Raw genomic sequence first — 114302 nt, 5'->3', positions numbered from 1 at the left:
CGGATCCTGCACCCGTTCCGCCGCTGGAATCGTGCGGATCGCCCGCCACAAATCCTCACCCTGCCAATGCTGCCCCGTCTCGCTGTACAGCGCTCCATTGAGCCCATCCAGCGCATCCGACAACGGCACAAACCGCGCCGCCATATCCGCCAGCGTCTCCGGCTGCTGGCGCGCCCACGCATCCAGTGCCTGCCGTGTCGCCTGCGGATCATTCGCCTGGCTCGCACGCTTGATGTCATCCATCAACGTGCGTGGACTCGGGCCGGCTTGGGCGGCGCGGTGCACGGCTGGTTGCCAGCGTGCGCGCCACCACAGGCCGAAGCCGAGGAGGGTGGTGCAGGCGAGGATCAGGGTGCTGAGTTTCCACCACCACAACACATCGTTATCGACGATGCTCGGCTGCAGGTTGCCGGTCGGGGTGTCGACTTGCAGGCTCGGGTTGTTGGCCACTTGCAGAGTGCGCGCCGGCAGGCTGCTGTGTTCCAGGTGGTCTTCGAAGGTGTTCCACCAAACCACGTCCACCGTCGGCAATTCGATGGCGCCGCTGCGGCTCGGCACCAAGGCTTCGCGTTCTTCACGGCTGCCGACAATGCCCCGGTCAGTGCTCTGGTTGCTCAGCACCGGTTGATCCGGATAGCGGCGCAGGCCGTTGACGTCGGTGGCGGGCAGTGCGGGCAATTGCGAGGCGGCCAGGCCTTCGACTTTCAATGTCAGGCTGCGGGTCAGGGAATCGCCAACCTGAGTGTGTTCAGGTTCCGGATTCCAGCTTTCGCTGAGGCTCAGACTGCGCGCGGGCAGCCACGGCGCATCGACCGGATAGGTCAGGGGTTTGGGTTTGACCGTCAGGGGGATTTCGGAGGAACTGACGCGCATCAATTTGCCCGGTTTCGGCCCCTGCGCATTGGCATCCTGAGACGGCTGCGTATCGACCAGTGTGGCGCTGAAGGTCTGCGGCGCGATGGTAAGCAAACCGCTGTGCTGCGGGTAGATCGCATAGCGCATTTCGATCACGCCATGGCGCACACCGTTGAGGTCTTTTTCGTAGGTACGCGTGTCGCCAAGCTGTTCGATGCGCGCGTCGGCGATTTTCAGCGGGGTCAGGCTGCTGTCGTCGTACAGCGACACTGAATGGTAGATGCGCAGGGTCAGGATGGCCTGGGCCTGCACATAGACGCTGGACTGATCGAGGCTGGCTTCGATAAACACCGGGTCGAAGCTGTTCTGGTCTTCGCGGGTGTCGCTTTCGACCACTTGCACGCTGATCGGTTGGCTCTGCACATCGCCCATCTGCAACGCTGGAATCACCACGCTGCCGTTCTCTTTCGGCAGCAGGGTAATGATCCAGCGTGTGGTAGCGCGGTTGTCGCCATTGAGGGTGTTCAACTGGTTGACCTGCCGCGTGCCGCGCACTTCGAACAGGGGCTCCAGCGGGGTCAGGTCGGGTTTGCCGAACTGGGTGACGTCGCTGGTTTCGAGGGTGAGTTCGACCGTCTCGCCGGAGTTCAGGCGACTGCGATCCACGCTGGCCGTCAGCTCGGCCGCGTGGGCAGTGGCCGTGCAGATCAGCAGGGGCAGCAAGAGAGCGGTGAAGCGGGTCATCGAGTGTTTTCCTGATCCTGATGTTGTTGCTGTTCGTACCAGAATTTGCGTCGCAACAGTTCGCCCGGATCGTCCGGGATCTTGCCCAGCCATTGTTCCAGTGCCTGACGTTGCTCGCCTGCGAGGTTGTCCTCGCTTGGCTGCAGTGTCGGCGTCGTGTCTCGTTGCTCTTCCGGCTCGTCGCCCGGCACTTCATTGGGGCCCGGTTGCGGCGGGGTGGTCGGCGGCGGCTCGTTGGCCGACTCGGCAGGCTGGGCCTCGCTCTGGGATTCACTTTTCACCGCCGCCGGTGGTGCGGTGGCGGTCGGCGGTTCTTCGCCCGGCGAGTTTTGCTCGGCGGGTTTACTGTCCGGTTCGACGGGCGGCGGCGTGTTTTTCTGCTTGAGCAGATTTTCCACCAACGCCTTGTTGATCTGCGCCGGGCGCAAATCGGGTTGCAACTCCAGCGCCTGCTCATAGGCGTCAATGGCCGCTTCCAGCTCACCGCTTTTGGCCAAAGCGTTGCCACGATTGTAGTGGTCGCGAGCATCACCGCCTTCGGCGAAACGCTGGGCGGCGCCACTGTAGTCGCCGGCCTCGTACAGCGCCACCCCTTGCCACTGGCGATCGTCAAAATGTTGCGCCGCTTCGGCCGGGCGCTTTTGATTGAGCAAGTGCAGACCCTGTTGGTCAGGGCGCAGCCACAGGTCTTTGAAGTCAAAAGCGTAGCTCGGCTGTGGCAGGCAGAACAGCAGCGGCAGGCAAAACAGCCAGCCGCGTCGTCCGGCACTCGCGGCCAGTAGCAACAATGGCAACAGCAGCCAGTAACCCTGATCGGCCCACGTATCCAGGCGCACGGTCTGACCGTCGTCGCGTAAGCTGCGCGGGCCATCCAGCAGGCCGAGGGCACGCAGGTCGGTTTCGTCCAGCCGTGCAGGGTGATACTCGCCGCCAACGCTGTTGAGGAAAGCACCAAGCCCCGGACTGTCGAGTTGCGGTACACGAATCGCGCCTTGCTCGTCCTTGAGGAAACTGCCGTCCTCCTGAGCAATCGGTGCGCCTTCAGCGGTGCCAATGCCGAGCATCAACAACTGCGCCGAATGCCCGTTCAGCGCGCGGCGAATGCCTTGGCGTTCCTCTTCGCTCAGCGATGAGCCGATCAGCAGAATCCGGCCCTGACCGAGTGCGCCCTGCTTGAGCAATGCCGACGCTTTGCCCACGGCAAGGTCAGCACGATGACCGCTTTGTGGCATCAATGACGGTTTAAGCGCGTCGACCAGGTTTCGGCTGGTTGCCAGGTCATCCGACAGCGGCACCAGCGTGTGGGCGCTGCCGGCGTAGACGACGATGGCGGTCTGCGCGTCGCTGCGTGCCTGGAGCAGATCGAACAGCTTGCGCCGCGCCTGTTCCAGTCGCGTCGGCGGTGAATCGGTGGCGAGCATTTCCGGCGTCAGTTCCAGCACCACCACCAACGGATCGGCGGGTTTCTGGCTGGTCTGTTCGACGCGCTCCCAACTCGGCCCGAGCAGCGCCAGAAGGCCCAGCAACCATGCCCCGCCTAGGACGATCCACGGCAGTTTGCTGTCGCGACCGTTACCGCCGCTGAGCAGGGTGGCGTGGAATGCGGGCGGCAGAATCATCTGCCAGCGCCCGGCGCGTTTCTGCCGATGCCAGAGTTGCCAGATCAGCCAGCCCAGCAGCGGTAGCAACAGCAACCACCATGGACGGAACCAGTGCGGCCAGAGCGCGATCATCGGCGCCTCCGCAGACGCAGGCGCTTAAGGCGCTCACGCCAGTCAGGCAGCGGACTTTGCAGATACAGCTCCTTGGTGAACAGGCGTTGCAGCGGATTGTCCGGCCATAATTCGCGGGCGACCAGTAACAGGCTCAGCCACAAGGCCAGCGCCAGCGGCCATTGATACAAGGCTTGCGCCGGGCGCGCCTGGGTGGGTTGCTGGGTCACTGGTTCGAGCTGATCGAGGGTGTCCTTGATCGCTTGCAATTCTTTGCCGTCATGCGCGCGGAAATACTGGCCGCCGGTGACTTGGGCGATAGCCTTGAGTGCCGGCTCGTCGAGGTCCAGGCTCGGATTGATCCCGAGCAAACCGGTCGAACCGCTGTCTTCAGGATTGGCGCCGATGCCGATCGGGTAAATCTTCACGCCCTCGCTGGCGGCGAGTTTCGCTGCGGTCAGTGGATCGATTTCGCCGCCATTGTTGGCGCCGTCGGTGACCAGAATCAGCACGCGGCTCTGCGCCGGACGCATGCGCAGGCGTTTGAGGGCCAGACCAATGGCGTCGCCGATGGCGGTGTTCTTGCCGGCGATGCCGATCCGCGCTTCATCAAGCCACACGCGCACGGTGTGGCGGTCGAAGGTCAGCGGTGCTTGCAGGTAAGCCTGACTGCCGAACAGGATCAAGCCTACGCGGTCGCCGTCGCGGCTTTCGAGGAAATCGCCGAGCAGGTGCTGTACCAGATTCAGACGGCTGACTTCTTCGTCCTGCCATTGCATGTCGGGGAAATCCATCGAGCCGGACACGTCCACCGCCACCAACAAATCACGGCCACTGGCGGCAATCGGCAGCGGTTCGCCGAGCCATTGCGGGCGTGCAGCGGCAATCAACAGTAACAACCACAGCAGCATGAACGGTGCCTGCTGGCGCCACGCCGGCAGGTTCGCCCGGGCGCGGCGGCGGGCGAGACCTTCCAGATCAGACAGGAAACTGACTTTAAGCGCCGGCTCGCCGCTGTCCGCCACCGGCAGCACCAGACGCATCAGCCACGGCAGCGGCAACAGCACAAAGATCCACGGCCAGGCGAACTCAAACATGTTTGCGAATCCACGTGTCGACCGCTTGGGTCAGGCCGGCGATGGCTTTGTCGTCGAGTTTGCATTCCGGTTTGTACGCGCCTTCAACCAGTACCATCCAACGGGTGAGGCCGGCAGCCGGGCAACGGTTGTCGAGGAACGCCAGCCACTTGCGGCCATTGAGCGTATGACTCTGGCTGTAGGGGTAATGGTTGCGGCACAGGCGTTTGAGCAGGCCGTTGAGTTGCTGCAACCACGCCCCGGCCGGCGCGCCGTCGTAGGGTTTGGGCATCTGTGCCAGTTCGGTGAGGGCGGCGATGCGCACCGGGTCGAGCGGCTGTTCGGCACGGACGATCGGGCGTTTCTTCATCGGGATGAAACGCCGCAGCCGCCACACAGCAAAACCGAGCAGCGGCAATAACAGAAGCAGCAGCCACCAGCCCGGCGCCGGTGGCCAGAAGGCGATCGGTGGCGGCGAAATCAGCGGTTGTAGCTGATCAAGGTCGTTCATCGACCTTTCCCCGGACGCTGCGGGTTGAGGAATTCACGCATTTGCTCGACTAACTCGCTTTGCGTGCTCAACGGCATCAGCAGCACGCGCAGCTTTTGGGCGAGCAGTTCCCAGCGGGCGATCCGTGCTTCGGCCTGGGCGCGATAGGTCTGACGCAGTTCAAAGTTGAGGGTGTCGAGTTCAAGCTGTGCACCACGCTCGGCGAATCTCAGCAATCCCGCGGCGGGCAGGGCGTGATCGAGCGGATCGGACAGTGGCAACATCAACAGATCGCAGTGGCGCGACAGCAGGCTCAGTTGTTGTTCGGCGCTGTCGGACAAGGCGCGCTCATCGCAGATCACGATCACCAGACTGCCCGGGCGCAGCACCTCACGGGCGCGCCGCAGGGCCACGCCAAAGGCATCGCGGTCCGGTTCACGTTCGCTGTGCAGCGATTGATTGACCTTGACCAGGCGATTGAGCAATTGCAGCAAACTTTGCTTGCTGCGCCGAGGCTTGATCTCGTAATGCTCGTTGTCGCCGAACACCAGTCCGCCGACCCGGTCGTTATGGCCGAGCGCCGCCCAGCCAATCAACGCCGCCGCTTGCGCCGCCAGCACCGACTTGAACATCAGGCCTGAGCCGAAAAACAGACGCGTGCTCTGCTCGACCATGATGAAAATCGGTCGTTCGCGCTCTTCATGGAACAGTTTGGTGTGCGGCTCTTGCGTGCGCGCCGTCACGCGCCAGTCGATGGTGCGTACGTCGTCGCCGGCCTGATAGACCCGCACCTGATCGAAGTCGACGCCGCGACCACGGAATTTCGAATGATGCAGACCGATCAGCGGGCTGCGCTGACTCGGCGTGGAAAACAGCTGCACTTCGCGCACGCGATGACGCATCTCGATCAGCTCGGCGAGGCTGACGCGGATGCCCGGTTCGGACGGCAGAGGGGTATTCATGGGGGTCAAGCGACGGCTACGACGTCGAGAATCCGCTGCACCACACGATCCTGATCGATGCCAGCGGCTTCGGCTTCAAACGACAAAATGATGCGGTGGCGCAGCACGTCGAACAGCACCGCCTGAATGTCTTCGGGGCTGACGAAGTCGCGCCCGGCGAGCCAGGCATGGGCGCGGGCGCAGCGATCGAGGGCAATCGAGCCACGCGGGCTGGCGCCGTAAGCGATCCACTCGGCCATTTCCGGGTCGAACTTGGCCGGGTTGCGCGTAGCCATGACCAGTTGCACCAGGTATTCCTCCACGGCGTCGGCCATGTACAGACCGAGGATTTCCTTGCGTGCGGCGAAGATTGCCTGCTGGCTGACCCGGCGTTCGGGCTTGGTCTCGCCGTTCAGCGCTTCGCCACGGGCTTGCTGGAGGATGCGGCGTTCGACGGCGGCGTCGGGGAAGCCGATTTTTACATGCATCAGGAAACGGTCGAGCTGCGCTTCGGGCAGCGGATAGGTGCCTTCCTGCTCGATCGGGTTCTGCGTGGCCATTACCAGAAACAGTGGCGACAGCTCATAAGTGCTGCGCCCGACACTGACCTGACGCTCGGCCATGGCCTCGAGCAGCGCTGATTGCACCTTGGCCGGGGCACGGTTGATTTCGTCCGCCAGCACCAGGTTATGGAAGATTGGCCCCTGTTGGAACACGAAGCTGCCGGTTTCCGGGCGATAGATCTCGGTACCGGTGATGTCGGCGGGTAACAGGTCGGGTGTGAACTGGATACGATGGAACTGGGCTTCGATGCCCTCGGCGAGTTCTTTGATCGCTTTGGTCTTGGCCAGACCCGGAGCGCCCTCGACCAGCATGTGGCCGTCGGCGAGCAGGGCGATGAGCAAACGCTCGATGAGTTTTTCCTGGCCGAGAATCTGCGTTGAAAGAAAGGTTCGCAGCGCCAGCAGCGCTTCACGATGTTCCATCGATGACTGTTCCTGGAAAGGGGTGGCCACGGGCGTCTGGATAACACCGGGGCTGGGGGCGTTACTTTAATCCATCGCGGGGGGTGGCGACTAACGGCATTTTGCGCAAAGTGCGGGAAATGACCGTGGGAGTTGTTGGAATTTTGTAGCAGGGGGGATTGCTTGCCTGTGCCGGCCCTATCGCGAGCAGGCTCACTCCTACAAGGGATCGCCGTACACCGACCTGCAGGAGTGAGCCTGCTCGCGATGGGGCCAGACCGGACGCCATCAAACCTCGTTAATGAAGGTGCCAGTCCCGTCGAGGATATTCGTCAAGGTCTCGACAACCTCTTTCATATCCACCATATCCGGGTTAAAGGTGATCTCCAGCACATCATCCCCATTCAACACATCGGCATCTGTCGCGGCGATTTCGATCTTCAGCAGGGTCGATGTCAGTGTGACTTTCACGCCGTCCAGCGTCGAAGGCTCGCCATCCAGGGTGATCTCCAACTCGTCCTCGTCCGGATAGCGGCTCATCAGGAACATGTCGCCCTTGTCGCTGTGGCAGCAGAGCATGGCCATGTTGTCTTCTTCGTCGTCGCACGGGTTGACGATCAGTAGGGCGGTGGTCATTTGCATTGGGGGTATTCCTGGTTGAACGGGCGCAAGAGGTTCGAAACCGCGATTTTGCCAGCTTGGATTTTTTTTTGCAGGCTTGCGTTTCAAGGAAAGTACAGGACGTTCATTTTGAGTGGCTCCGTCTTTTCTTTTCCTGCGACTTTTTAATCATGAGACGTGGGAAGTAAAAAAAAAGGCGATGGAAGGAAAAGGGAATCAGGAAAAAAAGAATCAGCATTCCTGAAGAGTATATGGAATAGAAAAGTACGTTGCGGCCGAATAAATTGGCAAACCTTCCAGTGCTCTGCCCCAAGTCAGTGTTGGTTAAATAAAATGCGAGCGTGCAAAATAGAGTAATGAAAGTGGTGAAGAATATACCGACGATAATTCTTGCGAAGAGGTGTGTTTGGTACTGTGTCGGGTCAATATTCATTGTTTTATGTACCTTGCAGAAGATCGTGCTGGCAAATATTGGTCCTGTGATTGCGATATAGTTTGCGGTTACTTTTGAGCTGAAAGGGAATACAGAGGACCAGAATCCAGTCAGGCCAAATAGTTTTTCGTCCACGAATTCGTTGAGCGCGAAGTCCCAACTGGTTTGTGGCGCTGCGGGGAGTAGGAGGTTTATAAGAAAAATCGGAATGCAGAAAATCCCGACTGCCAATAGTGGTACCGTTATTTCCGGTGTCTTTTTAATCACAAGGCATTCTCCAATGTGTCGTGCTTATATGGGTTCTGTAGCAGGCTTGGGCCGAGCAGATGGTCTCAATCCTGCTAGAGCGGGTTTCTTATGTTTCTGGCAATGCCCTATCTAGTTTTTCGAGGATAAATATATTTGTTTTTTCTACGTTGCCAGCATTCAAGTAGGCTGCTACTGCGGCTATCAGCAAGCCGACCGCCACGATACCGGGTGTGCTCACTGCAAGCGTCGGAAAGAAAAACGCAGCACCGATAGCCAGAATCGCACCTGCCCCGATTCCGGCAGCGATACTTTCAAACTCCAACATCAAGGGCTTCCAGTTGCCATCCTGAAAACCAATAACTGCCTTGGTGACAACGGAGTGCGCCTGAACGATTTTTCCGGTCAAGCCAAACCCCTTGGCGAGCTTATTGACACTGTCCATATAAGTCGCTTTATCCAGCGCATTGAGCGCGTCCACAATCGCGCGAGTATCCTGCGGACTGAGCCGCGCATTGGGATTGGTCCGCACTTTCTCGAAAGTCTGCATCGCCTCCGTATAGCTTCTGATCTTCTTCCCCGAAATGTCCTTTTGCAGATCCATGACGACCTGATGCAGGTTCTTGCCATAGTTATCAAGGATGTATTTGTTCGCGTCTGCGACATAAGCTACGGCACGTTTGTAATCATCGATCTGCCTGGTTTGCTCTTCTGCGGCGATTCTCGCCTTCTCTTCAGCGATGCGGTGGGCCTCGGCAATGGCGGCCAGACGTGCTTGCTCCTGCGCCTGTTTACGAGCTTCCTGCGCTTGGCGTGCGGCTTCGGCAGCCTGTTGCATGGCCAGAGCCTCCGCTTGGCGACGATTCATTTGCGCGTACAAGTTGGTTTGTTTGACCTGAAGGTTTGCAATTTGATCGTTGAGGATCATCGCATTGTAAGTGGCCTCCAGCTTTGCATATTGTTTTGCGATTTTTACGGTTTGCAATTGTTGTTGGAGCTCAGTGTTTTTCTGGAGTAACAATTCATTGACTATGTTTAGGGTGCGAGACAGCCATGCATCGGGTGTCATGTTCGCAATGGGTGGATGTCTGCTATCGACCTGGCTTAATTCAGATTGCAGGATGGCTTCAAGATTTTGCTGGCGTGCATGGTAGTCATTCTGAAGCGCGAGGGTGAATCCATGCGTTGGATTCCCCAAGGGGTAATTCTTGCGGATATCACCGCGAATCTTGTCGGGATTCAAGTTGATGATTTCCCATGAGCCGTCGCCGTAGATAATCATTCCTGGGAGTTCCAGTTGAGACATGTGCAAGTTCCTTGTGCATTTAAGGCCCGATCCGTCGGGCGGTAGGTGTTTGTATTGTTAGCATTGAGTAGCGCCTCGGCCAAGTCGGGATCCGCGAATATGTTCCGAGATGTTTGTGGGTTATTTCTTTACAGATTGTAAGAAAAGATGAAGGGTGGTTATCTTGTTGTTTTAGTTTGACTTGTAGTGGGGTGCACAGGTGGATATGGAAATGCTCAGTGCATTGAAGAGACTGAGCGGGAACGTTCTTCGCTCAGGTAGTAACTTCAGGTCCAAATGGATCTGCGTCAGGCACCTGTGCTGAACCCGATGCCACGCTCAAGATCGATAGTGCGGCGTTTTCGTTTCTGGATATGTAGCGGCAAAAGGTCTGGAGCTGGCACGAATGTCCCGTAAATACGGGCATTCAGACCAGCGTTTTTCGCCCTGACTGCTAGTGTTTACCGTTGCCAAAGCCTCGGTTTGCGTGCCATTGACCGAATATGTCGCAGCACCGCAAGCAGACACATTGTCGCACCCATTAAGCTGCGCAACGGATGAGCACCCGTAAAGGCATTGTCGGCAGCCCTGACAGTCGCTTTTGCAGATGCCCATTCATGGAAGGTGAATGTGACCTGAGCGTCCCGTCCAGCTTCACCCACCTGTCACCCTGTTTCCTCTGCCCGAGAATCAGGAGCAGGGCGATACAAACCCCGAAAGGGGTGTTGCACGCGACGCTTTCCATCAATAACAAGCTTAAGCGGAGTACCACAGATGGCGTTCTTCACCGCAGCCAGCAAAGCCGACTTCCAGCACCAACTGCAAGCGGCACTGGCGCAGCACATCAGTGAACAGGCACTGCCACAAGTGGCGCTGTTCGCTGAACAATTCTTCGGCATCATTTCCCTGGACGAGCTGACCCAGCGTCGCCTCTCCGACCTCGCTGGCTGTACTCTTTCCGCGTGGCGCCTGCTTGAGCGCTTCGATCACGCGCAACCGCAAGTGCGCGTCTACAACCCTGATTACGAACGCCACGGCTGGCAGTCGACCCACACCGCGGTCGAAGTGCTGCACCACGACCTGCCATTCCTGGTCGACTCGGTGCGCACTGAACTGAACCGCCGCGGCTACAGCATCCACACCCTGCAAACCACCGTGCTGAGCGTGCGTCGTGGCAGCAAGGGCGAATTGCTGGAAATCCTGCCAAAAGGCACCCAGGGCGACGACATCCAGCAAGAGTCGCTGATGTACCTGGAAATCGACCGTTGCGCCAACGCGGCCGAACTGAATGTGCTGAGCAAAGAGCTGGAGCAGGTGCTCGGTGAAGTCCGCGTCGCGGTCGCCGATTTCGAGCCGATGAAAGCCAAGGTGCAGGAAATCCTCACCAAGCTCGACAACAGTGCATTCGCCATCGATGCCGACGAAAAGAACGAAATCAAAAGTTTCCTGGAATGGCTGGTGGGCAACCACTTCACCTTCCTTGGCTACGAAGAGTTTGTGGTCACCGATCAGGCCGATGGCGGCCACATCGAGTACGACCAGAACGCCTTCCTCGGCCTGACCAAACTGCTGCGCACCGGCCTGACCTACGATGACCTGCGCATCGAAGATTACGCCGTGAGCTACCTGCGTGAGCCGACCCTGCTGTCGTTCGCCAAGGCTGCGCACCCAAGCCGTGTGCACCGTCCGGCCTACCCGGACTACGTGTCGATCCGCGAAATCGACGCCGACGGCAAAGTCATCAAGGAACACCGTTTCATGGGCCTGTACACCTCCTCGGTGTATGGCGAGAGCGTGCGGGTCATCCCGTTCATCCGCCGCAAGGTCGAAGAAATCGAACACCGCTCAGGCTTCCAGTCCAAGGCTCACCTGGGCAAAGAACTGGCCCAGGTGCTCGAAGTGCTGCCGCGTGATGACCTGTTCCAGACCCCGGTCGACGAACTGTTCACCACCGTGATGTCGATTGTGCAGATCCAGGAGCGCAACAAGATTCGCGTGTTCCTGCGCAAAGACCCTTACGGTCGTTTCTGCTACTGCCTGGCCTACGTGCCGCGCGACATCTATTCCACCGAAGTTCGCCAGAAGATCCAGCAAGTGCTGATGGAGCGCCTGAAGGCTTCCGATTGCGAATTCTGGACATTCTTCTCCGAGTCCGTGCTGGCTCGCGTGCAGTTGATCCTGCGTGTCGATCCGAAAAACCGTCTCGACATCGACACCGTACTGCTGGAAAAAGAAGTGGTTCAGGCTTGCCGTAGCTGGCAGGACGACTACGCCGCACTGACCGTCGAAAGCTTCGGCGAAGCCCACGGCACCAACGTGCTGGCCGACTTCCCGAAAGGCTTCCCGGCCGGTTACCGCGAGCGTTTCGCCGCGCATTCGGCTGTGGTCGACATGCAGCACCTGCTGAGCCTGAACGAAAAAAATCCGCTGGTGATGAGCTTCTATCAGCCGCTGGGTCAGGTTTCCGGCCAGCGCGAGCTGCATTGCAAGCTGTATCACGCCGACACGCCACTGGCGCTGTCCGACGTCCTGCCGATCCTGGAAAACCTCGGCCTGCGCGTGCTGGGTGAATTCCCGTACCGCCTGCGTCACACCAAAGGCCGCGAGTTCTGGATTCACGACTTCGCGTTCACCGCCGCTGAAGGCCTGGAACTCGACATCCAGCAACTCAACGACACCCTGCAGGACGCTTTCGTCCACATCGTTCGTGGCGACGCCGAGAACGATGCGTTCAACCGTCTGGTGCTGACCGCCGGCCTGCCATGGCGCGACGTTGCGCTGCTGCGTGCCTACGCCCGTTACCTGAAGCAGATTCGTCTGGGCTTCGATCTGGGTTACATCGCCAGCACCCTGAACAACCACACCGACATCGCTCGCGAACTGACCCGGTTGTTCAAAACCCGCTTCTACCTGGCCCGCAAGCTCGGCAGCGATGATCTGGAAGACAAGCAACAGCGCCTGGAGCAGGCAATTCTGACCGCACTGGACGATGTTCAGGTGCTCAACGAAGACCGCATCCTGCGTCGCTACCTGGACCTGATCAAAGCCACGCTGCGCACCAACTTCTATCAGACGGATGCCAACGGCCAGAACAAGTCGTACTTCAGCTTCAAGTTCAACCCACACGCGATTCCTGAACTGCCGAAGCCAGTACCGAAGTTCGAAATCTTCGTTTACTCGCCACGCGTTGAAGGCGTGCACCTGCGCTTCGGTAACGTTGCTCGCGGTGGCCTGCGCTGGTCCGACCGTGAAGAAGACTTCCGTACCGAAGTCCTCGGCCTGGTAAAAGCCCAGCAAGTGAAGAACTCGGTCATCGTGCCGGTGGGTGCGAAGGGCGGCTTCCTGCCGCGTCGCTTGCCACTGGGCGGCAGCCGTGACGAGATCGCGGCCGAGGGCATCGCCTGCTACCGCATCTTCATTTCCGGTCTGCTCGACATCACCGACAACCTCAAAGACGGCGCACTGGTGCCGCCGGCCAACGTCGTGCGTCATGACGACGATGACCCGTACCTGGTGGTCGCGGCGGACAAGGGCACTGCAACCTTCTCCGACATCGCCAACGGTATCGCCATCGACTACGGCTTCTGGCTGGGTGACGCGTTCGCGTCCGGTGGTTCTGCCGGTTACGACCACAAGAAAATGGGCATCACCGCCAAAGGCGCGTGGGTGGGCGTACAGCGTCACTTCCGCGAACGCGGCATCAATGTTCAGGAAGACAGCATCACCGTGGTGGGCGTCGGCGATATGGCCGGTGACGTGTTCGGTAACGGCTTGCTGATGTCCGACAAGCTGCAACTGGTTGCTGCATTCAACCACCTGCACATCTTCATCGATCCGAACCCGAACCCGGCGACCAGCTTCGTCGAACGTCAGCGTCTGTTCGATCTGCCGCGTTCGGCTTGGACCGATTACGACACCAGCCTCATGTCCGAAGGCGGCGGTATCTTCTCGCGCAGCGCGAAGAGCATCGCAATTTCCCCGCAGATGCAAGAACGCTTCGACATCAAGGCTGACAAGCTGACCCCGACCGAACTGCTCAACGCCTTGCTCAAGGCTCCGGTTGATCTTTTGTGGAACGGCGGTATCGGCACTTACGTCAAGGCCAGCACTGAAAGCCACGCCGACGTCGGCGACAAGGCCAACGATGCGCTGCGCGTGAACGGCAACGAACTGCGCTGCAAAGTAGTGGGCGAGGGCGGTAACCTCGGCATGACCCAACTGGGTCGTGTGGAATTCGGCCTCAATGGCGGCGGTTCCAACACCGACTTCATCGACAACGCCGGTGGCGTGGACTGCTCCGACCACGAAGTGAACATCAAGATCCTGCTGAACGAAGTGGTTCAGGCTGGCGACATGACCGACAAGCAACGCAACCTGTTGCTGGCGAGCATGACCGAAGAAGTCGGTGGTCTGGTGCTGGGCAACAACTACAAGCAGACTCAGGCCCTGTCCCTGGCAGCGCGTCGCGCTTACGCACGCATCGCTGAGTACAAGCGTCTGATGGGTGATCTGGAAGGCCGTGGCAAGCTGGACCGTGCCATCGAGTTCCTGCCGACCGAAGAACAGATCAACGAGCGAGTGGCAGCAGGCCATGGCCTGACCCGCCCCGAACTGTCGGTGCTGATCTCGTACAGCAAGATCGACCTCAAGGAGCAGTTGCTGGGCTCTCAGGTGCCGGACGACGATTACCTGACCCGCGACATGGAAACGGCGTTCCCGCCGACGTTGGTCAGCAAGTTCTCCGACGCCATGCGTCGTCACCGCCTCAAACGTGAAATAGTCGGCACCCAGATCGCCAACGACCTGGTCAACCACATGGGCATCACCTTCGTTCAGCGACTCAAAGAGTCGACCGGCATGAGCCCGGCGAACGTGGCGGGCGCATATGTGATTGTGCGTGACATCTTCCATCTCCCGCACTGGTTCCGTCAGATCGAAGCCCTGGATTACCAGGTTTCCGCTGACGTGCAACTGGAGTTGATGGACGAGCTGATGCGTCTGGGCCGTCGTGCTACGCGTTGGTTCCTGCGTGCCCGCCGCAACGAGCAGAACGCTGCCCGTGACGTCGCGCATTTCGGTCCGCACCTGAAGGAATTGGGTCTCAAACTCGATGAACTGCTGAGCGGCGAGATCCACGAAAACTGGCAGGCGCGTTATCAGGCTTACGTCGAAGCCGGTGTGCCGGAGTTGCTGGCGCGTATGGTGGCGGGCACCTCGCACCTGTACACCCTGCTGCCGATCATCGAAGCCTCCGACGTGACGGGCCAGAACCCGGCAGAAGTGGCCAAGGCCTACTTCGCCGTGGGCAGTGCGCTGGACATCACCTGGTACCTGCAACAGATCAGCGCACTGCCGGTTGAAAACAACTGGCAGGCCCTGGCCCGTGAAGCGTTCCGCGATGACGTCGACTGGCAGCAACGTGCGATCACCATCTCCGTCCTGCAACAGGGCGACGGCACTCATGAAGTGGAAGAACGCCTGGCGCTGTGGATGGAACAGCACGAAAGCATGATTTCGCGCTGGCGTGCCATGCTGGTGGAAATTCGTGCTGCGAGCGGCACTGACTACGCCATGTATGCAGTGGCCAACCGCGAACTGCTGGATCTGGCGTTGAGCGGGCAAGCGGTAGTGCCTGTAGTTGCTGCGAATGCCGAGCCTGAATTGGCGTAAGTAGTGGCTGAATGAGAAAGCCCCGGTGTCGTGAGATGCCGGGGCTTTTTTTATCAGTTTTCAATGCACTGCAGAACAGCGCAAGGCGAAACTGCATACACCTTGTGGATGCGGCAGAGAAGTGCCGGATACGACGATCTGACCTTTCTGAATGGCAATGCCATTTGCCATGTCCAGCACATCAGTCAAATCAATCATTAACTTGCCTTGATTGCCGAAACCGAGATCAGGTTCGCCAGTTGGGTGGAATTGGGCCAGGAGCAATTTTGAGTTTGATTCGCCCAAGGTGTTGGCAATAACCACTATTTTGTTGTCATCTCGTTGCGCGCCAGATATCCATTGGATGCCAAGCGGCGCTTGAGGAAAGGGCGTGAGGAGCGGATTACCTCCGTTGAAAGAGCCAGCAAATGCACCTTTCGAATCAATACATACCATTACACCCGAGAATATTCCGGTCTGTCCGGTGCTCCCCATTCCGAGAATATTGCCGTCAGGCATTTGTACAAGCTCGGTTATTTCACTACTAGGATTCTGGAAATCAAACAGAACAAAACCATTGCGGCCAAAATTTCTGACAGGAATGCCCTGAGCGTCAAAACGAGCAATCATGGCGAACGACGTGCCTTCCACGTGTGCTGAACCTGCGACGGCAAATGTCCCGTCTTGGAGGTGAAGCAGTGAGCCAGCCCAAGTAGAGTTCGCCAGGTACTGGATGGGAACATAACCTTTCCCATCGCCAAACGTCGTGTCCAATGATCCGTTTGGGTTAAGCCTCATTTACCCCGCCTTCTCCAAACGCCGACACGAGGGCGCCCTTGTCGTCGTAAAGTGCAAGCCCGCGTACCGGTGGAGCGCCAAATTCCTCTAGGTCGAAAAGTCCATCAAGCAATATTCTTTGGTCCTTTAGCACGCGAATGCTTTTGCCTGTTGATTTGAAACCGCTGGCAAACATACCCGTGACGGTTCCTCGATTACCAAAGCTGTCGTCCTGCTTGCCATCCGCAGTCAATCGCACCATTGAATACTTTTGTCCCGATCTGGCAGCAATCAGTAACTTGTGGTCCGGCGTAACGGTTATGCCACTGGCGAAGCCATTATCTCCATCCGGATATTCGAGCCAGGAAATGCCCGTGCCATCAGGCCCGAAGTCGGGATCGAGATCTCCAACTGTTGAATTGCCGAATTTATCAGACATTTTTTGTTCCTCAATACGCGTGGGGAACTGCGTATAGCGACATCCGAAAGAGGTGGATCGGTGCAACGCAGGCTGGCTATTGGAGGCGCTTGAAGAGTGGCTGTCTACTGTAATACCTGACAGTAGACAGTCGCCTGAAAGGGTGGTGGGTACCTGTTATCAATACAACTTTTTTGCTTGTGTGTTATCGAGCATCGACACTTTTTTCGTCGGTCTGGTCAGTAAATTACTGAGCGGCTAGTCAAAATTCTGCAATGCCCTTACTTGAACGTCTTGTTGTTGAGTGATGTCCGCAATAATCTCCTCAGAACGTTTAAAGTCCGCCCAGAGTTGCGTCAGTTCTTTCGCGTCCGAGCCTTTTGCCGTGCCGATGTAGTTAAGTTGCACATCATAGAAATCGGCACTCACGTCCGCCTTGATATCGGAACTGCGCGAAGTGATCAGTTGGCTGTGGGTGTCGACAATCGCCACCACATCCGGTCTTGCAGCACGCAGGCTTTGCATGTCCGGGTAGACCGTCACTGAGCCGAACTGGTGTTGCAGGGAGGCGTTGACCCAATCCACCGCCATGTCCGGTTTCGAGCTGGCAACATAGGCATCGTGAATCGGTTGCACCAGCAGGCTCTGGCCGAAACCGGTGCCGGCGTTGGCCTGATAGTCGCGCAGGTAGTCGCGATTGATCTGGGTGCTTGGGCTGGAGATGACGCCTAGCGCGACGCCGGGACCGCTTTTCACCTCAGTGGTATTGCTGCGGCCGGTCGGGTGGGGCAGTAGCGTGTCGAGGGATGAGACCGCTTTAGGAACGGTGGGCACTGAACAGGCGCTGAGGGCTAAAACCGAAATTACCAACGTACTGGCCAACGCAAGTTTCATGGTGAATCTCCCGTGAAACAACTTCAGTCGGAAAGTTGCAATTGCCGAGTTTTAAAAGGGCGCTCGGCTTTAATTCAGACTAAACCGGAGAGTCTGTAAGGCAGCTGACAATTTGTCGGTTTATCAGCGCGTGGATAGTTTCATTTGCTTTAAACGGAACCGGTTAATTTCTCCGAGCAATAAAAAGGCGCAAATCAACGATTTGCGCCTTTTTATTTATGGCAGGCCGAACAACTATCAGTCTTTCAGGGGGATCAGCACTTGCTCGTCCGGGGCCAGCACCATAAACACCAGCAACTTGGCTGGTTTGCTTTTGCTGGCGTTTTTCGACACCAGATGTTCGGAACCGGCCGGTTCGTACCAGAACTGGCCTTTTTTGTAGGTGATCGCCTGTTCACCTTTCACCTGGGAAATCACTTCGCCTTCCAGCACATAGGCCATGGCGGTGCCGTCGTGTTTGTGGGCAATCGAGGATTGGCCGGGCTTGTAGTCGACTTCGATCATCATGGCTTTTTTACCCGGTGCGTTTTTCAGCATCTGGTCTTGCAGCACAGTGACTTTCTCGGACGAGTCGTGGGCCAGGGCCGAGGCGGAAATCGTCAGGGCGAGGGCGGCGGCGAGGACGTGCAGGGTTTTCATGGCGGATCACCTGTGAAGTGGGGATGTCGGTGATCACAGTAGTGCGCGGGGTGGCGCATTCAAACGGCCAATATTCGGGAAGATCGGGTGACCAATACCGGGGGATGCCAGAAAAAACCGGTGTGCGGCAAACGCCTTCGCGAGTAAGCCCGCTTCCACAGTGGGTCGCATTCCAATGTGGGGGCGGGCTTGCTCGCGAAGGCGTCGGGTCAAACGATAGGGAAACTGTTGAAATCCACGCTATTGGCCAGCCGGCTATCGATCAAGTCGATAAACCCCTGCGCCTCGGGCCGGTTGAAATGCGCCTGCATCGCCGCTTCCGACTGCCAACGGGCACTGACCATCCAGCGGTGGCTGTCCTCGGGGCAGCGGTCGACCATATAGGAATCACAGCCCGGCGTTTCGCGCAGGGTTTCGACGATCTTCTGCAGTTGCCTGCCCAGTTCATCCGAGCGGCCGGCGGCGGCCTGCACCTGTACGGTGTTGATCACTTCGTTGGACATTGCTCACACTCCTGAATCAGGCCGGACGAATCCTGCTCATTGAGGGAAAACGCCTGTGCAGAATAGGCCGGCACCTCGCTATCACCAATAACCAATCGGCGGTTAATCGGTTAGGCCAATCACTCAAGCCACTTGCTGGAGTATGTCGCGCAGGCGATCGAGGGCGATATCGATGTCCAGGGTTTCGATGGCGCCGAAGCCAAAGTACAAACCGTTTTTCGGCGCTTGCTGATGATAGAAACCGTTGATCGAGTACAGGCCCACTTCAACCTTTTTCGCCAGTTCGATCACCAGCGGCAGGTCGATCGGCCGTTTGCAGAACGCCGCCATGTGGAACCCGGCGCTGGGTGGCACCGCCTCAAGCCACGGCGACAGATCGCTGGCCATGCGCGCCAGAATCCGTTCGCGGCGCTGGGCGTAAATCGTGTGGCAGCGGCGGATATGCTTGAGCAGGCAACCCTCGGCGATGAACTTGGCCAGCGCCCATTGCGGCAGGGTAGAGGCGTGCAGGTCGGTGAGTTGTTTGGCGCGGATCACCGCTTCGAGGATCGCTGGCGGCAGAATCGCATAACCCAGGCGCAGCTCTGGCAGCAGGGTCTTGGAGAAGGTGCCGACATAGGCGACGATGCCGCGCTGGTCGAGGCTGAACAGTGAGTCGGTGGGCCGACCTTCGTAGCGAAACTCACTGTCGTAGTCGTCTTCGATGATGATTGCGCCCAGCTCATAGGCGCGGGCCAGCAAGGCTTCGCGCCGCGCCGGACTCATCGGCATGCTCAGGGGAAACTGGTGCGAGGGCGTGACGTAGATCAGCCGCGTGCCCTCCGGAATTTGCTCAACCACAATGCCTTCGTCATCCACGGGCACGCCGACCACATCCGCGCCGTGGGTGCCGAACAGCAAGCGCGCCGGCGGGTAGCCCGGGTCTTCCATCGCGACCCGACTGCCGGGGCTGATCAACACGCGGGTGATCAGGTCCAGCGCCTGTTGCGCGCCGTTGCACACCACGATGTCTTCGTCCTGGCAGTTCACCCCGCGAGAAAACGCGATGTGCCGGGCAATCGCATTGCGCAACGCCGGCAAACCTTCGGGCACGCTGTAGAAGCCTTTTGAACCGGCCATCTGGCGCATCGCATGAGAGACACAGCGGCGCCAGTCGTCATGGGGAAACTGGCCCTTGCTGGTGGCGCCACCGATGAAGTCGTAGCGCAGCGAACCCTCCAGCGTCGGGTGGCGCAGGAACACCGGCAGATTGCGCCAGCGCTCGATCACCTCGGCGCTGGCCAGCTCGGTGTGGCTTTGCTTGCGTTGGACCTGCGCCGGGCGTGCGTTGACGTAGGTGCCTTTACCGATCACGCCGGTGAGGAAGTTTTCGTAGGTCAACTGCGCGTAAGTGTCGGAAATGGTCTTGCGCGAGATCCCCAGTTGCTCGGCCAGCAAGCGGCTGGGCGGCAATTGTGTGCCAGCGGCCAGACGCCCGGATTCGATGGCGTCGCGCAGTTGCTGATACAACTGACCGGCCAGATCCTTGCGGCCGTTGATCACAACGTGAAGTTCCATACCGACGAGGCTCCCGAGGCTATTTGGCGTGCCCGCCAGATTACCGCTGTTGCGTGGTCGGCAATAGTTGCGCAGCACAAAAACCCGAAATTGGTCACCGTCCTGCTGTGGGAGCGGGGAGGATTTGTGTGTGGCCGGGATTTCACTGGTGTAGCGATATTCCGTGGAATTGGGGCTGTAACGCCGGTAGCTCTGCGCTTACCGTGAACTCATCATTGCGCTTCCCGAGACCTGCCATGTCCCCGCGCCTGGACTACTACAACGCTTCGCCCAAAGCGATGAAAGCGATGATTGCCATGGAGGCGCTGACCGCCAGCCTCAGCATCGAGCAGCCACTGCTGCAACTGATCCGGATCCGCGCCTCGCAGCTCAATGGCTGCGCGTTCTGCACCGACATGCATTCGGTAGACGCACGGCGGGCCGGGGAGAGTGATCGGCGCTTGTACGCGATTGCAGTGTGGCGCGACAGCGGGTTTTTCAATCCTCGCGAACGCGCGGCGCTGGGCTGGGCCGAAGCGGTGACGCTGCTCGCCGAAAGCCATGTGCCGGATGACGTTTATCAGCAGGCACGCGAGCAGTTCAACGAAGCCGAAATGGTCGACCTGACCATCGCCGTAACCACCATCAACAGTTGGAATCGCCTCGCAGTGAGTTTTCGCCAGACGCCCAGCGACTGAAACGTTTTCAATTCGGTGGTCGTTGCGGTTTTACCGACGAGCCAAAGGTATTGCCCATGCGCGTGCTGGTGCCGGCGGGCGTCGCCAATCCCATCTGATTGGGTGGCCGCTTGTTCACCGGCACATTCAACGCCTCACGGTTTTTCTCGGCGGCCGCGGCGCCTTCAGGGTTGTTGCCCATCTGCTGGGTCAGGCAATCGTAATTCGGTGCCTTGTAGCCGCCGACCGCCACCTCTACGCAGCCCAGCGGTTGTTCGGCCTGGGCGTTGACCAATGCGCTCAGCAACAGCCCGCCCAGGGTGATTCTGCAGAGTGTTTTCATGCCTGCCTCCTGGCCAGCCCGAAGGGGCTGCTCTAGGGCTTGAGTCTAGTGCAAGGCCGATACAAAACCCGTGATGGTTTTTTTGCAGCGCCCGTCACACCAGATTCATAAACAGCCCTCAGGATGACGAATTTCAGGGATACGTCAGCCGTGCAGCGAGGCAGTTCCAGGGGCGGTCTTCAGCGTTCAACGAGGCTTGTACGCCGGATGTGTCTGGGGTGGCTGCTTGGCTGTGCGGCGAGCCACGCAATGGCCGACGCGGTGCCGGCGGACCTGCGCATGACGCTGCACATTCCGGCGCAGGATCTGGCTCGGGCACTGGATCAATACAGCCACGCCACGGGCGTTGCGGTGCTGGTCGACAGCCAGTTGAGTCGAGGCAGACGTTCGCTGGCGGTTGAGGGTCAGTACACCGCCGCTGATGCCTTGCGTCGTTTGCTCGGCGGCAGCGGCTTGATGGCGCGCTATGCCCGTGATGATGCGTTCACCTTGCAGGTGGCACAGGTCGAGGACGTGCCATCGACCGGGGACAAGCCATCGCCCGCCAGCATCGCGGTCAACCGCAGTTACGCCACGGCGGTACAAGCGGCGATCGAGCGCAACCTGTGCCGTTCACCGCTGACCCGTCCGGGCGGTTATCGCGCGGTGTTGCAGGTCTGGGTCGGGCGCGATGGCGTGGTGCAACACAACCGGTTGGTCACCTCCACCGGCGATGTACGGCGCGATACCGCGCTGGTAGAAAGTTTTCGCAGTCTCAGGATCGACCGGCCGACGCCCAGCGCCTTGCGTCAGCCGGTCACGTTGCTGTTGTTACCGCAGTCGTCAGGGAAACGCATGGAATGCACCAAAGGGGAAGGAGTTTCCGGGGGATGAAAGACACGGGACAAGGTTCGATGGTCCAACTGTTCCTGACCTCTTACGAGGATTTTCGGGTGCGCCTGCGTCGGCGTCTGGGCTCAGAGGATCTGGCTAACGACGTGCTGCACGAAACTTACCTGCGCGTCGACCGCATGGAGCCGCCGCCGAACCTCTTGCGGCCCAACGCCTACCTGTATCGCATGGCCCTGAACATCGCTGCGGACCGGCGCCAGGCCGACGCGCGTTTGCTCACCGGAAGCGAAGTCGAAGAGTTGCTGCAAATCGGCGACGAGGCGCTCGACCCGGCACGGGTGGTGGGCGGGCAAAAGGAAATCCAGTCGCTGCTCAGCGCGTTGTACGAACTGCCGGCGCGGCGCCGCAAGATCTTCATTGCCGCGCGCCTGGAGGAGGCTCCCCACCTGGAAATTTCCCAGCGTTTCGGCATTTCCACGCGCATGGTCGAGAAGGAAATCAAAGCCGCACTGGGGCATTGCGCTGCAAAGCTGGAAAGAAAAGTGTTTCAGCGGTTCGGTCGCGGGGCCGGAAAACCGTCTTCTGAATAGTGCCCGATCAATTCGTTGAGAATCTGCGCGTTTGAACATCTTTCGACTGACACCTGCCGAGCCATCGGCGGCCGAGAAACTGCACAGCGAAGCCCGCGACTGGCTGGTCCTGCTGACCTCCGGCCGCGCCACCGTGGCCGACGCCCGCGCCTTGCGCCAATGGTGCGCCCACAGCGCCGAACATGCGCAGGCTTTCGAGCAGGCCAAGGTGTTGTGGCACAACCTGCAACCCGCCGTGGAGCAAATGCAGGCGCCACGCCGTTTCGGTCGCCGTGCCTTTCTCGGCGGTGCGATTGCCGCATCGGCAGCGTTCCTGCTGGTACGTGGGACGATTCCCGGTGGCTTCGAAGGGCTGGGTGCCGACTACATCACCGAAGTCGGCCAACAGCGGCGCTTCGAACCGGCGCAGGGTGTGAGCCTGGAACTGAACACGCAGACCCGCATCAATCAGCGTTCCGTGGATGACGGCGTGCAAGGTTTTGAACTGGTCAGTGGTGAAGTCGAAGTGCAGACCGCGCGGTTACCGTTGGCGATGCAGGCGGGGGGCGGGTGGTTGCGGGCCAGTCAGGCGCGATTCAATCTGCGCAATACCGATCAGCAGGTGTGTGTGACTTGCCTTGAGGGTGCTGTGGAAGTAGACGTTGAAGGGCGCAGTTTGCGTCTGGAGCCGGGGCAGCAAGTGACCTATGACGCGGGGCAGGTTGGCGCGGTACAGAACGTTGACACGGCGGCGGTGATGAATTGGCGGCAGCAGGTGTTGGTGTTTAATGGGGCGACCCTGAGCCAGATGATTGATGAGATTAATCGCTATCGGCCGGGGATGCTTTTGCTGCTCAACCGTGAGCTTGGACAGCGTCGAGTGCAGGCGCGGTTTAGCCTTGATCAACTGGCGGGTGTGGCGTTGTTGATTCGCGATGCCTACGGCGTCAAATGCACTGAGTTGCCTGGGGGGGTCGTCGTTCTCAGCTAGTGGGGGGGCGGTGGACATTGTTTGGCTTCGCCAAACGGTCGCTGCGCTCCCACCCCGGATCAATTCCGGAACGAAGCCTGCCGACGGGCGCTTTAAGATCAAAAGCGGTACTCGAGCTAACGCTCATTGTGTTGAGTGGGGCGGCATGCGCCGCGTGCGGGGTGTACTCAATTCCTTGTGGGAGCCTGCCAGCGATGGCGGCCTGACAGCCTTTGGCAGGTACACCCGATCCCAGTGTGAGCTGCCGAAGGCGCGGGCCGCGTTCGGACGATCTTTTGATCTTGCTTCTGAAAAATAAAATCAAAAGACCACAGCCTGCGGCAGCTCCAGGGTGGACGGGGCAGGGGATCTCAGGCGTTTGTCAGTCCAACGGCCCAATCACCTGCCGATATTTCTCCACTCCCTGCGGCGTTTGCCGAGTCAACCGAATCTCCAGCCCTTGCGGATCCTCGCGCCGATTACCACTCAATTGCCGCCAGCCCTTATCCGTTTCCCATACCCGAATCTGTGCATCGCTCACATCGTTCAGCACAGCAACCCCGTCAGTAGGCGCCGGCAACGGATACCGACTGCGCGCCGCCGCCACCGCCCGATACAGCGTGTCGCCCTTGACCCACCACCGCACCCGCTGCAACGCCCCCGGCTGATCCGCCGCCGTACGAATGATGTCCAGGCGAAAGCCCTTGTTGTCACTGCTGCGCACAGTAATCGCGGGCGGGGCGCTGGGCGGCTCGTCGTCCACACCGACTTTCTTCGGCTCAGTCAATTCAATGCCCGCGCGCATGTCCACATCCCGCTGCAACTGATTCAGCGCCCGCAACAGGCTGTCACTCTGCTCACTGCTGGCCTGCAAATGGCTGTCAGCCCGCGTCACGCTGTCGAGCCCACGCCAGGCAATCAAACTCACCACCGCCATCAGCAGAATCGCGACCATCACCTCAATCAGGGTGAAACCTTGTTGGTCTTTCATTGCACGCTGATCCGGCCGGTGACATCGCGCAGGACACTCAACTGATTGGCGCCATCGGACAACGTCAGTTGCAGCAGCGGATTGATCCACTCAGCGTTGAGCACGACTTTCTGTTTCGGCTTGACCCGCACCTGCACCTTCGGGCTCTGCCACGGCCGCGGGCGCAGTTGTGCATCGTCATTGAAATGCTCGAAACCCTTGCCGTTGTCGCTGCGCCGACTAAACCGAAAACCCTTGGCATCACTGACCCAAACAATCGGCCGGCCATCAGCGCGGGCCTCGGCCTGCGCCACCTGCAGCAACTGCGCCACACGCTCGGCGTCCTTGCGCAGCAATTGCAGCGGATCGGGCTTGATGCTCAGGCTGATCGCCGCACTGGCGATACCGATGATCACCAGCACCACCATCAACTCGATCAGGGTAAAGCCCTGTTGCCTGTTCATCGATTGCGCGCTCCTTTGCGTTGAGGATCATCCTGCACCGCCAACATGTAAGGCGTGTGAAATAAAACCGAGAGAATTGCCGCGTAGTCTGGGGGCAGGGACTAAAAGGAGATTCAGCCCATGATGTTCACCGCACGCTTATCCCCACCGCAAATGGTCCAGGCCGCGGCACTGCTCGCCGCGCTGGTTGGCGTGGCGACGTGGTCGTCGCTGCTGCTGACCACCGCCGAATCCCACACCCCGCCGGCAGCCCCGCAATTGCTCGCGGTGCGCAGTGACAGCCCGGCGTTGCAGTGGTTTTCCAATCAAACGGCGCCAGTGGATATCAAGGTGAGCGGGGTGATGGCGAGTAGTCGGGGGGCGGTGGCGATACTGAGCCTGAACGATGGGCCGCCGCGTAGTTTTTTGCAGGGGGAGAAGGTTGGGCCTGGGGTGAAGTTGGTGGCGGTGGAGGGGGATGGGGTGGTGATTGAGCAGGGGGGGGAGAGGGTGCGGTTGGGGGTGGAGAGGTTGGTGGAAGGGCCCGTGTTACCGAAGCTAACGAGGCCCTGAATTGTATGGGTTTAGTGGGCGATTTTTGCCGTTTAGTCAGGTGTCAGTTCAAGCATCTGTGCAAAAAATGAACTGGCAAACAATGTATTCGTTGTTGATTTCGACCAGAAACAGGTCGTCGTGAATGCCGGCTTTCGGCCGAGGCTGTGTAAAAACTTTTCTCAGCACGACAGGCACTCAAAACTGGGCTGTAAATCGCGCTTGTACGCGAAATCCACATCTGCTGACGTGCCGATAAATTTCAGATTTAACGTAGATGCGCGCACTTCAATTTTGGCGAAGTGTTTTTACACACTCTGGGCCAGAAGCGGACATTGGCACGCGACTGCTGACGGCCAAAAGCGAGACTTTGCGAATACTTTAAATAAATCTGTGCCCTTATCGCTGTTTCGACATCGACGCTCGAAGGGTTAGCAAACTGCCTAGGGCGCACCTGCTCGTCGTGTTTACGCAGCGCCTCGGTATCGAGCTTAGCCGTCCGGCCATTGACACGTTGATTTGACTCCATCTGCTCAGCTACGTGATATAGCCACCGACGGCATTCCTGCCCCGACGAGCATAGCCCTCTCCAGGTAACGATATTCCCAGCCTTGCAATGAACTCTCGAAGGCCTGTCACTAGATCTGGCTTCATCCCATCACTTTATCCATGGCAAAAGTGAATTCGCGTCCTTCACGCATTATTCGTTTTTTTGAGAGTTCTACTAGACAACCAGCATTCACCCATCTAGCTTCTAGGTAGTGGCTTTTTGCCAAAAAAATTTGCTACAACGTCATTTGATCAATCGAATTAACTGCCTCAATTTCAGATGATAGAGGCATTTCACCAAGCTGGATTTTTTTGTATTTGAGGAGCGAAGATTGAAGAAAATTGACCTCCATATGCATACTATCTCCACAATCAGCGACTCATACTTCGAATTCTCACTAGAGAAACTTAAAGAATATGTTGAGATAGCAGAGTTAGACGCTATCGCCATAACGAATCATGATATTTTTGATCTTGCTCAGTTTAATGAAATTTGTGAAGCAATAAACTGCGCTGTCTTTCCCGGTATTGAGATAAACTTAGACGCCGGGCACCTGCTTCTAATTTCAGAAAACCATGACCTTGAAGGCTTTCAACTTAAGGCGAATGAAGTAGCCAAGAACGTGGTAGCAATCGGCGACTCAATCAATGTAGATGATTTGATACGAATTTTTGGTGATCTTAACAATTATTTGCTGATCCCCCATTATGAAAAGAAGCCAAGTCTTCACGCAGAAACTATTAAAAGACTTAAGGATGTAATCTCTGCAGGTGAGGTCGACAGTCCTAAAAAATTTGTTCGTATGTCAAAAGATGAAACCGAACTTACACCAGTAATCTTCAGCGACATGCGATTTTACGTGGGGATGACTAAATTCCCAACAAGGCAGACTTACATAGATTGCGGGGATATATCATTAAAATCGTTGAAGTTTGCCTTGCGCGATAGGAGCAAGGTGTCTCTTTCAAAGCTTGAAGGTAATTCAATTTTCCAAGTATTTGAGGATGGGCAATGTCTCTCAACTGGCTTAAATGTAATTCTTGGCGCTAGATCTTCGGGAAAAACCGAAACCTTAACCCAGATAAATAATAGCTGCGAAAACGTAAAATACATCCCTCAATTCTCTCTTGTACAAAGAGATGATGCCAACTATGAAAAAGAATTCAATGCAGATGTAACGCGCAAGAAAAGTATTTTTTCAGACAAGCACCTAGCTTCCTTCAAAACGGTATTAGACGATGTATTGAGCATCGATACTGAAACCAACAAACGAAGAGTCGCAGATTACTTAGACACTCTAATGAAATCGGCCGAAGAGGCACAGAAATTTGATTCGTTTTCCAAAGCTTCGTTATTCAATGAAACCTTATTCGATTTAGGTGAACACACATCGCTCAACGAACTTGTCGGCTCAGTAAGGCAGTTGATAGAAAATATTGAATTTAGAGATGTCATAGACAGGTATATCGATACAAACGCCCTAAAGGCACTGGCCTGCGAATTAATAGTCATCTTGTGGTCCAGAGCCTAGGAGAGAAAAAAGAAAAGCTTGGTGAATGACATTATTCGCGAGATTAAAAGCAAACTCCAACTAAAGACCTCAGCAACTCAAATCAAAGATGTTGACCTTTATCGAGTCATGTTCGAGCACAAGAAACTTCTGAAGTTTAGCGAAATCGCCAAGCTGCTTCAGGAAGAGAAAACAATATATCAAGAAAGCTTTCAAGGGTTTAAGATCGTCTGTAAACAACGTGCGTTTCAAGGTCCAGGTGAAATCAAAAATGTTAGCGGCCAAAAGGTTGCTTTTAGTGATGCATTCAGAGATTACGCACATCCGACAAAATACCTCTCCAGCTTGAAAGCAAACGAAGCATTCACTCCTTCAGAATTTTATAAATATTTTGCATGCATTGAGTATGAAATTTTGAATAAAGATGGCTTTAAGGTTTCTGGCGGAGAGCGCTCTGAATTTAGACTATTGCAAGAAATAAAGGATGCTCAAAACTTTGACTATTTACTTATCGACGAACCAGAGTCTTCATTTGACAACATCTTCCTAAAGAGTGAAGTCAATCAGATGCTCAAAGAAATATCAAAAAGCATGCCGGTAGTTATTGTGACTCATAATAGTGTCGTAGGTGCATCCATCAAAGCCGACTACATAATCTATACTGCCAAAGAACTTGAAGAGGAAAAGATAATATACAGAAGATATTCTGGACATCCTTCGAGCAGAGAGTTAATTTCAACCGACGGTAAAAAAATTAATAACTTTAAAGTCACCATGGACTCTCTGGAAGCAGGCGAATCCGCTTACATGGAAAGGAAGGCAGGATATGAAAATATTAAAAATTGAAAACAGCCAAGGATACTATCTAGACGCCGAAGGAAGTTACGAAACCATTGATAAAATTGATAAGCCTGTCTTGTTATCACTCGTCAACCTAGCTCTTTCCGACGATTTTGAAATTGATGAATACAATGAAGAAAATCTAAAAAACCAAGCTCACCAAATAATTTACAAAAGCATTAGCAGTAAACTAATAGATCTGCATCAAAGGCGAAATCAATTTCGCGACGAGTCCGAGCGACTATATCTAGAAGAGTACGAAAAATACAAGGCTTGACCGCGCCAGATTTGTCTCATTGCAAAGTTATCTCATTTTTTACAAAGCGCGGCGCTATGCGCCGCCACTCCAATAGAGGCATTGCAGTAAAATTACAGGTTTGTATCTTCTGGCTATAAAGAGCAAGCTCCATGTTTAGGACTTATTTTAGTTCTTCGCCTATATCTTGGCCCACCCGCTGCCTCGCAAGCTCATGCAATACCTCACCAAGGGGGTTCTGGATCGCACCGAAGATAGCCCTCTTGCGCCTCTTCGGAATGAGGACGACGTGACACTTACTGTCCCACTTCGTTTAACCGATCTCTCAGTAGTGACAGAAGGTTTCCGATGACCGCATCACACGATCAAATCTCAAGAAGTACCGCGGCTTAGCCGGGGGATTTTTATGAGTTTGCAGTTCGCTTCTGGCCGATTGCTGCTGCAACTGACCATCAGCAGAAGGGCGGCGTCCGACTCTCGTCTCTTCCCTCGCACAAGGTATTTTTTCATTGCGTCGCTAGAGAATGCCTTCTCCAGTGTACGCATCTCAGTGGCGACCAAGTCTCACATTCTGTCAGTTGAATATCACCACGCTTAAGAATTCTGCCTTACAGATTGGCAGTTAATTTGCTCTATGCGGAAAAGTGAACTACAAAAGAAGGAGACGCATTCCGAGAATGATCATACGTCCGCGATGGCGCTGGAATTGATATTTTCGAATATGAAACACTATAAGAGTCATAGGTATGGATCACAGTTACGATGGACTGCATGCAGCAATTCGCAATCATGGCTATGTTTCTTTAAATGCTAGACCTTCCATGTCAGTTTCACAGACTATGCAGGAGCTCGCCTTGTATATGGGAGGTTCGGTTGTAGCCGGGCGAAATAGAAAGGTTTTAGAAACGTTGAAGACGCTGAGAGCCGATGAAGCTCCTCTAAGCTCGTTAAGTCGCTTTTCTGGAGCAGATGCTCAGCCTTGGCATATTGATGGATCACATCTGCCGATACCACCACGGTATTTGATTTTAGGCTGTCACTCGATTAACGGAGGTGGAGCACCCCCAACGCAGCTTTTGAAAGTCAAAGATGCAGGGTTTCCACTTCTCGCAAGTCGCCGCGAAACTTTCACAGTAAAGAATGGACGTTCAAGCTTTTATTCCACGATAGCCAATACTGATCGAACGTGGATTCGTTTCGATCCAGCTTGTATGACTGCACATACAGAAGAGGGGCGTACTATATTCGAGGGATTAGAGTGCAGTGCGATTAATTTTGCAGGCAGCGAATAAAGATCTTGAAGATTTCATTGGCGGTGCGGCTGCAGAGAAAGAAGAACTCATAAATCATTTGTCTCATCTCAAGTGTCAATCTGCATTGCAAAAAATTGAGCATGCGCGAGACAATTTTAGCAAAGACGCCGATGGCAAAAGGCGGGCTCCAAAAACATTGGAAGATCAAAGATCTCAATCCGGGGAGCGCTCTTGGTGGCATCTTTATCGCCTAACAAGTGGAAGGTACGCTCGATATTGGACTCGCCAATGTCCAGCTTGCCAATGCACTGCAGTGTTGGGCGGGGACAAAGACTATGAAGAGCTGACGGATGATCAGGAGGAAGTGAGTCCTGGTTATGAAGAGGTTGAGACAACTTATTCTCCAGTTGAATTCATTTGTGATCAATGCAATTTGCACCTTGTGGGCACTGATGAGCTTTCAGCTGCCGGTTTGAGTGAGGAAATTGTTGAAGTTGACGAGCGTGAGATTAGCTACGAACCAGACTATGGAAATGACTGACGCTTGTCTCCTGCGTCTACTGGGAGCGGTAACCATGAACGGCTGCTTTTGGCCCAGAGTGTGTAAAAACACTTCGCCAAAATTGAAGTGCGCGCATCTACGTTAAATCTGAAATTTATCGGCACGTCAGCAGATGTGGATTTCGCGTACAAGCGCGATTTACAGCCCAGTTTTGAGTGCCTGTCGTGCTGAGAAAAGTTTTTACACAGCCTCGGCCGAAAGCAGCCGTTCTCGACCACCAGCGTTCGGTCAAAAGCGGCAAGCGTCTACTGATTGCACCTTGCTACGTAGAGCTTTTAGCTGGCGCTACTCCTCGGATAAAAATCGTTTAGTGATCATTGCCACTGCCTCCGCCGGGGACGTCAAGGCTGTGTCTATATCAAAGGGAGCGTCATCCCACGGCTCATATTCATGATCCAATACAGATTGCCAGGTAGGGGGCGACAGGCCAGGAATATCAATCTTCCTGGTATCTACCCGTCGCTGGTGTTCATATTTATCAGAGCAAACCACCTGGATATTCACTAATGGAGTACCAGAGCGAGTAGCGATCTCGCTCCACGCGTTTCGGCTTTCGATTACTGGGTTAACACAGTCGACTATGACAGTACTGCCAAAACGTAGATTGCTCAGAGCAAGCTCATTAGCGACCATATAACCGCTCCGCCCCACGTCTTGTGCCAGAGCACCGGAGTTTCGGATAGCCTGCTCAATCGTATCGATCCGCAGATACACCGCGTTTGTTCTGGTGGCAAGGTCACTTGCTATAGTCGTTTTTCCAGTACCTGGAAGGCCGCTAAAGACAATAAGCATTCTATGTCCTTCGATTATTGAGTCGACCCAGTCTAGGCCAAAACCTGCCGAAGCCAATGTCCGCTTTTGGCCGAAAGCAGATGTTCCCAACCGACTGTTTTGAAAAGTGGGGGACCGTTTTATTTTCTGGAGTAAATCATTCCCCTTTGAAAGCAAATCGGCACGAGTTCTCGGCTCAATGTTCGGGGGGGGACCCAGCTCCGCGCCAAGGGCTCGCTCGATAAGCGCCTTTTTGAACGCCATCGACGCATCCTGAATCGCCTCGGCGCTCATTGGGCCTTTAACGAACTGATCAATCAGCTCTTTCGGGATCGAAGGAAACTGAGGTTTGGCCTCCGAGGCCGGTTTCTTTTTGGTCGGCATACATGCTCCTTTTCAACATGTTATGCCCGAACACAAAATTTCTGACAGTCTCTCTTTCGTGGGATCTGAGACGCAATGAGGATTCCGATAAACACCAACGTTTAAAAAGACATCTCCAGACACTCTCTCAGGCTACACATCCTTGCGTAATTGCCTACAGCTACGCCAGAATCCGCCGGCTTGTGCGCCTTGGGGGCGGGTTCTATTGTGGTGCGGTCGCTGACGAATCAGCGATCGGGTTTCGCAGCCCGGATCAATCAAGGCGCACAGCGCTCCCAATCTCGTTGCCATTTTCGGCAATGGTGCTTTATGGCGGCTGTGCGCGGGATACCTTCGGGTATGCCGGGTGCCTTGATTCCCGGTCTGCGAACCTGCGTACAGCTGCCACCTCCCTTCGTTTCGCAGCGAAATGTGGCGGCTCCAATAATCAAGGAGCTTCACCATGATCAAACCAACACCCAACCCGCCCGAAACCGACTCGGTTTCCCCTTACGAATCCCTCGATTCCAGAAAACTCCACGAAGCCGCCGACCGTGCGCTCGACCATTACCTCTGTCCGCCCGGCTCCACGCCGCCGCCACGTAAAAACCGTGGGATGTACGCCGTGACGGCGGACAACAAAAATGAAGAACTGCTGCTCGATGCCAGTGAAACACTCGCTTCGGCCCAAACCATCGCCCAGAACGTCGCCAGTCTGTTGCCGGCATCGCAGCGTCGGGCGTTGTTGGGGATTGCGCAGTTGATCATGCTCGGGGAGCTGGCGGTGAATCGGGCGTTGGATAATCTGCAAGTGCCGGGGTGATTCGGCTGTCGGGATCACCTGATGATTGATTGGGTGTCCATTCTGGCGCCTTCGCGGGCAAGCCCGCTCCCACGGGGTTTTATGCTGATTGCAGATGTTGTGTACGACGCTGAAAGCTGTGGGCGCGGGTCGGGTGCTGTCCTGCGTCGTTTTCGTGTGGTTATTGAGGCGCCTTATTTGAACATGTGCCGGGAAACCTCAATGAGGCTGACACCGTTCTGCGACTAAACATTAGGTGGCAGCTATACGCAGGTTAGTCGACCGGCATCCCAAGCTTTACCGGCGCGCTCGAAAGCGCCCTGCGCACAGCCGCCATTGAGTGCAGGCATGGAAATACCCGACTGAATAACAGCTTGCGAACTTGAGATAACACCGAGCGACTAAACCCGATCACTGACCCTTCAGTGACGCGAACCAAGTTACTGGCGACCCCAAGCCGCACAAGCCGGCGGATTCTGGCGTAGTTGTAGGCAAAGGCGCAGGCGCTGTAGCCTCATGGCTGATGCCAAAATGATGCTGTGTTTTACCGGGCCTGCTCGCGATGCGGCCTTCAAAATTCACTCAAGAACTGACCTTCACCTCACGCCCAAACCGCTCCCGATACACCGACGGCGGCACCCCGACCACGCCACGAAACGCCACCCGGAAACTCTCCACCGACCGATAACCACAGCGTTCGGCAATCTGTTCGGTGTGCTGATCGGTGCTTTCCAGCAACTCTCGCGCCCGGGCCAGGCGTTCATGCTGCAACCACGCTTTGGGCGTCTGACCGCTGGCCTCGCTGAAGCGCCGCAAAAACGTGCGCTCACTCATCGCCGCTTCACTGGCCAGATCGCGCACCTCCAGCGGTTCATGCAAGCGCTCGCGCGCCCACTGCATCACCCGCGACAGGTCATTGCGCGGCGTCGCGCTCACCGGGGTTGGAATGAACTGCGCCTGCCCGCCGGTACGCTGCGGCGACATCACCAGGCGTCGCGCCACTGAGTTGGCGACTTGAGTGCCGCAGTCCCGCGCCACCAGGTGCAGGCAGGCGTCGATGCCGGCTGCGCTGCCTGCCGAGGTAATCAACTGGCCGGCGTCGACGTAGAGCACATCCGGATCAACCGCAATCGCCGGATAGCGTTGCGCCAATTCCGTGGTGTAACGCCAATGAGTGGTGGCGCCGTGGCCGTCGAGCAGGCCGGTGGCTGCCAGGACAAATACCCCGGAACAAATCGACAACAAGCGAGCGCCACGCTCATGGGCTTGCCGTAACGCATCGATCAAGGCTGGAGGCACCGCCGCATTCCGGTCGCGCCAGCCGGGAATGATGATGGTGCGGGCCTCGGCCAGCAGTTCCAGACCGCCGTCGGCCAACACCTGAATCCCGCCCATGGCGCGCATCGGCCCTTGATCGACCGCAGCAATCGCATGCTCGTACCAAGGAAAATCGAACTCCGGCCGGGCCAGACCGAAGATCTCCACGGCGATGCCGAACTCGAAAGTGCAGAGGCCGTCGTAGGCCAGAATCGCGACCAGACCTGGTGATGTTGGCATTTGGCGGAAAATTCCCGATGAGTGTCTTGTCCGCCACTGTAGCGGCAGGCTGCGGCTCGATAAAGTCTGTTCATACCCGATCAGATGAAGGAGCAATACCCGATGCCCAGCCTTGTTCGCGAAATTCCTGCCGCTCCCTCGGCGATTGCCCTGATGCATTTCAGCAACCGTCTGACCTTCGAAACCGATTGTTCCGACGTATTCAGCAGCCAAGAGGCCGGTGAGGTCGACTTTGTGTTGGTCGATGTGCGTGGACCGCTGGCTTTCGAGCGTGGCCATGTGCCGGGCGCGATCAATATGCCGGGGCGTTTGCTGACGGCTGAAGGTTTGGCGAGTTACTCGAAAAACACGCTGTTCGTGGTCTATTGCGCGGGCCCACATTGCAACGGCGCCAACAAGGCAGCGGTGAAACTGGCGGCGCTGGGTTACCCGGTCAAGGAAATGATCGGCGGCGTGACCGGGTGGCTGGATGAGGGTTTTTCGCTCAGTGATTCGTCTGTTGCCGCAGTGTCACTCGGTTGCGAATGCTGACGCTTTTCAAGGTTTATTGAACGAAAGCAGCGCTTGTCCTACAGCCTTTGCACCACGACGGCGCACCTGTTGACCCCGGTCAGCCGGTGCGCCGATCTTCTGTAAGTATTTGTCGCTTAAAAACAATTTGCCCTGTGCGCGCCGCCATAGACTGCCGGCCACTTCGGTTTTTTGCCGTTAACTGGCCATGACCGAACGTTGAATCGAAGCTGCCAATAAAAGCCTCCGCACACAGGAGTTATAAATGAAGAAGCTAGTGATGTTTGGTGCCCTGGCACTGTCGATGTTGTCCCTGACCGCTGTGGCCGAAGACGCCAAGCCGATCCGCATCGGTATCGAAGCCGGTTACCCGCCATTCTCGATGAAAACCCCTGACGGCAAACTCGCCGGCTTCGACGTGGATATCGGCGATGCGCTGTGTGAGCAGATGAAAGTCAAATGTACCTGGGTCGAGCAGGAATTCGACGGCCTGATCCCGGCGCTGAAAGTGAAAAAAATCGACGCGATCCTGTCCTCGATGACCATCACTGACGATCGCAAGAAAAACGTCGATTTCACCATCAAGTACTACCACACGCCTGCACGTTTCGTGATGAAGGAAGGTTCGGGTGTCAAAGACCCGCTGACCGAACTCAAAGGCAAAAAAGTCGGCGTACTGCGTGCCAGTACCCACGACCGCTACGCCACCGAAGTGCTGGTCCCGGCCGGGATTGATCTGGTGCGCTACGGCTCGCAGCAGGAAGCCAACCTCGATATGGTCTCCGGTCGCCTCGACGCGATGCTGGCCGACTCGGTCAACCTGAGCGACGGTTTCCTGAAAACCGACGCCGGCAAAGGCTTTGAATTCGTCGGCCCGACCTATGAAGACGCCAAATACTTTGGCGGCGGCGCCGGTATTGCAGTGCGCAAGGGCGATACCGCGCTGGCTGAGCAATTCAACAAGGCCATCACCGAAATCCGCGCCAACGGCAAGTACAAGCAAGTGCAGGACAAGTACTTCGACTTTGACGTGTACGGCCATTAATACGCTGTAGAAAAAGTGGCCCCGTTAACGCGGTGGCCACTTTTTTTACGCTCTGATCAACACGAGAACGTTGTGGGAGCGGGCTTGCTCGCCAATACGGTTTGACATTCAACCGTTTCGTGGGCTGATACACCGTATTGGCGAGCAAGCCCGCTCCCACAGGGGATCTCAGTGATCCGTTACTCAGGAGTTACCCATGCAACGCATCGACCATGTTCTGCCCTGGAGCCACCTGGGCAGCGAACGTTCCCTCAGCGTGTTTCGTTACGGCGCCGGCACCCGCAAGGTTTACATTCAGGCCAGCCTGCACGCCGATGAACTGCCAGGCATGCGCACCGCGTGGGAGCTCAAACAACGTCTGAATGAACTCGAAGCCCAAGGCCGTTTGCAAGGTGTGGTTGAGCTGGTGCCGGTGGCCAACCCGATCGGCCTGGATCAACACCTGCAAGGCGCGCACATGGGCCGTTTCGAACTGGGCAGCGGCAAGAATTTCAACCGTGCCTTCGTTGAACTCAGCGCCCCGGTGGCGGCGTTGATCGGTGATCAATTGGGCGCCGATGCTGACGCCAACATCGCGCTGATTCGCCAAGCCATGGGCCAGGTTTTCGATGACCTGCCGGCACCGGCCTCGCCACTGGAAGCGCTGCACCGTTTGTTGTTGCGCCATGCCTGTGATGCCGACATCACCCTCGACCTGCATTGCGATTTTGAAGCCTCGATTCACCTCTACGCGCTGCCGCAACACTGGCCGCAGTGGCAATCGCTGGCGGCGCGGTTGAAGGCTGGCGTGGCGTTGCTGTGTGAGGACTCTGGCGGCAGCTCGTTCGATGAGTCCTGCTCGACGCCGTGGCTGCGCCTGGCGCGGGCGTTCCCCGACGCGGCGATTCCACCGGCCAACCTCGCTACAACGCTGGAGCTGGGCAGCATGGGCGATACGCGTGTCGATCAGGCTCAGGCCAATTGCGAGGCGATTCTCGGGTTTCTCGCCGAGCAAGGGTTCATCAGCGGCGAATGGCCGGCAGCGCCGAAAGAGTGCTGTGAGGGGATGCCGTTCGAAGGCACCGAATATTTGTTCGCGCCGCACCATGGTGTGGTGAGTTTCCTGCGCAATGCGGGCGAGTGGGTAGAGAAGGGCGATGCGTTGTTTGAGGTGGTTGATCCGCTTCAGGATCGCGTGACCACGATCCACGCCGGCACCAGCGGGGTGTTGTTTGCGATTGATCGTGGGCGCTATACCGAGCCGGGTATCTGGCAGGCGAAAGTGGCGGGGCGGGTGCCGTTTCGCACGGGCAAACTGACGAACGACTGACAGATTTTTGCTGTGTTCAGAGGCTCCTTCGCGGGCAAGCCCGCTCCCACGGGTTTTGTGAACGGCACAGATTATTGTGTGTGGCTTGTCAGCGAAGGCGGCATCAGCAATCCCCGTCATTTGGATCCTCGTTTCAGGGTGTTAGGCTCACCCCAAACCCTGCACCCAGTGGAGGAAAACGTATGTTGAAGGTGTTTGCTCTGTTGACCCTGCTGGCGTCCAGCGCTGTTCAAGCTCAAACCACCCTGCAAAGCGATCTGCCGCTCAAGTACATCGAACAGGTTCACCCAGACGCCGATCCGCGTCCGCTGGTGATTTTCCTGCACGGCTACGGCAGTAACGAGGCCGATCTGATCGGCATGAAATTCCAGCTGCCGGCGCAGTACAACTACCTCTCCGTGCAGGCTCCGTTGGCGTTGGGTGAAGGGCGATTCCAGTGGTTTCGCAAAAAAGGCGAAGGGGCCTACAACGGTGAGACTGATGATCTGAAGGTCAGCAGTCAGAAGCTGAGGGACTTTGTCGCGCAAGCGGCGAAGAAATATCACACCACGTCGGACAAGGTGTACCTGATCGGTTTCAGTCAGGGCGCCATGATGACCTACGAGGTGGGGCTGCGCCCACCCGTGGCCGTGGGCGGCATCGCGGCGTTGAGCGGGCGTTTATTGCCGGTGTTGAAAGCCGAACTCAAGCCTGAACAACAACCGCTGCCGCTGAGCATCTTCATCGGCCATGGCACCGCCGATGATCGCGTGCCGTATCGCGACGGCACTGGCGCCAACGAACGGCTACACAAGCTCAAATACACACCGCAGTTTCACGCTTATCCCGGGGTCGGCCACAGCATCAGCGCGGCCGAGTTGCGGGATCTGAATGGCTGGTTGCAGCAACTCAATCCTTGAGGATGGTTTTCACCAGTGCATCGTGACCTTGCTTGTCGCTGACCCGCGAGATCACCTGGACCAGTGCCATCTTCGTACCGGAACCGGCCATCAACGTGGTGTTGAGCGTCTGGCCGCCGCCCTGGGTGGCGGTGCTGTCGACCTGACGCAGGCCCAGACCAGTGCCTTTGCGGGTCAGGCTTTTTTCGCTGAGTTTGTTGAAGTCCGGCAAGGCTTTGCGCTGGGCGTCGATGAAGTCAGAGACGCTACCGTCGAGGAACTCGCTGTCGTTGTCCTTGACGTTGTTGCCTTCGGGAATCTGGTTTTCGGCGGCGATGACCACGGTTTTAGTCGCCTGGTTGGTGTACATGGTGCCCTTGGCGCCGGTCGGGCTAGCGGGTAGCGGGTCGGCAACGAAGCCTTTGGGCAGCACGAAGGTGAACTTGCCACCCAGCATCGAGACCTTCTCGGTGGCGGCTTTTTCCTTGGGCTTGGCCGCTTGAGCGTTGATGGCGCCTAGACCGGCGACAGCCGCGACTAACAGGACGACGGCTTTTTTGCTCAGCAATGACATGGGAATCTCCGGTGAATGGTCGCGCGAGGCGGGCGATCATCCCACGGAGCATGCAGGGCATTCCAGCGCGATTCGTCTGACGGGTTATTGCGTCTGTTGCCTGGGGGCGGGGCGGGCCAATAGCCGCCTGGTGACGCCCAGCATCGCCACCGACACCGCCACTCCCAAGGCAAATCCACCAAGGCCCAGGGTCGGCAATGTCAGTGCCGAGACCAGACAAAACGCCGAGAACGAATACATTCCCGTCGCGGTCGCCCGTAGCAGTGCGGCGGTAAATTCAGGGCCGCGGGTTTGCTGGGAAAACACCGCCATCACACTGCCAAGCACCGGGAACACCGCAAGCAGGCCGCTCCAGCGTTCGCCGACGGTGCTTGCGAGCATGGTCACCACCAGCGTCAGGGCAGCGCCGGCGATCATCCGCCAGATCAATCTGTCCGACTTCGGAACCGGACTGCTGAGCGGCGGCTGCACGTTGGGAAACAGGTAGGGCGCCGCCAGTAGGGCAACCGCCGCCGCCAGCACCGAAAACGGCAGAGACGCGGGAATCCGTGACAGTACCAGTGCCAGCAAAGCCCAGACCGCCAGGGAAATGCTCAACGCCCAAGGCCAGTTGGCCCGTTGCGCGACCTGCGCGTAGGTGATGCAGAACGCAATCATCGCGAACATCGCTGACAACGCGGCCACCGCTGATTGCGCGGCAAACGCTGGGCCCTGTTCGATGGCGAGGAAAAACAGGATCGGCCCAACGACCACCGGCAACCCCGACAGCCACCCGGCCACGCTTGGCCCCCAGTGTTTACCCGCCAAAGATATCAGCAGCAGAAAACCGGGAATCAACAGCAACTTGAGGATCAGCACGCAGGTGTCTCCGTCGGGTGAGAGGCGGTCACGGTAGCATCGCTGTCAACGGATTGCCGCATATGTGAGGCTTTGTTGTATACAAAATGCCGAAGGCATACAGGCTATGCTTTGTCTATCAGGGTTTACCGGAGTCGATGACGTGATGAGCAGAACACAGAATGTCTGGCGTGGGTGCTGCGCCATCGGCTTGTGGGCCTTGCTGGTGGCGCCTGCCTGGGCCAACTGGCAGGACGAAGTGCCCGGCGCCAGAATCATCGGCACCGGCGATTTCAGTGTGTTCGGTTTCGACGTTTATAACGCGCGGCTGTGGAGCGCCGCCCAACCGCTGGTGGAGGGGCAGCCCTTTGCGCTGGAGTTGATCTACCTGCGCAGGATTTCTCGCGACGATCTGGTCGAGGCCAGTGTGGATGAAATCAAACGTCTGGCGGGTTCTTCGATCAGCCCGGCGCAACTGGCCGTCTGGCAGACGCAAATGCAGCAGGCGTTCGTCGACGTCCGTGCAGGCACCCGCATCACCGGGGTTTATTTGCCGGGGCAGGGGGCGCGGTTTTTTGTTGGCCAACAGTTGCAGCACGAAATCGACGACCCACAGTTCGCCCGCGCATTTTTTGATATCTGGTTGAGTCCACGTACACGCAGTCCCGAATTGCGTCAGCAACTACTGGGTGTGGCCGGATCTTGAGCTTTCATCTCAGGGGGCGAAACGTCTAAGCTGCGTCTTTCGACTTGTTTCTGGATGTGTGCGTGAAATTCAGCTTGCCCAAAATCGCCACCGCGCCGTTTTGCCCGCCGGAAGTGGCTGGCAGCGTTGCGGTAGATCCCAATGCTTCGTTTTTCAAGCGCGTGCTGCGCTTCGCCGGCCCTGGCTTGCTGGTGTCGATCGGCTATATGGATCCGGGCAACTGGGCGACGGCGATCGAGGCGGGTTCGCGGTTTGGTTACAGCCTGCTGTTTGTCGTGCTGCTGGCGAGTCTGGCAGGCATGGTCGTGCAATGCCTGTGTTCGCGCCTGGGCATCGCCACCGGCCGCGATCTGGCGCAATTGTCCCGCGAGCGCTACAGCACCCCGACGGCGCGGCTGCAATGGGTGTTGGCGGAGATCTCGATTATTGCCACCGACCTTGCCGAAGTCCTTGGTTGCGCGCTGGCGTTTCACTTGTTGCTTGGTTGTTCGCTGACGTTCGGTATCGCGCTGACAGCCTTCGATACGTTGCTGGTGTTGGCCCTGCAGAATCGCGGGTTCCGCCGCCTCGAAGCGATCATGCTGGTGTTGGTCGCCACCATTGGCGTGTGTTTTTTCGTTGAATTGTTGCTGATCAAGCCGTACTGGCCGGACGTGGCTCAGGGCTTCAAACCGTCACTGGCCGCCATCAGCGATGCCGCGCCGTTGTACCTGGCGATCGGCATTCTGGGCGCCACCGTCATGCCCCATAACCTTTATTTGCACACCTCCATCGTGCAGACACGGATGATCGGTAAGGATCTGGCGAGCAAACAGGACGCGGTGAAACTCGCGCGCATCGACACCATCGGTTCGCTGGCGCTGGCGTTACTGGTCAACGCGGCAATTCTGATCCTCGCGGCGGCCGCTTTTCACCAGTCCGGTCATACCGACGTGGTAGAGATTCAGGATGCCTATCACCTGCTGGACCCACTGGTGGGCGGCGCGCTGGCCAGCGTGCTGTTCGGTGTGGCGTTGCTCGCGTCCGGGCAGAGCTCGACCTTTACCGGCACCATCGCCGGCCAGGTGATCATGGAGGGTTACCTGAATCTGCGGATTCCCTGCTGGCAACGGCGGCTGATTACCCGAGGGCTGGCGTTGATTCCGGCATTCATCGGTGTTTGGCTCATGGGTGACGGCGCAGTGGGCAAATTGCTGGTGCTCAGCCAGGTGGTGTTGAGCCTGCAACTGCCGTTTGCCTTGTATCCGCTGATTCGCATGACCAACGACAAGCAACTGATGGGGCCATTCGTGAACCGTTGGCCGACTCGCGTGCTGGCGTGGGGCTTGTTTGTGCTGATCAGCGGGGCCAATAGCTGGTTGATTTTGCAATTGGCGGTCTGAGCGACTGACTGACTAATCTATTCGCACACCTTCGTCGGCTGGGTGTGGCTGGACCCGGCCCTGGGTATTGTCGGCGCCATTGTCATCGCCAAATGGGCCTACAACCTGATGCGTGACAGCGCTGCCGTATTGCTCGACGCCACCGATGAGCCCGGTGCATGAGCTATCGCACCTGACCATCGAATTGCACCGCGCCTAACGCTGTACCTCGCTGAACAGTGGAATGCGCCCGTTAAGAGAAGGGCGGTAGTGCCAGCTCAGGCGATCAAGATCGATGCCGAGATCGACGATTGCCTTGACCGTTGCGCTGGCAATCGTCATCGCCAGCGCTTGCCCCGGACACTGATGGCGACCGCTGCCAAAACTGAAACTGCGGCGGTTGGGGCGATCCAGTGCAAACCGGTCGGGGTTTTCATTGAGTGCAGGATCACGGTTGGCCGAGGCCAGTAGCAGCACAATCACCTGGCCCGCCTCAAGGCGAACCCCGTCGATGTCGCAGGAGGTTGCGACAAATCGCCGGGTGTTCTGCACCGCAGGGTCGAAGCGCTGCACTTCAGCCAGTAGCGCCTCAATGGAGGCTGTGCGTAGCGCTGGCGCTCGCCGCAAAGCCACCAGCGCATTGCCGATCAATCCTGCGCACGCTTCAAACGTCTGTGAGCAGAGACCGATCAGGTTGGCGATCAGGGTTTGCTCGCTCCCCTCGAATCGCTGCGTGATGCCGGCCAGCAAAGTCGTTTGCTCCCGCGGGCCGGCGAGCAACTCGGTGAAATATCCGTGCAACTGCTGCGCCGCTGCGTGGGCGGCCGCCAGTTGCACGTCATTGCTCAACGGTGACAGGCACGCGACAAAATCCCCGGTCAACTCACTGATTGCCCGAGCCTGTGCGGGGGCGAACCCGAGCAACACCGCGACCACACAGACCGGCCCCCTGAACATGGCTTTATGCACGCCATCGGCGTTCGCGCAGATCAGGCGTGCGCTCACCAACGCCTGAACTTCATCGCTGTCGATCAGCGTCAATGCCGGCTCGATGGCCGAACGTGGACAGCGCTGGTGTTCGTCTTCGTTCATTCGCATCAACTGACCGAAGACTTTACCGGCCATGCCCTCGGCGATCGCTTTGGGCACCGGCTCCTGCACCGGACGCACCCGGCAGTCGGGATGAGCCAGAACCGCACAAACCGCACGGGCCGTGCTGGCGACCCACAATTTCAGTTCGGGGTGAAACATCAGCCCTCCCTCGGCGCGCAGTGTTTCGTAATACGGGTAGGGGTCGGCATGCGTCGCCGCGACGATCGGGTCCATGTTCGTAGCCTTGTCGGAGAGGAAAGTGTTGCTACTATCTCCAGTCTGTAACGGCGATGATTCGTCGGGGAGCGAAATATGCACGCAGAACATCAAGACATCGGCGTCTCGCAAGTGGCCGCCGCCATCGCGGAACCGACCCGGACGAAAATCCTCTGCGCGCTGATGGACGGTCACGCCCGCACCAGCACGGAGCTGGCGGCTATCGGCGAAGTCAGTGCGTCCACCGCCAGCGCGCACCTGAGCAAACTGAAGGATCTGGCGTTGGTGCGTCTGCATGTGCAGGGCCGCCATCGTTATTACAGCCTCGCCGACAAACGCGTCGCCCAGGCGCTGGAAGCCCTGATGGTGATCGGCCAGAGCGCCGCGCCGACCTTCAAGCCGCACACGCCGGATCGCCTGCAATTTGCCCGCACCTGTTACGACCACATGGCCGGAACGTTGGCGGTGTTGCTGCATGACCGTTTGATCGATGCCGGGTGGCTGGTGGAAACCGACGAGCAGGCGTATCGCTTGAGTGACAGTGGCGCGGCGTTATTTGCAGGGTTGGGTATTGAAGTGCAGGACTTGAATGCACTGCGCCGCAAGTTTGCCTGCCCGTGCCTGGATTGGAGCATGCGCCGGCCACACCTAGGGGGGGCGCTGGGCGCTGCACTGCTGCAAACCGCGTTGGAGCGCAAATGGGTGACGCAGGATCTGGACAGTCGGGCATTGGCGCTGACAGCGGCGGGGCACAGAGCGCTCAGCTCGCGGTTCGGTATCCAATTGGCGGCGCAAGCAAGGCTTAAAACATCGCCGTCCGTGGCAACGCCTGCCGATCATGGCGTTCCCCTTTAGCGGCGAGCGTTTGATCTGCTTTGCACCTTGTGCCAATCCAATAGACTCGATACTGTATATGCAACCAGTAAAGAGCCTTCGCCATGCAAATCATCGACAAGCTCAGCATCCTCGCCGACGCCGCCAAGTACGACGCATCATGCGCGAGCAGCGGTGCGCCCAAGCGCAGTTCCGAGGGCAAGAGCGGAGTAGGCTCGACCGATGGCATGGGCATTTGCCACAGCTACACGCCGGACGGGCGCTGCGTGTCGCTACTGAAGATTCTGCTGACCAATTTCTGTCTTTACGACTGCCAATACTGCGTCAACCGCCGTTCCAGCGACGTGCCGCGTGCCCGTTTCACGCCGGAAGAAGTCGTGGCGTTGACCCTGGATTTCTATCGGCGCAACTGTGTCAGCGGGCTGTTTCTCAGCTCCGGGATCATCCGCTCCGCGGACTACACCATGGAGCAACTGGTGCGGGTTGCGAAGCTTCTGCGCGAAGAGCACGAGTTTCGAGGTTATATCCACCTCAAGACCATTCCCGAAGCTGACCCGGCACTGATCGAGGAGGCCGGGCGTTACGCCGATCGCTTGAGCGTCAACATCGAGTTGCCCACCGATGCCAGCCTGCAAACCCTGGCGCCAGAGAAACAGATTGTCTCGATCAAACAGGCGATGCGGACCATCTACACCGGCGAACAGACCGTGCGCAACGAACCACGCGCGCCTAAATTCGCGCCGGCCGGGCAAAGCACCCAGATGATCGTCGGCGCTGACGACACCGACGACAGCACCATTCTCCACAGTGCGCAGGCGTTGTACGGCAACTTCCGGCTGCGCCGGGTTTACTATTCGGCGTTCAGTCCGATCCCCGACAGCCCGAAAAGCGTACCGCTGGCTGCGCCCCCCTTGATGCGTGAGCATCGGTTGTATCAGGCCGATTTTCTCTTGCGCAGCTATGGCTACAGCGCCGGTGAGCTGCTCAAGGGGCCGGGGAATCTGGCGCTGGATATCGATCCGAAACTGGCGTGGGCGTTGCAGAATCGCGAGGTGTTTCCACTGGACCTCAATCGTGCTGAACCGGCCCTGATCGCCCGTATTCCCGGCATTGGCCTGCGCACCACCGAACGCCTGGTGGAGCTGCGCCGACAGCGGCGGATTCGCTACGAGGACGTGGCGCGCATGCGGTGCGTACTGGCCAAAGCCAGGCCCTTCATCATCACCAGCGATTACCACCCGCAGCAAGCCGAGGTCACCAGTCATATGCTGTATCAGCAATTGCGCGACCGGCCGATGCCGCAACAGATGGGGTTGTGGGGATGATCGATCTGGATTGCGATGACCTGTTCGACACCTGGCGGCAACAGGCTCGCTGGTTACTGAGCCATGAAATCGATCCGAGCCTGGTGAGCTGGGCCTCGGAAGGGGTGGGCGATCTGTTTGCCGGCGACCAGTCCGTGCCTAAAGGCCAAGGGCCGTTTCAGGCGCGTATCCCGCGTACCTTGCTCGACACCCTGGAGCGTGCGGCCAGTTATCGGGGCGATCAGCGCTGGAGCCTGCTGTATGAAGTATTGTGGCGCGTCAGTCACGGCGACCGCACGGCGATGATGGCCGGCGACAAGCTGGGCAGTGAATTGCAGCGGCGGATCAAGCAAGTTCAGCGCGAAGCGCATCACCTCCATGCATTCGTGCGCTTCATCGAGCGACCGAAAGATCTGCCAGGGCCGCAATACGTGGCGTGGCATGAACCGGCCCACGACATCCTGCACCGTGCCAGTGAGCATTTCGTCGCACGCATGGGCCGCCACCGCTGGTTGATCGCCACACCCCGTGACGGGGTGTATTACGACGGCGAACAATTGATCCACCAGCGCCGATGCCCTGTGGAGTGGCAGCAATTGGCGCAGAACGTCGATGATCCGCATGGCGATCTCTGGTTGACCTATTACAGCCACATCTTCAACCCGGCGCGGCTGAATCCAAAAGTCATGCAAGGGCATTTGCCGGTGCGCTTCTGGAAGAACCTGCCGGAGGGGGAGTTGATTCCCGGGCTGATTACTCAGGCGCGCATGGGCAAACAACAGGATGGGCAAGCGAGCGGGATTGCCGGTCGGTCGGGTAAACGTATTGCGCATAAATAAACGATCAAATAAAAAGCCCCCAACGGATCACTCCGTGGGGGCTTTCTTGCATCTGCGGCCGTCAGATCAAACCTTGACGATCCAGCCCGCTGGCGCTTCGATGTCGCCGGTTTGCACGCCGGTCAGTTCTTTGTAGAGCTTCTGGGTCACAGGGCCGACTTCGGTTTCGCTGTGGAATACGTGCAGATGGTCGTTGTAGCTGATGCCACCGATCGGGGTGATCACGGCAGCAGTGCCGCAAGCGCCGGCTTCCTTGAAGTCTGAGAGCTTGTCGATCAGCACATCACCTTCAACCACTTCCAGGCCCAGGCGCGATTTGGCCAGTTCGATCAGCGACAGACGAGTGATGCCCGGCAGTACCGATGGCGACTTCGGGGTCACGAATTTGTTGTCGTGGGTGATCCCGAAGAAGTTGGCCGAACCGACTTCCTCGATCTTGGTGTGGGTCATCGGATCCAGATAGATAGCGTCGGCGAAGTGGGCTTGCTTCGCTTTGGAGCCTGGCATCAGGCTGGCCGCATAGTTACCGCCGACCTTGGCTGCACCGGTGCCTTGTGGGGCGGCGCGGTCGTAGCTGGAAATCTGGAAGTTGTGCGGGGTCAGGCCGCCCTTGAAGTAGGCACCAACCGGGATGCAGAAGATCGAGAAGATGAACTCGGGAGCAGTACGCACGCCGATGTTGTCACCCACGCCGATCACGAACGGACGCAGGTACAGCGCGCCGCCGGTGCCGTACGGCGGGATGAAACGCTCGTTGGCGCGAACCACTTCCTTACAGGCTTCGATGAACTGCTCGGTTTCCACCATTGGCATCAGCAGACGCGCGCAACTGCGTTGCATGCGCAGGGCATTCTGGTCCGGGCGGAACAGGTTGATCGAACCGTCCTTGCAACGATAGGCCTTCATGCCTTCGAAGCACTGCTGGCCATAGTGAAGGGCCGTCGAGCCTTCGCTGATGTGCAGCACGTTATCTTCGGTCAGGGTGCCTTTGTCCCACTCGCCATCGCGAAAGTACGACAGATAGCGTTTGTCGGTCTTGATGTAGTCAAAACCCAGCTTGTCCCAATTGATGCTTTCGTTACCCATGACACCCTCTATCACTGAACAACCGTCGAAACGGTTCAAGGCTTCTGACGTTTTTTGGATGGGCACAACAATACTTCATTCTTGAGCGGTTTCGCAGCCCGGACTATCGGATGACAGACAGATAAATCGTGTTGGCCTCAAGAATTCGCCAGCAAGCCCACACACATTTGAAATGCATTCCCCCTGTGGGAACGGGCTTGCTTGCGAAGAGGCCATCACTGCCACCCTCCTTTACAGATGCAACGCATGTCCAAGAGCTCGCAACGCTGCTTCCTGCACCGCTTCACCCAGTGTCGGATGCGCGTGAATGGTGCCGCCAATGTCTTCCAGTCGTGCGCCCATTTCCAGGCTCTGCGCAAACGCAGTCGACAACTCGGAAACACCGACTCCCACCGCCTGCCAGCCGACAATCACATGATTGTCCCGACGAGCGACCACCCGCACAAAGCCGCTTTTGGACTCCAGAGTCATCGCCCGGCCATTGGCGGCGAACGGGAAGCTGGCCACGATGCAGTCCAGCCCGGCCGTCCTGGCCTCGTCCGGCGTCTGGCCGACCACCACCAGTTCCGGGTCGGTGAAGCAAACGGCTGCGATGGCGGTGGGGTTGAATTCGCGGTGTTTGCCGCTGATCAGTTCGGCGACCATTTCGCCTTGCGCCATGGCGCGGTGAGCCAGCATCGGCTCGCCGCTCAGGTCACCGATGGCGTAGACGTTGCGCATGCTGGTCTGGCAGCGGCTGTCGATCTTGATCGCCGAGCCGTTCATCTGCAGATTCAGCGCTTCGAGGTTCCAGCCCTGAGTGTTGGGTTTGCGACCGACGGCGACCAGCACCTGATCGGTTTCCAGATTCAGGGTGTCGCCGTTCGGATCACGCACCTGCAAAGTGCCGTCGAAACCCAGAACACTGTGCTTGAGATACAGTTTTACGCCCAGTTGCTTCAGCGCTTCGTGCACCGGTTGCGTCAGTTCGGCGTCGTAGGCCGGCAGGATGCGATCCTGTGCTTCGACCACACTGACCTCGGCACCGAGCTTGCGATAAGCAATACCCAGTTCCAGACCGATGTAACCGCCACCGACCACCACCAAACGCTTGGGCACTGACTTTGGCGCCAGAGCTTCGGTGGAGGAAATGATCGGACCGCCAATGGGCAGAATCGGCAAGTTAACGCTGGTGGAACCGGTGGCCAGTACCAAGTGCTCGCACTGAATGCGAGTGCCAGCCACTTCGACGGTTTTGCCGTCGATGACGTTGGCCCAGCCTTGGATCACTTGAACCTTGTTCTTTTTCAGCAGGGCGGCGACGCCAGTGGTCAGGCGATCAACAATGCCATCTTTCCACTCGACGCTCTTGTTAATGTCCAGAGTCGGTGCCGGAACGCTAATGCCCAGCGCCGAGTGCTGATGGTGATGCTGAGTCTGATGAAACTGCTCAGCCACATGGATCAGTGCCTTGGACGGAATGCAGCCGATGTTCAGGCAGGTGCCGCCCAGCGATTGGCCCTCCACCAGAATCGTCGCTATACCCAGTTGCCCGGCGCGAATCGCCGTCACATAACCGCCGGGGCCGCCGCCGATGATCAGCAGCGTGGTGTTCAAAGTTTGCATGCGCGCCTTACTCCACAAACAAAGTGGCGGGTTGTTCGAGCAAGCCACGGATGGCCTGGATAAAGAGCGCCGCGTCCATGCCATCGACCACACGGTGATCGAAGGAGCTGGAGAGGTTCATCATCTTGCGGATCACTACCTGGCCTTTGACGACCATTGGCCGCTCGACGATTTTGTTGACGCCGACGATTGCCACTTCCGGCAGGTTCAGCACCGGCGTGCTGACGATGCCACCCAGCGCACCGAGGCTGGTCAGGGTGATGGTCGAACCTGACAGTTCGTCGCGGCTGGCCTTGCCATGGCGTGCAGCGTTGGCCAGGCGCGAAATTTCAGCGGCGCTGTCCCACAGGCTGCGCGCCTCGGCGTGACGCACCACCGGTACCATCAGGCCGACATCGCTTTGCGTGGCGACGCCGACATGCACTGCGCCGAGGCGGGTGATGACCTGGGCTTCGTCATCGTAACGGGCGTTCATCTGCGGGAAGTCGCGCAGGGCAACCACGAGCGCGCGCACCAGAAATGGCAGCAAGGTCAATTTGCCACGGCTGGCGCCATGCTTTGCATTCAAATGCGCGCGCAGTTCTTCGATCGCGGTGACGTCGATTTCTTCGACATAGCTGAAGTGCGCGGCACGCTGAGTGGCGTCCTGCATGCGCTGGGCGATCTTGCGGCGCATGCCGATCACTTGAATCTGCTCTTCGTCGTGACGCTGGGCGTAGGCCGCCGATGCAGGCGCCGAGGCGTTGGATTGACCTTGCGCCAGATAGGCTTCGAGGTCGTCGTGCAAGACGCGGCCGGCCGGGCCAGTGCCGCGTACCAGACGCAACTGAATACCCAGATCCAGTGCATGTTTACGCACGGCCGGCGAGGCCAGCGGGCGTTCATCGGCCTCTCGGGCAACCACCGGGCCTTGGCAGGCAGGGGCCGGGCGCGCTATGGCGGCGGATTTGTTTTCAACGGGAGTTTCGGTTTTCGCAGGTACGGCAACCGCTGCCTCTTTGACGGGTGCAGGGGCTGCGGACTCTTTCAAGTTACCCGCGCCTTCCACTTCAATGCTGATCAGTACACTGCCGACCGCCATCACTTCGCCCGGCTGACCGCCCAGCGCAATGACCTTGCCGTGTACCGGCGACGGGATATCGACCATCGCCTTGTCGGTCATCACATCGGCCAGCACCTGATCTTCAACGACCAGATCGCCCACCTTGACGTGCCATTGCGACAGCTCTACTTCTGCGATGCCTTCGCCGATGTCCGGCATCTTGATAACGTGCGTGCCCATTCAGACCTCCATGACCCGTTTCAGCGCCGCGCCCACTCGGGACGGCCCAGGGAAATACGCCCACTCTTGCGCGTGCGGGTAGGGGGTGTCCCAACCGGTGACGCGTTCGATTGGCGCTTCCAGGTGATGGAAGCAATGCTCTTGCACCAACGACACCAGTTCGGCGCCGAAACCGCAGGTGCGTGTGGCTTCGTGGACCACGACGCAGCGCCCGGTTTTCTTAACCGACTTGACGATGGTGTCCAGGTCCAGCGGCCACAGGCTGCGCAGGTCGATGACTTCGGCGTCGACACCGCTCTCTTCAGCGGCGACTTGCGACACATAAACGGTGGTGCCGTAGGTCAACACGGTCACGTCCTTGCCTGGACGGGTGATCGCGGCGACGTCCAGCGGCACGGTGTAATAGCCGTCCGGAACCTGGGCTTGCGGGTGTTTTGACCACGGCGTTACCGGACGGTCGTGGTGACCGTCGAAGGGGCCGTTGTAAAGGCGCTTTGGCTCAAGAAAGATCACCGGGTCATCGTTTTCGATGGAGGCGATCAGCAAGCCCTTGGCGTCATACGGGTTGGATGGCATGACGGTGCGCAGGCCGCAGACTTGAGTGAACATCGCCTCGATGCTCTGGCTGTGGGTCTGGCCGCCGTAAATGCCGCCACCGCAAGGCATGCGCAGGGTCATGGGTGCGGTGAACTCGCCAGCCGAGCGGTAACGCAGGCGCGCCGCTTCGGAAATGATCTGGTCGGAAGCCGGGTAGACATAGTCGGCAAACTGGATCTCGGCCACCGGGCGCAGGCCGTAAGCGCCCATGCCGACGGCGACGCCGACGATGCCGCTTTCGGAGATCGGCGCGTCGAATACTCGCGAGGTGCCGTACTTGGTTTGCAGGCCTTCGGTGCAACGGAACACGCCACCGAAATAACCGACGTCCTGACCGAACACGACGACATTGTCATCACGCTCAAGCATCACATCCATGGCCGAGCGCAGGGCCTGGATCATGGTCATGGTGGTCGTGGTCATGGCGGTTTCCAACTGAATATTGTTGTTGTGATCGTTCATGTCAGATCCCCAACTGCTGACGCTGGCGCTTCAAGTGCTCCGGCATCTCTTTGTAGACGTCTTCGAACATGGTTGCGGCGCTCGGGATCTGGCCGCCGGCGAGGGTGCCGTACTGTTCGGCCTGTTTCTGTGCGGCAATCACTTCAGCTTCGAGTTCGGCACTGACGGCGGCATGTTCTTCGTCCGACCAGTGGCCGACTTTGATCAGGTGCTGTTTCAGGCGGGCAATCGGGTCGCCCAGCGGGAAGTGGCTCCAGTCGTCGGCAGGGCGGTATTTCGACGGATCGTCGGAGGTCGAGTGTGGGCCGGCGCGGTAGGTGACCCACTCGATCATGGTCGGACCAAGGTTGCGGCGGGCGCGTTCGGCAGCCCAGGCGGAAGCGGCGTAGACCGCGTAGAAGTCGTTGCCGTCAACCCGCAGTGAGGCGATGCCGCAACCGACGCCGCGTCCAGCGAAGGTGGTGGCTTCACCGCCGGCGATGGCCTGGAAGGTCGAAATGGCCCACTGATTGTTGACCACGTTAAGAATCACTGGCGCCCGATAAACGTGAGCGAAGGTGAGGGCGGTGTGGAAGTCCGATTCGGCGGTGGCGCCGTCGCCGATCCACGCCGAGGCGATTTTGGTGTCGCCCTTGATTGCCGAAGCCATGCCCCAGCCCACGGCCTGAATGAACTGGGTCGCGAGGTTGCCGGAGATGGTGAAGAACCCGGCGTCTTTCACCGAGTACATGATCGGCAACTGACGGCCCTTGAGCGGATCGCGCTCGTTGGACAGCAGTTGGCAGATCAAGTCGACCAGCGGTACCTCGCGGGCCATCAGGATGCTTTGCTGGCGGTAGGTCGGGAAGCACATGTCGTCGATGTTCAGCGCCAGGGCCTGAGCGCTGCCGATGGCTTCTTCGCCCAGGCTCTGCATGTAGAAGGACATCTTTTTCTGACGCTGGGCGACGACCATCCGGTTGTCGTAGATCCGCGTCTTGAGCATGGCGCGCATGCCCTTGCGGAGAATCTCCACCGGCACGTTTTCAGCCCAGGGGCCCAGAGCGTTGCCTTGATCGTCGAGCACGCGAATCAGGCCACGGGCCAGGTCGGCGGTGTCGGCGGGTTCTACGTTGATGGGAGGTTTGCGCACCGTACCGGCATCGGTCAGATGCAGGTAGGAAAAGTCGGTTTTGCAGCCTGGGCGGCCCGAAGGTTCAGGGACGTGCAGACGCAGCGGTTCATACGCTTGGGTCATGGCTTCTACGCTCGATCTTGTGAATTTCTTGTAGTGAGCTGGCAGTCATTCTTCGGTAAAAGAAATCTTGTCCTACAACAATCATAGGCCCGGCCAAGAAGAATATTTATCTCTGTTTCATTGCGCCTCAGATCATTTGCAGATAAAAATTCTGCATAAACATAAAAAACAGGTGGTTTTGTCTCATGCGCAAACTGGACCGTACCGACATCGGCATTCTCAACAGCCTTCAGGAGAATGCGCGCATCACCAACGCCGACCTCGCTCGCTCGGTGAATTTGTCGCCCACCCCGTGCTTCAACCGGGTCAAAGCAATGGAAGAGTTGGGGCTGATTCGTGAGCAGGTCACTTTGCTGGACGCTGATCTGCTGGGCCTGCACGTCAATGTGTTCATTCATGTCAGCCTGGAAAAGCAGGTCGAGGAAGCATTGCAGCATTTTGAAGAGGCGATTTCCGATCGCCCCGAAGTGATGGAGTGCTATCTGATGGCCGGCGACCCGGATTACCTGATCAGGGTCCTGGTGCCGACCATTCAGTCGCTGGAGCGGTTCATGATGGACTTTCTGACCAAGGTGCCGGGCGTGGCGAACATCCGGTCGAGCTTTGCGCTGAAGCAGGTGCGCTACAAAACCGCGTTGCCATTGCCGGCGAACGGTTTGACCTTGGGCAATTGAGCGTCATGTACCGTCAGATGTCCTCGTAGCGGTAATCGAGCTCTTCGGTGAACAGCGTCTGCTGCACGGTGTAGGTTTGCATCCAGGGCGCAGGCTCGTTGGCAGGGTGAAACACCAGTATTGATCCACTCATTTCATCCGATGGAAAGGAAGGAATGTTGGGGTGTTGGTGCTTCCAGCGCTCCCAGAGCAGGTCGAGGTAGCAGTGGTGCAGGAAAAAGATCGGGTCGTTGGGCGAGGAGGCTTCGGCCATGCTGCCACCGATCCAGGCGTGCACCGGATTGTGAAGCTCGCGTTCAGCGGAGTTTTCCCAGCCTGCTTGATCGGTGGCTTGCCAATAGGGCGTTCTGTTCAAGGCTGAAATAACCGCTTCGGCAGAGGGCAAGGTCTCTTGTGCTCCGAGGTTGCGGCGTACGCCCGGATTGCCGGTGCCTTCGTCCCAAACGACGACGTTGAATTGAGAATGCTCGCTGGAAAATGGGCCGCTTGTTACGCGCTGATCTTGTGTGTTGTCACCGTTCCCGCCCATGAAGCTTGAGGTGAAGGGATTGTCTGGCCCTGTGATTTGCCAGTTCCAATAAGGCAGTGTTATGCCTGGGTTGTTGGCGGCAACCTGCAAGGCCACTTCAAACTGGCGGATCAGAACTCGGTGCCAAGGGAAGAACAAGGGGCTGCGATGGGGGTTGGGCGTCAGGGGGTTGCCTCGCCCCATCGAGTTTTTGTGGATTTGTACAAAGTCATCGTAGCGACTTTGTTGTCCGGGCCGCAGGACGCTGTCGACATTGTTTTTAAGTAACAGAACCGCATCGATGAAGGCGTTTTTTTGCGCCTTTGTCGTGTCGCGGTGGTTTTGACGAATATCCATGTTGTAAAGACTCCATTGAATGTATACCCAATGAAGTCTGGCCGTCGGCGGGATTTTTTCCAGTTCATCTCTATCGCCAGAGAGTGTAGGAAAGTCTTTTATTTCAGATAGTTAAGAGAGTATTCCTACAAGAGATTCAGTGGGATCTTGAGGTAGACCGCGCCATTGTCCTCTGGCGCCGGAAAATTCCCCGCACGCACATTCACCTGGATCGCCGGCAGCAGTAGCGTCGGCATGCCCAACCCGGCATCGCGTTTTGTGCGCATGTCTACAAACGCCGCTTCATCAATGCCGTCATGCACATGGATGTTGCTTTTGCGCTGTTCGCCGACGGTGGTCTGGCAGCGTGCCGGGCGACTTTCAGGCGGGTAATCGTGGCAAACGTAAAGCTTCACACTCGCCGGGAAGGCCAAAAGTTTGTGGATCGAGTTGAACAACTGATGAGCATTGCCGCCGGGGAAGTCGCAGCGCGCAGTGCCGACGTCAGGCATGAACAACGTGTCGCCGACCAGAATCTGTTCGCCGTCGATCAGGTAAGCCATATCCGCCGGGGTGTGACCGGGGACATGCAGGGCGGTGGCCTTGAGGTTGCCGATCATGAACGACTCGTTCGCGGCGAACAGGTGATCGAACTGTGAGCCATCAACGCAGAACTCAGGCTCCAGATTGAACAGCGCCTTGAACACGTTCTGCACTTTGCTGATCGATTCGCCAATGGCGATCTTCCCGCCCAGCTCGCGACGCAGATACGGTGCGGCGGACAGGTGATCGGCATGGGCGTGGGTTTCCAGCAGCCATTGCACCTGCAGGTTGTGTGCGCGGACGAAGGCGATGATTTTGTCGGCCTGAGCGGTACAGGTGCGCCCGGCGGCGCCGTCGTAATCGAGCACCGGGTCGACGATCGCGCATTGCCCGCCATCCGCCTCGTACACCACGTAGGTGTAGGTGCAGGAGGTGGGGTCGAGGAAAGCTTCAATCAGCGCGGGCATGGGCATGAACCTGTGCAGAGGACGAGAAAAGTCAGGTGGCGAAAAGTCGCTTGCAACACTTTATGTAAAAACATAATGTTCGCAGCTTAAGTGACGTTGAGGGCTTCCTGCAAATGCAATCCAGTTTGAGCGAATGTGAAGTTGCGCAATTGCGCGCCTCGGCCTCCAAGGCCTGCGCCTTGCTCAAGGCCCTGGCCAACGAGGATCGCTTGTTGATCCTGTGCCAACTGACTCAGGGCGAGCGCAACGTCGGCGAACTGGAAAAAATGACCGGCGTGCGTCAGCCGACCCTGTCCCAGCAACTCGGCATTCTGCGTGATGAAGGTTTGGTCGCGACGCGCCGCGAAGGCAAATACATTTTTTACGGCCTGGCCAGCCCGGAAGTCATCCAGGTGATGAAAACCCTCTCCGGTTTGTATTGCGGGGCGGTAGTCAAAAGCTGGGGCCACTCATAAATGTCAGCCAGCAAACAAACCCGATTCGGGAGCGGACTTGCGTCAAGGCGACACCCTTCTTGCGTGCAGTAAAAGGAACAAGCAATGAACGATCAACACGGGGGCCCATCCATCAGTGCAGATATCGTGGTCATCGGCGGCGGTACGGCCGGCATCGCTTTCGTTGCCAGTCTGCTCAAGCGCGATCGGCACTTGAAAGTCACTGTGATCGAACCGAGCGCCCAGCACTACTACCAACCGGCGTGGACGCTGGTCGGCGCTGGCGCCTACGACGTGAAAGACACCGTAAGACCGATGACCAAGGTGCTACCGCGTCAAGTCACCTGGGTGCAGGCAGCGGTGACCAACGTCGATCCGGACACTCGCCAACTCACCCTCAACGATCAACGTATCGTCAATTATCAAAACCTTGTCGTCTGCCCCGGCCTGCGTCTGGCCTGGGAAAAAATCGAAGGCTTGCAGCAAAGCCTTGGTCAGCACGGCGTGACCTCCAACTACAGCTATCAGCACGCGCAATACACCTGGGACCAGGTGCAGAAATTGCGCGGTGGCAAAGCGCTGTTCACACAACCGGCGATGCCGATCAAATGCGCCGGTGCGCCGCAAAAGGCGCTGTACCTGTCCTGCGATCACTGGCGTAAAACCGGCGTGCTGAACAACGTCAATGTCGAGTTCAATCTTGCCGGTGCCGCATTGTTCGGCGTGGCGACGTTCGTGCCGCCGCTGATGAAGTACATCGACAAGTACAACGCCCGACTGGCCTTCAACGCCAATCTGGTCAAGGTCGACGGCCCGGCGAAAACGGCATGGTTCGAGATCAAGGACGCTGACGGCAACGTCACCCGCGAGGCAAAAACCTTCGATTTGCTGCACGTCGTACCGCCGCAGGTCTCCCCGGATTTCATCGCACAAAGTGCGTTGGCCGACGCTGCCGGCTGGTGTGAAGTCAATCAGCACAGCCTGCAGCACCCGCGTTATCCCGAGGTGTTCGCACTGGGTGATATCTGCGGCACAACCAATGCGAAAACCGCGGCGGCGGTGCGCAAGCAAGTCGTGGTGGTGGCGCAAAATCTGTTGGCCCAACGCAAGCAACAGCCGCTGCCGCTGAAATACGACGGTTATGGCTCATGCCCACTGACGGTGGAGAAGGGCAAGGTGATCCTCGCCGAGTTCGGTTATGCCGGGAAGTTGCTGCCGACCTTTCCCCTTGACCCGACGGTGCCGCGTCGTTCGGCGTGGTTACTCAAGGCAACGTTGCTGCCGTGGTTCTACTGGCACGGCATGCTCAAGGGGCGCGAGTGGCTGACTTCCCTGTCCAAAGTTGACTGAGGACTCCTTATGTTGCTGGCAAGTCTGTTTGGTGTGCTGATGGGGTTGGTTCTTGGGCTGACGGGGGCGGGCGGCGGGATTCTCGCGGTGCCGGCGCTGGTGCTCGGGCTCGGCTGGACGATGACCCAGGCAGCGCCGGTGGCGTTGTTTGCGGTCGGCAGTGCGGCGGCGGTCGGCGCCATCGACGGCTTGCGCCATGGTCTGGTGCGTTATCGTGCGGCGCTGCTGATTGCGGCGCTGGGTGCGGTGTTTTCGCCGCTGGGGATCTACTTCGCGCATCAATTGTCGGAAAAGATCCTGATGATTCTGTTCAGCCTGCTGATGGTCATGGTGGCCTGGCGCATGCTGCGCCGTGAGCGTCAGCAGCAGGGCCCCAGCGATCATGGCCACGCCAGTTGGGGCCAGAAGAATTGCATGCTCAATGAACAAACCGGCCGATTGGACTGGACGGCCAAATGCACCGCCACGCTTGCGGCGCTGGGCGCGATTACCGGTGTGGTGTCCGGATTGCTCGGTGTGGGCGGCGGCTTCCTGATCGTGCCGGCATTCAAGCAACTGACCGACGTGCAGATGCGCGGGATTGTCGCAACGTCGTTGATGGTGATCAGTCTGATTTCCGCCATCGGTGTGATCGGCGCGTTTCACGCCGGCGTTCGCATCGACAGTCAGGGCGTCGCGTTTATCGTCGCCAGCATTGTTGGCATGATCATCGGCCGCAAGCTCAGCGCGCGGGTGCCGGCGCGGGCGTTGCAGGTGGGGTTTGCCAGTGTGTGTGTGGTGGTGGCGGTTTATATGTTGCTGCGGGCTTGAGTTGAACCTTGTGGCGAGGGGCACAAGCTCCCTCACCACAGCGACGGTTTACAGCACCAGATGCGGCAACCACAGCGAAATCGCCGGAACATACGTCACCAGCAACAACACCATCAACAGCACCGCATAAAACGGCATAAGCGCTTTCACGGTGCTCTCGATACTCACCTTGCCCACCGCCGAACCGACAAACAGCACCGCGCCCACCGGCGGCGTTATCAGCCCGATCCCCAGATTGACCAGCATGATCATGCCGAACTGCACCGGGTCAACGCCAATGCCCAGAATCACCGGCATCAGGATCGGCGTCAGGATCAGGATCAGCGGCGCCATGTCCATCACCGTGCCCAGCAACAACAGCATGGCGTTGATGCACATCAGGATCACGTAGCGGTTGTCCGACAGCGTCAGGAACATCGTGGTGATCTTTGCCGGGATCTGCATCAGGGTCATGATGTAACCGAAGCTGGCGGCAAAGCCGATCAGGATCATCACGATCGAAATGGTCCGCACGGTGCGGTGCATCAGTTTCGGCAGTTCGCTCCATTTGTAGTCGCGATAGATGAACATCGTCACGAAGAATGACCACAGCACGGCGATGGCCGCCGACTCGGTGGCGGTAAAAATCCCCGAGAGAATCCCGCCCAGGATGATCACCATCGCCATCATGCCCCACATCGCCTCGCCGCAGATTTTCAAGGCCTCGCGCAGCGGTATGACTTCACCTTTGGGGTAGTTGCGTTTTTTCGCGAAGATCAAGCACAGCGCCATCAGGCACGCGCTCATCATCAGCCCGGGCACGACACCGGCCATGAACAGCGAGCCGATAGACACGGTGCCGCCAGCCGCCAGGGAATAAAGCACCGAGTTATGGCTGGGCGGCGTCAGCAACGCCTGCACCGAACCACTGACGGTGACCGCCGTGGAGAACTCGCGCGGATAGCCTTTGCGCTCCATTTCCGGGATAAGCACCGAACCGACCGAAGCGGTATCGGCCACCGAGGAGCCGGAGATCGCGCCAAAAAACGTCGAGGCCATGATGTTGACCAGCGACAGGCCGCCGCGCACGAATCCCACCAGCACCCCGGCGAACGCCACCAGCCGCCGTGACATGCCACCTTCGGCCATGATCGCGCCAGCGAGGACGAAGAACGGGATCGCCAGCAGCGAAAACTTGTTCACCCCACCAGCCACCTGAATCATCAGGGCCTGGAACGGGATATCGATCCACCACGCGCCGATCAATGCCGACAGCCCGAGGGCGTAGGCCACTGGCATGCCGATCAGGATCAAGACAATAAAACTGCCCAACAGAATCAACGCGTCCATCAGGCAGCCCCTTCGTTTTCTTCAACCAGATCGAACCGCACCACGCGGCGGTTGCTCTGGTCACCCAGAAACAATTTTTCCAGCACGAAAATCATGGTCAGCGCGCCACCGATCGGGATGGGCATGTAGGTGATGCCCACGCGCAAAGTGGGCAGGGCGCTCATGAACTGGTTCCAGGTCGACAGGCACAGTTTGGTGCCCCAAATGGTCATGAACAGGCAAATGGTGGCCATCAGCAATTGCGACACGATGCCCATGCCTTTGCGCAGTGGCGCAGGCATGCGGTCGGTCAGCATGGCCACGGCCATGTGTGCGCCAGCGCGATAACTGGCGGCGGCACCGATGAAGGTAAAGACCATCATCAGCAGGATTGAAGTCGGCTCCGGCCAGCTCGAACCGGTACCGAGAACGTAACGGGCAAACACCCCCCAAGGGATGATCAGGGAAATCGTCAGCACCGACAGACCGGCGACCCATATGCAGGCCATGTAGATCCGGTCGTTGATGCCCAGCAGCAGATTCTTCATCGGGTTCCACCGTAACCGGGCAGGCGCGGACATCCATCGAGGTCTGCGCTGCCGGGCCTTTCGTTGAGGGCAGGGAGGGTTACTGAACGGCTTCGATACGCTTGATCAGATCGGCGTAAGGCGCGCCGTATTTCTCGCGGATCGAAGCGGTGGCCTCGTAGAAGGGTTTCTTGTCGACGGTAATGAACTCGACACCGGCAGCCTTGAGTTTTTCTTCACTGCTCACCGTCTTGGCGTCCCACAACGTGCGTTCCTGGGCTTGCGCGGCCTTGGCCGCTTTTTTCACCAGGGCCTGTTGATCCGGGGTGAGTTTGTTCCAGGTGGTTTTCGACATCACGATCGGCTCGGGCAGGATCAAGTGCCCGGTCAGGCTGTAGAACTTGGCGTTCTGATAGTGGTTGTGTTCAAGCATGGTCGGCGGGTTGTTTTCTGCGCCGTCGATTACCCCGGTTTGCAAGGCACTGAAGATTTCCCCGGTGTCCATCGCAATGCCATTGCCGCCCATGGCGTTGATGGTTTCGATGAACATGGGGTTGCCCTGCACACGAATCTTCATGCCCTTGAGGTCTTCCAGTTTGCGCACGGGTTTTTTGGTGTAGAGGTTACGGGTGCCGCCGTCCATCCAGGCCAGGGCGACCAGGTTGAATTCGGAGTTGGTGATTTTGTCGAGAATCTCGTCGCCGATTTCACCGTCGATGATCTTGCGCATGTGCGCCTGGTCGCGGAACACGAACGGCATGTTGAACACGTTCACGTCCGGCACCACCGGGCCGACGATGCCGAGGCTGACGCGGGCCATCTGGATCGCACCGACTTGCGCCTGTTCGACCACTTCTTTTTCCGAGCCGAGCACGCCACCGGCGAACATCTTGAAGGTCAGTTTGCCGTCGCTCTCGGCGACCAGGGTTTTGCCCAGTTGCTCTTCGGCGACCACGGTCGGGTATCCGGCCGGGTGGACATCGGCGAACTTGATTTCCAGTGCCTGAACGGCGCTGCTGAGGGTGAACGCAAGGGGAAGTGCGGCGACGAGCAAGGTGCGTTTGAAGTCCATGAGGGTGTCTCCAGTCTTGTTATTTTTGTGGTCAAGGCGAAGCGGTGCAGCAAAGGCGCGTTACAGCAAATTGTCGAAAACCGGTTCCGGCAAGCCTTTGACGCCGGCGTTCAAAGCGAACAAGCCCCCGGCCAGAGACTGCGGGTCGTGATCGTCGCCGGGGCGGATCGAGGCGACAAACAAGGTGTCCATCCGGCTACCGCCGAAGGCGCACATGGTCGGTTTTTTCACCGGCACGGGCAGTGAGTAATCGAGTCGCCCGTCGGGGGTGAAACGATGAACGAGTCCGGCGTCGTTGCCGCAGATCCAGTAGCAACCGTCGGCGTCAACGGCGGCGCCATCAGGGCGACCGCTGTAGTGATTCATGTCGACGAACACGCGGCGGTTCGACGGCGTGCCGCTGGCGGTGTCGTAGTCAAATGCCCAGATCCGTTGCACGTTGGGGTGTGAGTCGGACAGGTACATCGTCTTGCCGTCCGGGCTGAAGCCCAGGCCGTTGGGCACGATAAAGCCATCGAGTTGCGCTTCGATCAGCCCGCACTGGCCGGCGCCGTAGCGATATAGCCGGCCTTCGGGGGCGTTCAAACCCATGTTCAGCACCATGCTGCCCGCCCAGAAACGGCCCTGACGGTCGCAGCGACCATCGTTGAGGCGCATGTCTCCACGGCTGTGTTCGACTTGGGCGAGTAATTCGCTGTCGAGGCTGCCATCGCTATGCGGGTGCAAGTGAAAGAAACCGCTCTCCATGCCCGCCACCCAGCCGCCACGGCTGTGACGGGCGATGCAGGCGAGCATTTCGGGGGCTTTCCACGCGTGGACATGCCCGGTGTCAGCGCTCCAGCGTTGCAGCCCGCCATTGGGAATATCCACCCAGTAAAGAGCGTTTTCCTGCGCGACCCAGACCGGGCTTTCGCCGACCGCGTTGCGGGCGTCGACGATCAATTGGGCATGCATACTCATTCTTTTTTGTCCCTGGCAGAGTCATCAGTCACCGAACGGGCCGGCCGCGACGAAAGCGCCACCCTGATAGATCCGCGCCGGGTCATCGGCCGCCGGCATCGGCTGCGCTTCGACCTTGTCGCGGAACACTTCGGAGCTGTCCCGGGCTTCGAAACCCAAGTGGCTGGCCAAGTGGTTGTCCCACCAGACGTCCTTGTTATCGGACATGCCGTACACCACGGTGTGGCCGACGTTCGGGGTATACAGCGAGTGTTCGAGCAGTTGGGTGAGGTCGTCGAAGCTCAACCAGGTGTGCATCATTCGACGGTTCTGTGGCTCGGGGAACGAAGATCCGATGCGGATGCTGACCGTTTCAATGCCGTAGCGATCGAAATAGAAACTGGCCATGTCTTCGCCGTAGGACTTGGACAATCCGTAATAGCCGTCGGGGCGGCGCGCGGAAGCGGCGTCGAGGCGCTCGTCCTGCTGATAGAAACCGATGACGTGGTTGGAACTGGCGAAGATCACGCGTTTCACGCCATGGCGACGTGCCGCTTCATAGATGTGGTAGACGCCGCAGATGTTGGCGCCAAGGATCTCTTCGAACGAGCGCTCGACGGAAACACCGCCGAAATGCAGGATCGCGTCCACGCCTTCGACCAGTTGATGAACCGCCTGTTTGTCGGCCAGATCGCAGAGCACGACTTCTTCGTGATCATCAGCGGCCGGGGGTAGATCGGCGATGTCCGACAGCCGCAGGACATGGGCGTACGGGCGCAGGCGTTCACGCAAAACTTTGCCCAGACCACCCGCGGCGCCGGTCAGCAGCAGACGGTTGAAGGGGGCACGGGAATCAGAATCAGACGTCATGGCAATCCCTGAACACATTGTTATTAGGTTTGTTGTAGGTTGTCGTATGACTGCGCTGAAGTATCGGTAGGGTTTCCCGGTCTTGTCAACGCGACTTTTGGTGTAAATGACGCAAGGGCCAAATCAAAAAACTGCCTCGTCATGCCAACCCCTGTGTGAGCGAGCAAGCTTGCTCCCACAGGGGGGATGCGGCTTCAGGGGTTTACAGCAACGAAATCGGATAGTTGATAAAAATCCGGTTCTCATCGAACTCGTTGTTGCTGAAGTCCCGGCGAATCGTCGCGTTGCGCCATTTCACGTTGAGATTTTTCAGCGGCCCGCTCTGTACGGTGTAGGCCAGTTCGGACTCGCGACCCCATTCCTTGCCGTCGGTAATGGTCCCGGTGTGCACGTTATCGCCGCTGATGTAGCGGTTCATCAGGGTCAGACCGGGGATGCCGAGGGCGGCGAAGTTGTAGTCGTGGCGAAGCTGCCAGGAGCGTTCCTTGGCGTTGTCGTAGCTGGCGTTGTAACTGTCGTTGGCCAGGGTGCCGCCGCTGGTACCGTTGACCCGCATCCAGCCGTTATCGCCACTGAGCTTTTGCAGGCCGACATAGAAAGTGTTGCCACCGTATTTGGCCGAGAGCAGGGCGAATGCGGTTTTGTTGTCCAGATCGCCCGCCAGCGCGCTGCCATTCTCCTTGCCGTTGAAGAAACCGAGATTGGCGCCCAGGGTCCAGTCGCCCATGGGCTGGCTGTGACTGAGGTTGAAGTACTGCTGCTGATAAATGTCGCTGAGTTCGGCGTACCACACGCCGACCAGCGTGCGCTTGTCATTGAAGGTGTATTCGCCACCGCCGAAGTTGAAACGGTCAGAGGTGAATGCACCTTTGCCGTTCATCGACATGTCTTCCATGCTCGCATCGTTACGCGGGCTATTGGCGCGGAACTGGCCGCCGTAGAGGCTCAGGCCATTGATTTCGGTGGAGGTGATCTGGCCCCCGCGGAAGGTCTGCGGCAGGGAACGGCCATCGTCGGAGCGCAGGATCGGCAGCACCGGCATCCACTCGCCGACCTTCAGTTCGGTCTTCGATACCTTGGCTTTGAGCGCTACACCCAGGCGACCGAAATTGTCCGCCGGACGTCCATCATCGTGGATCGGCAACAATTGCGTACCGCCGGTGCCTTTGCCGCCATCGAGCTTCTGCGAATACAGCCCCAGCACGTCCAGGCCGAAACCGACGGTGCCTTGAGTGAAGCCGGATTTGGCGTCGAGGATGAAACTTTGCGTCCACTCCTCAGCCTTGCCCTGTGCGTTGTTGGGGTTGGTGAAGTTGCGGTTGAAGTAGGCGTTGCGCAGGTTCAGCGTGGCTTTGGCATCATCGACGAAGCCTTCGGCGCTGGCGCTTAGCGGAGCCAACAAGACGAGGCTGCTGCAGCCAATCAGGCTCAGGGGAGAGCGGATGAAAGTCGTGCGGGAATGACGAACGGATTTGCGGACGAAAGTGCTCACTATGACGCTCCCTTGTTTCTTGTTTTTATTTATGTTGTGCGTTGTCGTACAACATCGGGGGCGATATTTGCGGAGCTTCAGGGGAATGTCAACAGGAAGTTATACGATGACCATCAAAGCGCAAGCAGCCCTGATCATGGCGTGAGCAGGGCTGTTTCGGCGCAATCAATGGTTGTAGAGCGCTTCGCTGTTATCTATCAGCGGATTTTTCTCGGTCAGCACGATCTGCGCAATTTGATCCTTGCGCATGAAGCTGACTTTCGGATGAGACTGCGCGTAACGGATGAACCGCTCCATGGCTTCGACCATCGCGGGAGTGCCGCCAATCCGGTCGTGCAAACTCACCGACATCATCCGTCGCTTGTTGGCGCCCAGTTCATGCCCGCGCTGGGCTATTGCCTTGGCCAGTTCCGGGTGCTTGAGCGCCGCTTCGCCGACCACATGGGAGGTGACTTTGATTGCGGTGCGATCCCACAGGTCAAGCATGCGCCACAGGCCTTCCTTGTAGCCATAATCAAACCAGGTCTGCGCCGGAAAGTCGGGGTAGCCCTTGGGCAGCGGGCTACCTGAGAACGGGCTTTCGGCGCCCTCGGGCTGGCCGCCGGTTTCGAATTGCATCGACACCGAGATCACCAGTTGCGAACCGTCCGGCCACGGGCGTTCCTGAGCAAAGGTGAGGGGGGATTAGCAGGGCGGCTGCCAGAAGGCTTTTCAGCAAGCCGTGTGAGCGTTGTGGGTGGGGCGTATTCATAACGGGCACCTTGCAGATTGAGAAGGGTTGCAAGGATGGCAGTCGCCCGACGCGGGAAAAATCCGCTGTCGGCGAGAGGACCTTTAAACAAATTTTACGAATCCGGCTTCACATGATTTCTGCGTAAGCGTCAGCCTGCTCCTTCACGGGACATGGGTTTGCCGGACGATTTACGGCACATTCAAGCCAAATCAGCACAAGGCCTTTCAATGGATTGATGCGCCCTGGGATGTCGGTGGTGGTGAGTATTGATACGGCGGCGGGCGACACGCAGCCTCATTGATCAACACAACGCCTACAAAGGCTTTGCGGTGGTGTTCAGGCCGCAATCATCGGCGGCAGGGTGCCGAGTAGCGAGACGGCGGCAACTGCCCCGATCCCCAGCAACCATTCGATCATCACACTGCGTCTGAGCGCGCCGATCCGCTGTTCGCAATCCTCGCTTCGCGAGCGATTGAACAACGCCAACCCCAGCATTCCCAGCACCAGCAATGCCTTGATCAACAGAATCAGGGCGAACCCGCTGAACAATGGTGTTGGCCACCACTGGCCGGTCAGCACGCGAACGTTGATCAACCCGGTGATCAACAGGCCTGCAACCAGCGCATAGCCGACACCACTGAAGCGCCGCAGGATCTGGCCCATGGGTTCGCTTGGCGCGCGCAGCAGCATCACCAGCAACAACAGCCCGCCGAGCCACGCTGCCACACAAATCAAATGCAGGGCCTGATTGAGGATCAGCAGTTGTCCGCTCAGACCCTCCAGCATCGCGCCGTGACCGACCGGCGCCAGTGTCACCGCCAGCAGCGCGCTCAGCCCCAGCCGCAAGGGTGTGCTTGAACGCCAGGGTGTAAACAGCAACGCCAGCAGCGCTGCGTTGAGCAGCAAATGCCAGCGCCAGACTTGACCAAAAAATGTTTTGCCAAACACCAGCGCAAGCGTGTCCGGATCGAATGCCGCCGCCGTTGAACCGGCCATACTCGCGGTGATCAGCAACGCCCAGGCCACCCCGCTGAGCAGCGCAACGGTCGCCAGCCAACGGGCCAGTCGCGCGGTACGAAGGTCTAGCATCCGCGCTTCGCCCTTGAGCAGCAACGGTCTGAACAACCAGACCCCGAACAACATCAACACCACGCTCAAATGCAGGAACCGGCACAGCACCAGCGCTTCACTCATGAATTACTGACCAACCTTGAACTGATAGGCGCCTTCGCTCTTGTGCGTGTCGACCGACACCGCGTGCCATTCGACTTTGTACTCACCGCCAGTCAGCGGTGCCGCAGGGGTGACGATCAGGGTTTTCTTGTCTTTGTCCTGGGTAGTCAGCGCTTTGACCGCGACCGGCACGCCATCCTTGGTCAGCGTGACTTTGGTGAAACTGGCTTCCACACCCTCGGAGAACGTCAGGCGCAGATCCGCAGGTGCGGCGACGGTGCTGTCGGCAGCCGGGGTCTGGCTTTTCAGGTGGGCGTGGGCCCATACCGAAGAGGCGGCGAACAGCGAGGCGAGCAGGGCCGTGGTGGTCAGAACGTTCTTGAACAGCATCGCAGGTACCTCTGGGGCAGGATCGAATAAGGGGGCAGTTTAGCCATGCGACTGCGTCTATACGAAGTTTTGTTTTCAGCGGTCGCCCCAGTGGCAGAGCGGGTGCTAGTCTTGGGCAAGGTTGTTGTCAGGGAGCCCACATGGGCAATCACAAGATCGAGATTCGTCGCAGTAACGTCGAAAAAATTCTCCTGGCGGCGGAAAAGGTTTTCGCCGAAAAAGGTTTCGGTGGCACCGCCATGGCCGACATCGCCGCCGAAGTGCAACTGCCGCGCTCCAACCTGCACTACTACTTCTCAACCAAGAGTGAGTTGTACAGCGCCGTGCTGTTCGACCTGCTGGAAGTGTGGAAGCAGGATGCGTTGTGCTTCGAGATGTTCGACGATCCGCGTGTGGTGCTCAGCAGCTATATCCGCGCCAAGATGAACCACTCGCGCAGCCGGCCGTACGGTTCAAAAGTCTGGGCCAACGAAATCATCCACGGCGCGCCGACGCTGGGCGAAGCGCTGGACGCCAGCCTGTACGACTGGGCGAAGATGAAGGAAGCGAAGATTCGGCAGTGGGTCGATGACAAGCGGATTTTGCCGGTGGAACCGTCGAGCCTGCTGTACATGATCTGGGCTTCGACCCAGCACTACGCCGACTTCGACCATCAGGTGAATATCTTGAATGATCACCAGCCGCTGTCGGACATGCAGTTCGAGCGGGCGGTGCAGACGGTGACCAGTGTGATCTTGCGCGGGATCGGGTTGGAGCCTTGAGACGTGGGGCGCGGCTGCCAGCCTCTTCGTAAGCAACCCCGCTCCCACAGGAAAATACATTCCAACTGTGGGAGCGGGCTTGCTCGCGAAGGCGTCAGGTCAGACGCCTCAAGCCTCAAGCCGAAACGTGATACGGGTTTCTCGGATCATGATTCCAGTCCAGAAACGGCTTGCCCGTCTCCATCGGTACCATCTCGATGCAATCAGCCACCGGACAGGTGATCTGACACAGATTGCAGCCCACACACTCGTCATCGATCACTTCGTATTTATGCGTCCCGTCGGCCTGCTTCAGGCTGCTGATCGCCTGATGTGAGGTGTCCTCGCAAGCAATGTGGCAACGCCCACAACCAATGCACGCCTCCTGATCAATTTTCGCGATGACCTGATAGTTGATATCCAGGTACTTCCAGTCGGTGGTATTGCCCACCGCACGCCCGGAAAACTCGGCGATGTTGGCGTAACCCTGACTGTCCATCCACCGCGACAAGCCGTCTTTCATCTCCTCGACAATCCGGAAGCCATGCAACATGGCCGCCGTACACACCTGCACCGCGCCGCTGCCCAGCGCCATGAATTCCGCCGCATCGCGCCAACTTCCGATGCCGCCAATCCCGCAGATCGGCAGGCCTTGGGTCTGCGGATCGCGGGCGATTTCCGCGACCATGTTCAGCGCAATCGGCTTGACCGCCGAGCCGCAGTAACCACCGTGGGTGCTTTTGCTGCCGACGGTGGGCAGGGCGACCATGTGTTCCAGATCGACGCTGGTGATCGAATTGATGGTGTTGATCAGCGACACCGCATCGGCACCACCGCGATGGGCGGCGCGGGCGGCGACGCGGATGTCGGTGATGTTCGGGGTCAGTTTGACGATCACCGGCAGCGAGCTATACGTCTTGCACCAGCGGGTGACCTGCTCGACATATTCCGGCACCTGACCGACTGCCGCACCCATGCCACGCTCGGGCATGCCGTGAGGGCAGCCGAAATTCAGTTCGATGCCATCGGCGCCTGTGGCTTCCACCAGCGGCAGGATGTGTTTCCACGACTCCTCCACGCACGGCACCATCAACGACACGATCAGTGCGCGATCCGGCCAGTCCTTTTTCACCTGAGTGATTTCGCGCAGGTTGATTTCCAGCGAGCGGTCGGTGATCAGTTCGATGTTGTTGATGCCCAGCACTTCGCGGTTGTTGCCGTAATGGGCTGAGTACCGTGACGACACGTTGACCGCCGCCGGGTCTTCTCCCAGGGTCTTCCAGACCACGCCGCCCCAGCCCGCCTCGAAGGCACGCACCACGTTGTAGGCCTTGTCGGTCGGCGGCGCGGAGGCCAGCCAGAAGGGGTTGGGGGCTTTGATGCCGGCGAAGACAATCGAGAGATCGGCCATTTACGCAGCCTCCACATTGAGCATCAGTTGAGCGTTGATGGCCTCGGCGGCCCGTTTGCCGTGCTGCACGGCTTGCACGGTCAGATCCTGGTCGAGGCTGGTGCAGTCGCCACCGGCATACACGCCTTGAATGCTGGTGCGCAGATTGGCGTCGACCTGGATTCGTTCGCCCTGACGCTTGAGTTCGCGAGCCAGCGGGTCGGTGAGGGCGCTGCTGTCGAAGGCCTGGCCGATGGCTTTGAAGATCGCATCGGCGGCCAGTTCGAAGGTTTCGCCCGTGGTTTGCAGGCGACCGTCGACCAGATCGGTGCGGGCAAAACGCATACCGCACACGCGGCCCTGATCGTCGAGCAAGACTTCTTCCGGCTGTGCCCAGGTCAGCAGGCGTACCTGATTGGCTTTGGCGATGTCCTGTTCGTGACCGGTCGCGCCCATGTCCGCCGCGCCACGGCGATACACCAGATTGACGTCTCTGGCACCGAGGCGGGCCATTTGCACGGCCATGTCGATGGCGGTGTTGCCAGCGCCGAGGACGATGCAGCGCTGCGCCAATGGCAGTTGCGTGAGGTCATCGGCCTGGCGCAGTTCGCGGATGTAATCGGTGGCGGCGAGCAGCCCTGGCGCCTCTTCGTGGGCCAGACCGAGTTGTTTGCTGGCATTGAGGCCCAGGCCAAGGAACACCGCATCGAACTGTTGGTGCAGTTCGCTCAGAGTCAGGTTGTCGCCGAGTTTCTGCCCGTGACGGATTTCGATGCCGCCGATCTGCAGGAGGAAATCCAGCTCCTTTTGCGCGTAATCGTCGACCAGTTTGTACTTGGCGATCCCGTACTCATTGAGGCCGCCGGCCTTCTCCCGCGCTTCGAAAATCACCACGTCATGGCCGTGCATCGCGCTGCGGTGCGCGCAGGACAACCCGGCCGGGCCGGCACCGACCACGGCAATCCGTTTGCCGGTGGTGGCAGCGCGCTGGAACGGGTGTTCGCTGAAGTGTGCGTTGTCCACGGCGTAGCGCTGCAACAGGCCGATCAGCACCGGCGCGCATTCCTGGGCGTTGTTGCGAACGCAGGCTTGCTGGCAAAGGATCTCGGTCGGACAAACCCGCGCACAACTGCCGCCGAGGATGTTCGCCGAGAGGATTTTCTGCGCCGCGCCGGGCACGTTGTCCTGATGGATATTGCGGATGAACGACGGGATGTCGATCTCGCTCGGGCACGCATTGACGCAGGGCGCGTCGTAGCAATACAGGCAGCGCGACGCTTCCAGATGCGCCTGCCGGGCATTGAGCGGCGGCGCCAGATCGGTGAAGTGGCCGGCGAGGGCGGCTGCGCTTTCGTGCGGATGCGGTAGATGGTTCAGGGTCTCGATCACGGTTTTTTGCCTCACGGTTATTGAGGTGCTCTGCCTCTGATGGGCAGTGGTTTTTGTAGTGTCCGGGCGGGCCCCTTCGCGAGCAGGCCGCTCCCACATTTGGAATGCGTTCTCCTGTGGGAGCAGGCTTGCTTGCGAAGGCCGAAGGCCTGGTTCTCAGCGTTTCACCGCAGTGGGCTTGTGCATCTGTGCCCGTTTACTCAGCAAATCAAACACCGCCGGATACGCCGGTCGTTCGATATACCGTCCGGCACCACGCTCGGCGCGCAGGTCGCCATCGGCCCAGACCACTTTGCCCTGGCTGACGGTATGGCTCGGCACACCGCGCACGGTCTTGCCTTCGAAGATGTTGAAGTCCACCTGCTGATGGTGGGTTTTGGCGGAGATGGTGCGGGTGCCCTGCGGATCCCACAGCACCAGGTCGGCATCGGCACCGACGCGAATCGCGCCTTTGCGCGGGTAGAGATTGAAGATTTTTGCGGTGTTGGTGGAGGTGAGGGCGACGAAGTCCTGCATCGACAAGCGCCCGCTGTTCACGCCTTCATCCCAAAGCACGGCCATGCGGTCTTCGATGCCGGCGGTGCCATTGGGAATCTTGCTGAAGTCGTCGCGCCCGGCGGCTTTTTGCTCGGCACAGAAGCAGCAGTGATCGGTGGCGGTGGTGTGCAGGTTGCCGTTTTGCAAGCCGTGCCACAGCGCCTCTTGGTGACCCCGCGGACGGAACGGCGGACTCATCACGTAACCGGCGGCGGTTTGCCAGTCCGGGTGTTGGTAGACGCTGTCATCCAGAAGTAAATGCCCGGCGAGCACTTCGCCGTACACCGGTTGACCCTTGCTGCGGGCGTAGGTGATTTCGTCGAGGGCTTCTTTGGTCGAAACGTGGACCAGATACAGCGGCGTGCCAAGGGTTTCGGCGATACGAATGGCGCGACTTGCCGCTTCACCTTCGACCTGCGAAGGACGCGACAGAGGATGCGCTTCCGGCCCGGTAATGCCCTGCGCCATCAACTTGCGTTGCAGGTGATAAACCAGTTCGCCGTTTTCCGCGTGGACGGTCGGCACCGCCCCCAGTTCCAGGCAGCGTTCGAAGCTCGCCACCAAGGTATCGTCGGCGGCCATGATCGCGTTTTTGTAAGCCATGAAATGCTTGAAGCTGTTGACCCCGTGATGGCTGACCAGTTCGGCCATTTCCTCACGCACCTGCTCGCTCCACCAGGTGATTGCAACGTGAAAGCCGTAGTCCGAGGCGGATTTTTCCGCCCAGCCGCGCCATTGATCAAACGCCTCCATCAGCGACTGCTGCGGGTTGGGAATCACGAAGTCAATGATTGACGTGGTGCCACCGGCCAGACCGGCCGCCGTGCCACTGAAGAAGTCTTCACTGGCCACGGTGCCCATGAAGGGCAGTTGCATATGGGTGTGCGGATCGATGCCGCCGGGCATCAGGTATTGGCCGCTGCCGTCGAGCACTTCGGCACCGGCGGGAACATCAAGGTTTTCACCCATGGCTTTGATCACGCCATCAGCGCAATAGACGTCGGCGCGGTAACTTTCATCGTGGGTAACAACGGTGGCGCCACGGATCAACAGAGACATTCCGAGTTCCTCGCAGGCATGACCGACTTGTGTCGGTTCTAGATGTTTTATTGAGGTACAGCGTTGATCGGTGTATTCCTGTCATCGCTGTCAGGAATAGAAACTAGTCGCAGTTTTGCAATAGTTCAAGATAATTTTTTATAAGCTTATTGTTGGAATAAGACATTGATAAACAAGGATAAAAAACAAAAATCACCAAAATGGTGAGGCCTCTCACCATTTTGACGCACTTGACAGGATGGAAATATGGTCAAGATTTCTTATGTGAAATCAGCCGCTTGAAGTTGAGCTGCGGTTGATCGCTCATGAATAAAAAAATGCAGTGCACCAGATTGAGTCCTGACCATTCGGACAACTTGCCAAGTGTTTAGCCTGAGCGCTCAGACAAGTTTTACCGGATACCTCGGGTGAATAATTAAAACTGATGAATATCAGAAAGTTGCACCACGTTTGAAGCACGGCGCGAGGGGCAGGCGGAGTACCCGGCACGTTTATTGATGCCGCCGCTGACACCATGGCCGGTGCATGAAAGTTGTCAGTTCCTCCGGCCATCGTCCGGCTTGTGCGTTCATACGCCAGCCGCCTGATGAGCAAAAAATAATCAGAAGAACAGTGGAGCGGCCATGCAACAGAACAGATCGCAAGTGACCGAGCGCGACGGCTTGTTTGAACTCGAAGCCGGCAGCGACGTCCTCGACAGTCCCCGTTACAACCACGACATGGCACCGACCAAGGTGCACGAACGAACCTGGAACAAATGGCATATCACCGCGTTGTGGGTCGGCATGTCGATCTGCGTGCCGACCTACACCCTGGGCGGCGTGCTCACCGCGTATTTCGGCCTGTCGGTGGGCGAAGCGTTGGTGGCGATTCTGTTTGCCAACCTCATTGTGCTCATCCCCCTGATCCTTAATGCCTTCCCCGGTACCAAGTACGGCATACCGTTTCCGGTGTTGCTGCGCTCATCCTTCGGCATCCTTGGGTCCAACGTGCCGTGTCTGATTCGCGCCTTGGTGGCCTGTGGCTGGTTCGGTATTCAGACAATGTTTGGCGGGTTGGCCATTCACCTGTTTCTCGGTTCGGTGTTCGACGGTTGGAAATCGCTCGGTGGAACCGGGGAGGTGATCGGCTTCATGATTTTCTGGGCGTTGAACCTGTGGGTGGTGATCCGCGGTGCCGAGTCGATCAAATGGCTGGAAACCTTGTCTGCGCCGTTGCTGGTCGCGGTCGGCATCGGCTTGCTGGTGTGGGCGATGCCCAATGTATCGATGACCGAGCTGATGGCGATCCCGGCCAAGCGTCCAGAAGGGGCAAGCGTGGTCAGTTACTTCGCTGCCGGACTGACCGCCATGGTCGGGTTCTGGGCCACGCTGTCGTTGAACATTCCTGACTTCAGCCGTTACGCCAAGAGCCAGAAGGATCAGATCCTCGGGCAGATCATCGGTCTGCCGTTGACCATGTTTCTGTTCGCCGCCCTCGGTGTGGTGATGACCGCCGCGTCGGTCAAACTGGTTGGCGTCACGGTCTCCGATCCGGTCACGTTGATTGGCCATATCCAGAGCCCGGTGTGGGTGGCAGTGGCGATGGCGCTGATCATCGTCGCCACGCTCTCGACCAACACCGCCGCCAACATTGTTTCGCCAACCAACGATTTTCAGAACATTGCCCCCAAGGTGATCAACCGCACCAAAGCCGTGTTGCTGACGGGCGTTGTCGGCCTCGCGCTGATGGCCCATGAACTGCTGAAAAAACTCGGCTGGATTGTTTCCGATGTCAGCCTGGAGTCTGTGTATTCCAACTGGCTGCTGGGTTATTCGAGCCTGCTAGGGCCGATTGCCGGGATCATGGTGGTGGATTATTTCCTGATCAGGAAACAACGACTGGATCTGGCCGGGCTGTACCGCGACGACGTCTATCCGGCGTGGAACTGGGCCGGTTTTGTTGCGTTTGGCGTACCGGTGGTGTTGACCGTGATGTCGCTGGGCAGCGATGCGTTCAGCTGGTTCTACAGCTATGGCTGGTTCACCGGCTCGGCGCTGGGCGGGATTATTTATTACGGGTTGTGCGTGATGCGTGCGCAGCCCTCTGCCGTTAAAACAGCGGTGTAGCGGATGGCCTGTTCGCGATAGCGGTCTACCCGACACCACAGCAATATCCATAAGAAAAGCAGCCTGAGGAGATCCCCATGAACGCAGCCGTAGACGTTCTGCAATCGAGCCATCAGCACATCAACCGTGATCGCCTGTGGGCCTCGCTCATGGAACTGGCCAGGCTCGGTGCCACGGTCAAGGGCGGGGTTTGTCGCCTGGCCCTGACCGATCTCGACCGCCAGGCCCGCGACCTGTTTGTGCAATGGTGCAAGGATGCCGGATGCAGCGTCACCGTCGATGCCGTCGGCAACATCTTCGCCCGGCGCCCCGGGCGCAATCCCGATTTGCCACCGGTGATGACCGGCAGCCACATCGACACCCAGCCCACCGGCGGCAAGTTCGACGGCTGCTTCGGCGTGCTTGCCGGCGTCGAAGTCCTGCGCACGCTCAACGACCTCGGCGTGGAAACCGAAGCGCCGCTGGAAGTGGTGGTCTGGACCAACGAAGAAGGCTCACGATTTGCCCCGTGCATGATGGGCTCCGGGGTGTTCGCCGAGAAATTCACCCTCGAAGAAACCCTCGCCAAAGTCGATGCCGACGGCGTGACCGTTGGCGAAGCACTCAATGCCATTGGCTATGCCGGTCCGCGAAAAGTCAGCGGGCATAAGGTCGGCGCCTATTTCGAGGCGCACATCGAACAAGGTCCTATACTCGAAGACGAACAGAAAACCATCGGCGTGGTGCTCGGCGCGCTGGGGCAGAAGTGGTTCGACCTCAAGCTGCGCGGCGTAGAGGCGCATGCCGGTCCAACGCCGATGCACTTGCGTAAAGACGCGCTGGTCGGCGCCTCGGTGATCGTCGGTGCGGTCAACCGCGCCGCCCTCGGTCATCAACCCCATGCCTGTGGCACCGTCGGTTGCCTGCAAGCCTATCCCGGCTCGCGCAACGTCATTCCCGGCGAAGTGCGTATGACCCTCGACTTCCGTCATCTGGAACCGGCGCGGCTGGACTCGATGATTGCCGAGGTGAAGCACGTCATCGACGCCACGTGCGAAGAACATGGCCTGACTTACGAACTGACCCCGACTGCCGATTTCCCGCCGCTGTACTTCGAAAAAGGCTGTGTCGAAGCCGTACGCGGCGCGGCGAAAGGTTTGGGGCTGTCGCACATGGACATCGTCAGCGGCGCCGGCCACGACGCGATCTTCCTTGCCGAGTTGGGGCCTGCCGGGATGATCTTCGTGCCGTGCGAAGGCGGCATCAGCCACAACGAAATCGAAAACGCTGCACCGGATGATCTGGCGGCGGGCTGTGCGGTGTTGTTGCGGGCGATGCTCGCGGCTTCGGCGATGGTGGCGCAAGGGCAGCGGGCGGCTTGAAGATCAAAAGATCGCAGCCTGCCGCAGGCTGCGATCTTTTTGCTGTCACCCAAATGTCATCAATCCATGCGATGTTGCCGCCCATGAAAATCATCACCTCGGGCGCGGCCTATCTGGATATCGATGCCTATGCCTGCTGTATCGCCTACGCAGAACTGTTGAACCTGCAAGGCATTCCCGCTCGTGCCGTCAGCAGCACACAACCCAACGCCAGCGTGTCGAAAACCGTGCTCGGTTGGGGCCCCGGTCTGCACGTTTACGCCGCGAAGCCGAACGACGAATTCGTCCTGGTCGACGTGTCCGACTATCACCATGTCGACCCAATAGTGGTGCTCGATCAGGTGGTGGAAGTGATCGACCATCATCCGGGTTATGAACATTACTGGGCGCAGAAGCTTGGGACTGCCGCCGATATCCGACCGATTGGCGCGGCGGCGACGCAGGTTTTTCAGCGTTGGCAGGCGGCAGGTTTGGTGTCGCAGATCAGCGAGCAAAGCGCCGCGTTATTGGCCACGGCGATTCTGGATAACACGCTCAATTTCACCGGGCAGACGACTACGGCGGCAGATATCGGGGCGTATGCCGAACTTGCGTCAAGAGCCAAGCTTTGTGCTGACTGGGCCGAACAGTATTTCCTTGAATGCCAGGCCGGCATCGAAGCTAACCTCGCCGCTGCGTTGGCAGCCGATTTGAAACGGATGAAGCCCGACAGCCATTTGCCACATAACTTCGCGCAAATGACGGTGTGGGATGCCGATGCCTTGCTGCAAAAACACCGCTCGACGATCAACTGCTGGATGGCAGAGCAGGGCGAGGACGGGGTGCTGAATGTCATCGGTATCCGCGACAGGAAAAGCTGTTTTCTGGCGCCTTCCACCGTTAGCCAACAAAAATTGAATAGGTTGTTGGCTCTCGATTGGGAGGCTGGAGTGGCTGTTGTAGCGCCTTCAATGCTGCGCAAGGAATTGTTGAAACTGGGGCTTTTTGCTGCCAGTCAAGGCGCGCCAAACAGCATCGTCCAGTAACCCCCTGCATCGCTGCCCGCTAGGCTTGCTCGCGAAGAGGCCAGTCCCGGTAACACAAATTCCCAGGCCCACCATCCTCACCGGTTTAACACATCCCCCATCCACTCCAGATACTGCCTGCGCTCGGAAATCGAGTTATGCCCGGAATCCGGCACCACTTTGAGCACGGCCACGCCCTTGGGGAAATACCCCAGCAAGCGCTCGGTGCTGGCCCGGGGAATCACCTCGTCATCACTCGCCGCCAGCAGCAACGTCGGCACACGAATATGCGCAGCGTACTTGCCCGACTCGAAACGATCCTTGAGCAACCACTTCACCGGCACCCACGGGTATTGCCGCGCCGCAATTTCTTCGAGGCTGTTGTACGGCGTCACCAGAATCAACTGCGCCGCCGGACGCTCACTGGCCAGGCGCACGGCGACGCCCGACCCCAGACTGCGCCCGACCACGGCAATCTGCGGATGGCGGGCAGACACCTGATCGAACAACGCCAGCGCATCTTCGGCAATCGCTTCTTCGGATGGCGAACCGCCGCTACCACCAAAGCCCCGATAGTGCAGGAAAAACAGCGCGTAATCGGGAAACGCTTCGGCAAACGCCGGCAGATTGCGCGATACATCCTCGGCATTGCCGCCGAAATAGATCAGCGCCCGAGGCCCGACGCGCTCGCGCGTAGCGACCCAGATGTCGGCGTCCGGCATCGACAGTTTCAAACGCGAATCGGCGCTCTCGATGGCAGCGGGCTGCGGAAAATAGATCAGCGAGCGCTGGAAAAAGAACAGCGCGGCGCACAGCACCACGTAAACGGCGACGATCAATGCGACGAGTGACATCAGGGTTCGGGACATTCGGCTACTTTTAACGGGGTGTGAGGGTTTGCTGTCGCAGTGTAGTCCAGCGGTTCGCCCCGGCAGCGCTCCAACACAACATGCAACAGACTCACGCAGCGGGGGAGGCAGCATGAGCCACACTGAGGGTTACTCCCGTCGCCGATTGCTCACGCTGGCTGCCGGGGTTTCGGCGGTCTTCACCTTTGAACGGGCGCTGGCCGCTGTCACATCGTGCGCCGCTACCGGAGGCCAAGCCATGCAGACCCGTGTCATCCCTTCAAGCTCGGAGCCCCTGCCTATGGTGGGACTGGGCACCTATCGCGGTTTTGATGTTGTGCCGGGCGATCTGGCCTACAAGCAACTACCGGCGGTGCTCGATGAATTGTTCGCCAAGGGCGGTACGGTGGTCGATAGCTCACCCATGTATGGCCGCGCCGAACAGACCACCGGCGAATTGCTGTCGATCCACGAACCGCGCTCGCCGGCGTTTCTGGCCACAAAGGTGTGGACGCGCGGGCGCAAGGAAGGCATCGCGCAGATGGAGCGGTCGTTCAGCCTGCTGCGCACCGAGCAAATCGACCTGATGCAGATCCACAACCTGCTCGACTGGCAAACCCACCTGCCCACCTTGCGTGAATGGAAGGAGCAGGGGCGCATCCGCTACATCGGCATCACGCATTACACGCCTTCAGCCTATGACGAAGTTGAAGCGCTACTGAAGGCCGAACAGCTGGATTTCCTGCAGATCAACTACGCCCTCGACGACCGAGGCGTGGAACAACGCATCCTGCCACTGTGCCGCGAACGCGGGGTGGCGGTGATCTGTAATCGGCCATTCGGCGGCGGTGGTTTGCTCGCCCGGCTCAAGGGTAAACCGCTCCCGGCGTGGGTCTCGGATGTGCAGGTCAACAGTTGGCCGCAACTGGCGCTGAAGTTTTTGCTGGCGCATCCGGCGGTGACTTGCGTCATCCCGGGTACCGGGAATCCGCGTTACATGGCCGATAACGTCAAGGCCGGATTCGGCCCGATGCTGACTGATGCGCAACGGCATCAGTTGATTGCGTGGGTCGGTTAGGCCCATTCAACCGCGAAAGCGCAACGCCTCCAGCAACAACGCAAACGCCGGTGCCGCCTGGCGCCGACTCGGGTAGTAGAGGTGATAACCGGCGAAGCGCGGGCACCAGTCTTGCAGAACTTGCACCAGCCGACCCTCTGCCAGATGCGCCGTGACGAGGTTCTCCGGGATGTAACTCAGGCCAAAACCGTCCAGTGCCGCGTCGAGTAACGGGTAGACACCATTCAGCGTGATCTGCCCGGACACCCGCACCTTGAGGCTTTCGCCGTCCTTTTCAAACTCCCAGGTGTACAGCCCGCCATTGGTGGGCAGGCGCAGGTTGTTGCAGGCGTGGTCGGTCAGGTCACGTGGCGTTTGTGGCGGTGGACGGCTGGCGAAGTAGGCCGGTGAGCCGACGACCACCATGCGCATGTCCGGGCCGATGCGCGTGGCGATCATGCCTTGGGCAACGTCTTCGCCCAAGCGCACGCCGGCATCGAACCCTTGCCCGGCGATGTCAACGAAGCCGTAATCGCAGCAGACTTCGACGGCGATGTCGGGGTATTTCGGCAGGAACGCCTTGAGTACCGGGCGCAGCAGCCAGTCCAGCGAATGATCGGTGGCGCTGATGCGAATCTTGCCCGCCGGGGTTTCACGCAGGTTGCTCAGGGCGGCGAGTTCCAGTTCGATCTCTTCGAAGCGCGGGCCGATGGTTTGCAGCAGGTGCTCGCCGGCCTCGGTGGGGGAGACGCTGCGAGTGGTGCGCGTGAGCAGGCGCAGACCAAGGCGCGCTTCGAGGGCGCGGATGGTGTGGCTGAGCGCGGACTGCGAGATGCCAAGTTTGGCGGCGGCTTTGGTGAAGCTGCGCGCGCGCGCCACGGCGAGGAAGGCGAGCAGGTCACTGGCGTTTTCGCGAAGCATTAATGAGTTTCCTGCATAAGTTATTTCGAACTCTAGTCGATTATCTGAAGAGTCGGCGCCGGTAAAGTTCAGGCATCACTTGCTGGAGAGACCGCCATGAACCCGATTGCCGCTTCTGCGTTGACCCTTTCCTTGTTGGCCGCCGACGCCCAAGCCAGCGAAATCCCGCGAGTCACCGTTACGCCCAACGGCTCACAACCGTCGGCCCAGGGGCCGGCGGATTGGTTCACCGGAACCGTGCGGATCGATGCGCCGTTCAAGGGCACTGATCGGGCGCGGGTCAGTGGCGCTACCGTGACGTTTGAGCCGGGTGCGCGCACGGCGTGGCACACCCATCCGCTGGGGCAGACGTTGATCGTCACGGCCGGAGCGGGGTTTGTGCAGGAGTGGGGGCAGCCGGTGCGGCGGATTCAACCTGGCGATACCGTGTGGATCGCGCCCGGCGCCAAGCACTGGCATGGCGCCGCACCGACCACGGCGATGACGCATATCGCCATCGCTGAAATGCAGGATGGAGAAGTGGTGGAGTGGATGGAGCAGGTCGGTGAGGCGCAGTATCCGCGCAGCGAGTGAACCCATGGCCCTCGGCCCAGGCCTCTCCCTGAGTGAGAGGCCTGGGCCGAGGGGTTTTTCAGATCATTTCCGGTAATGACGAAAGAATCTTGTCCAGCGTAATCGGATACTCACGCACCCGGGCACCGGTGGCGTTGTAGATCGCATTCGCCACCGCCGCGCTCACACCGCAAATCCCCAATTCACCGACACCTTTGGCCTTCATCGGCGATGAAACCGGATCGGTTTCTTCAAGGAAAATGACCTCCTGATGCGGGATGTCGGCATGCACCGGCACTTCATATCCGGCCAGATCATGGTTGACGAAAAACCCCAGTCGCGTGTCCACCGCCAACGCTTCCATGAGCGCTGCGCCCACGCCCATGGTCATCGCGCCGATGACCTGACTGCGCGCTGCTTTCGGGTTGAGAATCCGTCCGGCCGAACACACCGCCAGCATGCGCCGAACACGAACCTCTCCCGTAGCGCCATCCACCGCGACCTCAACGAAGTGCGCTCCAAACGTCGACTGCTGATATTGCTCGGCGAGGTCAGCAAACTCGATGCTGTCTTCTGCCTGCAACGCACCATCGTGTGCGGCGTTGCGCAGCGCAACCTGCTGGTCGCCGACGCGCACCAGACCGTCGCTAAACTCAGCCTTGTCGGCAGCCATGCCCAACTTGCCTGCCACTGCTTCGCGCAGTTTCATGCACGCGGCATACACCCCGGCCGTCGAGCAGTTGGCACCGAACTGGCCGCCTGATCCGGCAGACACCGGGTAACTCGAGTCGCCCAGCCGTACGGTCACGTCCTGGAGTCCAACGCCCATCATTTCAGCGGCGGTCTGGGCAATGATCGTGTAACTGCCGGTGCCGATGTCGGTCATGTCGGTTTCCACCGTGACCTTGCCGTCGCGCTCCAGCCTGACTCGCGCGCCGGATTTCAACAGCAGGTTGTTGCGGATGGCCGCAGCGACGCCCATGCCGATCAGCCAGCGGCCCTCGCGGCGCGTGCCGGGTTGCGCATTGCGCTTGTCCCAGCCGAATTTTTCGGCACCGGTTTGCAGGCACTCAATCAAATGACGTTGCGAGAAGGGCCGCTCGGTGTTCACCGGGTCGACTTGCGTGTCGTTAAGGATGCGGAACTGAACCGGGTCGAGTTTGAGCTGCTCAGCCATTTCGTCCATGGCGATTTCCAGCGCCATCAGGCCCGGGGTTTCGCCGGGGGCGCGCATGGAGTTGCCTTCGGGCAGGTCCAGCGGCGCCAGGCGCATGGTGACCAGACGGTTTTCGGCGGCGTAGAGCAATTGGCTCGGTTGCGCCGCGACTTCCACCTTGCCGTCCTCCAGATTGCCAGACCAGCCTTCGTGGGCGATGGCCGTGAGCTTGCCATCCGCTGTCGCGCCCATGCGAATGCGCTGGAGGGTGGCGGGGCGGTGGGTGGTGTTGTTGGCGATCTGCGGGCGGGCGATGGAGAATTTCACCGGGCGGTTGGCCATGCGCGCACCGAGGGCCGCGAGGATCGCGTCGGCGCGGATGAACAGTTTGCCGCCGAAGCCACCGCCAATGTATGGCGAGATCAAACGGACGTTCTCCTTCGGCAGACCGAGGGTTTGGGCAACGTCGCCGACGCTCCAGGCGATCATCTGGTTGGAGGTCCACAGGGTCAGTTGATCGCCTTTCCAGGCGGCCAGTGTCGCGTGGGGTTCCATCATCGCGTGGGACTGATCGGGGGTGGTGTAGGTCTGATCGAACTGCACCGGCGCGGCAGCGAAAGCCTTGGCGAAATCGCCGTGGGTGACGTCCGGCAATTCGTCCTTCGCTTCGACACCCTGGTCGCGCACGCTGGCCAGATCGAACTCGCCTTTGGTCGCGACGTAATCGACTTTGACCAATTGCGCGGCGGCCCGTGCCTGTTCAAAGGTTTCGGCCACCACCAGCGCCACGGCCTGGTGATAGTGCTGAACCTGAGGCCCGGCCAGCAAGTGCGCCGAGTTGAATTTGCCTTTGCCGAGTTTGCCGGCGTTGGCCGCGGTGACGATCGCCAAAACCCCTGGCGCTGCGTTCGCCTCCTCCAGATCAATGTGGCTGATTCGGCCCTTGGCGATGGCCGCACCGACCATAAATCCATAAGCCTGATTGGCCACCGCTTCATGTTGCTCGTAGGCGTAAGGCGCCTGGCCGCAGGTTTTCAGTTTGCCTTCGATACGGTCGGTGGGTTTGCCGATGACCTTCAGTTGGTCGATCGGGTTGGTGGTAGCGGGCGTGTCGAATTTCATGCTTGCTCCCTCGCTTGCGCTAACACCGAGCCGAGTGTGCGTTCGACCAGGGTCAGTTTGAACTGGTTGTCGTGGGTCGGCGTGGCGCCGTCTAGCAGGCGCGCGCTGACGGCTTTTGCGCCCTGGGGCAGCAGGGCTTCAGCCGCTTCCACCCGCCACGGTTTTGGCGCGATACCGCCAACGGCAACGCGGCCGCTACCGTCCTTTTGCAGAATCAAACCGACGGACACCAGGGCAAACGCGTAGGACGAACGATCACGCACCTTGTGATAAATGTGGGTGCCGCCCACCGGCGCCGGCAAAGTCACTGCGGTGATGAACTCGCCAGCGGTCAGGCTGGTTTCGATGTGCGGCGTGTGCCCCGGCAACTGATGAAAGTCCGCCATGGCGATGCGACGGGTGCTGCCATCGGGTTTGACCGTTTCAATCTGTGCGTCGAGGGCGCGCATCGCAATCGCCATGTCGCTTGGGTGGGTGGCGATGCAGGCATCGCTGACGCCGATAATGCCCAGTTGCCGACTGACCCCGCCAATCGCCGCGCAACCGCTGCCGGGGTTGCGTTTGTTACAGGCTTGATTCGTGTCGTAGAAGTAGGGGCAGCGGGTGCGTTGCAGCAGGTTGCCCGCCGTGGTCGCCATGTTGCGCAACTGCCCGGAGGCTCCGGCAAGCAAGGCACGGGAGAGCAGGGCGTAGTCCTTTCGCACGCGCGCGTCGGCGGCCAGATCGGTATTGCGGACCATGGCGCCGATACGCAAACCGCCCTCGGGCGTGGCTTCGATCTGATCCAGCCCCAGGTGATTGATATCAATCAGGTGCAGCGGAGTTTCGATGTCGAGTTTCATCAAATCCAGCAGGTTGGTGCCGCCAGCGATGAACTTTGCGCCTTCGACTTGCGCGGCTTGCGCTGCGGCTGTGGCGGGGGAGTCGGCGCGGCTGTAATTGAACGCTCTCATGCCGGCACCTCTGCGACTTCAGTGATGGCTTCGATGATGTTCGAGTAGGCGCCACAGCGGCAGATGTTGCCGCTCATGCGTTCCTGAAATTCAGCGGCGATCATTTGCGGTGGTTCGGTCAGGCTGGCGCTGACGTGGCTGGGAATGCCGTCGCGGATCTCCTTGAGCACCGCCACCGCCGAACAGATCTGCCCCGGTGTGCAATAACCGCACTGATAGCCGTCGTGCTTGATGAACGCGGCTTGCATCGGATGCAGGTTGTCCGGCATGCCGAGGCCTTCGATGGTGGTGATCTCGCTGCCTTCTTGCATGACCGCCAGGGTCAGGCAGGCGTTGATTCGCCGGCCATCGGCGATCACCGTGCAGGCGCCGCACTGGCCGTGGTCGCAGCCTTTTTTGCTGCCGGTCATCTGTAGGTTTTCGCGCAAGGCATCGAGCAGGGTGGTGCGATTGTCGACCTCAAGGGTCTGAGGTTTGCCATTGACGTTTAAGGTGATTTTGCTCATGGCCGATTGCTCCAGGTTGGCCGCATAGGCCTTGAGGCTGATAAAGGGGGGCATCGCAAACGCCGTCGCGGTCACGGCGCCGAGGATCAGAAATTTACGTCGGGAAATCGGCATGGTTCGATTCCTTTACTCTCATCAGGGCAGCAGGGTCACAAAAGGCCCAGAGGGGCGCGCCGGCATGTTTGCCAGTCTCGTTTGAGGAATGACCGCTGGAGAGAGGAAAAGGTTTTTGCGGATTTGCGCTATAGAGTTATGCGCATGGCTCATGAATCTTCAGATTTATTGTGGGAACGGGCATGCTGGCGAAGGGGCGTTTCAATCAACGAGAGGTTGAATGATCCACCGCTTTCGCGAGCACGCCCGCTCCCACAGGGGTTGCCTTCAGCCGTTATAAAAAATGAGCGCTCGCCTGGACGCGGGATCGCGCAGGCGTCGAGGCCTCGAGATCCAGCAAATGGGTGGCGAGAATGTCGCTCAGAAAGCGGAACTGATCGTTGATGCCGACCACTTCATTGCTGAAATGATGGGTCGCGGCGGGCATCAGCAAATCGTCGAAATCGTCGTTGAACACCAACGCCTGCGCCTTGCGTTGCACGACGTGTTGTTCGTAGTAGTTGCTGCCGAACACCGGGAAACTTACAGAGAGCGTGATGGTGTGAATCATGATGTGAACGCCTCGTTGTGGTTCGGATGGCGCAATCGTGCCTTTGATGTGCGGCGGACGGAACGCAATCGTCGCGATGTTGGATATCGACGGTATTGATGGTTGGCGCAGACCCCTTGTGGGAGCTGTATTTGACCCAATACCAGACAAACGGCCTGTCTCCCGCACCTATACTCAAATTTGCCGCTCCTTACTCTGGGAGACCAAAACCGTGACACCGCGCGCGCTGCTCGTTGCCGCCCTGTTTCTGCTGGCCGGCTGCGCCTCTCCGGCGCGGGCCCCTGTAACGGTGCCGGCGGTGGTGGTTTCACCCGCCACCTGGCAGCAAATCGACCGCGAAATCGTCAACGCCTCGCAACAGTCCACCGAGCAGGTCAAGCTGTTCGCCCGTGGCTCGATGGAACATTGGCGCACTCGCGTCTATCAGCAAACTGAAGAAAATTTCATCCCGTGGTTCAGCAGTTACTGGACCCAGGAATGGCTGTCGATGAAGGTCAGTTGGTACACGATCAGCGCGGGTGGTGAGGAGGACGCGTCGGCCAAGCGTCTGGCGGCGTATCTGCTTGAGCAATATCAGGAAAAGGTGTTGGCGCCGGTGGCCGTGGAGATCGATCCGGACGCGATCCTTGGCCAGGCCACGGCGTTCTATGCGCAACTGATGGCCCGGCAGATGCCGCTCATCGCTCAGCGGCATGGCGTGCCGATGGCTCAGCTCAATGGACATTTGCAGAGGATTGCGGCGATCGCCCTCGGCCCGCCGCCGGCGCGGGATGCGTCGCTGTATCAGGTCATCAGTAGCGAACCGTTGAACACGCTGCCGGCCTACGCGGCGCTGATCGACAAAATCCACACCGACGGTGGTTCGAAAGGCATTGCCTCGACCGACGCCGGTATGGCCCCGGTGGCCAAACGCGCCAGCCAGCGGATGGAGGCGCAAATGGCCCCGCGCGGCGCCGCCAGCGCAGTGGCCGCTGCAGCCGGCAAGCTGGCCGGGGCGATGATTTCGGTGGGCGTGGCGGGTATTCGCGCAATCATCCAGGCCAACGACCGCCCCGACAGTGAGGCGCTGATCCGCAGCAGTCTGGGTAACACCTTCGACAAGGCCTGGTTGAAGCTGGTGCAAAACCCGACCACCGGTGTCATGGCCGGCACGCTGCACATGGCCGGGCAGATCGAGCGCAATCTGGGCGCAGGTGAAGAGCCGTTGGTCGGGTTTGGGGCGAACCGTGTCGAATGGCAGCCGCCACCATCGACCAATCAGCAGATCGAACCCAACCTGCAAGGAGAATGACCATGGCCTACATCGATATCTTTGTCGCACCCGTGCCGACCGCCAATCGCGAGCAATACAAAAAACACTGTGTCATCGCAGCGAAACTGTTCAAGGAGTACGGCGCCCTGAGCGTCGTCGAATGCTGGGGTGAAGACGTGCCGGACGGCAAGATCACGTCGTTCCCGATGGCGGTGAAACTCAAGGAAGATGAAACCGTGGCCTCCGGCTGGCTGATCTGGCCGGACAAGGCCACCCGCGATGCGGGCATGGCGAAAATGATGGACGACCCTCGCATGCAACCGGACGTCAACCCGATGCCGTTCGACGGGCAGCGAATGATCTTCGCCGGGTTCAAATACCTCATCGAACCTTGAAACTCACGCAAGCCCGCTCCCACAGGTGTTGTATTTCACTCTGCCGATGGAGTAATCCGACAGCCTTTGCGATGACGAATCTGCTCATCCGTTGGCCGCTCTCGGACAAACTCGAAGCGCGGCTCACCTTCGCTGTAATGCACCAGCCAGCCCCATTCGAGCTCGGCTTCGTCCTGCCCGGGACTCGGTGGCCTGGCCCACCACGGCTCTTTGCTGAGGATCTCGCGCATGGCGGCCTCCGGTTGATGGCAATCCTTGAACTATAGACTTGTGTGGCGAGTCGTCAGAAAGGGGCAGGTAGAATCGGCAATCACAACCCTATAAGGAGCCAGGCCATGACGGATGAAAAACACGGGGATCTGCTGTCCAAGCGGCTGTTCTTTGCCCTGGACTGTCCACTGGCGCAGCGCAAGGCGATTGCCCAGTGGCGTGGGGAGTTGGGCTTGAGGACCGGCAAACCCGTGCCCGCCGACAATTTTCACCTGACGTTATTGTTTCTCGGTGCCGTGCCATTGGCGCAGATCGGCGAAGTCTGCGAAGCCGCCAGTAAGGTACGCACGCCGGGAGAGGCTGTGCGGATTTCGCTGGATCGCTTGCAGGTCTGGCATCGCGCCGGGGTGCTGTCGTTGGCGCCCGAGCAGGCACCGCAGGCGTTATTGCGTCTGGTCTATGCGCTTGAGCAGGCCATGTTGTCGTTTGGTTTTGAGGCGCCGTCACACGCGTTTCGCCCGCATCTGACGCTGGCCCGTGATTACCGTGCGCCCGAGCCGGAAGCCGCCGCACCGCCGGAGTTCTGCCTGCGTGCCGAGCGCTTTGCCCTGTTTGAATCGCACAAGGGGCGCTACCGCGTTTTGCAGGATTGGCCGCTGACCTGAGCGACAAAAAAAGGCGCCCGAGGGCGCCTGAAATTCACCTGAGCCGAGGGAGCCAGGTGAGGCCGTTCATGTGGGGCAGCGGTGGTAAGGCGCTGCGTGAACGGGAAATCATAAATCTTCAAACCGCCACCTATCCCCTGTGGGAGTGGGCTTGCTCACGAAGGCGTCAGGTCAGCCAATTCACAGGTGCCTGAGACTACGCTTTCGCGAGCAAGCCCGCTCCCACAGGGGTTTTCGGTTACTGGCCGAGTTTCACCCGCGTCCAGCCGCGGGTCATGATCCGTTGGGTGGCAATCGGCTGATCCGGCACCGCATACAACGTCGCCATCACCGCTTGCGACGGATACGAGCCCGGATCGTTGCGGATCGCTTCATCCACCAGTGGCGTCGCCGCCGAGTTGGCGTTGCTGTAGCCGATGTTGTTGGTGACTTCGGCGATGATGTCAGCACGCATCAGGAAATTCATGAACAGGTACGCGTTGTCGACGTTCGCCGCATCACGCGGGATCGCGACCATGTCGTAGAAGCTGCCGGCGCCTTCCTTGGGGATGCTGTAGTCGATCTTCACGTTGTTGCCCGATTCCGCCGCCCGGGCCTTGGCCTGCAGCACGTCACCGGAATAACCGACGGCCACGCAGATGTTGCCGTTGGCCAAATCGGAGATGTACTTCGAAGAGTGGAAGTACGCCACGTACGGGCGGATCTTCATGAACAGCACTTCGGCTTCGAGGATGTGCGACTTGTCCTTGTCGTTCACCGGATAGCCCAGGTAGTGCAGGGCGGCCGGGAGCATTTCGGTCGGCGAGTCGAGGAAGCTGATGCCACACGCCTTGAGCTTCTCGGCGTTTTGGGGCTTGAACAGCAAGTCCCAGGAATCGGTCGGGGCGTTGGCGCCGAGCACTTCCTTGACCTTGGCCGGATTGAACCCGATACCGATCGAGCCCCACATGTACGGGAACGCGTGAGCGTTGTCCGGATCACTGGCGGAGGCGTTTTTCAGCAGCACCGGGTTGAGATTTTTCCAGTTCGGCAGCTTCGATTTGTCCAGCGTTTGATACACGCCGGCCTTGATCTGCTTGGCCAGGAAACTGTTGGACGGCACGACGATGTCGTAACCGGATTTGCCCGCCAGCAAACGCGCCTCAAGGGTTTCGTTGCTGTCGAAGACGTCGTAGGTCACGCGGATGCCGGTCTCGTCTTCAAACTTCTTGACGGTGTCCGGCGCGATGTAATCGGACCAGTTGTAAACACGCAGCACCTTGTCGTTGGCCTGGGCGCCCATGGCCATTGCGCCCATTAAGGACAGTGTCAGCAGAGTCCTGCCAAACATTTTCATCGGTACAACTCCATTGTTCTTGTTCAAAAACTCAACGCGGTAAATCTGTGGCGAGGGGGCAAGCCCCGTCGCCACAACATCCGTTATCAAGCGCTGGCAGCGGTGCGTTGCGGTTGTTGCCACGACTCATTGGCGGTCTGATCCATCGCTTCCTGAATCGCACGTTTGCGGTTGGCTTCTGCCTTGCGGCCGAAATACCAGACCAGGAAGGTCACGATCGACACCGCCAGCAGAATCAGGCTGGCCACGGCATTGATCTCAGGCTTCACGCCCAGACGCACCGCCGAGAACACTTCCATCGGCAGGGTGGTAGAACCCGGACCCGACACGAAGCTTGCCAACACCAGGTCATCCAGCGACAAGGCAAACGACATCATCCCGCCCGCCGCCAGCGACGGCGCAATCATCGGAATGGTGATCAGGAAAAACACCTTGAAGGGTTTTGCCCCCAGATCCATTGCCGCTTCTTCAATCGACAGATCCAGTTCACGCAATCGGGCGGAAACGACCACCGCCACATAGGCTGCACAAAACGTGGTGTGGGCGATCCAGATGGTGACGATGCCACGTTCCTGCGGCCAACCGATCAACTGCGCCATCGCCACGAACAGCAGCAACAACGACAGACCGGTAATCACTTCGGGCATCACCAACGGCGCGGTGACCAAACCACCAAACAGTGTGCGCCCCTTGAAGCGTGTGACCCGCGTCAGCACAAACGCGGCCAGGGTGCCGAGGGCAACAGCGGCAATCGCGGTGTAGCAGGCGATTTCCAGCGAGCGCAGCACCGAGCCCATCAGTTGCGTGTTGTCGAGCAGGCCGACGTACCACTTCACCGACCAACCGCCCCACACCGTCACCAGTTTCGAGGCGTTGAACGAATAGATCACCAGAATCAGCATCGGCAGATAGATGAACATCAGGCCGAAGATCAGCATGAACTTTGCAAAACCGAAGCGTTTCATCCCCGTGCCTCCATCTCTTTGGCCTGGCTGCGGTTGAACAGCAGAATCGGCACAATCAGGATCAACAGCATCACCACTGCCAGGGCGGACGCCACCGGCCAGTCGCGGTTATTGAAGAACTCTTGCCACAACACGCGGCCGATCATCAGCGTCTCCGGGCCACCGAGCAGTTCTGGAATCACGAACTCACCGACCACCGGAATGAACACCAGCATGCAACCGGCGATGATGCCGTTCTTGGCCAGCGGCACGGTGATTTTCCAGAAGTTATTGAAGTTGCTCGAGCCCAGGTCTGACGCGGCTTCCAGCAGGCTGCCGTCGTGTTTGACGAGGTTGGCGTACAACGGCAACACCATGAACGGCAGATAGGCGTAAACCACACCGATATACACGGCCGTGTTGGTGTTGAGGATTTCGATCGGGTGATCGGTGAGCCCCGTCCACATCAGAAACGCGTTGAGCAAACCGTTGTTGCTGAGAATGCCCATCCACGCATACACGCGGATCAGGATCGCCGTCCAGGTCGGCATCATGATCAGCAGCAGCAAGACGTTTTGCGCTTCCTTGCTCGCCTTGGTGATCGCGTAAGCCATCGGGAAGCCGATCCCCAGGCACATCAGCGTGCTCAGTGCCGCGACCTTCAGCGAGCCGAGGTAGGCCGACAGATAAAGGTCGTCTTCACCCAACAGGGTGTAGTTGCCGATGTTCAGCAACAGTTGGAATTTCTGCTCGGCGTAGGTGTAGATCTCCGAGTAGGGCGGAATGGCCAGGGCTGCTTCCGAGAAGCTGATCTTCATCACCAGAAAGAACGGCAGCATGAAGAACAGGAACAGCCAGATGAACGGAATGCCGATCACCAGTTTTCGCCCGCTGGGCACCAGGCGCAGGAATTGCTGATTGAAAGTTTTCATGAGCGCAGTACCACGCCGCTGTCGTCTTCCCACCAGACGTAGACCTTGTCGTCCCAGGTCGGCCGTGCGCCACGACGTTCGGCGTTGGCCATGAACGACTGAACGATCTTGCCGCCGGGCAATTCCACGTAGAACACCGAGTGGCCGCCGAGGTAGGCGATGTCATGCACTTTGCCTTCGGACCAGTTGTAGCGGAACTCCGGTTGGGTGGTGCTGACGAGCATTTTTTCCGGACGGATCGCGTAGGTGATCGACTTGTCCTGTACGGAGGTGCTGACGCCGTGGCCGACGTAGATCTTCTGCTGCAAGTCCGGGCTGTGAATGATCGCGTGACCTTCCAGGTCTTCCACCACGGTGCCTTCGAAAGCGTTCACGTTGCCGATGAATTCGCACACCATGCGGCTGACCGGGGCTTCATAGATGTCGATCGGGCTACCAATCTGCGCGATCCAGCCCAGGTGCATGATCGCGATGCGTTCGGCCATGGTCATGGCTTCTTCCTGGTCGTGCGTCACCATCACGCACGTTACGCCGACGCGTTCGATGATTTGCACCAGTTCCAGCTGCATCTGCGAACGCAGCTTCTTATCCAGTGCGCCCATCGGTTCGTCGAGCAGCAACAGCTTCGGACGTTTGGCCAGCGAGCGGGCGAGGGCGACGCGCTGACGCTGGCCGCCGGACAACTGATGGGGTTTGCGCTTGGCGTATTGGGTCATGTGCACCAGGCGCAGCATCTCTTCGACGCGGGCGTCGATTTCGCTGGTGGGCAAACGGTCCTGCTTGAGGCCGAAGGCAATGTTCTGCGCCACGGTCATGTGCGGAAACAGCGCGTAGGACTGGAACATCATGTTGATCGGCCGCTCGTAGGGCGGCATGTCGGTGATGTCCACGCCGTCGAGCAAGATTCGCCCTTCAGTCGGGCGCTCGAAACCGGCCAGCATGCGCAGCAGGGTCGATTTGCCCGAACCGGAGCCACCGAGCAGGGCGAAAATTTCGCCCTGATGGATCTCCAGTGACACATCGTCCACGGCGGTGGTTTCGTCGAACTTCTTGGTCACGCGATCGACTTTCACCAGAACCTTTTTCGGTTGCTGATGACCTTCAAGAGCCTTCCTGTAAGTGCTGGAGGCGTTTGCCATGTGAAACTCCCAACAGGTTTCGTTCGCCGGGCCAATGTGGCCTGGCTTAAAAGTGGATTGCAGAGCGGTCAGCGCATTGCCTGTCGGATCACATCCCCCTGTGGGAGCGGGCTTGCTCGCGAATACGTCGTGTCAATCGACATCGTTGTTGCCTGACACACCGCTTTGGCGAGCAAGCCCGCTCCCACAGGGTTTTGCGTTGTCCTGACGGGCACTGCTCTTACCGATCCGGCTTGGTCGGCGCCGCCGTCCTGGCTGCCTGGGTCGTACTTGTTGTTATTACGGTTTGTCGTTTTCACGGATGACGGATGCACAAACGCGCAGCCGCCGACCCGTGGGGGCAGTAAACAGTGATGAAATCCCGGGTTGGGTCAGCGTTGGTTGCGTCGCGTCGCCCGTTGCCGGCAAGCCTGGCCGAACGCCTGGAAAATCCTCAGGTAGTTCGGGTTATCGAGTACCTGCCATTCCGGGTGCCATTGCACACCGAGGGCAAAGGTCGGGCTGTGCTCCACCGAGATCGCCTCGATCAGGCCATCCGGCGCCACCGCTTCGGCGCGCAGGCCGGGAGCGAGGCGGTCGATGCCCTGACTGTGAATCGAGTTGACCTGGAACTCGTCCGGCAACCCCAGCGCTTCGAACACGCCGCCACCAAGCACGGTGACGGCATGGGCCGGTGCGTATTGCACGGCCACATCCGGGCTGTCGGCTTCGCGGTGATCGAGCATGCCCGGCAACTCATGCACCTTCTGATGCAGGCTGCCGCCGAACGCGACGTTCATTTCCTGGAAACCACGGCAAATGCCCAGCACTGGAACGCCCGCCGCAATGGCGGCACGCAATAAAGGGAGGGTGGTGGCGTCTCGCGCCGGATCGTGATCCGTGCCGGGGACGCTGGCCGGGCCTTGATAGTGGAAAGGTTCCACATTGGAGGGCGAGCCGGTCAGCAACAGACCGTCGAGTTGACCGAGCAGGTCATCGATTTCAGTCAGGTTGCCAAGGGAAGGAATGACCACCGGCAGCCCCAGCGCCGCAACGCTGACAGCGCGAACGTACTTGTCGCCGCTGATGTGATAGGGGTGCAGGCCAATCTGTTTGACGCACGCAGTAACGCCGATCAATGGCTTGAATGCCATTTTTATTCACCTCGAAGTTTGACACTTGAACGAGCTTTTCCGGAGCTTAGCCTCGTTGCTTTTAATTAACAACTGCCATGTAAAAAATTCTAAACGCCGTTCATCCATCTTTCACGGTTTCCGGGTGTCTGGCGCTTGTGTTGGCATGAAAGTGTTAAAAAAAGCCCTAAAAATAAAGGCTGGGCGGTCAGGTGTTCGCTATTGACTTCACTTTGTCTTTCGGATTGACTGGCTCGGCGAAACAGCAGTGAACATAATAATTAACAGCTAAATAGGTGCATCATGTCGGTCCCTCTGCGTGCCGTTCAACTCAACGAAGCAAACGCATTCCTTAAGAAACATCCTGAGGTTTTGTACGTCGACCTTCTGATTGCGGATATGAACGGTGTGGTGCGCGGCAAGCGCATCGAACGCACCAGTCTTCATAAGGTTTACGAGAAAGGCATCAACCTGCCGGCCTCGCTTTTCGCCCTCGACATCAATGGCTCCACGGTCGAAAGCACTGGCCTGGGGCTGGACATCGGCGACGCTGACCGCATCTGCTACCCGATCCCTGGCACCCTGAGCATCGAGCCGTGGCAGAAGCGCCCCACCGCACAATTGTTGATGACCATGCACGAGATCGAAGGCCAGCCGTTTTTCGCTGACCCGCGTGAAGTGTTGGCCAACGTGGTGCGCAAGTTCGATGAAATGGGCCTGACCCTTTGCGCGGCGTTCGAACTGGAGTTCTATCTGATCGACCAGGACAACGTGAACGGCCGTCCGCAGTCGCCACGTTCGCCGGTGTCCGGCAAGCGTCCGGTGTCGACTCAGGTCTACCTGATCGACGACCTCGACGAGTACGTCGACTGCCTGCAAGACATCCTCGAAGGCGCGAAAGAGCAGGGCATCCCCGCTGACGCCATCGTCAAGGAAAGCGCCCCGGCGCAGTTCGAAGTCAACCTGCATCACGTTTGCGACCCGATCAAGGCGTGCGACTACGCCGTCCTGCTCAAGCGTCTGGTGAAAAACATCGCCTACGACCACGAGATGGACACCACCTTCATGGCCAAGCCGTATCCGGGCCAGGCGGGCAACGGTCTGCACGTACACATTTCGATTCTGGACAAAGAAGGCAACAACATTTTCGCCAGCGAGGATCCCGAGCAGAACGCCGCGCTGCGACACGCAATCGGCGGTGTGCTGGAGACCCTGCCTGCGCAAATGGCGTTCCTCTGCCCGAACGTCAACTCGTACCGCCGCTTCGGCGCACAGTTCTACGTGCCGAACTCGCCGAGCTGGGGCATCGACAACCGCACCGTGGCGGTCCGTGTGCCGACCGGTTCGGCCGACGCCGTGCGCATCGAACACCGCGTGGCCGGTGCCGACGCCAACCCGTACCTGCTGATGGCGTCGGTGCTGGCCGGTATCCACCACGGCCTGACCAACCAGATCGAACCGGGTGCGCCGGTGGAAGGCAACAGCTACGAGCAGAACGAGCAGAGCCTGCCGAACAACCTGCGCGACGCACTGCGCGAGCTGGACGACAGCGAAGTCATGGCCCGCTACATCGACCCGCTGTACATCGACGTGTTCGTCGCGTGCAAGGAAAGCGAGCTGGCCGAGTTCGAAAACTCGATCTCTGACCTTGAGTACAACTGGTACCTGCATACGGTCTGATTTGCAGACCAACACCGACCCAATGTGGGAGCGGGCTTGCACGCGAATGCGGTGTGTCATTCAAAATCATTTTGTCTGGCATGGTGCTTTCGCGAGCAAGCCCGCTCCCACAGGGGATACGGTTACCAGGTTTTGATGAGTGGGCGATCGCCTGCCATCACCCCAATCCCCCCTTGTCGAGCCACAACAATGACTACAACCCGCAACGACTGGGAACAACGCTTCCAGTCCCTGACCCTCGAATCCCGCGCGTTCATCAACGGCGAATACCGCCCGGCGATCAGCGGCGACACCTTTGAATGCCTGAGCCCCGTCGACGGCCGTTTCCTCGCCTGCGTGGCCAGTACCGACGAAGCCGACGCCAACCTCGCTGTTGAAGTCGCTCGCCAGTCTTTCGAATCCGGCGTGTGGGCGAAAAAAGCCCCGGCCGAGCGCAAGCGCATCCTGATCCGCTTCGCCGATCTGATCCTGCAACACCAGGAAGAACTGGCGCTGCTTGAAACCCTGGACATGGGCAAACCGATCAGCGACTCCATGAGCATCGACATCCCGGCGACCGCCAACGCGATCCGCTGGAGCGCCGAAGCCATCGACAAAATCTACGACGAAGTCGCCGCCACGCCGCACGACCAACTCGGTCTGGTGACCCGCGAACCTTCGGGCGTGGTTGCCGCCATCGTGCCTTGGAACTTCCCGCTGATCATGGCCAGCTGGAAGTTCGCTCCAGCACTGGCCGCCGGTAATTCGTTCATTCTCAAGCCTTCGGAAAAGTCGCCACTGACTGCCATCCGCATCGCGCAACTGGCGCTGGATGCCGGCATTCCAAAAGGCGTGTTCAACGTCCTGCCGGGCTTTGGTCACACCGTCGGCAAAGCGCTGGCGTTGCACATGGACGTCGACGTGCTGGCCTTTACTGGCTCCACGGCGATTGCCAAGCAACTGATGATTTATGCCGGCCAAAGCAACATGAAACGCGTTTGGCTCGAGGCCGGGGGCAAGAGCCCGAACGTGGTGTTTGCTGACGCCCCGGACTTGCGCGCAGCAGCCCAGGCCGCCGCCGGCGCCATCGCCTTCAACCAGGGCGAAGTGTGCACCGCCGGCTCGCGTCTGCTGGTCGAGCGTTCGATCCGCGAGCAATTCATCCCCCTGCTGGTGGAAGCGCTGCAAGCGTGGAAACCCGGTCACTCCCTCGACCCGGCCACCACCGTCGGCGCCGTGGTTGATCAGCGTCAACTCGACAACGTGCTGCGCTACATCAGCATCGGTCGCGAGCAGGGCGCCGAACTGATCGCTGGCGGCCAACGCACCCTCGAAGAAACCGGTGGCCTCTACGTGCAACCGGCGCTTTTCGACGGCGTAACCAACGCCATGACCATCGCCCAGGAAGAGATTTTTGGCCCGGTGCTGTCGCTGATCACCTTCGACACTGTGGAAGAAGCACTGCACATCGCCAACGACAGTATCTTCGGCCTCGCCGCCGGGGTCTGGACCAGCAACCTGAGCAAGGCGCACACCTTCGCTCGCGGCCTGCGCGCCGGCAGTGTGTGGGTCAACCAGTACGACGGCGGCGACATGACCGCGCCGTTCGGTGGCTTTAAACAGTCGGGCAACGGTCGCGACAAGTCGCTGCATGCGTTCGACAAGTACACCGAGCTGAAAGCGACCTGGATCAAGCTCTAATTCTTTTACAGCGACGGTCGCAGGTGTTCTGCGGCCATCGGAGAAACGTATGAAACAACAACACGTAAACAGCTACTACGCCGCCACCCGTAACGAAGTCATCGACTTTCCGATGCTGGAAGAAGCGGTGGACTGCGACGTCTGCATCATCGGCGCCGGTTACACCGGTTTGTCCTCGGCGCTGTTCCTGACCGAAGCCGGCTATAAAGTGACGGTGCTGGAAGCGGCGAAAGTCGGCTACGGCGCCAGCGGCCGCAATGGCGGTCAACTGGTCAATTCCTACAGCCGCGACGTCGACGTGATCGAAGAGCGCTACGGCGACAAGACCGCAGAAATCCTCGGCAGCATGATCTTCGAAGGCGCCGACATCATCCGTTCGCGCATCAAGGACTACGACATCCAGTGCGACTACCGCCCGGGCGGCATTTTCGCGGCGATGAACAAGAAGCAGCTCAACGGTTTGGCCGAGCAGAAGCGCAACTGGGAACGCTACGGCAATCGCAATCTGAAGATGCTCGACGCGGCGGACATTCGTCGCGAAGTCGGCTCCGACGCCTACGTCGGTGGTCTGCTGGACATGCAGGGCGGCCATGTTCACCCGCTGAACCTGGCCCTCGGTGAGGCCGCTGCAATCACGCGCCTGGGCGGCAAGATCTACGAGCAATCGGCCGCCGTGGAGATCACCTACGGCGAGCCCAACGTCGTGCGCACCGCCAAAGGCCTGGTACGCGCCAAGTACCTGTTGATCGCCGGTAACGCCTACCTGCCGCAAGGCCTCGACAACCGCGTGACCGCGAAAAGCATGCCGTGCGGCTCGCAGATCGTCGTCACCGAACCGTTGACCGAGAAGCAGGCGCGCAGCCTGATCACCAACAACTACTGCGTCGAAGACTGCAACTATCTGCTGGATTACTACCGCCTGACGGCCGATAACCGTCTGCTGTACGGCGGCGGCGTGGTCTACGGCGCGCGGGAACCGGACGACATCGAACAACTGATCCGCCCGAAGATCCTCAAGACCTTCCCACAACTCAAGGATGTGAAAATCGACTACCGCTGGACCGGCAACTTCTTGCTGACCATGTCACGCATGCCGCAATTCGGCCGCATCGAGAAAAACGCCTACTACATGCAAGGCTACAGCGGCCACGGCGTCACCTGCTCGCACCTGGCCGGCAAACTGATCTCGGAGATGATCCGCGGCGACGCCGAACGCTTCAACGCCTTCGCCTCCCTGCCACACATGCCCATGCTCGGCGGCCGTACCTTCTCCGCCCCATTGACCGCCCTCGGTGCCGTCTACTACTCGCTACGCGACCGCTTCGGCATTTAGGTTACCTCCCCGGCGGCGGCCCCCAAGACTCCCGCCGGTTTTTTTCCTGAGTCCAGCGCTCAAACTGTGGAAGCTGATCTGCCAGCGATAGCGTCATGACGGGGTGTGCAAGGCCAACTGCTTGATCACTTCAACCACTGGCGCCACCCGTTCAGCCTGCCCATGCGGCCACACCGCATAGAGGTTGTAATGCGCCGCAATCTGCGCCAGACCGTCCGACAACACACTGGCAAACAACTGCCCGGCATCCGTCAGGTTGCTGCCGCCACCTTCACGCACGAACAGCGGCTGGCCGATGAACTGCATTTCGGTCGTGCCGCTGAGCGGTTGCATATCTGTCAGCCGCCTCTGAGCCAGCAGATTCGCCTGCTGGAAGAAGAACTCGGCACGCCGCTGTTCGAACGCAGTCATCACCGCGTTGAGCTGACAGCGGCGGGGTTGGTGTTCAAGGCGCTGACGCCACCGCTGCCGGAAGTGCCGCTGTACGCCACCTATCGGGCGGACGATGCTTCGCCGATGCTCAAGCTGTTTCTCGATACGTTGCGTGAGTGGGTGGAACACTGATCCCTGTGAGAGCGGGCCAGCCCGCGAGGAGGCCGGATAAATCAGCATCAAGTCTTATGACGGACCCTTGCAGGTGCTTCGCACGATCACGCGCCGCTGCGGTCGTAATCTTCACATGGTCGTATCACTTGTGGAGATCCAATGAGCCAGGAAGTCCTGACCCGCGAAACCAATCGTCGTCAGTTGCAACAGATCATCGCCGGGTTGTCCGACGGGGTGATTCTGCTTGAGCTTGATCAGAGCATCCTCTGGGCTAATGAAGCGGCGTTGGCCATGCACGGCGTCAACCGGATCGGTGAGCTGGGCACGAACGCCGATGAGTACGCCAAGCGCTTCAGCCTGCGTTATCGCAACAATCACCCGGTGCCGCCCGAGAACTATCCCATTAGCCGTGCCGCGCGTTGCGAAGCCTTCAGCGACGTGTTGATCGAGGTGTTCGCTGTGGATGACCCCGAGCGCATCTGGGTTCACAGCGTGCGCAGCATGGTGCTGACCGACCGTGATGGCCAGCCCGAGTCGCTGGTGCTGATCATGAGTGACGTTACTGATTGGGCCAATGCTGAGCAGCGCTTCGAAAAGACCTTCAATGCCAATCCGGCACCGGCGGTGATCTGCCGTCTCAGCGATTTGCGGTATATCAAGGTCAATCCGGGGTTCCTGGAGATGACTGGCTACACCCGCGACCAAGTGATTGGCACCTCGGCCTATGAAATCGACATCCTTGAGCAGGCCGATGATAAAGACCTGGCCATCCAGCGCCTGCGCGATGTGGCGACTATTCCGCAGATGCAGGCTGAACTGCGATTGCCCGATGGCACCACCAAGCAAGTGATCGTTGCCGGACAACCGCTGGTGCTTAATGACGAGCCGTGCATGTTGTTTTCCTTTGTCGACATGGAGTCGCGGCGCCAGGCTGAAGTGGCGCTGCGCCAGAGTGAAGAGCGGTTTGCCAAGGCTTTTCGCCTGACCCCGGTGCCGATTCTGATCTGCAGCGCCGACGAGCAACGGGTCATCGACGTCAATCAAGCGTTCCTCGATACCCTGGCCTATGCCGGCGAAGACGTCGTGGGCAAAACCGTGACGCAACTGAACGTTATCAACGACGCCGAAGAGCGCGAACGGTTGCTGGTGGCACTGGAGAAAAACGGCCGGGTTGATCGGGTCGACGTAAGCGTGCGCAAGCAGGATGCAGATTTGCTTGAATGCACGCTGTCCGCCGACACGGTCAATATTCAGGGCATACCGTGCTACCTGCTGGTGCTGATGGACATCTCCGAGCGCAAGCGTACCGAGCTTGAACTGGTGGCGGCGATTGAAGAGGTGATGAAGGACGCTTCGTGGTTCAGTCGCACGCTGATCGAAAAACTGGCCAATGTGAAGAAGGTCAACTCGCCGCAATTGCCGAGTGTGTCGTTCACCGAGCTGACCGCTCGTGAGCGCGATGTGCTGGGGTTGATCTGCGAGGGGCTGGCGGACAAGGAGATCGCGGCGCGGCTGAAACTGGCACCGAACACGGTGCGTAATCATGTGGCGACGGTGTATTCCAAACTGGATGTGCACAGCCGCAGTGAAGCAATTGTCTGGGCGCGCGAGCGTGGCTTGTTTTCGGGCGATTGGCGCAGCAAAGGCCAGCGATAGGGTGCAAATGCACTAGTGCGACAGGTGCAAATTCGTGTGTTGCTGTGAGGAGGCTGTTCTTAGTCTGGCGGGGTGCGATACGAGCCTTTTTTTGGCTTGGGATCGTGTCCCAGTGAGACAGTTCAAGGAATAGCTCCAATGATGAATCTTGCGCAGTTGCGCGCGCGGCTTGAGCACAGTTTTTCGCCGCTGGCTTGTGAGTGTTCGGTGGATGGTGATCATTCGCTGACGGTGAAGCTGTTTGACCCGGTTTCCGGGCAGGTGGATTTGGTGATCGGTGGTTTGAAACTCGATGCTTTGCGCACGTCCGGGTCTGTCGATGTGTTGATTGATGAATTGCGGTATGAGTTGCAGAGCAACTCTTTGGGGACTTCGCGGGATCCTGATCTGGCGTAGATTATGGTGTGGGCAGGTTGCTTGCTGGGGCTCTGAGTTCCTTCGTTTCGGGGCGCACCAATAGCAGCCGTGGTCGCCGACCCATTTCTGTCGGATGCCCGCGATCCCTGTGGGAATGGGCTTGCTCGCGAAAGCGGCCAGACTGGCCAGCGGCTTGTGCAGGCAACCTGCGCCGGGAGCACAACGCAAAATCGACAGCCAGTCTTCCCTGATCTGACCGTTTTACTGGCGCTTGCGAGGGGCTCGGCTATAAAGAATGAGTGGTCAGGTCTTCCGTGGTCGGTTTGGTCGCGGGAGTTTGTCTCTCTTTTCGCGGGTCGTCCTATGAACAATCTTGGGAAACGCGTGTGTTCGCCGTTGTCGTTGGTTTTTTCTGTGGCGCTGTTGGCCGGTTGTGCCAGTGCGCCGCCACCGCCACCGGTAATGCCACCTGCGCCGCCGGAACGCACCTGCCAGGTCCTCGAGAATACCGAGGTAGCCGGCGATGTGTATGCCGACGGGCAAGTGACTCGTCACATCACCACTACCCGTTGCATCACCCAATAGCGTGCGCAGGGCAATAGTCTCGGTCTGAGCTGATTGTGCTGGAGGCTGGCGAGGTGGGCGGGACGGTGTTGAGTTTCGGTTGGCAAGTGCCAAGGGTCTTGGCCTGGTACACATGCCCTGTGGACGCGAGCACGCTCACCTCCACAGGGTTATTGATTGACCGCCAGGATCAGGACAGGAACCCGCCGTCCACGTTCAGTGAGACGCCTGTGGTGTAGCTCGACGCATCACTGGCCAGGTACAGCACCGCACCGGCCATTTCACTCGGATCGGCCACACGCTTGAGCGGGATCTGCGTCAGTGCCTGTTTCAGAATCGCGTCGTTCTTCACCAGCGCCGAGGCGAACTTGGTGTCGGTAAGGCCCGGCAGCAGGGCGTTGCAGCGGATGCCGAATTGCGCGCATTCCTTGGCGAAGACCTTGGTCATGTTGATCACCGCCGCTTTGGTCACCGAGTAGATGCCCTGAAAGATCCCCGGCGAGATGCCGTTGATCGAGGCGACGTTGATGATGCTGCCACCACCGTTTTCGCGCATCAGCTTGCCCGCTTCCACGGACATGAAAAAGTAGCCACGGATGTTCACGTCGACGGTCTTCTGGAACGCGCCCAGATCGGTGTCCAGCACGTTGCAGAACTGCGGGTTGGTGGCGGCATTGTTCACCAGAATATCCAGGCGGCCGAACTGTTCCTTGATCCCGGCGAACACTTGGCTGATCTGTTCCATTTCACCGATGTGGCAGGCCACCGCGGTGGCTTTGCCGCCGTCAGCGATGATGGCGTCGGCGACGTGCTGGCAGCCGTCGAGTTTGCGACTGGAAACGATGACGTGGGCGCCTTGTTGGGCGAGCAGTTTGGCGATGGCTTCACCGATGCCACGGCTGGCGCCGGAGACGAAAGCGATCTTGCCGTCGAGGTCGAACAACTGAGTCTTGGACATAAGGGTTCCTGGGTGTGGGCCGTCAGAGGCTCGATTTCGAAATGACCTGCAAGCTCATCTGCTCCAGCAGTTTGTTCATGTGAATGAACTGCGCGAAGCGTTTGTCCTGGGTCTGGCCATGGTAGAAGCGGTAGTAGATCTGCTGCACGATCCCGGCCAGACGGAACAGGCCGTAGGTGTAGTAGAAGTCGAAATTGTCGATCTGGATGCCCGAGCGCTCGGCGTAGTAATCGACGAACTCGCGGCGGGTCAGCATGCCCGGGGCGTGGCTCGGCTGGCGGCGCATCAGTTGCACCGGCGCCGGGTCGCCCGCCTCGATCCAGTAGGCGAGGGTGTTGCCCAGGTCCATCAGCGGATCGCCGAGGGTGGTCAGCTCCCAGTCGAGCACGCCGATGATCTGCATCGGGTTGTTCGGGTCGAGGATCACGTTGTCGAAGCGGTAGTCGTTGTGGACGATGCTCGACGTCGGGTGGTCGGCCGGCATCTTGTCGTTGAGCCAGGCTTTGACCGCTTCCCAGTGCGGTGCGTCCGGGGTCAGGGCTTTTTCGTAGCGCTCGCTCCAGCCTTTGATCTGGCGGGCAACGTAACCTTCAGGTTTACCCAGATCACCGAGACCACACGCCTTGTAATCGACGCGGTGCAGTTCGACGAAACGGTCGATGAAACTCTTGCACAGCGCCTCGGTTTTCGCTGAATCCAGACCCAGCTCCGGCGGCAGTTCCGAGCGCAGGATGATCCCGTTGACCCGTTCCATCACATAGAACTCGGCGCCAATCACCGATTCGTCGGTGCAGTGCACGTAGGCTTTCGGGCAATACGGAAAACCGTCGCGCAATTGATTGAGGATGCGGAATTCGCGGCCCATGTCGTGGGCGGATTTGGCCTTGTGACCGAACGGCGGCCGGCGCAACACGAACTCCTGCTCGGGGTATTCGAGCAGGTAAGTCAGGTTTGACGCGCCGCCGGGAAACTGGCTGATCGCAGGCAAGCCGCGCAGGCCCGGAATGTGTGCCTTGAGGTATGGATCGATCAGGCTGGCATCGAGTTCTTCGCCAGAGCGGATACGGGTGGACTGGTCAGTAAGCGCCATGCTTATCCCTTCTGCTTATTTTGGAGGCCAGACATCATTGGCTAATCTAATGGGGCGCTCGGTCGGTCACAAGCGCGGGTCGGTCTTATAGGTTAGCGTGTTGCCGGACAATCACCTTTGGGAATGTGCAGGGCGGGCCGTAGCAGACTAAGGTTTAGCGGGTATGCCGTGTCCAACAAGGAGTCGGGAAATGGGCTGTCCACAAGTCTGTGCCACTGCGACTTTGCAATGCAGCTTCGGCGCCGCACCGTCGGCGCTCAACGTGTTGCCGGTCAATCGCACGCTGACCGGCGGGATGCCGGCGGCGAACATCATGGATTACATTCCGCTGGTCAACATCCTGCCGTTCGGGGTGTGCATGAGCATGGCCAATCCGACGGTGGCGGCCGCCACCGCTGCTGCGCTGGGCGTGCTGACACCGATGCCGTGCATTCCGGCAACCGCGTCGCCATGGATTCCCGGCGGCGCGCCGACCTTGCTGCTCGGCGGGATGCCAGCGATCGATGCCAACAGTACGTTGATGTGCACTTGGGCGGGGGTGATCAAGATCGTCATGCCGGGGCAGATGCAGATGCTGATTCCCTGATTGTTGCGTTGGATGTGCCGGCCTCTTCGCGAGCAAGCCCGCTCCCACATTTGATCGCATTCCAATGGGTAAGCGGGCTTGCTCGCGAAAGGGCCAGTCAATACACCCTGAAACGTCAGGCCTGCTGCGGATCCATCCAGCGTTGATACCACCAGCGCACCCGCGAAATCGGCTTGCCATCCGCGCCCAACGGCCGTCCATCCTCGGCAAACCCCTGTTCAGGCTCCATCAACTGCCCATTCACATAACGCGCTTGCACCGCCGGTTTGCCATTGGGATGAAAGCGCTGATAGCGCCCCTCACGCACGCCATCGCGATAAAACTCAGCCTCCGCCACCTGGCCGTCAGGAAAGTAATTGAGCGCTTCCCCATGCAACAACCCGCGCCGATACGTTGCCTTGCGTTGTAAAAAGCCCTCCGGCGCGTAAAAACTGGCAACCCCTTGCAGCTTGTCGTGTACAAACGGCATCTGCGCCGAGACCTTGCCATTGGGGTGATAGAGCAGCGACGTACCCTGCAACTCGCCCTGGCTGTAGTTCAGATCGGCTTGTTTGCGCCCGTCGTCCTTGATTTGCAACGGGCCATCGAGCTGGCCGTCCTGCAAACGTCCCTTGAGCTGCTTGTCATTTTGCTGCAAGTCCAGCGGTGTGATCGCCATGGTTGCTCCCTGTCAGTTGACCTGCACCAGCCCGCCCTTGATGGTCAGCATGCCGCCGCCGTCCACGGTCTGCGAGGCCGCGCCCTTGTTGGTCAGGCTGATGCCAGCGTCGTTGGTCAGGGTGGTTCCGGCCTTGTTGTCCAGCGATGTACCGGCCTGATTGGTCAAGGCAGTGCCGGCCTTGTGGGTGATCGAGGTGCTGGCAGAGGTCGCCAGATCGGCGCCGCTCTTGATGGTGAAGCTGCCGCCACTTTGCAGGGTCAGGGTGCCGCTGACTTTGATCGTCAGGTTGCCGTCCACGGTCAGGCTGTAATCGCCCGTGACTTTGTCGGTGTAATTACCGCCCGTGCTGTGATCTTGGTCAGCGCCGACTTTTACCGTGCGACTGTCCTTCACATCGAGCGTGTCGCTGCCGGTCTGGATCGTCACACTGCGTTTGCCTTTCTCCAGGGTCACGGTCTCGTCGCCGTCCTTGACCGTGCGGGTGCGGGCGTTCTGTACGGTGAGGGTTTCGTCGTGGCCGACGGTGGCTGTGGTGTCGTTGAGCACGTTGATCTTCAGATCTTTCTGCGCCTGCAAAAACACCTCTTCGGCGTCTTTCTTGTCCTCGAAGCGCAGTTCGTTGAAACCGCCGCCACCCTTTGACGATTGGGTCTTGATCCCCGATTGCGTCTGATTGGCCGGCAAGGCGTAGGGCAGGGCGTTGTCGCCGTTGTAGACGCACCCGGTCACCAGCGGCCGATCCGGATCGCCGTCGATAAAGGTCACGATGACTTCCTGACCGATGCGCGGGATGAACTGCATGCCAAAGCCCTTGCCGCTCCAGGGCAACACCACGCGCACCCAGCAGGAACTGGTTTCATCGTTCTTGCCATCGCGATCCCAAGGGAACTGCAACTTGATCCGGCCGTATTCGTCAGTCCAGATTTCTTCGCCGGACTTGCCCACCACAATTGCAGTTTGCGGGTGCATGCGCGGTTTTGGTGTGACCCGTTGCGGGCGAAACGGCGTGGCTTTGGGGATCGCTTCGAAACGGTTGCGATAGCTTTCATGGCTGACGTCATGGGTGACCCGCGTCACCACCCAGTCGATGTTCAGGCTCGCATCGTCGTGGCCGTCGAGGGTGAACCAGTGCCCCGGAATCAGCCAACGGCAATCACTTTCGCCGACAAAACGTTTCTCTTCACTGCGCAAACCGTCGACGCGCTGCTTGGTCAACGCATCGCCGCGCGCCTTGGTGTTGTAGCCGCCCGGATGTTCGTAGATCGCACGCGGCCCGGCGACCGCTTCGGCCTGGCCGTACAGCGAAGTGGTCGGCGTGGTGAACTCGTAATCCGTCGCCTTGTACACCCCAGCCACCGCTTGCAAACACACCTGGCCTGCGCGAATCCCGTGCAGCTCGCGCTGACCCAGTCCTTGCCCCAGATAGCTGACCTTCGGCCCATTAGGGGTCTGCACGAAAGCGTCGTTGCTGTCGCCCAGTACAAGCGTGTGCTTGCCGTCGTCGTGGGTGAAGAACCAGAAAATGCCTTCTTCTTCCAGCAGCCGCGAGACGAAGGCGAAATCGGTTTCGCCGTATTGCACGCAGTATTCGCGCGGGGTGTAGCTGCCGGTCAGCGACAGTTTGAAATCGCTGAAACCGTGGGCGTTGAAAATCGTCGTGACGATGTCCGAGGTGGCGAGGTTCTGGAACACGCGGTTGTTGCTGGCCAGGGTCAGCCACCAGAGCCATGGCCTGAGTACAAGCTGATAGCGCTCGGCGGTGGCGTCAGCGGGGAGCTGGCGGATTTCAGCGACCAGCGCATCGAACGGACGCAGTTGTTCGTCGTTGTGCAGGGTGGTGGTGACGTGGGTGGCGACGGCGCTGATCAGGGTGAGGGCGGTGCCGTCGTTGAGGCCGTTGAGGATTTGTGAGCCGAGCAGGTTAAGGCCTTCGTCACCGGACAACGCCTCAGGGTAAAGCGCCGACAGCGACGTGGCAGTGAGCGAAAGGCTGGTGTTGCTGTCGGTGGAGCGGGGCATCGACGATCCTCTTTGACAGTGCAGGGTGAACTCAACCGGTGACGTCAAACAGAATAGGTCGGTGGTCGGGGCCAGACATATCGAATACTTGCGCCAGCCCGGTGAGGTCAACAGGCGTAACAGTGACATCCGCCGACGCCAGCACCCAATCGAGAATTCCGCCCTTATTCTGTGTTTGCAGGCCTCCCCAACATTCATAGGCAAGTCCGGCGCTGTCGAGTTTGCCAACGTTCTTGTAGTCCAGGTTCAGGTCCCCCGTCGCCACCCACTTACCGCCCAGAGCGGTGCAGGACTTGAGCTGGCTCTTGGTCACCTCGCTTTGTCCGGATTTGAAGTGCGCCAGGAACACGTAACCGGTATAGCCCCCGACACCATGCACTTCCACGGCGATCAGATCCCTGTTGAGGGCAAACAGGCTGCCTTGGCTGATTACACGCAGTTCTTCAAAGCCTTTGACCATGACGATATAGCCGTTGGAATAGCCTCCCGTGAAAGAGTAAACGTTGTAGGAGGGGTATATGGCCGCAAGGTTCTGTCGGTAATTGTCGATTTGCGCCGAATGTATTTCGCACAGGAAAACAATGTCGGCGTTCCACCAATTGCTTGAGCAACAGTTGTAGACAAAAACGTCGACCTGAGTCTGTTTGTCCAACGTTGAGGACTTGCCGTTTTTTTCGACATTGAAGCTTCCGATTCTCATGACTAGGACCTTCTTTGCTGCAAAGCGTTTGTCATCCGGCTGATTTTTTTTAGGCGTGGTTGTTCAACGTTTTCAATGTCTCCTTGGTAGGCCGCAGCTGGTTCATTTCGTTGTTGATGGTGGGGCAACGGGTGAACGCCACATGTTTTTTCCGCCCGGCATGGCTGTTGATCGTAGACACCGAGAAGCGCAGGCCCGAGAGATCGGCTCCATATTCGGGAACCTGAAACTGGTTGTCGGTGATGTTGAACGACCATGTCGAGCCGTTGTAGTGACTGAGCCAGGATTTGGCATCGAACGGCAGCACTGTGGTGTTGAACCCGGGGGTGACCAGTGTTCTGAGGTGGGCGAAGATTTCATCGTTGAAATGCGCGTCAGTGAGTTTGAACTTCACCTTGTCGCCGTAACCGGCGCTTTTGATGTCCTTACAGCCATTTCGCTCGTTAGGTGCCCAGTAACTGGACAGTTCGAGTTTTGCCCCGATGGCCTGGAGCGCCGCCCACCATGTGGCATTGCCGTTGAAAGGTCGGTTCTTTTCCATGGTCGATTCAGGATCGTCGTTGCGCTGCTTGCCCTCCATGCCTGGAAAACCGCCGAACACCGGGCTGGTGCATTCGACGAACAACTTGGAAATATTGGCGGAAACGGTTTCCGTGGCCAGTCGATCGGCCACCCCGTTGGATGTCCGCGTGAGACCATTGAGCAACCTCTGTGCCTCAACCATACCCAGCAGGCTTTTCACCAAGGTGATCTCGTTATTGCACTGGACGATGTCCTTGAACTTGGTATTGAGTGTCGTGCGGTTGGCTACATCGGGGGGACCACCGGTCAACTGGCTGTAGTTAAGGATCACCGCCGTCTGGTAATACCCGAGCAGGCTGCCAAGGCAATAAAAATATTTCCACGGCAGCACGTGGTGGAAGGTCCATTTATCGCAATCGGGTGTTCCGCCACTGCGAGCGGCTGGCAGCTTCACGGTGAATACATACTCGGCCACGTCACGCACTCCCTTGAAAGCCTATCTCTTAAAAAGGGGACGGATTTATTTGTCTGGCAAACGGCCAACACCCATCCGTCCCCGTGGATACGTCCCCTTTGATTCAGTCACTTCCCGGCATTTTTAGCCTCAGCGGCCTTGGCCTGCTGCCACATCGGGATCGCCTTGAACGCAGTGACCATGTCGTAATCCAGCGCCACCGGTTTTGCACCTGCTGAGGTGTCCGGCCCCATCGGGGTCTTGCCGTCGCGGCTCTGGAACCAGCTCATCCAGAGTTTCGATCCGGGGTCGGCCATGACCAGTGCCGCGTCAGGGTCACTGCCCGAAAGTGGTGGATCGATGGTTTGTGGTGGCTGGCTGGAGGTGGGCAGCAAGAACGAGGTCATCGGATATTGGGCGCTGCTGTGGCATCCCAGGCATCCGGCACTGGCCAGACCGGCCGGGTAATAGTGCGAGCCGGTCCAGGCTGGCGTCACGACGGCACCGTCGTTCGGGCCTGACAATCGGCCGTCCCATCCCAGCGTTGAGACCGAATAAGCCGGCGACTGGGGATTGATCCAGTTTTCGCTGAGCTTCGGATTGACCGTGACGGGCGGCGTCAGCGCCGTTGGCGCCGTGTTGATGACGTCCGGGTTGCCGCCCCAGGTGGCGCCCAGCGGAATCATCTTGTCCCAGGCGTCTTTGCCCGGCGCGTTCTTGTCGTAGACCAGGGTCGAAAACACCCATCCGGTTTGCGGTGAGGCGACACTGTCCTTGACGATGATGTCGAACTGCATCAACGACACCTTGGTCATCGCCGGTTGAGTGGTGGTGCCCTTGAAGTCTTTGCCGACGCATTGTGTTTTATTCAGCGCGCTGCCATTGCTGGTGTTCACCGGTGCGTAGATTTCCCATTGGGCGGCGCCTTCCATGGGGGCCCAATCGCTGCCACAGGCACTGACCATGGCAAATTTGATGATGACGCTGCCTTCGGCAAACTGCGTGGTGCTCGTTTCCAGAACCGGATTCATTGCGCGTTCAGGGGTTTTGCCCCAGATGTCGCCGAGGGTTTTCGCCGCACGGGTGTCGTACAGTGTCAGCACATAAGTGGTCACGGGCAGGGTCTGATCCGTCAGTGTGCCGGCGGGAAACCCTGACCCGACATACACACCACGAATGGGTTCGCGTTCGATACCCAGCCAGATCGAGTCGTACCAGCCGCTGTCCTTGTAGTTCCAGTTGGCGTAGTCGTAGACGATCTTGCGCATGTCCGGGGAGACGTAATCTTTCAGCGCCTGAACGTAGGCACCGGCGTTGGCCTGGGTGATCTTGCCGTTGCCGGTGGTCTTGCTCCAAGGGAAAGAAGTGCCGGTCGGTAATTGGGTCGGATAATCATGGCTGAGTGTGAACAGCGGCCCCTTGTAGTTCGGCGGCGGGGAAATGGGCGAGGTCAGAAAGGGGTCAATCTGCAAGTTCGCGCCATTGAGTTTTTCGACCGTAGAGGTCAGGAAGGACACCTTGCCCACCAACTCGTTTTCCAGATGTTGGGTGTCCGCTGGTGCGGACAACGGTATTGCGACACAGGCTCCCAGCAGACTCATCGGTAATTTCAGGCTTTTTTTCATGACATTATCCTTGTCAGTTTTGGAAGAGTACCTTCCTTTCATCACGGTTTTTCGTACATCGGCGAAGGGCGATGGGGATTACTCCAGCACCCACTCCGCCAACTTCCCCGTCACTTGCGTCATCAACACATTCTCGACATCCCGCGCACCCGCCGCACTGCACTTGGCGAGCACGGCTTTGACAATTCCCGCATCAAACTCGAATTGTTTGCCGGTCGCTGCCTTGTAGCGGCCACGCAACTTCTCAAGTTTCGCCAGCACAATCCCTTCCAGCGTCGCCTCATCCAGCGGTCGATACGCAACCACGGTCATGCGCGCCAGAAATGCCGGACGGAAGGCTTGCAGGAGGACTTTATGCAGGGCTTCGTTGAAGGCGTCAGAACCGAGTTGCGCCACGGGTGTGTCGAGCAGTAACTCGGCACCGACATTGCTGGTGGCGAGCATCACGGTATTTTTGAAGTCCACCACCAATCCGGTGCCGTCCTCCATCAAGCCTTTGTCGAAAACGTTGTAGAACGCCTCCAGCACATCGGGATGGGCCTTCTCGATCTCATCGAGCAACACCACGGAATACGGCTTGCGCCGCACCGCTTCCGTCAATACACCACCGCTGCCATAACCGACATAACCGGGCGGCGCGCCTTTGAGTTGGCTGACGGTGTGGGCTTCCTGGTACTCGGAAAGATTGATGCTGATCAGGTTGCGTTCGCCGCCGTACAACGCATCGGCCAGCGCGTAAGCGGTTTCGGTTTTGCCGACGCCGGTAGGGCCGACCAGCAGGAACACCCCGACCGGTTTTTGCGGGTCGGTGAGGCCGGCGCGATAGGCCTGCAAGCGTTGGGCGATAGTGTTGAGCGCGGTGCTTTGGCCCATGACGCGTTGGCCCATGCGGGTGCCGAGTGTGCGCACGGCATGGGCTTCGTCGGCGAGCATTTTGCCGACAGGAATGCCGGTCCATCCGGCGATCACGGCGGCGACGGTTTTGGTATCGACCTGCTCGGGCACCAGTGGATCGTCCTGGCGGATCGCATCGAGTCCGGCTTCCAGACGCAGCAGTTCAGCGGCCAGATGATCGATGCGGCTGTCAGTCGCTTCGTCGGGTTTGTCGCTGTCGGCGCGCTCGCTCAAGTCGAGCAACTCACGACGAGTGTCGAGCAACTCGCGCACGGCTACACGCTCTTCACCCCAACGGGTTTCCAGTTCGCGGATGGCTTGAACGTTGCCGCCAGATTCGCTTTCCAGCAGGGTAATGCGCTCACGGTGATCCAGCCCCGTGGCCTGTTCGCGGCGCAAGCGTTCGACTTCATCCTTGAGGCTGTTTTGCCGGTGGCGCAGGCTTTCCAGCGGCGGCGGCACGTCGTGCTGGCCGAGGGCGACGCGCGCGCAGGCAGTGTCGAGGACGCTGATGGCTTTGTCCGGCAACTGACGGCCGGAGATGTAGCGGTGCGACAGTTTCACCGCTTCGTGGATCGCCGCATCGAGCACCTGCACGCCGTGGTGCTGTTCGAGTTTGGCGGCCACCCCGCGAAGCATTTCCACGGCGGTGATTTCGTCCGGTTCCTCTACTTGAACCAACTGAAAGCGGCGGGCGAGGGCCGGGTCTTTCTCGAAATATTTTTTGTACTCCATCCACGTCGTCGCGGCGAGGGTGCGTAATTCGCCTCGGGCCAATGCCGGTTTGAGCAGGTTGGCCGCATCACTGCCGCCCTCGGCACCGCCGGCGCCGATCAGGGTGTGGGCTTCGTCGATGAACACAATGATCGGTTTGTCGGCGCTGCGTACCGCGTCGATCACGCCTTTCAAGCGTTGTTCGAATTCGCCCTTGACCCCGGCGCCGGCCTGCAACAGACCGAGATCAAGCACGCGCAAACTGACTTCCTGCAACGAGGGCGGCACGTCGCCGGCGGCGATGCGCAGGGCCAGGCCTTCGACCACGGCGGTTTTGCCCACGCCCGGTGCGCCGACCAGAATCGGGTTGTTCTGCCGGCGCCGCAGAAGGATGTCGATGCATTGGCGAATCTCACCATCGCGGCCCACGATCGGGTCGATGCGTCCGGCATGGGCGTCGGCGGTCAGGTCCTGGGTGTATTGATCCAGCACCGAATCCTGTCGTGGCGCAGGATGTCCAGAGGAAGCCGCGGAACGCGGGCCGACATGCTCACGGGAGTTTTCGGTCCACTCCAGCAAGTTCGCCCGCAGCGCTTCTTTGGGAATGCGCAGTAACGATGAGGCACTGTTGAGCAGCAGGCTGCGGCGCTCGTCGCGGTCAATCAACGCCAATAGCAGCAGCCCCGAACGAATGCTGTCGAGTCCCAACACACTGGCCTGCACCACCGCATCTTCGAGCAAGCCCAGGGTGTGTGACGACAGCGCTGGCGTGCGCGTGCTGCCAGCCTTGAACAGTTCCAGCGCCTTGTTGATTTCAGCGCTCAGCGCATCACGCTCCAGACCGAAGCGCGGCAGCAGAAAGGCAAAGTCGCCGCCCTCGATATCCAGCAATTCCAGCAGCAAATGCTCAATCTCGACAAAGTGATGCCCGCGTTGCAGGCACCGTTGCGCGGCGCGTTCGAGGGCGCGGCGGTTGTCCGGGTTGAGGCGTCCGATCAGGCTGGCCAGTTCCATTTCAGGTGATCTCCAGCTGACGCAGGCGGGTTTCGATGCGTTGCACTGCAAGGCTGGCCTGACGTTGCAAACCACCGTTCCAGCTCAACAACGCCGGGGCCTGACGCCCCAGTTTCATCGGCCCGGCACCGCGCACCAGCAATACCAGCGTGACATCCAGATCTGGCCCGAAGTACAACGCGGCGAGGCTCGCCAGCGCCGGGTGCGCCTCACCGTCCGGCAGGAAACGTCCGGCTTGCGCCGACAGCAACGGCCCCAGCGTCAGGCGAATGCCGGCGTGTTCATCCCAGACCCGAGTACCGGCCACGGCCGTGCGCCCCAGTTGCAGATTGCGTCCACCGGGTTTGATCACGCTGCGGCTGGCGGGCGGAATCTCGCGCCAGGCACCCTCATAAGCGTTCAGTTCGACCGGCACTTCAAACTGCTCGCGGACAATGGCGGCGAATCCGGCCAGCGAGCGGCGGCCATCGGCAAACAACGCCGTACAGGCCAACACCGCACAGTCCGGAACCGCTTGGCGCTCCTGCAAGGATTTGGGCAGCAACCCCGTCAGTGCGCGCAGTTGCGCCTGTACCGGCGAAGCCCCTGGCGTGACAAAGCCAAGCGCGATCCGGTGTTTGCGCATCACCTTGTACAGCAGGCTGAGCAGGCGATGCTGAAACAGATCGAGGAATTCGGCGGGCGCATGATCCTTGGCCCGGGCGCGTTGTTGCAGCCATTCCTGATAGGCGTAGGGCAGCGGGCCGTCGGGGCCGCCGAGGCCGAAGATCGGCGTGTCGAGGGTCAGCGGTGCGCCGGGCTCTTCGCACAGATTTTCGATCTGGCTGGTGGGAAACAACGGCGTCAACGGCCCTCGCAGTTTCAAGGCCTCCGCTTGGGGCGAAGTGCCGCTGCCGAGGGTTTCGGCCTGTGGTTGTTCGCGCTCCAGCAAGAGCAGCGCCTGCAACCACTCGAACGCTTGGGGATCGCGGCGCAGTCGTTGGCTCAGGGTCAGAGCGATAGGGGCATGCCGGCTTGGGGTTGCCATGCCTTGACCTCCTTGTCGGCTTGCATCAACACCGTGCGCACAAAGCGATTGGCCGTGGCGTACACCGAGAAAAACTGCGCGAGCACTGCCGAAAACAGCACTGCGCTGCTACCGACGAAATGCTGCGGATCAAGCTGCAGTTGCACCTCCAGACCGTTGCGCCAACCGCGCCAGGCATCGACGCCGACATGGCCGATCACTCGCTCGCAACTCAGGCTCAACAACCCTTCGATCTGGCGCAAAGCGCTGGCTTCGTCACGCAGGTTGTGCAGATGCAGAATCTCTTTCAATGCGTCGAGTGCCTGCGGGCCTTCGACCAGCGACAAGTGATTGAGGGTCAGTTGCGACACCAGCCGCCAGCGCGAATCACCGTCCAGTCGCGGCATGCTCTGCGGGCTTGGCGGATTGCGCAGGCGTGCCCACGCGACCGGGCCGGGGCGTTCGAAGCCCAGCGGTGTGCCGGCGGCCAGGCTCTGAGCCAAATGACGATTGGTGCAGAGCAGTTCGGCGGTGAGGCTGTAGTCGGGCAGATCCGTTTGCGGTTCGAAGCGGGTGTCGACCACGCTCACCAGCAGGTCACTGCCGAGCCGGTTCGGGGTCATGCCGCTGACTCGCCGGGCATGCCAGTAACGCTGTTGATCACCGCCGCTGTGCTGACTGCCGTAATACGCCGGCAGGCGCTGCACGCCGGCACTGGAGCTGGCACGCATGCCGCGAATGCTGTGGATCTCGACGCTGTTCTCGCGGTGGCTGTCGGCGATCAAACGGTATTCGCTGCGGGTGCCATCGGGGCGCAGCGGCTCGGAGGTGCGCGGGAACAGGTTGATGGCGGGGGCGCAACCGAGGGCGATGTCGCTGGCCTGCAAATGCAGACGGCTGGTGGGGGCGCGGTCGAAAACGATGTACAGATAGAGCGTCTGACTGTCGCTGGAAACGCCACTGAGTGGCAGATCGAAGAAGTGGAATTTGTCCGGGAAGGCAAAGTACTCGGCCAGCAGACGCATGCCCGGATGCACGCCGTCTTCGTCGGGCAGCAGCACTTCGTCGTCGCTGAAACCGACGATCTTCGGCAAGCCTTTAACGGTTACCGGAACGCTGCCCGGCGACCCTGCCAGCACCTGCATGGCATGGGCGCCGAGCAAGTCATATAAACCGGCGTTGATCACCGGCGAAGCCGCCAGATGAATACGCAACTGCTCAATGCCCAGCTGCGCCCATTGGCTGTCACCCAGGCAGCGCAGACTCAGGCGCAATGCTGAGCGAGACTGTGCCACACCCGTAAGCGCCTGGGCTTCATCACTGCCAAGCAACAAGGCCTCTGCGACTTCAACCGGCCACAAACGCAATGCGGCACTGGTGCGAAAGTGGATGCTTTCACCTTTGCTGGTGGTGACGAACAACGGCGTGTCGCGGGGCAGGGGATAGCCTTCGTCGAGGTTGCCTTTGCTCGGGTCCGGTTCAAATTGCACGATGGCGCAGGACGGCAACGGGCGCATGGCCAACGGGTAAAGTTGTTCGAGCAGCGCGTCGCTGAACTCGGCGTAGTCATCGTCCAGTCGTCGTTGCAGACGCGCCGCCAGCAGCGCAAAACCTTCCAATAAACGCTCGACATGCGGGTCCGGGCATTCGCCGGGGGACAGTTCCAGGCGCCGTGCGACTTTCGGATAGCGCTCGGCAAACTGGCTGCCGGCATGCCTGAGCCAGGTCAGTTCGCGTTGATAGTAGTCGAGCAGTTGCGGGTCAATCGAGTCGCTCATGGCGCACCTCCAGCCCTTGGCCGCCAGGCTCGATGACAAACGCCACCGGCCAGTGCTGGTGGCCGCTGCGCAACTCGCCGAGCAGGCGAATGCTCATTTGCTGAGGGTGTTCGGGCAACGGATTGACCTGAACCTCGCCCAGACGCAGGCGCGGTTCAAAATGTGTGATGGCTTCGCGAATGTCTCGCGCCAGTCGACGTCGGTCGTCGCTGCGCTGCTGTTGCAGAGCGCTCCAGTCGGCGATGCCGTAGTCGATCACGCTCGGCGGTGTGGTCAGTGTGCGCGGGCCACGGCGGGTGTTGAACAGGCGCCCGAGCTCGGCGTGCACCGAGTCGAGCAAATCCTGGCGATCAAATTCCCGCGCGCCCTCAGCCTCGCTGGATGCGAGGCGTTCGAACAGCGGGGGAAGCATGCCGGTGCCTGCCATGGCCGGGGCGCCGGGTTAGCTGACGAGCTTGTTGGCGGCCATGTCCCACGTCGACGCGGCGGTGCCTTCCTTGGTGCCGTCGTCCTTCTGCGCGGTGAGTTCCCATTTGATCTTGGTGAAGTTCAGGGAAACGGTTTCCACCGGTTTGCCTCCGGTACCGCCACTGACGCTGACGTTCGACAGCACCACGTTGGTCAGGGTGTAGATGATGAACGGCAAGAGTTGCCCGCTGCCTTCGGCGGCGTTGCGGCCGATGGTGATCTTGGCTTCTGGAATCGGCTTGCCGGCACAGCAGTATTCGTTGAGGGACGGCGTCGAAGTGTCGACGAATTTGGTCACGGTGAACTCGCCGACGTGAGGTTTACCGGAAGTGCGCTCCGAGTTGCTGACGTCATTGGTGACTTGCATCGCGACGTTGTGGCTGTAGGACATGACTTCGATCTTGTCCGCGTAACCCTCGAGCAGGCTGTCGCCTTTGATGTCGCCGCCGAGGTCGAGAATGATTGCATCCATCGCTTGAAACTCCTGAAAGGTGTCGCGCTAGATAAAGGACAGCCCCCGCCGCACGGGCGGCGGGGGCTGCAGGTCAGGCAGCTACCGGTGGCGGCAGGGTGGCGACCAGGCGGATCGAGGCGGTCAGCTCTTCGAGTTGAAAGTGCGGCCGCAGAAACACCGTGGCCCGATAGGCGCCCGGTTTGCCGGCGACTTCGGTGACGTCCACTCGCGCTTCGCGCAACGGGTACTGCGCCTTGATTTCCTGCGGCGCGTTGTCGTTGATCAGCACGTAGTCGGCGATCCAGTTGTTGAGGTAGGTCTGCACGTTGTCGCGGGTCATGAAACTGCCGACCTTGTCGCGCATGATCACCTTCAGGTAATGGGCGAAACGCGAGGCCGCGAGCACGTACGGCAACATCGCCGAGATGCGCGCGTTGGCATTGGCCTCGTTGGTGTTGTAGAGCTTGGATTTGTTGGTGGTCTGGCCGCCGAAGAACACGGCGACGTCGCTGTTTTTCTTGTGGCACAGGGCAATGAAACCGAGGTCGTTGAGCTCTTTTTCACGGCGGTCGGTGATCGCCACTTCGGTCGGGCATTTGAGCGACAGATCGCCCGAACTGGTGCGGAACGTGTGCGCCGGCAAGCCTTCTACTGCGCCGCCACCCTCAGCGCCACGAATCGCCGCGCACCAGCCGTACTTGGCAAACGCTTCGGTGATGCGTTGCGACAACGCCCATGCGGCATTGCCCCACAGGTATTTGCTGTGGTCGGTGCCGTTGACGTCCTCGACGTAGTTGATGCCTTCCACGGGCGAGGTGTCCGGGCCGTAAGGCAGGCGCAGGAGGAAGTGCGGCAGCACCAGCGAGACGTAGCGCGAATCTTCGCTCTCACGGAACGAGCGCCACTTGATCAGCTCCTGGCTCTCGAACACTTTCGACAGATCACGCGGCACCGCCAGTTCGGTGAAGCTGTTCATGTCGAACAGTCGCGGGCTGGCGGCGGCAATGAATGGCGCGTGCGCCGCAGCGGCGACGTTCGACAGTTTTTCCAGCAGGCCGATGTCCTGCGGGTGACGGCCAAAGGTGTAGTCACCCACCAGCAGGCTGAAGGGATGGCCACCGAAGGTGCCGTATTCCTCTTCGTAGATCTTCTTGAACAGGGCGCTCTGATCGAACTCGACGGCTTTTT

107 protein-coding genes and 5 pseudogenes (2 of these 112 cut by a window edge) are annotated in these 114302 nt (G+C 59.2%); 43 read left to right on the top strand and 69 right to left on the bottom strand.

Annotated elements, in window-relative coordinates; all coding sequences use genetic code 11:
* The 9 genes from AACY11_RS07630 to AACY11_RS07590 all read right to left on the bottom strand — a co-directional run.
* Positions 1 to 1599, bottom strand: partial view of a BatD family protein gene (locus AACY11_RS07630; protein WP_339494283.1) — the 5' portion only. It extends 39 nt beyond the left edge of the window; 1599 of the gene's 1638 nt are visible here — the first part of the coding sequence; its start codon is at positions 1597 to 1599; its stop codon lies off the left edge, out of view.
* Positions 1596 to 3332 carry a tetratricopeptide repeat protein gene (locus AACY11_RS07625; protein ID WP_339494282.1) on the bottom strand — a complete coding sequence of 579 codons (1737 nt, stop codon included), beginning with the start codon at positions 3330 to 3332 and terminating at the stop codon, positions 1596 to 1598. The genes AACY11_RS07630 and AACY11_RS07625 overlap by 4 nt, the downstream gene beginning before the upstream one ends.
* Positions 3329 to 4408, bottom strand: coding sequence for a vWA domain-containing protein (locus AACY11_RS07620; RefSeq protein ID WP_339494280.1), 1080 nt, complete (start codon positions 4406 to 4408; stop codon positions 3329 to 3331). Before AACY11_RS07620 ends, AACY11_RS07625 begins: the two co-directional genes overlap by 4 nt.
* Positions 4401 to 4898 carry a DUF4381 domain-containing protein gene (locus tag AACY11_RS07615; RefSeq protein ID WP_339494278.1) on the bottom strand — a complete coding sequence of 166 codons (498 nt, stop codon included), beginning with the start codon at positions 4896 to 4898 and terminating at the stop codon, positions 4401 to 4403. Before AACY11_RS07615 ends, AACY11_RS07620 begins: the two co-directional genes overlap by 8 nt.
* Complete coding sequence (locus AACY11_RS07610) at positions 4895 to 5839, bottom strand: DUF58 domain-containing protein (RefSeq protein ID WP_339494277.1); 945 nt, start codon at positions 5837 to 5839, stop codon at positions 4895 to 4897. The genes AACY11_RS07615 and AACY11_RS07610 overlap by 4 nt, the downstream gene beginning before the upstream one ends.
* A gap of 5 nt (positions 5840 to 5844) precedes the next feature.
* Positions 5845 to 6804: an AAA family ATPase gene (locus AACY11_RS07605; protein WP_007913915.1), complete on the bottom strand. Its 960-nt coding sequence runs from the start codon at positions 6802 to 6804 to the stop codon at positions 5845 to 5847.
* Positions 6805 to 7071: 267 nt separating this feature from the next.
* Complete coding sequence (locus AACY11_RS07600; RefSeq protein WP_339494275.1) at positions 7072 to 7425, bottom strand: hypothetical protein; 354 nt, start codon at positions 7423 to 7425, stop codon at positions 7072 to 7074.
* 103 nt (positions 7426 to 7528) lie between these two features.
* Complete coding sequence (locus tag AACY11_RS07595) at positions 7529 to 8104, bottom strand: hypothetical protein (protein ID WP_339494274.1); 576 nt, start codon at positions 8102 to 8104, stop codon at positions 7529 to 7531.
* Between the two features lie 88 nt (positions 8105 to 8192).
* Positions 8193 to 9389: a colicin-like pore-forming protein gene (locus AACY11_RS07590; protein WP_339494272.1), complete on the bottom strand. Its 1197-nt coding sequence runs from the start codon at positions 9387 to 9389 to the stop codon at positions 8193 to 8195.
* 753 nt (positions 9390 to 10142) lie between these two features.
* Here AACY11_RS07590 and AACY11_RS07585 point away from each other — a divergent pair.
* Positions 10143 to 15038, top strand: a complete 4896-nt coding sequence (locus AACY11_RS07585) for an NAD-glutamate dehydrogenase (RefSeq protein WP_339494271.1) — start codon at positions 10143 to 10145, stop codon at positions 15036 to 15038.
* 60 nt (positions 15039 to 15098) lie between these two features.
* Here AACY11_RS07585 and AACY11_RS07580 read toward each other — a convergent pair whose 3' ends face one another.
* From AACY11_RS07580 to pdxR, 6 genes and pseudogenes are all read right to left on the bottom strand, one after another.
* A complete protein-coding gene (locus AACY11_RS07580) occupies positions 15099 to 15815 on the bottom strand; it encodes a hypothetical protein (protein ID WP_339434157.1) in 717 nt (238 codons plus the stop codon).
* Complete coding sequence (locus AACY11_RS07575) at positions 15805 to 16233, bottom strand: hypothetical protein (protein WP_339494270.1); 429 nt, start codon at positions 16231 to 16233, stop codon at positions 15805 to 15807. The genes AACY11_RS07580 and AACY11_RS07575 overlap by 11 nt, the downstream gene beginning before the upstream one ends.
* Positions 16234 to 16392: 159 nt before the next feature.
* Positions 16393 to 17106 (bottom strand): annotated as a pseudogene (locus AACY11_RS07570) (ATPase).
* Positions 17107 to 17343: 237 nt separating this feature from the next.
* Positions 17344 to 17745, bottom strand: coding sequence for a cupin domain-containing protein (locus tag AACY11_RS07565; protein ID WP_339434159.1), 402 nt, complete (start codon positions 17743 to 17745; stop codon positions 17344 to 17346).
* Between the two features lie 209 nt (positions 17746 to 17954).
* Complete coding sequence (locus AACY11_RS07560; RefSeq protein ID WP_123533564.1) at positions 17955 to 18248, bottom strand: putative quinol monooxygenase; 294 nt, start codon at positions 18246 to 18248, stop codon at positions 17955 to 17957.
* A 123-nt stretch (positions 18249 to 18371) separates the two neighbouring features.
* Entirely contained in the window at positions 18372 to 19805 is a 1434-nt protein-coding gene (gene pdxR, locus AACY11_RS07555; protein ID WP_339434160.1) for a MocR-like pyridoxine biosynthesis transcription factor PdxR, read from the bottom strand.
* 236 nt (positions 19806 to 20041) lie between these two features.
* Here pdxR and AACY11_RS07550 point away from each other — a divergent pair, with 236 nt between their 5' ends.
* Entirely contained in the window at positions 20042 to 20482 is a 441-nt protein-coding gene (locus tag AACY11_RS07550) for a carboxymuconolactone decarboxylase family protein (RefSeq protein ID WP_339434161.1), read from the top strand.
* Positions 20483 to 20489: 7 nt separating this feature from the next.
* Here AACY11_RS07550 and AACY11_RS07545 read toward each other — a convergent pair whose 3' ends face one another.
* The gene (locus AACY11_RS07545) at positions 20490 to 20804 is read right to left on the bottom strand and encodes a hypothetical protein (RefSeq protein WP_339434162.1); all 315 of its coding nucleotides are present in this window, start codon (positions 20802 to 20804) and stop codon (positions 20490 to 20492) included.
* A gap of 207 nt (positions 20805 to 21011) precedes the next feature.
* On the opposite strand from AACY11_RS07545, the gene AACY11_RS07540 reads away from it, so the two are divergent.
* The 3 genes from AACY11_RS07540 to AACY11_RS07530 are packed head-to-tail and all read left to right on the top strand — an operon-like array spanning position 21012 to position 23195.
* Complete coding sequence (locus AACY11_RS07540; RefSeq protein WP_339494269.1) at positions 21012 to 21677, top strand: secretin and TonB N-terminal domain-containing protein; 666 nt, start codon at positions 21012 to 21014, stop codon at positions 21675 to 21677.
* Positions 21674 to 22225 carry an RNA polymerase sigma factor gene (locus tag AACY11_RS07535; protein ID WP_339434164.1) on the top strand — a complete coding sequence of 184 codons (552 nt, stop codon included), beginning with the start codon at positions 21674 to 21676 and terminating at the stop codon, positions 22223 to 22225. The genes AACY11_RS07540 and AACY11_RS07535 overlap by 4 nt, the downstream gene beginning before the upstream one ends.
* A 31-nt stretch (positions 22226 to 22256) precedes the next feature.
* Positions 22257 to 23195 (top strand): FecR family protein, encoded by a 939-nt coding sequence (locus AACY11_RS07530; protein WP_339494267.1) that lies wholly within the window; start codon positions 22257 to 22259, stop codon positions 23193 to 23195.
* 361 nt (positions 23196 to 23556) lie between these two features.
* Here the strand turns inward: AACY11_RS07530 and AACY11_RS07525 are convergent, their stop codons facing one another.
* Positions 23557 to 24165 carry a prepilin-type N-terminal cleavage/methylation domain-containing protein gene (locus tag AACY11_RS07525; protein WP_339434166.1) on the bottom strand — a complete coding sequence of 203 codons (609 nt, stop codon included), beginning with the start codon at positions 24163 to 24165 and terminating at the stop codon, positions 23557 to 23559.
* On the bottom strand, positions 24162 to 24608 hold the full coding sequence (gspH, locus tag AACY11_RS07520) for a type II secretion system minor pseudopilin GspH (RefSeq protein ID WP_339494266.1): 447 nt from the start codon (positions 24606 to 24608) through the stop codon (positions 24162 to 24164). Before gspH ends, AACY11_RS07525 begins: the two co-directional genes overlap by 4 nt.
* A gap of 120 nt (positions 24609 to 24728) precedes the next feature.
* On the opposite strand from gspH, the gene AACY11_RS07515 reads away from it, so the two are divergent.
* The 6 genes from AACY11_RS07515 to AACY11_RS07485 all read left to right on the top strand — a co-directional run bounded on the left by AACY11_RS07515 (position 24729) and on the right by AACY11_RS07485 (position 30089).
* A complete protein-coding gene (locus tag AACY11_RS07515) occupies positions 24729 to 25160 on the top strand; it encodes a type II secretion system protein N (protein ID WP_339434168.1) in 432 nt (143 codons plus the stop codon).
* A gap of 860 nt (positions 25161 to 26020) precedes the next feature.
* The gene (locus tag AACY11_RS07510) at positions 26021 to 27220 is read left to right on the top strand and encodes a PHP domain-containing protein (protein WP_339494265.1); all 1200 of its coding nucleotides are present in this window, start codon (positions 26021 to 26023) and stop codon (positions 27218 to 27220) included.
* A gap of 21 nt (positions 27221 to 27241) precedes the next feature.
* The gene (locus tag AACY11_RS07505; RefSeq protein WP_339494264.1) at positions 27242 to 28045 is read left to right on the top strand and encodes a hypothetical protein; all 804 of its coding nucleotides are present in this window, start codon (positions 27242 to 27244) and stop codon (positions 28043 to 28045) included.
* A complete protein-coding gene (locus AACY11_RS07500) occupies positions 28026 to 28316 on the top strand; it encodes a hypothetical protein (protein ID WP_339494263.1) in 291 nt (96 codons plus the stop codon). Before AACY11_RS07505 ends, AACY11_RS07500 begins: the two co-directional genes overlap by 20 nt.
* A gap of 725 nt (positions 28317 to 29041) precedes the next feature.
* Positions 29042 to 29587 (top strand): hypothetical protein, encoded by a 546-nt coding sequence (locus AACY11_RS07490; RefSeq protein WP_339494261.1) that lies wholly within the window; start codon positions 29042 to 29044, stop codon positions 29585 to 29587.
* Entirely contained in the window at positions 29559 to 30089 is a 531-nt protein-coding gene (locus AACY11_RS07485) for a hypothetical protein (protein ID WP_339494259.1), read from the top strand. Before AACY11_RS07490 ends, AACY11_RS07485 begins: the two co-directional genes overlap by 29 nt.
* A 306-nt stretch (positions 30090 to 30395) precedes the next feature.
* Here the strand turns inward: AACY11_RS07485 and AACY11_RS07480 are convergent, their stop codons facing one another.
* Positions 30396 to 30902 carry an AAA family ATPase gene (locus AACY11_RS07480; protein WP_339433089.1) on the bottom strand — a complete coding sequence of 169 codons (507 nt, stop codon included), beginning with the start codon at positions 30900 to 30902 and terminating at the stop codon, positions 30396 to 30398.
* 183 nt (positions 30903 to 31085) lie between these two features.
* Positions 31086 to 31265: pseudogene (locus tag AACY11_RS07475) on the bottom strand (IS256 family transposase); the annotation flags it as partial.
* 442 nt (positions 31266 to 31707) lie between these two features.
* Here AACY11_RS07475 and AACY11_RS07470 point away from each other — a divergent pair.
* Positions 31708 to 32067 carry a DUF6124 family protein gene (locus AACY11_RS07470; RefSeq protein WP_221733524.1) on the top strand — a complete coding sequence of 120 codons (360 nt, stop codon included), beginning with the start codon at positions 31708 to 31710 and terminating at the stop codon, positions 32065 to 32067.
* A gap of 561 nt (positions 32068 to 32628) precedes the next feature.
* On the opposite strand, the gene ftrA is transcribed toward AACY11_RS07470, so the two are convergent.
* Entirely contained in the window at positions 32629 to 33603 is a 975-nt protein-coding gene (gene ftrA / locus AACY11_RS07465) for a transcriptional regulator FtrA (RefSeq protein WP_339434225.1), read from the bottom strand.
* 102 nt (positions 33604 to 33705) lie between these two features.
* On the opposite strand from ftrA, the gene AACY11_RS07460 reads away from it, so the two are divergent.
* The 4 genes from AACY11_RS07460 to AACY11_RS07445 all read left to right on the top strand — a co-directional run bounded on the left by AACY11_RS07460 (position 33706) and on the right by AACY11_RS07445 (position 37366).
* A complete protein-coding gene (locus AACY11_RS07460; protein ID WP_339434224.1) occupies positions 33706 to 34134 on the top strand; it encodes a rhodanese-like domain-containing protein in 429 nt (142 codons plus the stop codon).
* A 244-nt stretch (positions 34135 to 34378) separates the two neighbouring features.
* Positions 34379 to 35158, top strand: a complete 780-nt coding sequence (locus tag AACY11_RS07455) for an ABC transporter substrate-binding protein (RefSeq protein ID WP_221733627.1) — start codon at positions 34379 to 34381, stop codon at positions 35156 to 35158.
* A gap of 196 nt (positions 35159 to 35354) precedes the next feature.
* Positions 35355 to 36467 carry a succinylglutamate desuccinylase/aspartoacylase family protein gene (locus AACY11_RS07450; RefSeq protein WP_339434222.1) on the top strand — a complete coding sequence of 371 codons (1113 nt, stop codon included), beginning with the start codon at positions 35355 to 35357 and terminating at the stop codon, positions 36465 to 36467.
* A gap of 182 nt (positions 36468 to 36649) precedes the next feature.
* Entirely contained in the window at positions 36650 to 37366 is a 717-nt protein-coding gene (locus tag AACY11_RS07445) for an alpha/beta hydrolase (protein ID WP_339494256.1), read from the top strand.
* Here AACY11_RS07445 and AACY11_RS07440 read toward each other — a convergent pair.
* Positions 37356 to 37919, bottom strand: a complete 564-nt coding sequence (locus tag AACY11_RS07440) for a hypothetical protein (RefSeq protein WP_221733624.1) — start codon at positions 37917 to 37919, stop codon at positions 37356 to 37358. The genes AACY11_RS07445 and AACY11_RS07440 overlap by 11 nt on opposite strands.
* An 84-nt stretch (positions 37920 to 38003) precedes the next feature.
* On the bottom strand, positions 38004 to 38777 hold the full coding sequence (locus AACY11_RS07435) for a hypothetical protein (RefSeq protein ID WP_339434220.1): 774 nt from the start codon (positions 38775 to 38777) through the stop codon (positions 38004 to 38006).
* Positions 38778 to 38922: 145 nt separating this feature from the next.
* Here AACY11_RS07435 and AACY11_RS07430 point away from each other — a divergent pair, with 145 nt between their 5' ends.
* The 3 genes and pseudogenes from AACY11_RS07430 to AACY11_RS07420 form a co-directional block, all read left to right on the top strand.
* On the top strand, positions 38923 to 39462 hold the full coding sequence (locus AACY11_RS07430; protein ID WP_339434219.1) for a chalcone isomerase family protein: 540 nt from the start codon (positions 38923 to 38925) through the stop codon (positions 39460 to 39462).
* A gap of 113 nt (positions 39463 to 39575) precedes the next feature.
* Positions 39576 to 40844: an Nramp family divalent metal transporter gene (locus AACY11_RS07425; RefSeq protein WP_339466382.1), complete on the top strand. Its 1269-nt coding sequence runs from the start codon at positions 39576 to 39578 to the stop codon at positions 40842 to 40844.
* A 30-nt stretch (positions 40845 to 40874) separates the two neighbouring features.
* Positions 40875 to 40994: pseudogene (locus AACY11_RS07420) on the top strand (cation transporter); the annotation flags it as partial.
* 45 nt (positions 40995 to 41039) lie between these two features.
* Here the strand turns inward: AACY11_RS07420 and AACY11_RS07415 are convergent.
* Positions 41040 to 42149, bottom strand: coding sequence for a cytochrome P450 (locus tag AACY11_RS07415; protein WP_339466373.1), 1110 nt, complete (start codon positions 42147 to 42149; stop codon positions 41040 to 41042).
* A 78-nt stretch (positions 42150 to 42227) separates the two neighbouring features.
* Here AACY11_RS07415 and AACY11_RS07410 point away from each other — a divergent pair, with 78 nt between their 5' ends.
* The 3 genes from AACY11_RS07410 to AACY11_RS07400 all read left to right on the top strand — a co-directional run bounded on the left by AACY11_RS07410 (position 42228) and on the right by AACY11_RS07400 (position 45108).
* Positions 42228 to 42986, top strand: a complete 759-nt coding sequence (locus tag AACY11_RS07410) for an ArsR/SmtB family transcription factor (RefSeq protein ID WP_339494255.1) — start codon at positions 42228 to 42230, stop codon at positions 42984 to 42986.
* Between the two features lie 83 nt (positions 42987 to 43069).
* The gene (locus AACY11_RS07405) at positions 43070 to 44290 is read left to right on the top strand and encodes a putative DNA modification/repair radical SAM protein (protein ID WP_339434215.1); all 1221 of its coding nucleotides are present in this window, start codon (positions 43070 to 43072) and stop codon (positions 44288 to 44290) included.
* Positions 44287 to 45108 (top strand): TIGR03915 family putative DNA repair protein, encoded by an 822-nt coding sequence (locus AACY11_RS07400; RefSeq protein WP_221733616.1) that lies wholly within the window; start codon positions 44287 to 44289, stop codon positions 45106 to 45108. Before AACY11_RS07405 ends, AACY11_RS07400 begins: the two co-directional genes overlap by 4 nt.
* A 66-nt stretch (positions 45109 to 45174) precedes the next feature.
* Here AACY11_RS07400 and AACY11_RS07395 read toward each other — a convergent pair whose 3' ends face one another.
* The 5 genes from AACY11_RS07395 to AACY11_RS07375 form a co-directional block, all read right to left on the bottom strand.
* A complete protein-coding gene (locus AACY11_RS07395; protein ID WP_339434183.1) occupies positions 45175 to 46194 on the bottom strand; it encodes a branched-chain amino acid aminotransferase in 1020 nt (339 codons plus the stop codon).
* 231 nt (positions 46195 to 46425) lie between these two features.
* Positions 46426 to 47799, bottom strand: a complete 1374-nt coding sequence (gene lpdA / locus AACY11_RS07390) for a dihydrolipoyl dehydrogenase (RefSeq protein WP_339434182.1) — start codon at positions 47797 to 47799, stop codon at positions 46426 to 46428.
* Positions 47800 to 47806: 7 nt separating this feature from the next.
* Entirely contained in the window at positions 47807 to 49081 is a 1275-nt protein-coding gene (locus AACY11_RS07385) for a dihydrolipoamide acetyltransferase family protein (protein WP_339494252.1), read from the bottom strand.
* Positions 49082 to 50140 carry an alpha-ketoacid dehydrogenase subunit beta gene (locus tag AACY11_RS07380; protein WP_064390582.1) on the bottom strand — a complete coding sequence of 353 codons (1059 nt, stop codon included), beginning with the start codon at positions 50138 to 50140 and terminating at the stop codon, positions 49082 to 49084.
* A 1-nt stretch (position 50141) separates the two neighbouring features.
* Positions 50142 to 51377, bottom strand: coding sequence for a 3-methyl-2-oxobutanoate dehydrogenase (2-methylpropanoyl-transferring) subunit alpha (locus AACY11_RS07375; RefSeq protein WP_339434180.1), 1236 nt, complete (start codon positions 51375 to 51377; stop codon positions 50142 to 50144).
* A 185-nt stretch (positions 51378 to 51562) separates the two neighbouring features.
* On the opposite strand from AACY11_RS07375, the gene bkdR reads away from it, so the two are divergent.
* The gene (bkdR, locus tag AACY11_RS07370) at positions 51563 to 52051 is read left to right on the top strand and encodes a Bkd operon transcriptional regulator BkdR (protein ID WP_007915088.1); all 489 of its coding nucleotides are present in this window, start codon (positions 51563 to 51565) and stop codon (positions 52049 to 52051) included.
* A 13-nt stretch (positions 52052 to 52064) separates the two neighbouring features.
* Here the strand turns inward: bkdR and AACY11_RS07365 are convergent, their stop codons facing one another.
* Both AACY11_RS07365 and AACY11_RS07360 read right to left on the bottom strand, forming a co-directional pair.
* Entirely contained in the window at positions 52065 to 52916 is an 852-nt protein-coding gene (locus tag AACY11_RS07365; RefSeq protein WP_339494251.1) for a tyrosinase family protein, read from the bottom strand.
* Between the two features lie 125 nt (positions 52917 to 53041).
* Positions 53042 to 53905, bottom strand: coding sequence for an MBL fold metallo-hydrolase (locus AACY11_RS07360; RefSeq protein ID WP_339494249.1), 864 nt, complete (start codon positions 53903 to 53905; stop codon positions 53042 to 53044).
* A gap of 113 nt (positions 53906 to 54018) precedes the next feature.
* Here AACY11_RS07360 and AACY11_RS07355 point away from each other — a divergent pair, with 113 nt between their 5' ends.
* From AACY11_RS07355 to AACY11_RS07345, 3 genes are all read left to right on the top strand, one after another.
* Positions 54019 to 54360, top strand: coding sequence for an ArsR/SmtB family transcription factor (locus AACY11_RS07355; RefSeq protein ID WP_221733609.1), 342 nt, complete (start codon positions 54019 to 54021; stop codon positions 54358 to 54360).
* Positions 54361 to 54444: 84 nt separating this feature from the next.
* Positions 54445 to 55689 carry an NAD(P)/FAD-dependent oxidoreductase gene (locus AACY11_RS07350; RefSeq protein WP_339494247.1) on the top strand — a complete coding sequence of 415 codons (1245 nt, stop codon included), beginning with the start codon at positions 54445 to 54447 and terminating at the stop codon, positions 55687 to 55689.
* Positions 55690 to 55698: 9 nt separating this feature from the next.
* Positions 55699 to 56499, top strand: coding sequence for a sulfite exporter TauE/SafE family protein (locus tag AACY11_RS07345; protein WP_339494245.1), 801 nt, complete (start codon positions 55699 to 55701; stop codon positions 56497 to 56499).
* Between the two features lie 48 nt (positions 56500 to 56547).
* Here AACY11_RS07345 and AACY11_RS07340 read toward each other — a convergent pair whose 3' ends face one another.
* From AACY11_RS07340 to copC, 9 genes and pseudogenes are all read right to left on the bottom strand, one after another.
* Positions 56548 to 57828, bottom strand: a complete 1281-nt coding sequence (locus AACY11_RS07340) for a TRAP transporter large permease (protein WP_339494243.1) — start codon at positions 57826 to 57828, stop codon at positions 56548 to 56550.
* Positions 57828 to 58355, bottom strand: a complete 528-nt coding sequence (locus AACY11_RS07335) for a TRAP transporter small permease (protein ID WP_339434175.1) — start codon at positions 58353 to 58355, stop codon at positions 57828 to 57830. The genes AACY11_RS07340 and AACY11_RS07335 overlap by 1 nt, the downstream gene beginning before the upstream one ends.
* A 79-nt stretch (positions 58356 to 58434) precedes the next feature.
* On the bottom strand, positions 58435 to 59406 hold the full coding sequence (locus AACY11_RS07330) for a TRAP transporter substrate-binding protein (RefSeq protein WP_339434174.1): 972 nt from the start codon (positions 59404 to 59406) through the stop codon (positions 58435 to 58437).
* A 60-nt stretch (positions 59407 to 59466) separates the two neighbouring features.
* Positions 59467 to 60360, bottom strand: coding sequence for an SMP-30/gluconolactonase/LRE family protein (locus AACY11_RS07325; protein ID WP_339494288.1), 894 nt, complete (start codon positions 60358 to 60360; stop codon positions 59467 to 59469).
* A gap of 30 nt (positions 60361 to 60390) precedes the next feature.
* On the bottom strand, positions 60391 to 61215 hold the full coding sequence (locus AACY11_RS07320; RefSeq protein WP_339494240.1) for an NAD-dependent epimerase/dehydratase family protein: 825 nt from the start codon (positions 61213 to 61215) through the stop codon (positions 60391 to 60393).
* 202 nt (positions 61216 to 61417) lie between these two features.
* Positions 61418 to 62707, bottom strand: coding sequence for an OprD family porin (locus AACY11_RS07315; protein ID WP_401159294.1), 1290 nt, complete (start codon positions 62705 to 62707; stop codon positions 61418 to 61420).
* 165 nt (positions 62708 to 62872) lie between these two features.
* Positions 62873 to 63458: pseudogene (locus AACY11_RS07310) on the bottom strand (polysaccharide deacetylase family protein).
* 318 nt (positions 63459 to 63776) lie between these two features.
* Complete coding sequence (gene copD / locus AACY11_RS07305; protein ID WP_339494239.1) at positions 63777 to 64634, bottom strand: copper homeostasis membrane protein CopD; 858 nt, start codon at positions 64632 to 64634, stop codon at positions 63777 to 63779.
* 3 nt (positions 64635 to 64637) lie between these two features.
* A complete protein-coding gene (gene copC, locus AACY11_RS07300) occupies positions 64638 to 65003 on the bottom strand; it encodes a copper homeostasis periplasmic binding protein CopC (protein WP_339434171.1) in 366 nt (121 codons plus the stop codon).
* A gap of 140 nt (positions 65004 to 65143) precedes the next feature.
* On the opposite strand from copC, the gene AACY11_RS07295 reads away from it, so the two are divergent.
* A complete protein-coding gene (locus tag AACY11_RS07295; protein ID WP_339434170.1) occupies positions 65144 to 65764 on the top strand; it encodes a TetR/AcrR family transcriptional regulator in 621 nt (206 codons plus the stop codon).
* A 115-nt stretch (positions 65765 to 65879) separates the two neighbouring features.
* Here AACY11_RS07295 and preA read toward each other — a convergent pair whose 3' ends face one another.
* From preA to hydA, 3 genes are all read right to left on the bottom strand, one after another.
* Positions 65880 to 67154 (bottom strand): NAD-dependent dihydropyrimidine dehydrogenase subunit PreA, encoded by a 1275-nt coding sequence (gene preA, locus AACY11_RS07290; RefSeq protein WP_339432749.1) that lies wholly within the window; start codon positions 67152 to 67154, stop codon positions 65880 to 65882.
* Positions 67155 to 68522, bottom strand: a complete 1368-nt coding sequence (locus tag AACY11_RS07285; RefSeq protein WP_339465640.1) for an NAD(P)-dependent oxidoreductase — start codon at positions 68520 to 68522, stop codon at positions 67155 to 67157.
* Positions 68523 to 68678: 156 nt separating this feature from the next.
* Positions 68679 to 70118, bottom strand: coding sequence for a dihydropyrimidinase (hydA, locus tag AACY11_RS07280; protein ID WP_339432747.1), 1440 nt, complete (start codon positions 70116 to 70118; stop codon positions 68679 to 68681).
* 623 nt (positions 70119 to 70741) lie between these two features.
* Here hydA and AACY11_RS07275 point away from each other — a divergent pair.
* From AACY11_RS07275 to AACY11_RS07265, 3 genes are all read left to right on the top strand, one after another.
* Positions 70742 to 72226, top strand: a complete 1485-nt coding sequence (locus tag AACY11_RS07275) for an NCS1 family nucleobase:cation symporter-1 (protein WP_339494238.1) — start codon at positions 70742 to 70744, stop codon at positions 72224 to 72226.
* A 77-nt stretch (positions 72227 to 72303) separates the two neighbouring features.
* Positions 72304 to 73587, top strand: a complete 1284-nt coding sequence (locus AACY11_RS07270; RefSeq protein ID WP_339465638.1) for a Zn-dependent hydrolase — start codon at positions 72304 to 72306, stop codon at positions 73585 to 73587.
* 83 nt (positions 73588 to 73670) lie between these two features.
* The gene (locus tag AACY11_RS07265; protein ID WP_339494284.1) at positions 73671 to 74612 is read left to right on the top strand and encodes a DHH family protein; all 942 of its coding nucleotides are present in this window, start codon (positions 73671 to 73673) and stop codon (positions 74610 to 74612) included.
* A gap of 77 nt (positions 74613 to 74689) precedes the next feature.
* On the opposite strand, the gene AACY11_RS07260 is transcribed toward AACY11_RS07265, so the two are convergent.
* The gene (locus tag AACY11_RS07260; RefSeq protein ID WP_339494236.1) at positions 74690 to 75460 is read right to left on the bottom strand and encodes an alpha/beta hydrolase; all 771 of its coding nucleotides are present in this window, start codon (positions 75458 to 75460) and stop codon (positions 74690 to 74692) included.
* Positions 75461 to 75572: 112 nt separating this feature from the next.
* Here AACY11_RS07260 and AACY11_RS07255 point away from each other — a divergent pair, with 112 nt between their 5' ends.
* Positions 75573 to 76517: an aldo/keto reductase gene (locus AACY11_RS07255; RefSeq protein ID WP_339432742.1), complete on the top strand. Its 945-nt coding sequence runs from the start codon at positions 75573 to 75575 to the stop codon at positions 76515 to 76517.
* A 6-nt stretch (positions 76518 to 76523) separates the two neighbouring features.
* Here the strand turns inward: AACY11_RS07255 and AACY11_RS07250 are convergent, their stop codons facing one another.
* Positions 76524 to 77417 carry a LysR family transcriptional regulator gene (locus tag AACY11_RS07250; protein WP_339494235.1) on the bottom strand — a complete coding sequence of 298 codons (894 nt, stop codon included), beginning with the start codon at positions 77415 to 77417 and terminating at the stop codon, positions 76524 to 76526.
* Between the two features lie 96 nt (positions 77418 to 77513).
* Between AACY11_RS07250 and AACY11_RS07245 the strand changes: the two genes are divergently transcribed.
* Complete coding sequence (locus AACY11_RS07245; RefSeq protein ID WP_339494233.1) at positions 77514 to 77990, top strand: (R)-mandelonitrile lyase; 477 nt, start codon at positions 77514 to 77516, stop codon at positions 77988 to 77990.
* 58 nt (positions 77991 to 78048) lie between these two features.
* Here the strand turns inward: AACY11_RS07245 and paoC are convergent, their stop codons facing one another.
* The 4 genes from paoC to AACY11_RS07225 form a co-directional block, all read right to left on the bottom strand.
* On the bottom strand, positions 78049 to 80247 hold the full coding sequence (paoC, locus tag AACY11_RS07240; protein WP_339494231.1) for an aldehyde oxidoreductase molybdenum-binding subunit PaoC: 2199 nt from the start codon (positions 80245 to 80247) through the stop codon (positions 78049 to 78051).
* Positions 80244 to 81200 (bottom strand): FAD binding domain-containing protein, encoded by a 957-nt coding sequence (locus tag AACY11_RS07235; protein WP_339465632.1) that lies wholly within the window; start codon positions 81198 to 81200, stop codon positions 80244 to 80246. The genes paoC and AACY11_RS07235 overlap by 4 nt, the downstream gene beginning before the upstream one ends.
* Positions 81197 to 81820 (bottom strand): aldehyde dehydrogenase iron-sulfur subunit PaoA, encoded by a 624-nt coding sequence (paoA, locus tag AACY11_RS07230; protein ID WP_339432737.1) that lies wholly within the window; start codon positions 81818 to 81820, stop codon positions 81197 to 81199. Before paoA ends, AACY11_RS07235 begins: the two co-directional genes overlap by 4 nt.
* Before the next feature lie 274 nt (positions 81821 to 82094).
* Positions 82095 to 82370 carry a hypothetical protein gene (locus AACY11_RS07225; RefSeq protein WP_339432736.1) on the bottom strand — a complete coding sequence of 92 codons (276 nt, stop codon included), beginning with the start codon at positions 82368 to 82370 and terminating at the stop codon, positions 82095 to 82097.
* A 211-nt stretch (positions 82371 to 82581) separates the two neighbouring features.
* On the opposite strand from AACY11_RS07225, the gene AACY11_RS07220 reads away from it, so the two are divergent.
* Together AACY11_RS07220 and AACY11_RS07215 are read left to right on the top strand one after the other, a co-directional pair.
* Positions 82582 to 83661: a hypothetical protein gene (locus AACY11_RS07220; protein WP_339465630.1), complete on the top strand. Its 1080-nt coding sequence runs from the start codon at positions 82582 to 82584 to the stop codon at positions 83659 to 83661.
* A 2-nt stretch (positions 83662 to 83663) separates the two neighbouring features.
* On the top strand, positions 83664 to 84017 hold the full coding sequence (locus AACY11_RS07215) for a DUF1428 domain-containing protein (protein ID WP_339432734.1): 354 nt from the start codon (positions 83664 to 83666) through the stop codon (positions 84015 to 84017).
* A 35-nt stretch (positions 84018 to 84052) separates the two neighbouring features.
* Here the strand turns inward: AACY11_RS07215 and AACY11_RS07210 are convergent, their stop codons facing one another.
* Positions 84053 to 84247 (bottom strand): hypothetical protein, encoded by a 195-nt coding sequence (locus tag AACY11_RS07210; RefSeq protein WP_339432733.1) that lies wholly within the window; start codon positions 84245 to 84247, stop codon positions 84053 to 84055.
* 105 nt (positions 84248 to 84352) lie between these two features.
* On the opposite strand from AACY11_RS07210, the gene thpR reads away from it, so the two are divergent.
* Positions 84353 to 84892: an RNA 2',3'-cyclic phosphodiesterase gene (gene thpR / locus AACY11_RS07205; protein ID WP_339494230.1), complete on the top strand. Its 540-nt coding sequence runs from the start codon at positions 84353 to 84355 to the stop codon at positions 84890 to 84892.
* A 238-nt stretch (positions 84893 to 85130) separates the two neighbouring features.
* Here thpR and AACY11_RS07200 read toward each other — a convergent pair whose 3' ends face one another.
* The 5 genes from AACY11_RS07200 to AACY11_RS07180 all read right to left on the bottom strand — a co-directional run bounded on the left by AACY11_RS07200 (position 85131) and on the right by AACY11_RS07180 (position 90376).
* Entirely contained in the window at positions 85131 to 86228 is a 1098-nt protein-coding gene (locus AACY11_RS07200; RefSeq protein WP_339465629.1) for a polyamine ABC transporter substrate-binding protein, read from the bottom strand.
* An 86-nt stretch (positions 86229 to 86314) separates the two neighbouring features.
* Positions 86315 to 87193: an ABC transporter permease subunit gene (locus tag AACY11_RS07195; protein ID WP_339432730.1), complete on the bottom strand. Its 879-nt coding sequence runs from the start codon at positions 87191 to 87193 to the stop codon at positions 86315 to 86317.
* Positions 87190 to 88071: an ABC transporter permease subunit gene (locus tag AACY11_RS07190; RefSeq protein WP_339432751.1), complete on the bottom strand. Its 882-nt coding sequence runs from the start codon at positions 88069 to 88071 to the stop codon at positions 87190 to 87192. Before AACY11_RS07190 ends, AACY11_RS07195 begins: the two co-directional genes overlap by 4 nt.
* Before the next feature lie 29 nt (positions 88072 to 88100).
* Positions 88101 to 89243, bottom strand: a complete 1143-nt coding sequence (gene potA, locus AACY11_RS07185; RefSeq protein WP_339494228.1) for a polyamine ABC transporter ATP-binding protein — start codon at positions 89241 to 89243, stop codon at positions 88101 to 88103.
* A gap of 371 nt (positions 89244 to 89614) precedes the next feature.
* The gene (locus AACY11_RS07180; protein ID WP_339432728.1) at positions 89615 to 90376 is read right to left on the bottom strand and encodes a gamma-glutamyl-gamma-aminobutyrate hydrolase family protein; all 762 of its coding nucleotides are present in this window, start codon (positions 90374 to 90376) and stop codon (positions 89615 to 89617) included.
* A gap of 282 nt (positions 90377 to 90658) precedes the next feature.
* On the opposite strand from AACY11_RS07180, the gene AACY11_RS07175 reads away from it, so the two are divergent.
* The 3 genes from AACY11_RS07175 (at position 90659) to AACY11_RS07165 (ending at position 95048) form a co-directional block, all read left to right on the top strand.
* Positions 90659 to 92035, top strand: a complete 1377-nt coding sequence (locus AACY11_RS07175) for a glutamine synthetase family protein (protein WP_339432727.1) — start codon at positions 90659 to 90661, stop codon at positions 92033 to 92035.
* Positions 92036 to 92224: 189 nt separating this feature from the next.
* A complete protein-coding gene (locus AACY11_RS07170; RefSeq protein WP_339432726.1) occupies positions 92225 to 93715 on the top strand; it encodes an aldehyde dehydrogenase in 1491 nt (496 codons plus the stop codon).
* 49 nt (positions 93716 to 93764) lie between these two features.
* Positions 93765 to 95048, top strand: coding sequence for an NAD(P)/FAD-dependent oxidoreductase (locus tag AACY11_RS07165; RefSeq protein ID WP_339432725.1), 1284 nt, complete (start codon positions 93765 to 93767; stop codon positions 95046 to 95048).
* 93 nt (positions 95049 to 95141) lie between these two features.
* Here AACY11_RS07165 and AACY11_RS07160 read toward each other — a convergent pair whose 3' ends face one another.
* Complete coding sequence (locus AACY11_RS07160; RefSeq protein ID WP_339432752.1) at positions 95142 to 95381, bottom strand: hypothetical protein; 240 nt, start codon at positions 95379 to 95381, stop codon at positions 95142 to 95144.
* On the opposite strand from AACY11_RS07160, the pseudogene AACY11_RS07155 reads away from it, so the two are divergent.
* From AACY11_RS07155 to AACY11_RS07140, 4 genes and pseudogenes are all read left to right on the top strand, one after another.
* Positions 95337 to 95495 (top strand): annotated as a pseudogene (locus tag AACY11_RS07155) (LysR family transcriptional regulator); the annotation flags it as partial. The gene AACY11_RS07160 and the pseudogene AACY11_RS07155 overlap by 45 nt on opposite strands.
* Before the next feature lie 258 nt (positions 95496 to 95753).
* Positions 95754 to 97250, top strand: coding sequence for a helix-turn-helix transcriptional regulator (locus tag AACY11_RS07150; RefSeq protein WP_339494226.1), 1497 nt, complete (start codon positions 95754 to 95756; stop codon positions 97248 to 97250).
* Between the two features lie 138 nt (positions 97251 to 97388).
* Positions 97389 to 97646 (top strand): DUF1652 domain-containing protein, encoded by a 258-nt coding sequence (locus AACY11_RS07145; protein ID WP_339432723.1) that lies wholly within the window; start codon positions 97389 to 97391, stop codon positions 97644 to 97646.
* A gap of 324 nt (positions 97647 to 97970) precedes the next feature.
* On the top strand, positions 97971 to 98192 hold the full coding sequence (locus AACY11_RS07140; RefSeq protein ID WP_339432722.1) for a hypothetical protein: 222 nt from the start codon (positions 97971 to 97973) through the stop codon (positions 98190 to 98192).
* 169 nt (positions 98193 to 98361) lie between these two features.
* Here the strand turns inward: AACY11_RS07140 and AACY11_RS07135 are convergent, their stop codons facing one another.
* Positions 98362 to 99129, bottom strand: a complete 768-nt coding sequence (locus AACY11_RS07135; RefSeq protein WP_221732683.1) for an SDR family oxidoreductase — start codon at positions 99127 to 99129, stop codon at positions 98362 to 98364.
* 22 nt (positions 99130 to 99151) lie between these two features.
* Positions 99152 to 100219: a phosphotransferase family protein gene (locus tag AACY11_RS07130; RefSeq protein WP_339432721.1), complete on the bottom strand. Its 1068-nt coding sequence runs from the start codon at positions 100217 to 100219 to the stop codon at positions 99152 to 99154.
* 190 nt (positions 100220 to 100409) lie between these two features.
* Between AACY11_RS07130 and AACY11_RS07125 the strand changes: the two genes are divergently transcribed.
* Positions 100410 to 100805 (top strand): DUF4280 domain-containing protein, encoded by a 396-nt coding sequence (locus AACY11_RS07125; RefSeq protein WP_221732681.1) that lies wholly within the window; start codon positions 100410 to 100412, stop codon positions 100803 to 100805.
* 115 nt (positions 100806 to 100920) lie between these two features.
* Here AACY11_RS07125 and AACY11_RS07120 read toward each other — a convergent pair whose 3' ends face one another.
* From AACY11_RS07120 to tssC, 11 genes are all read right to left on the bottom strand, one after another.
* A complete protein-coding gene (locus AACY11_RS07120; RefSeq protein ID WP_339432720.1) occupies positions 100921 to 101463 on the bottom strand; it encodes a toxin-antitoxin system YwqK family antitoxin in 543 nt (180 codons plus the stop codon).
* A 12-nt stretch (positions 101464 to 101475) separates the two neighbouring features.
* Positions 101476 to 103485: a type VI secretion system Vgr family protein gene (gene tssI / locus AACY11_RS07115; protein WP_339494224.1), complete on the bottom strand. Its 2010-nt coding sequence runs from the start codon at positions 103483 to 103485 to the stop codon at positions 101476 to 101478.
* Positions 103486 to 103516: 31 nt separating this feature from the next.
* A complete protein-coding gene (locus AACY11_RS07110; RefSeq protein WP_339465622.1) occupies positions 103517 to 104185 on the bottom strand; it encodes an endonuclease/exonuclease/phosphatase family protein in 669 nt (222 codons plus the stop codon).
* 49 nt (positions 104186 to 104234) lie between these two features.
* Positions 104235 to 105182 carry a hypothetical protein gene (locus AACY11_RS07105; RefSeq protein WP_339494222.1) on the bottom strand — a complete coding sequence of 316 codons (948 nt, stop codon included), beginning with the start codon at positions 105180 to 105182 and terminating at the stop codon, positions 104235 to 104237.
* Positions 105183 to 105289: 107 nt separating this feature from the next.
* Positions 105290 to 106786 carry a hypothetical protein gene (locus AACY11_RS07100; protein ID WP_339494221.1) on the bottom strand — a complete coding sequence of 499 codons (1497 nt, stop codon included), beginning with the start codon at positions 106784 to 106786 and terminating at the stop codon, positions 105290 to 105292.
* Between the two features lie 78 nt (positions 106787 to 106864).
* Positions 106865 to 109408 carry a type VI secretion system ATPase TssH gene (tssH, locus tag AACY11_RS07095; RefSeq protein WP_339432716.1) on the bottom strand — a complete coding sequence of 848 codons (2544 nt, stop codon included), beginning with the start codon at positions 109406 to 109408 and terminating at the stop codon, positions 106865 to 106867.
* Between the two features lies 1 nt (position 109409).
* Positions 109410 to 110435, bottom strand: a complete 1026-nt coding sequence (tssG, locus tag AACY11_RS07090; RefSeq protein ID WP_339432715.1) for a type VI secretion system baseplate subunit TssG — start codon at positions 110433 to 110435, stop codon at positions 109410 to 109412.
* Complete coding sequence (gene tssF / locus AACY11_RS07085; protein WP_339494219.1) at positions 110399 to 112192, bottom strand: type VI secretion system baseplate subunit TssF; 1794 nt, start codon at positions 112190 to 112192, stop codon at positions 110399 to 110401. The genes tssG and tssF overlap by 37 nt, the downstream gene beginning before the upstream one ends.
* Positions 112176 to 112619 (bottom strand): type VI secretion system baseplate subunit TssE, encoded by a 444-nt coding sequence (gene tssE, locus AACY11_RS07080; RefSeq protein ID WP_221732672.1) that lies wholly within the window; start codon positions 112617 to 112619, stop codon positions 112176 to 112178. Before tssE ends, tssF begins: the two co-directional genes overlap by 17 nt.
* Positions 112620 to 112634: 15 nt before the next feature.
* On the bottom strand, positions 112635 to 113132 hold the full coding sequence (locus tag AACY11_RS07075) for an Hcp family type VI secretion system effector (protein WP_221732671.1): 498 nt from the start codon (positions 113130 to 113132) through the stop codon (positions 112635 to 112637).
* Between the two features lie 73 nt (positions 113133 to 113205).
* A protein-coding gene (gene tssC, locus AACY11_RS07070) for a type VI secretion system contractile sheath large subunit (protein ID WP_339432712.1) crosses the window boundary here: on the bottom strand, positions 113206 to 114302 show its 3' portion. 385 nt of this gene lie beyond the right edge of the window; 1097 of the gene's 1482 nt are visible here — the last part of the coding sequence; its start codon lies beyond the right edge, outside the window — the gene reads right to left on this strand; its stop codon occupies positions 113206 to 113208.

The sequence above is a fragment of the Pseudomonas sp. RA_105y_Pfl2_P56 genome (assembly GCF_963970845.1).
Classification (GTDB): domain Bacteria; phylum Pseudomonadota; class Gammaproteobacteria; order Pseudomonadales; family Pseudomonadaceae; genus Aquipseudomonas; species Aquipseudomonas baetica_A.
This window is presented reverse-complemented; position numbering and strand designations above follow the sequence as displayed.

Coding starts and splice junctions, on each gene's coding strand:
- AACY11_RS07260 (WP_339494236.1), bottom strand. CDS start 75,460: ATGTCCCGAACCCTGATGTCACTCGTCGCATTGATCGTCGCCGTTTAC.
- AACY11_RS07440 (WP_221733624.1), bottom strand. CDS start 37,919: ATGTCATTGCTGAGCAAAAAAGCCGTCGTCCTGTTAGTCGCGGCTGTC.
- AACY11_RS07540 (WP_339494269.1), top strand. CDS start 21,012: ATGTGTCTGGGGTGGCTGCTTGGCTGTGCGGCGAGCCACGCAATGGCC.
- AACY11_RS07195 (WP_339432730.1), bottom strand. CDS start 87,193: ATGAAACGCTTCGGTTTTGCAAAGTTCATGCTGATCTTCGGCCTGATG.
- lpdA (WP_339434182.1), bottom strand. CDS start 47,799: ATGCAAACTTTGAACACCACGCTGCTGATCATCGGCGGCGGCCCCGGC.
- AACY11_RS07275 (WP_339494238.1), top strand. CDS start 70,742: ATGCAACAGAACAGATCGCAAGTGACCGAGCGCGACGGCTTGTTTGAA.
- AACY11_RS07140 (WP_339432722.1), top strand. CDS start 97,971: ATGAACAATCTTGGGAAACGCGTGTGTTCGCCGTTGTCGTTGGTTTTT.
- tssI (WP_339494224.1), bottom strand. CDS start 103,485: ATGCCCCGCTCCACCGACAGCAACACCAGCCTTTCGCTCACTGCCACG.
- AACY11_RS07135 (WP_221732683.1), bottom strand. CDS start 99,129: ATGTCCAAGACTCAGTTGTTCGACCTCGACGGCAAGATCGCTTTCGTC.
- ftrA (WP_339434225.1), bottom strand. CDS start 33,603: ATGCCAACATCACCAGGTCTGGTCGCGATTCTGGCCTACGACGGCCTC.
- copD (WP_339494239.1), bottom strand. CDS start 64,634: ATGAGTGAAGCGCTGGTGCTGTGCCGGTTCCTGCATTTGAGCGTGGTG.
- AACY11_RS07210 (WP_339432733.1), bottom strand. CDS start 84,247: ATGCGCGAGATCCTCAGCAAAGAGCCGTGGTGGGCCAGGCCACCGAGT.
- AACY11_RS07325 (WP_339494288.1), bottom strand. CDS start 60,360: ATGCATGCCCAATTGATCGTCGACGCCCGCAACGCGGTCGGCGAAAGC.
- AACY11_RS07245 (WP_339494233.1), top strand. CDS start 77,514: ATGAACCCGATTGCCGCTTCTGCGTTGACCCTTTCCTTGTTGGCCGCC.
- AACY11_RS07480 (WP_339433089.1), bottom strand. CDS start 30,902: ATGCTTATTGTCTTTAGCGGCCTTCCAGGTACTGGAAAAACGACTATA.
- AACY11_RS07250 (WP_339494235.1), bottom strand. CDS start 77,417: ATGCTTCGCGAAAACGCCAGTGACCTGCTCGCCTTCCTCGCCGTGGCG.
- AACY11_RS07605 (WP_007913915.1), bottom strand. CDS start 6,804: ATGGAACATCGTGAAGCGCTGCTGGCGCTGCGAACCTTTCTTTCAACG.
- AACY11_RS07430 (WP_339434219.1), top strand. CDS start 38,923: ATGAGCAGAACACAGAATGTCTGGCGTGGGTGCTGCGCCATCGGCTTG.
- preA (WP_339432749.1), bottom strand. CDS start 67,154: ATGGCCGATCTCTCGATTGTCTTCGCCGGCATCAAAGCCCCCAACCCC.
- gspH (WP_339494266.1), bottom strand. CDS start 24,608: ATGAACAGGCAACAGGGCTTTACCCTGATCGAGTTGATGGTGGTGCTG.
- AACY11_RS07585 (WP_339494271.1), top strand. CDS start 10,143: ATGGCGTTCTTCACCGCAGCCAGCAAAGCCGACTTCCAGCACCAACTG.
- hydA (WP_339432747.1), bottom strand. CDS start 70,118: ATGTCTCTGTTGATCCGTGGCGCCACCGTTGTTACCCACGATGAAAGT.
- AACY11_RS07225 (WP_339432736.1), bottom strand. CDS start 82,370: ATGATTCACACCATCACGCTCTCTGTAAGTTTCCCGGTGTTCGGCAGC.
- AACY11_RS07410 (WP_339494255.1), top strand. CDS start 42,228: ATGCACGCAGAACATCAAGACATCGGCGTCTCGCAAGTGGCCGCCGCC.
- AACY11_RS07120 (WP_339432720.1), bottom strand. CDS start 101,463: ATGGCGATCACACCGCTGGACTTGCAGCAAAATGACAAGCAGCTCAAG.
- AACY11_RS07235 (WP_339465632.1), bottom strand. CDS start 81,200: ATGAGAGCGTTCAATTACAGCCGCGCCGACTCCCCCGCCACAGCCGCA.
- tssF (WP_339494219.1), bottom strand. CDS start 112,192: ATGAGCGACTCGATTGACCCGCAACTGCTCGACTACTATCAACGCGAA.
- AACY11_RS07175 (WP_339432727.1), top strand. CDS start 90,659: ATGTCGGTCCCTCTGCGTGCCGTTCAACTCAACGAAGCAAACGCATTC.
- AACY11_RS07350 (WP_339494247.1), top strand. CDS start 54,445: ATGAACGATCAACACGGGGGCCCATCCATCAGTGCAGATATCGTGGTC.
- AACY11_RS07580 (WP_339434157.1), bottom strand. CDS start 15,815: ATGAGGCTTAACCCAAACGGATCATTGGACACGACGTTTGGCGATGGG.
- AACY11_RS07515 (WP_339434168.1), top strand. CDS start 24,729: ATGATGTTCACCGCACGCTTATCCCCACCGCAAATGGTCCAGGCCGCG.
- AACY11_RS07340 (WP_339494243.1), bottom strand. CDS start 57,828: ATGGACGCGTTGATTCTGTTGGGCAGTTTTATTGTCTTGATCCTGATC.
- AACY11_RS07255 (WP_339432742.1), top strand. CDS start 75,573: ATGAGCCACACTGAGGGTTACTCCCGTCGCCGATTGCTCACGCTGGCT.
- tssH (WP_339432716.1), bottom strand. CDS start 109,408: ATGGAACTGGCCAGCCTGATCGGACGCCTCAACCCGGACAACCGCCGC.
- AACY11_RS07330 (WP_339434174.1), bottom strand. CDS start 59,406: ATGGACTTCAAACGCACCTTGCTCGTCGCCGCACTTCCCCTTGCGTTC.
- AACY11_RS07615 (WP_339494278.1), bottom strand. CDS start 4,898: ATGAACGACCTTGATCAGCTACAACCGCTGATTTCGCCGCCACCGATC.
- AACY11_RS07625 (WP_339494282.1), bottom strand. CDS start 3,332: ATGATCGCGCTCTGGCCGCACTGGTTCCGTCCATGGTGGTTGCTGTTG.
- AACY11_RS07075 (WP_221732671.1), bottom strand. CDS start 113,132: ATGGATGCAATCATTCTCGACCTCGGCGGCGACATCAAAGGCGACAGC.
- AACY11_RS07470 (WP_221733524.1), top strand. CDS start 31,708: ATGATCAAACCAACACCCAACCCGCCCGAAACCGACTCGGTTTCCCCT.
- AACY11_RS07385 (WP_339494252.1), bottom strand. CDS start 49,081: ATGGGCACGCACGTTATCAAGATGCCGGACATCGGCGAAGGCATCGCA.
- AACY11_RS07610 (WP_339494277.1), bottom strand. CDS start 5,839: ATGAATACCCCTCTGCCGTCCGAACCGGGCATCCGCGTCAGCCTCGCC.
- potA (WP_339494228.1), bottom strand. CDS start 89,243: ATGGCAAACGCCTCCAGCACTTACAGGAAGGCTCTTGAAGGTCATCAG.
- AACY11_RS07110 (WP_339465622.1), bottom strand. CDS start 104,185: ATGAGAATCGGAAGCTTCAATGTCGAAAAAAACGGCAAGTCCTCAACG.
- AACY11_RS07365 (WP_339494251.1), bottom strand. CDS start 52,916: ATGGATATTCGTCAAAACCACCGCGACACGACAAAGGCGCAAAAAAAC.
- AACY11_RS07355 (WP_221733609.1), top strand. CDS start 54,019: ATGCAATCCAGTTTGAGCGAATGTGAAGTTGCGCAATTGCGCGCCTCG.
- AACY11_RS07215 (WP_339432734.1), top strand. CDS start 83,664: ATGGCCTACATCGATATCTTTGTCGCACCCGTGCCGACCGCCAATCGC.
- AACY11_RS07265 (WP_339494284.1), top strand. CDS start 73,671: ATGAAAATCATCACCTCGGGCGCGGCCTATCTGGATATCGATGCCTAT.
- AACY11_RS07575 (WP_339494270.1), bottom strand. CDS start 16,233: ATGTCTGATAAATTCGGCAATTCAACAGTTGGAGATCTCGATCCCGAC.
- AACY11_RS07590 (WP_339494272.1), bottom strand. CDS start 9,389: ATGTCTCAACTGGAACTCCCAGGAATGATTATCTACGGCGACGGCTCA.
- AACY11_RS07560 (WP_123533564.1), bottom strand. CDS start 18,248: ATGTCCAACGAAGTGATCAACACCGTACAGGTGCAGGCCGCCGCCGGC.
- bkdR (WP_007915088.1), top strand. CDS start 51,563: ATGCGCAAACTGGACCGTACCGACATCGGCATTCTCAACAGCCTTCAG.
- thpR (WP_339494230.1), top strand. CDS start 84,353: ATGACGGATGAAAAACACGGGGATCTGCTGTCCAAGCGGCTGTTCTTT.
- AACY11_RS07180 (WP_339432728.1), bottom strand. CDS start 90,376: ATGGCATTCAAGCCATTGATCGGCGTTACTGCGTGCGTCAAACAGATT.
- AACY11_RS07165 (WP_339432725.1), top strand. CDS start 93,765: ATGAAACAACAACACGTAAACAGCTACTACGCCGCCACCCGTAACGAA.
- AACY11_RS07490 (WP_339494261.1), top strand. CDS start 29,042: ATGGATCACAGTTACGATGGACTGCATGCAGCAATTCGCAATCATGGC.
- AACY11_RS07395 (WP_339434183.1), bottom strand. CDS start 46,194: ATGGGTAACGAAAGCATCAATTGGGACAAGCTGGGTTTTGACTACATC.
- AACY11_RS07375 (WP_339434180.1), bottom strand. CDS start 51,377: ATGACCCAAGCGTATGAACCGCTGCGTCTGCACGTCCCTGAACCTTCG.
- paoA (WP_339432737.1), bottom strand. CDS start 81,820: ATGCCGATTTCCCGACGTAAATTTCTGATCCTCGGCGCCGTGACCGCG.
- AACY11_RS07200 (WP_339465629.1), bottom strand. CDS start 86,228: ATGAAAATGTTTGGCAGGACTCTGCTGACACTGTCCTTAATGGGCGCA.
- AACY11_RS07335 (WP_339434175.1), bottom strand. CDS start 58,355: ATGAAGAATCTGCTGCTGGGCATCAACGACCGGATCTACATGGCCTGC.
- AACY11_RS07620 (WP_339494280.1), bottom strand. CDS start 4,408: ATGTTTGAGTTCGCCTGGCCGTGGATCTTTGTGCTGTTGCCGCTGCCG.
- tssE (WP_221732672.1), bottom strand. CDS start 112,619: ATGGCAGGCACCGGCATGCTTCCCCCGCTGTTCGAACGCCTCGCATCC.
- AACY11_RS07600 (WP_339494275.1), bottom strand. CDS start 7,425: ATGCAAATGACCACCGCCCTACTGATCGTCAACCCGTGCGACGACGAA.
- pdxR (WP_339434160.1), bottom strand. CDS start 19,805: ATGGAACTTCACGTTGTGATCAACGGCCGCAAGGATCTGGCCGGTCAG.
- AACY11_RS07170 (WP_339432726.1), top strand. CDS start 92,225: ATGACTACAACCCGCAACGACTGGGAACAACGCTTCCAGTCCCTGACC.
- copC (WP_339434171.1), bottom strand. CDS start 65,003: ATGCTGTTCAAGAACGTTCTGACCACCACGGCCCTGCTCGCCTCGCTG.
- paoC (WP_339494231.1), bottom strand. CDS start 80,247: ATGAAATTCGACACGCCCGCTACCACCAACCCGATCGACCAACTGAAG.
- AACY11_RS07345 (WP_339494245.1), top strand. CDS start 55,699: ATGTTGCTGGCAAGTCTGTTTGGTGTGCTGATGGGGTTGGTTCTTGGG.
- AACY11_RS07445 (WP_339494256.1), top strand. CDS start 36,650: ATGTTGAAGGTGTTTGCTCTGTTGACCCTGCTGGCGTCCAGCGCTGTT.
- AACY11_RS07400 (WP_221733616.1), top strand. CDS start 44,287: ATGATCGATCTGGATTGCGATGACCTGTTCGACACCTGGCGGCAACAG.
- AACY11_RS07525 (WP_339434166.1), bottom strand. CDS start 24,165: ATGAAAGACCAACAAGGTTTCACCCTGATTGAGGTGATGGTCGCGATT.
- AACY11_RS07380 (WP_064390582.1), bottom strand. CDS start 50,140: ATGAACGATCACAACAACAATATTCAGTTGGAAACCGCCATGACCACG.
- AACY11_RS07500 (WP_339494263.1), top strand. CDS start 28,026: ATGAAAATATTAAAAATTGAAAACAGCCAAGGATACTATCTAGACGCC.
- AACY11_RS07550 (WP_339434161.1), top strand. CDS start 20,042: ATGTCCCCGCGCCTGGACTACTACAACGCTTCGCCCAAAGCGATGAAA.
- AACY11_RS07125 (WP_221732681.1), top strand. CDS start 100,410: ATGGGCTGTCCACAAGTCTGTGCCACTGCGACTTTGCAATGCAGCTTC.
- AACY11_RS07270 (WP_339465638.1), top strand. CDS start 72,304: ATGAACGCAGCCGTAGACGTTCTGCAATCGAGCCATCAGCACATCAAC.
- AACY11_RS07145 (WP_339432723.1), top strand. CDS start 97,389: ATGATGAATCTTGCGCAGTTGCGCGCGCGGCTTGAGCACAGTTTTTCG.
- tssG (WP_339432715.1), bottom strand. CDS start 110,435: ATGGCAACCCCAAGCCGGCATGCCCCTATCGCTCTGACCCTGAGCCAA.
- AACY11_RS07460 (WP_339434224.1), top strand. CDS start 33,706: ATGCCCAGCCTTGTTCGCGAAATTCCTGCCGCTCCCTCGGCGATTGCC.
- AACY11_RS07360 (WP_339494249.1), bottom strand. CDS start 53,905: ATGCCCGCGCTGATTGAAGCTTTCCTCGACCCCACCTCCTGCACCTAC.
- AACY11_RS07545 (WP_339434162.1), bottom strand. CDS start 20,804: ATGAAAACACTCTGCAGAATCACCCTGGGCGGGCTGTTGCTGAGCGCA.
- AACY11_RS07450 (WP_339434222.1), top strand. CDS start 35,355: ATGCAACGCATCGACCATGTTCTGCCCTGGAGCCACCTGGGCAGCGAA.
- AACY11_RS07100 (WP_339494221.1), bottom strand. CDS start 106,786: ATGAAAAAAAGCCTGAAATTACCGATGAGTCTGCTGGGAGCCTGTGTC.
- AACY11_RS07535 (WP_339434164.1), top strand. CDS start 21,674: ATGAAAGACACGGGACAAGGTTCGATGGTCCAACTGTTCCTGACCTCT.
- AACY11_RS07565 (WP_339434159.1), bottom strand. CDS start 17,745: ATGAAAACCCTGCACGTCCTCGCCGCCGCCCTCGCCCTGACGATTTCC.
- AACY11_RS07405 (WP_339434215.1), top strand. CDS start 43,070: ATGCAAATCATCGACAAGCTCAGCATCCTCGCCGACGCCGCCAAGTAC.
- AACY11_RS07295 (WP_339434170.1), top strand. CDS start 65,144: ATGGGCAATCACAAGATCGAGATTCGTCGCAGTAACGTCGAAAAAATT.
- AACY11_RS07320 (WP_339494240.1), bottom strand. CDS start 61,215: ATGACGTCTGATTCTGATTCCCGTGCCCCCTTCAACCGTCTGCTGCTG.
- AACY11_RS07150 (WP_339494226.1), top strand. CDS start 95,754: ATGAGCCAGGAAGTCCTGACCCGCGAAACCAATCGTCGTCAGTTGCAA.
- AACY11_RS07455 (WP_221733627.1), top strand. CDS start 34,379: ATGAAGAAGCTAGTGATGTTTGGTGCCCTGGCACTGTCGATGTTGTCC.
- AACY11_RS07160 (WP_339432752.1), bottom strand. CDS start 95,381: ATGCAACCGCTCAGCGGCACGACCGAAATGCAGTTCATCGGCCAGCCG.
- AACY11_RS07130 (WP_339432721.1), bottom strand. CDS start 100,219: ATGGCGCTTACTGACCAGTCCACCCGTATCCGCTCTGGCGAAGAACTC.
- AACY11_RS07415 (WP_339466373.1), bottom strand. CDS start 42,149: ATGGACCCGATCGTCGCGGCGACGCATGCCGACCCCTACCCGTATTAC.